This window comes from Streptomyces sp. NPDC001135, from assembly GCF_053598395.1.
Genome location: NZ_JBSFKD010000026.1, coordinates 1 through 110,242, shown reverse-complemented (window position 1 = coordinate 110,242; position 110,242 = coordinate 1). Strand labels below are relative to the sequence as shown.

Sequence of the window (110,242 nt, the reverse complement as noted above, 5' to 3'; positions counted from 1 at the left end):
CACCAAGGCGGAGGCGGTACAGGCCCCCAAGGGCGGGCTCAGCGACCAGAAGACCGCCCTGGCCGTACCCAGGCTCAACCAGGAGGCCGTCGCGGCGCAGAGCGCGGGGATCGACTCGGTGTCGGGGGCGACGTACACGAGCACGGGGTACAAGAAGTCGCTGCAGTCCGCGCTGGACAAGGTGAAGTCGGCGCCGGCGTCGCACGCCGGATCCCCGGGGGCCGCGCAGGCGCGCACCGTCACCGGGAAGGTCGCGCAGACCCAGTACGGTCCCGTCCAGGTGCGCGTCACCGTCGCCGGCGGCAAGGTCACCAAGGCGGAGGCGGTACAGGCCCCCAAGGGCGGGCTCAGCGACCAGAAGACCGCCCTGGCCGTACCCAGGCTCAACCAGGAGGCCGTCGCGGCCGGGAACGCGGACATCGACGCCGTCTCCGGCGCCACCTACACCAGCACCGGCTACAAGCAGTCGCTGCAGTCCGCGCTCGACCAGGCCGGTGGCTGAGACGGTGGCCGGGCCGGCCGAGGCTCCCGCCGCGGTGCGTCACGCGGAGGAGGTCATGGGGACCGTCTTCTCCTTCGACGTCCGCGGCGGGGATCCGCGTGCGGTACGCGAGGCGCTGGCCGCAGCGGTGGCCGGCCTGCACCGGGCGGACGCGGTCTTCAGCACCTACCGGGAGGACAGCGACATCTCGCGACTGGCCCGGGGCGAGCTGACCGTGGCGGAGTGCGCGCCGGAGGTGGCCGGGGTGCTGGACCTCGCCGCCGAGGCGGAACGCGTCAGCCAGGGGTGGTTCAGCCCCCGGTACCGGGGCGCGCCGGATCCCACCGGGATCGTCAAGGGCTGGGCGGCGGAGCGGGCCGCGCGGCTGCTGGCAGAGGTGGCCGGGGTGCGCGGGGTCAGCGTGAACGGGGGCGGGGACGTGCAGATGCTGGGCTCGCCGGAGCCGCACCGGCCCTGGCGTGTGGGCGTGGCGGACCCGTTGCGCCCGGGCGGGCTGGCGGCGGTGATCTCCACCGCGGGAGCGGACGAACTGTCGGTGGCGACGTCCGGCACGGCCGAACGGGGCGCGCACATCGTGGACCCGCGCACGGGTAGACCCGCGGTCACGGACCTGGTGTCGGTGACGGTGGTGGGGCCGCGGCTGACCTGGGTGGACTGCTGGGCGACGGCGGCGTTCGCGATGGGGGCACGGGCGGGTCTGGCATGGCTGGAGTCGCTGCCGGACGTGGAAGCGCTGCTCATCACGGCCGGGGACGAGGTGCGGTGCACCGGGGGGCTGGCCGCTCGAATGGGTTAAAAATGGAACTTTTTCTGAAAACAGCCATCCGATGTGCGCCCTGACACGTATCTCCTGTGCAGCAAGTTTCGGGAGGAACTATGGCTATCTTCAGCAGTCTCATGCCGGCCATGCGCCGGGACCACGGCGACGACTCGTCGGGGCACGGTCACGACCACGGTGACCATGGTGACCACGGTGACCACGGCCACGACCACGGCCACGGCCACGGCGACCACGGTCACGGCGACCACGGTGGCCACGGCGGCCACGGCGGCCACGGCGGCCACGGCGGCCACGGCGGCTACTGATCACCCACCAGGGCTGAGCGGACCGGGGACCGGAGGACCCGGTCCGCTTCGCCGGTCCCCGAGGAACTCGTCCCATGGCGCATCTGCTGCGGCGTCTGCTGGCGGTCGGCGAGGGCTCCGACGCCGTCGTCGCGGCCGCACCCACCGTCTCGCCGCGTGAGGTGTTCCGGCGGTTCTGGCCCTACACGCGCGGGCGCCGCCGATGGCTCGTGCCCCTGCTTCTGTTCAGCCTGTTCGGCCCGGCCGTCGACGCCGCGGAGATCTGGCTGTTCAAGTCCGTCGTGGACGGTGTGCTCGTCCCCCGCGACCTGCGGCCGCTGGAGTGGATCGCACCCGCCTATCTGGGCCTCATCCTCTGCTCCGGGGTGCTGGGGTTCGCCGACGACGTGACGTCCACCTGGGTCGGCGAGCACTTCCTGCTCTCGCTGCGCTCCGCCGTGTTCCGGCACGTCCAGGGCCTGTCACTCGGCTTCTTCGAGCGCCGGCGGCTCGGAGACCTGCTGTCCCGTATCACGGGGGACGTCGACGCGGTCGAGACGTTCCTGCTCTCCGGGGTGGCGGACGCCCTCTACTACGTCATCTGTCTGGGCGTCTATCTGGGCCTGCTGATGTACCTGGGGTGGGACCTGACCCTGCTCGCCCTCGCCGTCGTACCGCTGTTCTGGGCCGCCGCCCGGCACTTCTCACGGCTGGTCAAGACGGCGTCGCGGGAACGCAGGCGCCGCAGCGGCTCGCTCAGCGCGGTCGCCGAGGAGGCGCTCGGCAACGTCGCCCTGGTGCAGGCGTACAACCGGCAGGGCTGGGAGGCGCGCCGGTTCGAGCGGGAGGGCGTGGGCAGGCTCCGGGCGGCGATGGCCTCGGCACGGATCCGGGCCGTCTACGGACCCGTCGTCGAGATCATCGAGGTGACCGGCGGGCTGGCGGTGATGGGTCTCGGCACCTGGAAGCTGGCCCAGGGGCAGCTGACGCTGGGCGGACTGCTGGTCTTCCTGGCCCTGATCGGCAAGCTCTACGGCCCCGTCCACGGCCTGTCCCGGCTCGGCACCAGCTTCTACTCCGCCTCCGCCGCGGCCGAACGGATCATCGAGTTGCTGGACCAGCAGCCACAGGTGGCCGATCCGCCGGTCGCCCGGCGGATCGGCCGGGCACGGGGCGACGTGTGCTTCGACGGCGTCTGGTTCCGCTATCCCGGCACGTCCTCGTGGTCGCTGTCGGACGTCTCCTTCCAGGTGGCGCCCGGCGAGACCCTGGCCCTGGTCGGGGCGAGCGGGGCCGGCAAGTCCACGGTCGCCAAGCTCCAGTTGCGCTTCTACGACCCCGACCGGGGCGCGGTCCTCCTCGACGGAACCGACCTGCGGGAGCTGAGCCCGGCCGTCGTACGGGAGAACATCGCGGTGGTGCTCCAGGAGACCCTCGTCTTCCACGGCACCGTGCGGGAGAACATCGCCTACGGCCGGCCCGGCGCGAGCGAGGCGGACATCGTCGCGGCGGCGCGCGCCGCCGACGCCCACGAGTTCATCGAGCGGCTCCCGGAGGGCTACGACTCGCTGGTCGGCCAGCGCGGCCGGACACTGTCCGGCGGGCAGTGCCAGCGCCTCGCGATCGCCCGCGCGATGATCAGGGACGCGCCCGTGCTGCTGCTGGACGAGCCGACCACGGGGCTCGACGCCCGGTCCGGCCGGCGGATCATGGACCCCCTGCGCCGGCTCATGGCCGGGCGGACCACCGTCGTCATCTCCCACAACCTGCTGACCGTCCGTGACGCCACGCGGATCGTGGTGCTCGACCACGGCCGGGTCGTGGAGCACGGCGCCCACGCCGATCTGCTGCGCGTCGAGGGGACGTACGCCCGGCTGCACCGGCTCAGCGCGGGCACGGTGCCGTCATGAGCGGCCCCGGGCCCCTCGCACCGGGCACCAGGCCGGCGCCGGGGTACGAGATCCTGGCGCGGCTGGCGCGCACCGGCTGGCAGGACGTCTACGACGCCTGGAGCGCGGAACGGGCCTGCCGCTGTGTGCTCAAGGTCGTGCGGCCGGACCGGCGGGGCGAGCCGCAGCTCGGCGAACGGCTGCTGCGGGAGGGCAGATGGCTGCGGGAGTTCAGCCATCCGCATCTGGTCCGGGGCTACGACGTCTTCGCGTCGCCGGAGCCGCTCGTCGTCCTGGAGACACTGACCGGTGAGACGCTGTCCCACCTCGTGCACCGGTTGCGGCGCCGGCCGGACGCGGCGGACGTGGCGCTGCTCGGCGTGCAGTTGTGTTCCGCGATCCACTATCTGCACGGCCGGGGCCTGCTGCACCTGGACCTCAAGCCGGCCAACGTGGTGGTGGAGCGCGGTCATGCGAAGGTGCTGGACCTGAGCGTCGCACGGCCGCCCGGACCGGCGCCCGCCGGCCTGGGCACCCGCTGCTATCGGGCTCCGGAGCAGGCCCGCGGTGGTCCGCTCACGGCCGCGGCCGACGTGTGGGGCGTCGGCGTCACGCTGTTCGAGGCCGCGTGCGGTCAGGGGCCGTTCGACCACACCGGGACCGGGTCCGGGGGCAGGGGCGACAGGGACGGCGACGTCACCGGCGGCCCGGACGACCGGTATCCGCGGACGGAGGGGGCCGCCCCGCCGATCGCCTCCCGGCGGCGGCTGCCCCCCGCGCTCGCCGCCGCCGTCGACGCCTGCCTGCTGATCGACCCGGCGAGCCGGCCCACGGTCGCCGAACTCGCCGCCGCCCTGGCGGCGACGCTGCCCCCGGCGCACCGTCCGTGAGCCGGACGGGCGGTGTCTCAGGTGTTCTCCGGCTCGACCACCTGGCCCTTCTCCAGATGAGCCGTGGCAAGGACGGTGCCGTCCGGGGACGTCAGCCGGGCGCGGAGGACGGCCGACAGGTCGCCGGGGGCCCCCACGCCCCAGTCGCCGCGACCGCCGCGCACGGAGAAACTCCCGACGTGGACCATGCTGCCGTCCGCTCGCTCGAGAAGACAGGAGACCGTTCCGGTGTAGGAGCTGCGGCGCCCGGCGAGATCGACGGACATGAAAACCCAGGCGTGACTGCCGGGGTGGGCGTAGAACTCGCCGACCGACCGGCCACTGGCCGCGATCATGTCGCCCACCAGCATGGGCTCGGACGCGGTGGCGGGCGCGCTCACCGTGACCTCCTGGAGGGCGGTGCCGACCGCCCAGCCGGCGAACCCGACGGCGACGGCGAGCGTGGTGGCGACCGCCGCGAGCCGCAGCCTGGCCCGGCGGGCACGGCCACGGAAGCTCCGGGGCGCACGGCCGCCCGCGCGCGCGGGCCCGCCACCCTCCTGCGCCGTCGCCTGCTGGGCCAGACTGCGCGCCACCCGGGCCTCGAAACCGGGGGGCGGGTCCCTGTCCGGCAGCAGGCCGATCAGGCGGTCGCCGACCAGGGTCAGCTGCCGGACGTGCTCCCGGCAGTCCGCGCACCTGTCCAGATGGGCGACCGCCTCGGCCCGCTCGCTGCCGCACAGCACGCCGAGCGCGAGCTCGGCGCCGATCTCCCGCAGCTTCTCGCAGTTCGGGTCACTGGACATGGTCGCCTCGTCGCGGAGACGCGAGGGTGGTGCGCAGTTTCGCCATCGCGGCCCTGACCCGCGTCTTGGCGGTGCCCAGCGGGATCCCCTCACGCTCGGCGATCTGGTGGGCCGTCAGTCCGTAGATGCCCGCCATCACCAGGGCCCGGGCCTGTTCCCGTGGCAGCCGCGCCAGGGCGGCGCGCAGCTGGGAGGAGGCCTCGTCGGCCAGGGCCCACTGCTCGGGGGTCTCGGTGACGACGCCGAGGAGGGCGTCGAGGTCCTCGGACGCCACCGGCTCGGTCCGCCGTGCGCGGACGGCGTCGACGGCCAGGTTGTGCGCGATGGTCGTCAGCCAGGTGGCGACCGAGCCGCGGCGCGAGTCGTAGATCTGGGCATGCCGCCAGGCCCGCTCGAACGTCAACTGGGCGACGTCCTCGGCGATTTGCTGATCACGGGTGACCGCCATGGCGACTCCGAAGACCCGGTGCTGGAACCTCCGTACGAACGTGTCCGCGAGTTCCGGATCACCGGTGGCCAGCCCGGACAGCAGAGCCTCGTCCGGGAGGCGGCTCACGGGGAACCGGAATCCCGACACACCTCTGTATACGGTCGAGGGCCTCCACGGGATTGCACGCCCTGCTGCCCGCCCGCCGCGGAAGATCACATTCCCATTCTGCGCCGACCCGCGGGCCGCCGCATGCGGGGTCAGTGACCGTTCTGCGCCAACCGCAGCAGATGGTCCGCGAGGGCCTGCCCCCCGGTGGGTTCCCGGCTGATCAGCAGCAGCGTGTCGTCGCCGGCGATCGTGCCCAGGATGTCGTGCAGCTCCGCCTGGTCGATGGCCGAGGCCAGGAACTGGGCCGCACCCGGCGGGGTGCGCAGGACCACGAGGTTGGCGGAGGCCTCCGCGGAGATCAGCAGCTCCTGGGACAGGCGCCGCATCCGCTCCTCCTTCGCCGACTCCCCCAGCGGCGCGCGGGGAGTGCGGAAACCGCCCTCGCTCGGCACCGCGTAGATCAGCTCGCCGTCGGTGTTGCGGATCTTCACCGCGTTCAGCTCGTCGAGGTCGCGGGAGAGCGTCGCCTGGGTGACGCTCAGCCCGTCGTCGGCGAGCAGCTTCGCCAGCTGGCTCTGCGAACGCACCGGCTGCCGGTTGAGGATGTCCACGATCCGCCGGTGCCGCGCGGTACGCGTCTGCGGCACCGCGGGTCCGGCACCCGCCGCCTGCTCGTGGTCCTGCGCCTGGCTCATCGTCGTCTCATTCTCCGGATCGTCCGTCCCCGTCCACCGGGTCCGCTGCGTCGAGGATTCCGGGCAGCGCCTGGAGGAAGGCACCCACCTCGGCGTCGGAGATGTTCAGCGGCGGCATGAGCCGTACGACGTCGGGGGCGGGCGCGTTCACCAGGAACCCGGCCTCCTGGGCCGCCTGCTGCACCTGCTGCGCGCACGGCCCGGTGAGCACGATACCCAGGAGCAGGCCGGCACCCCGCACATAATCGATCAACGGGTGGCCCAGTCCCTCGATTCCCTCGCGCAGCTTCTCGCCCTGCCGCTTGACGTTCTCCAGCAGTCCTTCGTTCGCGATGGTGTCGAGGACGGCGAGTCCGGCGGCGCAGGCGACCGGGTTGCCGCCGAAGGTGGTGCCGTGGTGGCCGGGGTGGAGCAGTTCGGCGGCCCGGCCGAAGGCCACGGTGGCGCCGAGCGGAAGCCCGCCGCCGAGCTGCTTGGCGAGGGTGACGACATCGGGCAGCACACCCTCGTGGGCCTGGTACTCGAACCAGGTGCCGGTACGGCCGATGCCGGTCTGCACCTCGTCCAGGACCAGCAGGGCACCGGTGGCGGCGGTGATGGCACGGGCGGCCTTCAGATAACCGGCCGGCGGCACGACGACCCCGTTCTCGCCCTGGATCGGCTCGATGACCACCAGCGCCGTCTCCTCGGTGACCGCGGCGGCGAGGGCCTGGGCGTCGCCGTAGGGCACGTGGGTGACGTCGCCCGGCAGCGGCCGGAAGGGGTCCTGCTTGGCGGGCTGGCCGGTGAGCGCGAGGGCGCCCATCGTACGGCCGTGGAAGCCGCCGGTGGTGGCGACCATGCGGGTGCGCCCGGTGAGCCGGCCGATCTTTACGGCGGCCTCGTTCGCCTCGGCGCCGGAGTTGCAGAAGAAGACCCGGCCTTCCCGGCCGAAGAGCTGCAGCAGCCGTTCGGCGAGGGCGACGGTGGGCTCGGCCATGAAGAAGTTGGAGATGTGGCCGAGCTGCCCGATCTGCTTGCCGACGGCCTCGACGACCGCCGGGTGCGCGTGGCCGAGGGCGTTGGTGGCGATGCCCCCGACGAAGTCGTGGTACTCCCGGCCCTCGGCGTCCCACACCTTGACGCCCTCGCCGCGCACGAGGGGCAGGCGCGGGGTGCCGTAGTTGTTCATGAGCGCGCCCTGCCAGCGCTCGGTCAGCTCCTGGTTGCTCATGACGGTTCCCCCTCGGCCTCGTCCGGCACGACCATCGTGCCGATGCCTTCGTCGGTGAAGATCTCCAGCAGGATCGAGTGCTGGACCCGGCCGTCGATGACGCGGGCGGTGGTGACGCCGTTGCGCACGGCGTGCAGGCAGCCCTCCATCTTCGGCACCATGCCGGAGCTCAAATCCGGCAGGAGTTTCTCCAGTTGGGAAGCGGTGAGGCGGCTGATCACCTCGTCGGAGTCCGGCCAGTCCTCGTAGAGGCCCTCGACGTCGGTGAGGACCATGAGGGTTTCGGCGCCCAGTGCCGCAGCGAGTGCCGCAGCCGCCGTATCAGCATTGACGTTGTAGACATGGTGGTCGTCCTCGGACCGGGCGATCGACGACACGACCGGGATGCGGCCGTCGGCGAGCAGCGCCTCGATCGCGCCGGTGTCGATCGCGGTGATCTCGCCGACGCGGCCGATGTCGACCGGTTCGCCGTCGATCTCGGGCTGGTGCTTGGTGGCGGTGATGGTGTGCGCGTCCTCGCCGGTCAGGCCGACGGCGAGCGGCCCGTGCTGGTTGAGCAGACCGACCAGCTCCCGCTGCACCTGCCCGGCGAGCACCATCCGTACGACGTCCATGGCGTCCTCGGTGGTGACGCGCAGGCCCGCCTTGAACTCGCTGACGATGCCGTGCTTGTCGAGGGCGGCGCTGATCTGCGGGCCGCCGCCGTGCACGACGACCGGCTTGAGGCCGGCGTGCCGCAGGAAGACGACGTCCTGGGCGAAGGCGGCCTTCAGCTCCTCGTTCACCATGGCGTTGCCGCCGAACTTGATGACGACGATCTTGCCGTGGTGCCGGGTCAGCCAGGGCAGCGCCTCGATGAGGATCTGGGCCTTGGGCAGGGCGGTGTGTTTCCGCGTCGTGCTCATGAGGAGTAGGCGCTGTTCTCGTGGACGTAGTCGGCGGTGAGGTCGTTGGTCCAGATGGTCGCGGTCTCGGTGCCCGCGGCCAGGTCGGCGACGATGTGCACCTCGCGGTAGCGCATGTCGACCTTCTCGCGGTCCTCGCCGACGCTGCCGTTCTTGCACACCCACACGCCGTTGATGGCCACGTTGAGCCGGTCCGGGTCGAACGCGGCCTTCGTGGTGCCGATCGCGGAGAGCACCCGGCCCCAGTTGGGGTCCTCGCCGTGGATCGCGCACTTGAGGAGGTTGTTGCGGGCGATGGAGCGGCCCACCTCGACGGCGTCCTCCTCGCTGGCCGCGTTGACCACCTCGACCTTGATGTCCTTGCTGGCGCCCTCGGCGTCGCCGATGAGCTGCCGGCCGAGGTCGGCGCAGACCTGCCGTACGGCGTCGGCGAACTCCTCGTACCCGGGGGTGAGGCCGGAGGCGCCGGAGGCGAGCAGCAGCACGGTGTCGTTGGTGGACATGCAGCCGTCGGAGTCGACGCGGTCGAAGGTGACCTTGGTGGCGGCGCGCAGGGCCCGGTCCAGGGTCTCGCTGTCGAGGTCGGCGTCGGTGGTGAGGACGACGAGCATGGTGGCGAGGCCCGGGGCGAGCATGCCCGCACCCTTGGCCATGCCGCCGACCGTCCAGCCGTCCTTCGTCACCACGGAGGTCTTGTGGACGGTGTCGGTGGTCTTGATGGCGATGGCGGCCTTCTCGCCGCCGTGCTCGGACAGCTGGGCGGCGGCCGTCTCGACGCCGGGCAGGAGCTTGTCCATGGGCAGCAGGACGCCGATGAGCCCGGTGGAGCACACGGCGACCTCGACGGCGCCCCGGCCGAGCACCTCGGCCACCTTCTCGGCGGTGGCGTGGGTGTCCTGGAAGCCCTTGGGGCCCGTACAGGCGTTGGCGCCGCCCGAGTTGAGGACGACCGCGGAGACCTGGCCGCTCTTGAGGACCTGCTCGGACCACAGCACCGGCGCGGCCTTCACACGGTTGGAGGTGAAGACGCCCGCGGCGGCACGGCGGGGCCCGTCGTTGACCACGAGGGCCAGGTCGGGGTTGCCGTTCTCCTTGATCCCGGCGGCGATGCCCGCCGCCGTGAATCCCTTGGCTGCCGTGACGCTCACGGTGCGACTCCGATCGTGGAAAGCCCGGTCGTCTCGTCGAGACCCAGGGCGATGTTCATGCTCTGGACGGCACCGCCCGCGGTGCCCTTGGTCAGGTTGTCGATGGCGCTGATCGCGATGATGCGCCCCACGGACCCGTCGTACGCGACCTGCACCTGAACGGCGTTGGAACCGTGGACGGACGCCGTCGCCGGCCACTGGCCCTCGGGGAGAAGGTGGACGAAGGGCTCGTCGGCGTACGCCTTCTCGTACACGGCCCGGACGGAGTCCGCCGTCACGCCCGCGGCGGCGGACGCGCTGCACGTGGCGAGGATCCCGCGCGGCATCGGTGCCAGGGTCGGTGTGAAGGAGACCGCGACCCGCTCCCCCGCCACCCCGCTGAGGTTCTGGATCATCTCGGGGGTGTGCCGGTGGCCGCCGCCGACGCCGTACGGGGACATGGAGCCCATGACCTCGCTGCCCAGCAGATGCGGCTTGGGCGCCTTGCCCGCGCCGGAGGTGCCGGACGCGGCGACGATCACCGCCTCGGGTTCGGCGAGTCCGGCGGCGTAGGCCGGGAACAGGGCCAGGGAGACGGCGGTGGGGTAGCAACCGGGCACCGCGATGCGCTTGGACCCCTCCAGCGCGGCGCGGGCGCCCGGAAGTTCGGGGAGGCCGTACGGCCAGGTGCCGGCGTGCTCGGTGCCGTAGAAGGTCTCCCAGTCGGCCGGGTCCTCCAGCCGGAAGTCGGCGCCCATGTCGACCACGAGGACGTCCGGGCCGAGCTGCTCGGCGACGGCGGCGGACTGTCCGTGCGGCAGCGCGAGGAAGACCACGTCGTGCCCGGCGAGCGCCTCGGCCGTGGTCTCGGAGAGCACGCGGTCGGCCAGCGGCAGCAGATGCGGCTGGAGCGCACCGAGCCGCTGGCCGGCGTTGGAGTTCCCGGTCAGGGCACCGATCTCGACCTCGGGGTGCGCGAGGAGCAGGCGCAGGAGCTCTCCGCCCGCGTATCCGCTCGCCCCGGCCACCGCCGCACGTACCGCCATGTCCACCCTCCTCGTGATGGCATGACTATACGTAGGGCTGCAGCTTTATGCAATCAACGATCACGTACGCACCGGCCCGGGACTTCCGTTTCCCGGGAGCCGTTTCTCACCCTCCGGGAGCTTGCTCAGGCGAACCGGCCTTGCGGGCCGCGTAGGCGCGGGCGGCCCGGACCCGGTTGCCGCACTTGGTCGTGCACCAGCGGCGGGCGCCGTGGGAGCGCAGGAACCAGCGGGCGCAGCCCTGGGCCGCGCATTCGGTGAGCTGGCCGGCGTCCGTGCCGGTGAGCAGGTCGGCGGCGTCCTCGGCGAGCAGCGAGAGCGCGGCCGCGGCCGGGTTTCCGGTGTCGGGGAGGTCGGCGCGGCGGGGGCCGTCAGGGGTCCAGGCGAGCCGGGGGGTGGCGGGCGCGGCGGCGAGGGCGGCGTTGAGGGTGTCGAGGGCACCGGCCGGCGGATCGCCCGGGGCGCCGCGGGCCTCGAAGAGGGCGCGCAGTGCCTCGCGCAGCGCGCGCAGCCGCCCGGCCTGCCTGCCGTTCAGGTCCACCCGGTCGGGCAGCAGCTCGCGCCGGACCAGCCAGAGGTGCGCGGCCTCGGTGCCGTCGAGCAGGTCGACCTCGCCGTGGCTGACGGTGAAGCGTGTGTTCACCAGCGCGAGGGAGACATACCGGTCCTCGCCCGGAACCGGGAGCCGGTGCAGATGGACGGGGTCCTCTTGATCCACATCTCTCATGGTAACCCTTGCAGTTCTCCGTGAGAGGGGCTTAGCGTGCCTCACGGAGAATTCCTTTAGAAACCGTGAGACAGACCCTGAGAGGTGAGCCGTCGTGACCTTCGACGTGCACGCGCTGCGCAAGGACTTCCCGATCCTGGAGCGGACCCTGGACAGCGGCGCCCCGCTCGTCTACCTGGACTCCGGGGCCACCACCCAGAAACCGCTGGAGGTGCTCGACGCCGAGCGGGACTTCTACCTGAACCACAACGCGGCCGTGCACCGCGGCGCGCACCAGCTCGCGGGCGAGGCGACGGAGGCGTACGAGCAGGCCCGGCAGACGGTCGCCCGGTTCGTCGGCGCCGCCGCCGACGAGGTGGTGTTCACCCGGAACGCCACCGAGGGCATCAACCTCCTCGCCTACGCGCTCGGCAACGCGGGCCGGCTCGGCCCCGGCGACCGGATCGTGGTGACCGAGATGGAGCACCACGCGAACCTGGTCCCCTGGCAGCAGCTCGCCGAGCGGACCGGGGCGCGGCTCGACTGGTTCGGGCTCACCGACGACGGCCGGCTCGACCTGTCCCGGGCCGACGAGCTGCTGGACGAGCACACCAGGGTGCTCGCCCTCACCCACCAGTCCAACGTCCTCGGCACGCTCAACCCGGTCCGCGAACTCGCCGACCGTGCCCACGCGTTCGGGACCCTGGTGGTCGTGGACGGCGCCCAGTCGGTGCCGCACCGCCCGGTCGACGTGACGGACCTGGGCGCGGACTTCCTCGCCTTCTCCGGGCACAAGATGCTCGGCCCGAACGGCGTCGGTGTGCTGTGGGGACGCGCGGACCTGCTCGCCGGCCTGCCGCCGTTCCTCACCGGCGGCTCGGTGATCGAGCTCGTGGAGATGGACCGCGCCACCTTCCTGCCGCCGCCGCAGCGTTTCGAGGCGGGCGTACCGATGACCTCGCAGGCGGTCGGGCTCGCGGCGGCCGTGGAGTACCTGGAGCGGCTGGGCATGGCGGAGGTGGCGGCGTACGAGCACACCCTCACCGCCCGCGCCCTGGAGCTGCTCGGCGAGGTCCCCGGCGTGCGGATCGTCGGCCCGCGCGACCTCACCGACCGCGGCTCGGCGGTCTCCTTCACCGTCGACGGCATCCACCCGCACGACGTGGGTCAGGTGCTCGACGAGCGGGGCGTGGCCGTCCGCGTGGGCCACCACTGCGCCCGGCCGATCGTCAGGCGGTACGGCATCCCGGCGACCACCCGGGCGAGCTTCTACGTCTACAACACCCTGGACGAGGTGGACGCACTGGTGGAGGGGGTCCGGGCGGCCCAGAAGTACTTCGGTGGATGATCGACGAAGAGACTTGACCTGGAGCGCACTCCAGGTTCTACGGTTCTTGTCATGACCAGCGGACACCCCCTCCCGCAGGATGACGAGCCGTCGTTGACCATCGCCCAGGTGGCCGAACGCACGGGTCTGTCGCACGACACACTGCGCTACTACGAGAAGGCCGGCCTCATCGAGCGGGTCGGCCGGACCACCGGCAACCAGCGGCGGTACGACACGGCCGACCTGGCCTGGCTGGAGTTCCTGCTGCGGCTGCGCGAGACCGGTATGTCGATCGCCGACATGCAGCGCTTCGCACGGCTGCGGTCGGAGGGGGACGCGACGGTCACCGACCGGCTGGCGATGCTCCGAGAGCACCGCGCCGAACTGGCCGGCCGCATCCGGGCGCTCAGGCGCAACGCGGTCGCGCTGGACGACAAGATCGATCACTATGAACGGCTGCTGCACGCGTGGCAGACGGGGACGGACGAGCTGAGATGAGCGAGAGCATCACCCGTGACGAGCGTTTCGCCCGCGGCCTGGAGGTTCTGGAGAACGTCGACGGCGAGGCCGGGCAGCGGGTCGTGGACGCGCTCGCCGACATCAACCCCGAGCTGGGCCACCAGATCGTCGCCTGGGCCTTCGGGGAGATCTACGACCGGCCCGCACTGGCCCCGCGCGACCGCCAGCTGGTCACCCTGGGCATGCTCACCGCGCTCGGCGGCTGCGAGGCGCAGCTGGACGTGCACGTGAACGCGGCGCTGAACGTGGGGCTCGCGCCGGAGCAGATCACGGAGGCGCTGCTGCACTCCGCCGTGTACTGCGGCATACCGAAGGCGCTGAACGCCACCTTCGCCGCGAAGAAGGTCTTCGCCGAGCGCGGGCTGCTGCCGCTCGGACAGCAGCCCGCGGACGAGGCCCCGGCTACTTCTGCTTGATCCTCGGGAACGTGACGGAGTTCGCCGCAGCTGGATGACATCCCCGCCGTCCACGACCGGCCAGTAGTCCGTGCCTCGTGCTCCGTCGCACACGGTCACGCTCTAAGCTCGATCGCGCCCGAAGGGGCGGGGAGCGGAAAGGCACTGTGGTGAACGACGCGTTCTGGCCGGTGGCCGACGTACTGGCGCACCTCGCCGGCCGCTGGCGCGTCGAACGGGACGTGCGGGATCTGGCGAGCGGCGACCGGGGCCGCTTCGAAGGGGTCGTCCGCTTCACCCCGCTGGCCGGCGGGGGCCTGCTGCACGAGGAGACCGGCACCTTCACGTGGCAGGGCGTGGCGCGCCCGGCGAGCCGGACGCTGCGGTTCCTGCCGGGGCCCACGCCGGGCACGGCCGACGTGCGGTTCGCGGACGGGCGGCCCTTCCACCAGCTGGACCTGACCTCGGGGCGGTATGTCGCCGACCACCCGTGCGCGGCCGACTTCTACCGGGGGGAGTTCACCGTGCGGGACGCCGGCCACTGGCGCACGGTGTGGCGGGTCGGCGGTCCAGCGAAGGACCTGCTGCTGACCACGGACTATGTGCGCGAGGACTGAGCGCGGACACCGTCCAGGCGGAGGTTCCAGCGGCCCGCGCGGCCGGTGACCGTGGACGCGGACAGGGGGCGCACGTCGATGTTCCAGTAGGTCGCGGGGGGCGCCTTCAGGGCGTAGACCAGGGCCGCGCGGATCACGGCGGGCTCGGCCACGGCGACGATCCGGCCGGCGTCGTCCGCCGGCCGGGTGTCCAGCCAGCCGCCCACCCGGGAGATGAAGGCCAGCAGGGACTCGCCGCCGTGCGGGGTGGCGCGGGGATCGGCGAGCCAGCCGTCCACCGCCTCCGGCTCCCGGGCCATCGCCTCACCCAGGGTCATCCCACGCCAACGGCCCATGTCGCACTCCCGCAGGGCGAGTTGGACCAGCGGGGCATACCCGAGTGCGTCGCCGGTGGCCCGGCTGCGCGGGGTCGGCGAGCAGTAACGCAGCTCGGCCGCCGCCAGCGGCAGCAGGTCACCGGCGGCGCGCTGGACCTCGTCCCAGCCGGCCTGGTCCAGCGGCCGGTCGTCCTCGAAGCGCTCCGCGAGCAGCGGGGCGCTGCGCGCGGCGGCGACGAACGTCACCCTCAGTGGCATGCGGTGATGGTGTGCCGAGAGTGGGTGCAGGTCAAGGGCTGTCGCCCGGTGGTTACGGCGGGTGTGCGACCGCTCACCGCAGCGGGCCGCCCGCGCGACGGGTCACCGCGCGCGTACGCCACCTGCTCCCCCGAGGCCCGGTCGTACACCCCGAGGTTCAGCGAGGAGGCCATGGGCCCGCTCGTGCTTCTCGCGGGTCGCCTAGAGGACCTCGTCGCAGACCGTCCGCAGGCGCCGTACCCCATCGGTGATCTCCCCGGTCCCGGCGACGGCCGCGAAGCTCAGGCGGAGGTGGGCGGCGGGGGGTTCGGCGCTGAAGTAGGGGCGGCCGGGGGTGAGGGCGACGCCGGCGCGCAGGGCGGCCGCGGCGAAGGCCGATTCGTCGGTGCCGTCGGGGAGGCGGAGCCAGAGGTGGTAGCCGCCGGAGGGGATGTGCGGCAGGGCGAGTTCGGGCAGCTGCGCCGCGAGCGCGGCGGTCATGGTGTCGCGGCGGATCTTCAACTCGGCCGAGAGGTTCCGCAGATGCCGGGGCCACGCCGGGGAACCGACCAGTTCCAGGGCCGCCTCCTGCAGTGGCCGGGGGACGAAGAAGCTGTCCACGACCTGGATGGCGCGCAGCCGTTCCAGCACCGGGCCGCGCGCGGCCAGGGCGCACACCCGGAAGCTGGGCGAGGTCGCCTTGGTCAGCGAGCCGACGTGCACGACCACCCCGTCCGGGTCGTCGGCGGCCAGCGGGCGGGGCAGCGGCCCCGCGTCGGCGTGCACCAGACGCCGCACGAAGTCGTCCTCGACGACGAACGCGCCGGCCTCCCGGGCGATGCGCAGCACCTCGGTGCGCCGGCCGGGGGCCAGGACCGCACCGGTCGGGTTCTGGAACAGCGGCTGGCAGACGAACACCCTCGCGCCGCTGGCCCGGAAGGCGTCGGCGAGCAGGTCGGGGCGTACCCCGTCGGGGTCGACGGGTACCGGGACGGGGCGCAGTCCGGCGGCACGGGCGAGGGCCAGCATGCCGGGGTAGGTGGGCGACTCGACGAGGACCGGGGCGCCGGGCTGGGCGAGCGCGCGCAGGGCGGTGGCCAGGGCGGACTGGCCACCGGCCGCGATCAGTACCTCGGCGGCCGTGACGGCGCCGCCGATGCCGCGCGCGAACCACTCCCGCAGCTCCGGCAGTCCCTCCAGCGGCGGCCTCCCCCAGGCGCCCGGCCGTCTCCCGGCCCGGGCCAGGGCCGCCGCCATGGCCCGTTCGGGCTGCAGGGAGGGATGCGGATAGCCGCCGTTGAACTCCAGCACGCCGGGCGGCGGCGCGGCCAGTGACACGGTGACCCCGAAGGCGTCGACCGTGCGCGGGACGAGGTCGGTGGCGCCGTCGGCGCTCAGCGCGACCTCCTGCCAGGAGGTGTCCCCGGCGGGTGTCTGGGCCGCGCGTGGTCCGGCCCGGAACGCACCGGCTCCGGGCCGGGTGACGACCAGCCCCTCGGCGGCCAGCTGGGCGAGGGCGCGCGAGACGGTCACCGGACTCACCCGGAATCGCTCGACGAGCGCCCGGCTCGATGGGAGCTTTCCACCTGGTGAGTAGCGGTTGAGGTCGCGACGAAGCTCTTCTGCCAGTTCACTGACGCTGCTACGCTGGTTCATGAGAACACAGAGTAGCGCTACTGTTCCGAGCTCGATAGCAGTCACCGCGCCCCGCGAGCGGCACGGCCTCGGCACCGGGCTAGCCGCCCTCGGTGTCGCCTCCTTCTCCCTGACCTTCCCGGCCACCGCCTGGGGACTGGAGGGCTTCGGCCCCTGGTCGCTGGTGGCCGTGCGCAGTGTCCTCGCCGCACTCGTCGCGGGCGGCTGTCTCCTGGCCGTCAGGGTCCCGCTGCCCGAGCGCCGGCACCTGCCGGGTCTCGCCGTGGTCGGGGCCGGTGTGGTGCTCGGCTTCCCGATGCTGACCACGCTCGCCCTGCAGACCTCCACCACCGCGCACGCCGCCGTCGTGGTGGGGCTGCTGCCGCTGACCACCGCCGTGCTGTCGGCCCTGCGCACCGGCAGCCGGCCCTCGCGCCGGTTCTGGCTGGCCGCGCTGGCGGGGGCCGCGGCCGTCGTCGCCTTCACCGTCACGCAGAGCGGCGGTGCCCTCACCGTCGCCGACGGCTGTCTGTTCGCGGCCCTGCTGGTGTGCGCGGCCGGCTACACGGAGGGCGGCCGGCTGGCCCGGGTCATGCCGGGCTGGCAGGTCATCGGCTGGGCGCTGGTGCTGTGCCTGCCGCTGGGCGTGCCCGTCGCCGCGGTGGCCCTGTCGTACGAGCCCGTGCATCTGACCGCGCACGGCATCGCGGGTCTGCTGTGGGTGGCGCTGGGCTCGCAGTTCCTCGGTCTGGTCGTCTGGTACCGGGGCATGGCGGCCATCGGCATCCCGCGGGCCAGCCAGTTGCAGTTGGCTCAGCCCCTGCTCACACTGGTGTGGTCGGCGCTGCTGCTGGGCGAGCACTTCACGGCGGCCGCCCCGGTGACCGCCGTCGCCGTGCTCGTGTGCATCGCCGTCACACAGCGGTCGTGATCATGAGGAGGGCCTGCAGATGCGTGCATCCAAGGGCGACCGTCTTGTCCAGCACGGCAGGGTGGTCGGCCAACACGACCAGGTCTCTGAAGTAGTCGAAGTGCTCGGTTCCGAGGGCAATCCGCCGTACCGCGTCCGGTTCGAGGACGGGCACGAGGCGATCATGTCCCCGGGACCCGACTGCCAGGTCAAGCACCGGGACAAGCCGACGATGGATCAACGGGGCGGCATCGCCGATCGGCCGTAGTGGTCGGCGATCACGCGTGACATCGCCCCGATCGGGTCGGCCGCCACGTCCTTGGCGGCGAAGAACACATGCCCGCGCACCTGCGGGTGGCGAGCGGCGAGGGTGAGGTGCCGGGACAGCTCGACCGGGTCCTGCCAGGCCGAGGGCTGCCCGGCGGCCCCGGCCTTGTACAGGGCCTCGCCGAGGTACAGGTGTGTCCCGGTGCCCTGCGCGACCGACGCCCACCAGTCGACCAGCCGCGCGTAGTCGGCGGCGGCGAAGCCGATGTTCCAGTACAGCTGCGGGACGATGTAGTCGATCCACTGCTCGCGCACCCAGGTGCGGGTGTCCGCGTGCAGGTCGTCGTACGTCTGCACGCCCGCCCGGGTGTCCGAGCCGCGCGGGTCGGTGGAGGCGTTGCGCCAGACCCCGAAGGGGCTGATCCCGAACCGGGTGCCGGGCCGGACCCGCCGGATGCCGGCGGCCGTCTCCCGCACCAGCGTGTCGACGTTGTCCCGGCGCCAGGCGGCCCGGCTGGAGAAGTCGCCGCCGTACCGGTCGTAGGCGTCATCGTCGTCGAAGGTCTGCCCGGCGACCGGGTACGGGTAGAAGTAGTCGTCGAAGTGGACGGCGTCGACCGGGTACCTGGCGACGGCGTCGAGGATCGCCTGCTGGACGAAGGCGCGGATCTCCGGCAGGCCGGGGTTGTAGTACAGCTTCCCGCCGTACGGCACCACCCAGTCGGGGTGCTCGCGGGCCGGGTGCGAGGCGTCGAGCCGGCCGGGGTCGGCGTGGTTCGCGATCCGGTACGGATTGAACCAGGCGTGCAGCTCCAGCCCCCGGGCGTGCGCCTCCTGGACGGCGGTGCCGAGCGGGTCCCAGCCGGGGTCGCGGCCCTGGGTACCGGTGAGGTACTCGCACCAGGGCTCGTACGGTGACGGCCACAGGGCGTCGGCGGTGGGCCGTACCTGGAGGACGACCGTGTTGAGCCGGTCGCGGGCCGCCCTGTCGAGGTGGGCGACCAGTTCCCCGCGCTGCGCGGCCGCGGTGAGGCCGGGCCGGGACGGCCAGTCCCGATTGGACACCGTCGCGATCCACATGCCCCGCATCTCGGCGGTCGCGCGCGGCCGACGAGGCGGTGCCGCGACCGCGAACGGCGCCGTGACCAGCGGCGACAGCGCCGCCAGGGTGAAGGCCCGCCGTGCCGGCCGCCCCATCCGCACACCCCCGTACCCAACGGATCCGCTCCGTCACGGATCGTTCCGCGCCCCAGGATGCACCGACCCGGGCGATCGATCATCGATACTTGGCGGTAACGTGCACGATCGGAGCAGCCACCGAACCCGGAGGTCTGCCGAGAGCCGACAAAAGCAGCGAAGGGGACGATGTGACCGACATCGAGCGCGTCGGAGTCGTGGGCTGCGGCCAGATGGGCGCGGGCATCGCCGAGGTGTGCGCCCGCGCGGGACTGGACGTGAAGGTCGCCGAGACCACCGGCGAGGCCTTGGAGATCGGCCGTACCCGGCTGCTCAACTCCCTGGCCAAGGCCGCCGAGCGCGGCAAGATCACCGAGGAGGAGCGGGACGCCACCCAGGCGCGCCTCAGCTTCACCACGGACCTCGGCGAGTTCGCCGACCGCGACCTCGTGATCGAGGCCGTCGTGGAGAACGAGCAGGTGAAGACGGAGATCTTCCAGGTGCTCGACCAGGTGGTGACCCGCCCGGACGCGATCCTCGCCTCCAACACCTCCTCGATCCCGCTGGTGAAGCTGGCGGTCGCCACGTCCCGCCCCGACCACGTGGTCGGCATCCACTTCTTCAACCCGGCCCCGGTGCAGAAGCTCGTCGAGCTGATCCCGGCGCTCACCACCTCCGAGGGCACCCTCAGCCGCGCCCAGGTCTTCGCCGAGAAGGCGCTCGGCAAGCACGCCATCCGCGCCCAGGACCGCTCCGGCTTCGTGGTGAACGCGCTGCTCGTGCCGTACCTGCTCTCCGCGATCCGGATGTTCGAGTCGGGCATCGCCAGCCGTGAGGACATCGACAACGGCATGGAGATGGGCTGCGCCCACCCGATGGGCCCGCTGAAGCTGTCCGACCTGATCGGCCTGGACACCATCGTCTCCATCGCCAACTCGATGTACGCCGAGTACAAGGAGCCGCTGTACGCCGCTCCCCCGCTGCTCCAGCGCATGGTCGAGGCGGGCCGGCTCGGACGGAAGACCGGCTCGGGCTTCTACACCTACGGCTGATCACACAGAGCTACGCCTTACGGGCCCGGCACCGAACTCGGTGCCGGGCCCGTCCGTTTCACACACCGTGTGCGCGCCGGGCTCGCATATGCCCCTCGCACACGCTCCCCACGCACCCACCAGGCGAGTTGACTCTTCATGCCCATGCAACGGATGTGGAGGACCACATTCGGCCACAGAGAGGAACGAAGACGTGACCACAGATTCCGATCATTCCGTGGTCCAGGAGGAACTCGCAGAGTTACGTCGCCGCCTCGACGTCGCGTACGCCCGCGTCGAGGGAGGGCTGGCGCTGCTCAGTCACCGCACCAGGGAGACCGCGAAGGAAGTGGACGAGCTCAACTCCCGGATGGTCTCCCTGGAACACGCACGCTGGCCCTTGCCCTCGGTCGCCGCGCTCACGGCACTCGCAGCGGTGGTCGTGACGGTCTGGCAGGCGCTGGCCCGCTAGCCCTCGGCGAGCCTGAGGTGGTGCAGCAGGAGTAACGCGGCCGCCATGTTGGCGGCCGGGACCTCCCCACGGGCGACCAGGTCGGGGACGAGTTTGAGGGGAACCCACTCCCGGCGGTCCGACTCGAAGTCGTCCACGGGGTGCCCGAGGTACTCGCCCCGGTCGGACCAGTAGATGTGGTGCCGGGCGTCGGTGAGGCCGTTGGACGGCTCCACGCTCATGAGGTGGTGCAGGGGCCCCGGCCGCCAGCCGGTCTCCTCCTCCAGTTCTCTGGCAGCGGCGCTCGCGATGTCCTCGCCGTCCTCCACGACACCCGCGGCCAGTTCCCATCCCCAGCTGTCGGTGATGAACCGGTGCCGCCACAGCAGCAGGACCTCGTTGGCGTCGTTGACGACCGTGGCCACGGCCACGGGCCGCAGCCGGATCAGGAAGTGGTCGAGGTGCCGGCCGTCCGGCAGCTCGACATCCGCGAGATTGACGCTGAACCAGCGGTTCGCATACACAGTTTGTTCGTTCTGTTTCGTCCACTGCACGGTTCTGCCACCTTCCGCCGAGTAAGTGGCAATATCGCAGCAGGGACTGTGCACCTACAGGGGGCCTACAGCGGTACGCGCAGTGCCCCGTCGATGAGTTCGGCGGCCTCGGCGGTCCCGGCCGAGCCACAGCGCACCAGGTGTTCGCGTACCGCGCGGAGTCTGTCGCGCAGCCGCTGGGACTCCATCCCGCGGGCCTGCTCGGCCATCTGCACGGCGGTGGCCACCGCCTTGTCCGCGTTGCCCTGGCGCAGCTCGATGGTGCTGAGCATGGCCAGCCGGTGCACCCGCCCCCGGTCGTGGGCGGGGTTGTCGACCGCCGCCGCGGCGTGCTCCCGGGCGGCGGCCAGCTCGCCGAGGCTCAGCAGCGCCTCGGCCACCTGCACGTTGACCAGGCCCGGCTGGACATAGCCGGTCTCGTCGGGTTCGTAGCCGCGCCGGATCCGCTCGGCCGCCTGCTCCGCGCGCCGGATGCAGGACAGGGCGCTGCCGGAGTCGCCGAGGTGGGCGTAGGCCTTGGCCTGCATCGCGTACAGGTCCGAGCCGAGCGCCGGGGTGATGTGCCTGCCGGCGGCCCGCAGCGCGGCCTCGGCGAAGGCGACGGCCTGCCGGTACTCCCGCATGAACAGCGACTGGTTGACCAGCAGCGCTATGACGTAGGCGCCAAGTCCCCGGTCCCCGCTCGCCTTCGCGAGCCTGAGGGCCTGGTGGAAGTAGCGCTGCGCGAGACCGTGGGCGTCGGAGTCGTAGGCGCAGATGCCCGCGATGGCCACCAGTCCGCCCGTGGCCCGGTGCAGTTGGCGCCCGGTGGCGTCGGTGTAGCTGCCGCGCAGCAGCGGCGCCGCCTCCGCGTTCAGGAAGCCGACGATCCGCGTCCGGGTCGCGATGCCGCCGGCCTTGCGGTACATCTGCTCGTAGTGCGTCCGCGCGGACCGCAGCATGTCGATGTCGGCCGCGGTGACCCGGTGCCGGCCGCCGCGCGAGACGTCGACGTCCTCGGGCGGGTTCTCCCACTCCCACACCGGCATGACGGCCGGGGTGCCGGTGACGGCGGGAGCACCCAGCACATGCGGCCGCTGCTGTTCGTCGGAACGCCACAGGGCGGTGGCGCGTTCGACGAACCCGTTGAGCGAACCGGTGTGCGGGGTACTCGGCTCACCCGGCACTCCCAGGCCGATGTCGTCCAGGGTGACCGGCCGGTGCAGGCGCGCGGCCAGCACTTCGCAGATCAGGTCGGGCACCTGGCCGCGCGGCCGCTGCCCCTTCAACCAGCGTGCCACGGCGGTGTGTTCGTACCGGAGCACGAGGCCCCGTCTCCGGCCCGCCTGGTTGACGTGGGCGGCGAGGCCGGCGTGCGAGATCCCCGCCTCGTCCAGGATCGCGTCGAGCAGAGTGTTGGGCTGCATGGGATGCCCCCCGAGTGGCCTGGTGCGGTCAGCGTAGTGGCTCCGTCTTCACACGGGGTGTGAACGGAGTGCTCGCATCCGGGCTGTACACGCGGTGTCGCTCAGCGTGTTCCGCCGGTTGACTGGGGACCCGGCCAAGCCGCCGGCTCCCCCTCGAAAAAGCGGTGGCTTGGCCGGGCCGGGCGACTACGGGGTACGGCTAACGGTGGGTTGTCTGCGGGTTGTCCGTGGCCGGGCGCGCGGTTCCCCGCGCCCCTGGGCAGGACAGCTTGCCCCTCGTGCGGTCGTTCCGTAGCACCAGGAGAGCTATGTCGTCCGCCGGTTTGCCGCCCGAGTGGTGCAGGAGCGCCGTGAACAGAGTGCACAGGATCGTCTGGGGGGAGACGGGGGTGTCCCCTACGGCTTCACGCAGGGTCCTCGGCAGCGAGAAGAACCGGCCCCGGCTGTCCCGGGCGTCCTCCACCCCGTCCGTGTAGAGCACCAGGAAGTCCCCGGGAAGCAGTTGTCCGCAGAAACGGGCGTCCAGTGCCGTCGGCAGGGGGAACGGCCCGAGCGGCGGAAGCGGGTCGCCATGGGTCAGCGGCTCGACCCCGTCATCGCGGAGCAGGTACGGCCAGGGATGGCCGCAGTTGAGCGCCCGCAGCCCGCCCTCCCGGTCGATCTCCAGGAGCAGGAGGGTGACGAACTCCTCGGCGACCGGGTGGTCGGGGTCCGGACCGCCGTGCGCGGGGTGTTCGCAGCGGGCCCGTTCCCGCAGGTGCCGGGCGAGGGCGCGCTCCAGCCGACGCAGGACGCCGCCGAGTTCGGGCTCGTCGTGCGCGGCCTCGCGGAAGCTGCCGAGGACGGCGGCGACGGTGCCGAGGGCGGCCAGACCGTGCCCGCGTACGTCCCCCATCACCACCCGCACCCCGTGCTCGGTGGCGATCGCCTCGTACAGGTCGCCGCCGACGCACGCGCCGCGCTCCGCGGACAGCTGGGCGGCGGCGAGGACCAGCCCGTCGAGGCGGGGCGGCAGCGGACGCAGGACGACGCTCTGCGCGGCCCGGGCCACCCGGCGGGCCTGCCTCAGCTCACGCAGCAGCGCGCGGCGGACATGGACTATCAGCCCGGCGCCGACGGCGAAGAACACGGCGCTGGTGACGACGCGCGCGCCGAACCCGTCCTGCCGGGCGATGGGGCAGCCCCACTTGTAGCCGACCGCCACGGCGCCCCAGACCATGGTCAGTACGACTCCACGCGCGGTGGGCGCCCGTGCCTTGATGCGGTTCATGCCTCTGGTCCCCCAAGTGGGCCCTGACAGAGCAGACGGACCGACCCCGAAAGGCCGGTCCGATTCTGTCCACGGCAGGCCTCCGGGCGGACCGGATCACCTCCGATGACCACCCGAACGAGTGAGACCACCCCAGCCAACCTGCATTTATGCAGCTGGCGGTGGGGGCAGACGCCCCGCAGGGGGCGCGGGGAACTGCGCGAGAAGCCACGAACCACCCGAGGCCGCCGAACCGAGCAGTTCCCCGTCCCCTGGGCGAACTAGCCCCGCAGCACGGCCCCGGTCCGCTCGCCCGCAAGCGCGACCGCCGCGTCCCGAGCGGCGGACGCCTCGTCCACGGTCAGCGTCCGGTCACCCGCGCGGAAGCGCAAGGCATACGCCAGCGACTTCTTCCCGTCCCCCAACTGCTCGGCGTTCTCGTAGACGTCGAACAGCCGGATGGACTCCAGAAGCTCCCCCGCGCCTTCCCGCAGCGCCGCCTCGACCTCCGCGGCCGGGACGGGCAGGTCGACCACGAGGGCGACGTCCTGCGTGGCGACCGGGAACGTGGAGATGCTCGGCGCCTGCGGGGCACCGTTGCCCGCCGCCTCCAGGGCGTCCAGGTTCAGCTCCATCGCGCAGGTGCGCTCGGGCAGGCCCAGGGCCTTGAGGACCCGCGGGTGCAGTTCGCCCGCGTGGCCCACGACCTTCTCCGCGCCGTCGGCGACGGCCACCAGCTCGGCGCAGCGGCCGGGGTGCCACGGACCGTACTGGCCCTTGCGGACGATCAGCTCGGCACCGGCTTCCCGTGCGACGGCCCGTCCCGCCTCGACGGCGTCGGCCCAGCCCGACGGACGGCCCTTGCCCCACCAGCCGGCCTGCTCACGAGCGCCCGCGAGGACGACGGCCACGTGCCGCGGCTGCTCGGGCAGCGCGGCGTTCAGCGCGGCGATCTCGTCGTCGGTGGGACGCCGGTCGACCGGCAGATGCCCGGCGACACGCTGCTCCTGAACGGGGTGGAACACCAGCCCGGTCTCGAACAGGGCCAGGTCGTGCGAGCCCCGGCCGTCATTGCGCCGCAGGGCACCCAGCAGACCCGGCAGCAGCGTCGTGCGGAGCGCGGGCTCCTCGTCGCTGAGCGGGTTGACCAGCTTGACGACACGGCGTGCCGGATCGTCGGAGTCCAGGCCGAGCTGGTCGAAGACCTGCTCGCTGACGAAGGGGTAGTTCGGCGCCTCGACGTAGCCCGCTCCGGCCAGCGCGCGGCCGACCCGGCGGTGCAGCCGCTGGCGGTGGGTCAGACCGCGGCCCGAGGGAAGCTTGGGCAGCGTGGAGGGCAGGTTCTCGTAGCCCTCGAGGCGGATGACCTCTTCGGCCAGGTCGTTCGGGTCCACGAGGTCGGGCCGCCAGGACGGGACGGTGACGATCAGCTCGTCCTGCCCGTACACGTCGCAGCCGACCTCCTGCAGGCGGCGCACGACCGTCTCACGGCCGTAGACGACACCCGCCACCTTGTCCGGGTGGTCGGCCGGCACGGTGATGGTGTGCGGGGCCGAGGGCGCGATGACCTCGGTGACACCGGCCTCGGCCGTGCCGCCCGCGAGCAGCACCAGCAGGTCCACGGTGCGCTGCGCGGCGGCCGCGGCGGCCTGCGGGTCGACGCCGCGCTCGAAGCGGCGGGACGCCTCGGACAGCAGCTTGTGCCGGCGGGCCGTACGGGCGATCGAGACGGCGTCGAAGTGGGCCGCCTCGATCACCACGTCGGTCGTGCCGTTCGTCCCGTCCTCGGTGATCTCGTGGTCGGCGATCTCCGTGTTGGCGCCGCCCATGACACCGGCGAGACCGATGGGGCCGCGGTCGTCGGTGATGACCAGGTCCTCGGCGTGCAGCTTGCGCTCGACGCCGTCGAGGGTGACGAGCTTCTCGCCCTCCTGGGCCCGGCGCACACCGATGGTGCCCTGGACCAGCGTGCGGTCGTAGGCGTGCAGCGGCTGGCCCAGCTCCATCATCACGTAGTTGGTGACGTCGACGGCGAGCGAGATCGGGCGCATGCCGACCTTCTGCAGCCGGCGCTGCAGCCAGATCGGGGAGCGGGCCTCGGGGCGCAGACCGGTGACCGTGCGGGCGGTGAAGCGGTCGCAGCCGAACGGATCGGAGACCTGGACCGGGTAGCCGAAGGCGTTCGGGGCCGGCACGTCGATCAGGGCCGGGTCGCGCAGCGGCAGGCCGTAGGCGATGGCGGCCTCGCGGGCGACGCCGCGGATGGACAGGCAGTCGCCGCGGTTGGCGGTGACGGCGATGTCCAGGACCTCGTCGACGAGCTCCAGCAGCTCGATGGCGTCCTTGCCGACCTCGGTCTCCGGCGGCAGCACGATGATGCCGTGGTTGCCGTCGTCGCCCATGCCCAGCTCGTCGCTGGAGCAGATCATGCCGTGGGACGTCTTGCCGTAGGTCTTGCGGGCGGCGATGGAGAAGCCGCCGGGCAGCGTGGCGCCGGGAAGGACGACCACGACCTTGTCGCCGACCGCGAAGTTGCGGGCGCCGCAGACGATCTCCTGGGGCTCACCCGTGCCGTTGGCCTGGCCGACGTCGACGGTGCAGAAGCGGATCGGCTTCTTGAACTCCGTCAGTTCCTCGATCGTCAGGACCTGGCCGACGACCAGCGGGCCCTTGAGGTCGGCGCCGAGGTGTTCGACGGTCTCGACCTCCAGGCCGGCCGAGACGAGCTTCTCCTGGACGTCGCGGCCGGTTTCCGTCGCCGGCAGGTCGACGTACTCCCGCAGCCAAGAAAGCGGGACCCGCATCAGATCTCCATCCCGAACGGCCGGGTGAACCGGACGTCACCCTCGACCATGTCTCGCATGTCCTCGACGTTGTGGCGGAACATCAGCATCCGCTCGATGCCGAACCCGAAGGCGAAGCCGCTGTACTTCTCCGGGTCGACGCCGCAGGCGGTGAGCACCCGCGGGTTGACCATGCCGCAGCCGCCGAGCTCGATCCAGCCCTCGCTGGAGCAGGTGCGGCAGGGACGGTCGGGGTTGCCGACGGACTCGCCCTTGCAGACGTAGCAGAGCATGTCCATCTCGGCGCTCGGCTCGGTGAAGGGGAAGAAGTTCGGCCGCAGCCGGGTCTTCATGCCCTCGCCGAACAGGGACTGGACCATGTGGTCCAGGGTGCCCTTGAGGTCGGCCATGGTCAGGCCCTCGTCCACGGCGAGCAGCTCGACCTGGCGGAAGACCGGGGTGTGGGTGGCGTCCAGCTCGTCGGTGCGGTAGACGACGCCGGGGCAGATCACGTAGACCGGCAGCTCACGGTCGAGCAGCGAGCGGATCTGCACGGGCGAGGTGTGCGTGCGCAGCACGACGCCGGACTCGGTGCCACCGTCCGGGCCCTGCACGAAGAAGGTGTCGGCCTCGCCGCGGGCCGGGTGGTCCGGGCCGATGTTCAGGGCGTCGAAGTTGAACCACTCAGCCTCGACCTGCGGACCCTCGGCGACCTCGTAGCCCATGGCCACGAAGATGTCCTCGATGCGGTCCGACAGCGTGGTCAGCGGGTGGCGGGCGCCGGCCGGTACGCGGTCGTACGGCAGCGTGACGTCGACGTCCTCCTCGACGAGCACACGGGCGTCGCGCTCGGCCTCCAGCTCGGTCTGGCGGGCGGCGAGGCCCTTGTTCACGGCGCCGCGGGCCATGCCGACGCGCTTGCCGGCCTCCGCCTTGGCGTGCGGGGGCAGGGCGCCGATCTCGCGGTTGGCGAGGGCCAGCGGGGAGGCGGGGCCGGTGTGGGCGACCTTGGCCTCGTGGAGCGCGTCGAGGGAGTCCGCGGCGGCGAAGGCGGCGAGCGCCTCGTCCCGCATGCGCTCGATCTCTTCCGGTTTCAACGCCTCGACCTCGACTGGGTCGTACGACTTATTGGGTGCCGACATCTCTTCCCGTGCTTCCGATTGTCCCCAGCTGACGCTGGGAGGTGCCCCCTGGCGGATGGTCCCCGTCACCGACTCCGCGCTTGCTGAGGGCTTGCTGAGGGCCGTGTGAAGGACACAAAGGTGCCAAAGGCCGAGTCTAACGGGGTGGAGGCAGACGAATGCGCCCGCGGGCTGCTCAGGCGTTCTCAGGCGAGGTACGCCGGTGCGCTCACGGGCAGGGTAAATCGGAACTCGGCGCCGCCACGGACGGCGCGGCCGACCGTGATGGTGCCGCCGTGGGCCTCGACGATGCCCTTGACGATGTACAGCCCGAGGCCCGTGCCGCCGCGTTTGCTGCCCCGCCAGAAGCGGGTGAAGACGCGGTTCATGGACTCCTCCGGGATGCCGGGGCCCTCGTCGCTCACCGTGACCGACGTGCCGGTTTCCTCGCCCTCGCGCGGGGATGCGCAGGGCGTGACGTCAATGGTGACGGTTCCCTCGCCGTGCCGCACGGCATTTTCGATGAGGTTGCTGAGGACCTGGTCGATCTTGTCGGGGTCGGCCCACAGGGCGGGCAGCGGCTGTTCGATGCGCAGCAGGAAGCGGCCGGCGGGCTGGCCGGCGGCGACGTACGCCTGGATGTGCCGGGAGACGGCGGCCCCGATGTCGACGGGCTGCCGGCGTACCTCCAGGCGCCCGGAGTCGATCCGCGAGATGTCGAGCAGCTCGGCGATGAGCCGGGTCACGCGGTCGGCGTCGGCGTCGACGGTCTCCAGCATCAGCCGCTTCTGGTCGTCGGTGAAGCGTTCCCACTTGGCGAGGAGCGTCGCGGTGAAGCCCTTCACCGAGGTCAGGGGCGAGCGCAGCTCGTGGGCGACCGTCGCGATCAGCTCGGCGTGGCTGCGCTCGGTACGGCGGCGGGCCTCGGTGTCCCGCAGCGAGACGACGACGCGCTGTACGGGGCCGAGGGGCTCGGCGCGCACGTAGCGGGCGCAGACGAGCACTTCCCGCACGCCGGGCAGCAGCAGGTTGCGCTCCGGCTGCCGGGTACGGATCGCCAGCCCCCCGTAGGGATCGGTGAGCTGCCACCAGCGGCGCCCCTCCAGGTCCTCCAGGGGCAGCGCCTTCTCCAGGGGCTGCCCGAGGACGTCGGCGGCGGGTACGGCGGTGATGCGGGCGGCGGCGGCGTTGAAGCAGACCACGCGGCCGTGCTCGTCGGCGACGACGAGGCCGTCGGGCAGCTGGTCGGGGTCGAGGTCCGCGGAACCGCCCTGCCGGGGCACGGCTGTGCGCCGCGCATCCCGTCCCCCCGGCGCGGTGCTCGTGCCGGCCACACTCATCCGCGTACCCCACCTCTCAGACGGCGCAGGGCTCCGAGCTGGTCACCCTACTAGCTGTCGGTGACGGAGCGGCAGCCTCCGGAGGCGCGCTGTGCACGGGCCGACGCGTAGAGACATACGGCGGCGGCCGTGGCGAGGTTCAGGCTCTCGGCCTTTCCGTGGATGGGGACGCGGACGACGGCGTCGGCGAGGGCGCGGGTCTCCTCCGGGAGCCCCCAGGCCTCGTTGCCGAACACCCAGGCGGTGGGTCCGCCCATGCTGCCCTTGTCGAGTTCGGCGTCGAGATCGTCGGTTCCGGCGCCGTCGGCGGCCAGGATCCGCACACCGGCGCTCTTCAGCCCTGCCACGGCCCGCTCGACGGGGACGCCCACGGCGACGGGCAGATGGAAGTGGGATCCGACGGAGGCGCGCACGGCCTTGGGGTTGTACAGGTCGACGGAGGCGTCGGTGAGGATCACGGCCTCGGCTCCGGCGGCGTCGGCGCACCGCAGCACGGTCCCGGCGTTCCCGGGGTCGCGGACGTGCGCGAGGACGGCGACCAGCTTCGGCCGGGCGGCGAGGATCTCCTCGAACGGTGTGTCCAGGAAACGGCAGAGCCCGACCAGGCCCTGCGGGGTGACGGTGGTGGAGATGTCCGCGATGACGTCCTCGGAGGCGAGGTGCACCCGGGCGCCGGCGCTGCGCGCCTCCCCGATGATGTCGGCGTACCGCTCTGCGGCCTCGACGGTGGCGAACAGCTCGACGAGGGTGGGGGTGCCGTCCGCACCCCGGTGCCCGGCGGCCTCCCGCGCAGCCTGCGGCCCCTCCGCGAGAAACAGCCGGTCCTTGCCCCGGAAGTTCCGCTTCGCCAGCCGACGGGCGGCGGCGACACGGGAGGAGCGGGGGGAGATCAGCTCGGGGGTGGGCATCCTTGCTCTTCACTTTCAGGAGATCGCGGGCTGAGGCGGGGGTTGCGCAACTGCAACCCCCCAGGGGCGCGGGGACTGCGCGACAAGCCACGACGGACCCGCAGCCGAACGACCGCCACAGCCCACCTCAACAACAGGACCCGCAAGCCATAAAAGCCTGCGGGTCCTGCAGTGAACGTCGGCGGCTAGGGCCGGCGCAGCGTCACGCAGCCTTGGGCGCGTTGACGTCCGACGGCAGCGCCTTCTGCGCGACCTCGACGAGCGCGGCGAACGCGCCGGCGTCGTTGACGGCCAGCTCGGCCAGGATCTTGCGGTCGACCTCGATGTTCGCGGCCTTCAGACCCTGGATGAAGCGGTTGTAGGTGATGCCGTTGGCGCGGGCAGCGGCGTTGATGCGCTGGATCCACAGCTGACGGAAGTCGCCCTTGCGCTTCTTGCGGTCGTTGTAGTTGTAGACCAGCGAGTGGGTGACCTGCTCCTTGGCCTTGCGGTACAGGCGCGAACGCTGACCGCGGTAGCCGGAGGCCTGCTCGAGGATCGCCCGGCGCTTCTTGTGGGCGTTGACTGCCCGCTTGACGCGTGCCACTTGTTAACTCCTTGTAGCGGGGTCGTGGGGGTACTCACACGACCCGGAATCGATTCGGTCCCGGTCCAGACGCACGGCGCTCAGAGCGCCGCCGCGTCACTTGCCGAGAAGCTTCTTGATCTTCGCGGCGTCGCCCGGGGCCATCTCGGCGTTGCCGGTGAGGCGACGCGTGATGCGGGACGACTTCCTCTCGAGCAGGTGGCGCTTGCCGGCGCGCTCGCGGAGCACCTTGCCGGAGCCGGTGACCTTGAAGCGCTTGCTGGCACCGCTGTGCGACTTGTTCTTCGGCATAGCGCCGTTCTCTCCTCGTCGGTGGCGCTCCGGTGCCCGGTCGCGAAACCGGGCACGGTGGAGCGTCGTTCTTCTATCGGTTACATCCTCGGGGACGTGAGTCCCCCGGGATCACGCCTCGGCAGGCTCCTCGGACGGCGCCTCGGCCTCGGCAGGGTTCTGCGACCGGCCGGGGTTCGCCTTCGCTTCGGCCTTGCGGGCCTCCTGCGCCTGACGGGCCTCGGCCATCGCCTCGGTCTTCTTCTTGTGCGGACCGAGGACCATGATCATGTTCCGGCCGTCCTGCTTCGGGTTCGACTCCACGAAGCCGAGGTCCTGGACGTCCTCCGCGAGGCGCTGCAGCAGTCGGTAGCCCAGTTCGGGCCGGGACTGCTCGCGACCACGGAACATGATCGTGATCTTGACCTTGTCGCCCTGCTTGAGGAACCGGACGACGTGACCCTTCTTGGTGTCATAGTCGTGCGGGTCGATCTTCGGCCGGAGCTTCATCTCCTTGATGACCGTGTGCGCCTGGTTCTTGCGCGCCTCACGGGCCTTCATGGCCGACTCGTACTTGAACTTCCCGTAGTCCATGAGCTTGCACACGGGCGGACGGGCGTTCGCCGCGACCTCGACCAGGTCCAGGTCGTACTCCTGCGCAAGCTCCAGTGCCTTCGCGAGCGGGACGATGCCCACCTGCTCACCACTGGGACCGACAAGTCGCACCTCGGGAACGCGAATCCGGTCGTTGATGCGGGGCTCGGCGCTGATGGATCCTCCTCGGTAGCACCACGCGACGGTCTGGCGGACAGCCGCGTAACGTCTTTGTTCGTAAGACCTAACCGCGCCGACGCACAAAAAATGCCCCGGACGATCACAGGCGGGGCTCCAATGACAACCGGAGCACCGCCGCGGTGACCGCGGGGCGCAACTCGGGCGACTCCATCGTCCGTACGGAACGATGGTGGCCGCCTGACCGGGTGACCCGCCGTCCCGGAGGACGGTCAGGTGGGAGATCGGAGCCTCCACTTGTGGGCCGGACGCTCTGTTGTTCACAGGGCTGTCCAGCCGGTCGTTACACAAGGTTAGCAGGACCGCCGGGGAAGGGCTAATCGGAGACCTCGCCGGAGTACCGCCTATGGTGTGGGGCATGAGTGAGACCCCTCCTGAGAACCCCGACTTCGACGCGATGACCCGGGACATCGCCGAGGTCCCCGCCGTCGAGGTGATCGTGACGGTCGCCGTCAACCTGATGAGCGCCGCCGCCGTGAAGCTCGGGCTGAGCGAGGAGGGCGAGAAGTACAAGGACCTGGACGAGGCCCGCAAGCTGATCACCGCGCTCGCCGGCCTGCTGGACGCGAGCACGACCGAGATCAGCTCCTTCCACGCGGCCCCGCTGCGCGACGGCCTGAAGTCGCTGCAGCTGGCGTTCCGCGAGGCGTCGGTCGTCCCGGACGAGCCGGGCCAGGGGCCGGGCGAGAAGTACACCGGCCCCGTCTACGGCTGACCTACTCCTTCACGTACAGGGGCTCGCCCGGAGGCGTGGTCCCGGCCGGCAGCAGTGCCAGGTCGAGGCCGCGCACCAGGCGGGCCCTCAGTGTTTCGTCGGCGGCGAGGCGCTCGGCGACCGCACGGGCGGCCTCGGCGGGCGCCGCGGCCGGGTCGAGGACGAGGGCGAGGGTGCCGTCGGCCCGTCCGGGCCCCACATGCGCGCGCAGCACGGCGGGCTCCGCCGCCACCGCCGTACGGACGGCTTCGATCACGGCCGGGTCGGCGAGCGGGTCGGTGCTGGTACGGCCCTCGGCGAGGGCGAGCAGCACCGGGCCGGTCAGCTCGAACGGCACCGGTCCGGCGAGGTCCAGCACGACCGTGTCGGCCTTCTCGTGGGCGGCGGCCTGCAGCGCCTGGTGCAGGGGCACGGCGACCGGGCGGGCCTCGGGGTCCCAGCGGGCGAGGGAGTCGGTGCAGGTGAAGGCGGGCAGGGCGGTGCGGTGGCCGGCCTTCAGGGTGGGTACGGCCATGTCGCTGGTCTTCTCGCGGCGCAGCCCGTTCTCGTCCTCCTCGACCTCGCCGAGTACGGCGACGACGGGGACGAGCAGGCGGGCGCCCTTCAGCGCCTCGAGCACGGGCCCGACGGCGCTGCGGTCCTCGGCCCAGGCGGCGAGCGCGGCGCTCAGCCGGGGGTCGGCGGAGCCGTCGTCGTCGGAGAAGCCGGGGTCGGGAATGTTCTTGTTCGCCACGGTCACCGACCCTATAGGCACGTCACCGGCCCGCCGCACGGAAGCCTGCACCGGGATCTCAGCGTTCTTCGACCCCCCTGTCACATCCGTCCCACGCGGCGCACAGCCCGCCCCCGAGCATCGCGGCCATGGAGTCCCCCGGAGCCCGCCGTGGCCGTCGTGCGCGCACGGGCACGCCGGCCGTATCGTCGGCGGCGACCCCGGTCCCTCTCGGCCGGGGCGGGGAGGGAGGCATCCGTGACGGAGCCGGCGGTGGACCGGGACGCGCTGCTGGGCAGGGCGATGACGGGGGTGAGGGTGCCGGCGGGCGCGCGGGTGTCGGCGGCGGTGCTGGCGGTGGACTCCGGGGAGAGCGCCGCGTACGGGGACGGGGCCTTCGACACGGCGAGCATCGTCAAGGTCGACATCCTGGCCACGCTGCTGCTCCAGGCGCAGGACGCGGGCCGGCGGCTGACGGCGGCCGAGCAGGCGTACGCCACGAAGATGATCGAGAACAGCGACAACGCGTCCGCGACGGCGCTGTGGCACACGATCGGACGGGCGGACGGCCTGGACACGGCGAACAAGCGCTTCGGGCTGACCTCGACCTCCGGGGGCGAGGGCGGGCTGTGGGGGCTGACACAGACCACGGCCGCCGACCAACTCCGGCTGCTGCGGCAGGTGTTCGGCGAGGAATCCGAGCTGAGCGCGGCCTCGCGGACGTATGTGCAGGGGTTGATGAAGTCGGTCGAGGCGGACCAGCAGTGGGGCGTGTCGGCCGCCGCGGAGAACAGCTCCTGGGCGCTGAAGAACGGCTGGCTGGCGCGCGGCACGACGGGGCTGTGGGATGTGAACAGCATCGGGCGGGTGACGGTGGACGGCACCGACTACCTGGTGGCCGTGCTGTCGAAGGGCACGGCGAGCCGGCCGGAGGGCATCGCGCTGGTGGAGGCGGCGGCGCGGGCGGCGGTGTCGGCGTTCACCGGCAAGTGATCCGGGTTCCACGCCACTTGCCGGTACGGCACTTGCCGGTGCGGCACCTGGCGATGCGGCACGTGCCGACGAGGTACTCGCCGAGGCCGGACGGTCCGGGGTGTCAGGCCGTCCGCCTGCGGCCCCGCCACAGCACCGCGCCCGCCACCAGGAGGACCCCGCCGGCACCGCCGGCCAGCGGGCCCGCCCAGTCGGAGGCCGAGGAGGCGGCCTCGGCGGCGTCCGGGCCGGGGCCGAAGTACTTCTCGCCGTACGACGCCGCACGCAGGCTCCGCGGCTTCAGACGCCCGGCCGCCCGCAGCGCCGCCGCCGGGTCGATCATGCCGAAGCCGCGGGAGTCGTCCCGGCCGCCGACCGGCGCGTCCCGGGCGGTGTCCTCCAGGAGCGTCTTGATCTGGGCCGGGCTCAGGTCCGGGTGGGCGGCCTTGATCAGGGCCGCGGCGCCGGAGACGAACGCGGAGGCGGCCGAGGTGCCCCAGCCCTCGTAGTACTTGTGGTCGGGGTCGGCGATGACCACGTTGACACCGGGGGCGCTGACCGCCGCGTACCAGCGACGGGTCGAGAAGGAGGCGCGGGTGTCGAAGCGGTCGACGGCGGTGGCGGCGATGACACCGGGGTAGGCGGCCGGGTAGGAGACGTGGTCGCCCTTGTCGCCGCCGTTGCCCGCGGAGGCGACGACCACCACGCCCTTCTTCAGGGCGTACTGGACGGCCTCGTCCTCGCTCGGCTCGGGGTGCGCGGAGTTCGAGTCGTCACCGAGGGAGAGGTTGATGACGTCGGCGCCGTGGTCGGCGGCCCAGCGGATGCCGTCGGCGAGGGCGTTGCCGCGGTCGGTACGGGCCTTGGTCCGGGCGGGGTCGCCGTCCTCCAGGATCACGCGCACGGGCAGGATCTTCGCCTCGGGAGCGACGCCCATGACACCGGCGGTGCCGCCCGGGCCGTGTCCGTGCCCGGCGATGATGCCGGCCATGGCCGTGCCGTGCCGGGCCCACGCGCGGTCGCCCTGTCTGGCGCCGAAGCCGATCATGTCCTTGGCGGGCAGGACGTTGCCGGCGAGGTCGGGGTGGTCGGCCTCGACGCCGGTGTCCAGGACGGCGACGGTGACGCCGCTGCCCTTGGTGGTGCGCCAGGCCTCGTCCAGGTTCAGCGCCGACAGGGCCCACTGCTGGGCGCGGATGCCGTCGGCGTGGGCGGCGGTGGACGGCAGCAGGGCGAGGGCGCCGGCGAGCAGCAGGCTCACCGCCGCTCCGGTCGGGTCCACGCGGCGGCGGCCGCATATCGATCGCCTCATGAGGGTGTCTCCGTGGCCGTGCCGATGCTCTGGCGCAGGCGCCGCCCGACGCGGTCGGCCAGGCCCTGGGCCTCGTTGCCGAGACCGGCCTGGGCCGGTGCGGTGGTCGCACCGGCGCTCACGGCGTCGGCGGCGGGCTGGGGCGCGTCGACGCGGCGGCCGTCGGCCCAGCCGGAGACGGCGTAGGCGACGACGGGGGCGTCGGTGAGGACGGAGATGGTCCAGGAGGCGCGCTGCTTGTCGCCGAAGGCCGCCGCGGGGGTGCCCTTGGCCGGGTACGGGCGGGGCATCAGATCGGCGCGCCGGTCCAGGCGCTCGGTGTGGAAACGGTGGGCCAGGGCGGACATGGCGGCCGGGTCGGCCTTGGTGAACAGCAGGCCGACGGTGGTGACGTAGCTCTGGGTGGCGTCGGTGTAGGTGGCCCGCAGCAGCCGCTGGCAGCCGACGGGGGCGAGGACCTTCTGCAGCAGCGGGTCGAAGGCGTGGGCGCAGCCGCCGTCCGGGGCCACGGCGATCCTGGTCCAGGTGCGGTCGGCGCCGCCGGGTCCGGCGCCCGTGCCCTGGACGGTGAGCGGGAAGAGCTCGTCCACGGGCGCGTTGTGCCAGAGCGTCCCGGCGGTGGCGAAGTGGTCGCCGGAGGCGTTGTCCCCGTCGTCGCCGGTGAGCCAGCTCCCGGTCACGGCACCGCCGATGAGACCGAGGCCGAGCACGAGGCAGGCGGCAGCGGCGAGGGTGCGGGAGCCCACCCGGTGCCGGGCGGGCTCGCCGAAGCCCTCGGGCTCCGCGAACGACACGACCGGGCGCGCGGCCGCCGCGGCGCTCCAGGCCAGCGCCGGGTCGGGCCCGGCCGAGCCCGTGTGCGTCGGCGGTCCGACGGGGTGGGCGGGGGCCATGGGACTCCACGCGCCCGCCTGCGCGCGCCCGGCGGACGCCGCGGGGCCACGGGGGACGGATGCGGCGGCGGTACGGCGCTCACCGCCGTGCGCGGCGGGCGCGGGCGAGCCGCCGGAGCCCCGGGGCTGCGGCGCGGCGGGCGCGGAGGCGGCGCCGGTGCTGCGGGGCACCGGGGACTCGGTGACCGGCCGGAGCCGGGTCGTGGTCTCCGCGGCGGTGACCGGGCGGAGCCGGGCGGTCGTCTCCGAGGAGGTCTCCGCCGGCGCTCCCGGGCGCCGGGACGCCGGGCCGGGGACCGCACGCCCCGTGCGGGGCGGAGCGTCGGGGAACCGGGCCGAGGCGGGCGGCGGAGGCGGACTCGCGGTCTCGGCGACCTCGGGCACCACCGGATACCGGGTACGCGCGCCGGCCCCGCCCCCGGAGACCCCACCCGACAGCCGCCCCTCACGCACGGCCCGCCCGCCGGCCGGCCGGTCACCACGCCCGGAGTCACCGCCGGCCGGCCTGCCGTCGCGCACGGTACCGGCGGCGGAGGGCCGGTCGTCGACACCGCCGTCGGAGAGCGAGCCGTCGCCCCCCGACCGCCCCGCAGAAGCCGAACCACGACGCGCGAACCCCGCGGCGGACGCCCGGCCGTCACGCGTGGGGCCACCCCCTGTGAAGGACAGGCCCTCACGCACCAGGTCTTCACCGGAGGACGAGCTGTCGCCCCCCGACCGCCCGGCGAAAGCCGCGCCATCGCCCGCGGCGGGCGGGCGGGGAGCGCGAGGGGTGAAGACCGACGGCTCGTCGTCGGGGTCCCCGGGCGGGGCCGGGTCGGGCGTGCGGACGGGAGTCGCGTGGGCAGGAGCCGGGCCGGATGCCGGCGGGCGCCGGTGTGCGTCCTGTGCGAGCGGTTCGGCGCCGGTGTCCGCCGGGCGGCCGGGCGGAGTCGACGGGCGCGGCGGGGTGGAGGGGCGCGGGGGGATGGGTGCGCGGCGCGCTTCCGTGCTCATGCACCCCCCGTTTCCTCGTGCCCGGGCCGTCTCACGTACGCGGGCCGCTGCGCTGCTCGGCCGCACCCGGCGCAAGCTGCGTCCCGGGCACGCATACCCGTACGGCCGGATCGGCATCCCGGTTCAGGTGAAGCGGCCGGTCGCGTTCCGCCGTGCGTGCGCGTCACTCTACGGGTTGTCCGGGCCAGAATCAGAACCAGTCCGCGGCACCGGGGCATCTGCCCGGAACGTCCCCCTACCCTGCGGTAATCCCTTCTGGCAGGCTTCCGTCATGACTGCGCGCCCCGCCGACCGGGCCCGTTACGACCGGGCCACCGCCCATCTCCCCGCCCCTTGCGCCATCGTGGACCTGGACGCCTTCGACGCCAACGCGGCCGATCTCGTGCGCCGGGCCGCCGGCAAGCCGGTCCGGGTCGCCAGCAAGTCCGTGCGCTGCCGGGCCCTGCTGGAGCGAGTCCTGGCCAGGGACGGCTTCCAGGGCATCATGTCGTTCACGCTGGCCGAGTCGCTGTGGCTCGCCCGGTCCGGGTTCGACGACGTCCTGCTGGCCTATCCGTCCGCCGACCGGGCCGGCTTCGCGGAGCTGGCCGCCGATCCCAAGCTCGCCGGTGCGGTGACCGTGATGGTGGACGATCCCGCGCACCTCGACCTGATCGACGCCGCCCGGGACGGCGGACGTGAAGTGGTGCGTGTCTGCCTGGAGTTGGACACCTCGCTGAAGCTGCTGGGCGGTCGCATCCGGGTCGGGGCGCGGCGCTCTCCGCTGCACTCCCCCGCCCAACTCGCCGAGCTGGCCCACTCGGTGGCCCGGCGGCCGGGCTTCCGGCTGGTGGGGATCATGGCGTACGAGGGGCACGTCGCCGGTGTCGGGGACGCGGTGGCCGGGCGGCCGTTCAGGTCCCGGGCGATCCGGCTGATGCAGGCCGCCGCGCGCCGTGAGCTGGCCGAGCGGCGGGCGGCGGTCGTGCGCGCGGTACGGGCCGTCGTCCCCGGCCTGGAGTTCGTCAACGGCGGCGGCACGGGAAGTGTGCAGCACACCGCCGCCGAGGACGCCGTGACGGAGGTAGCGGCCGGTTCGGGGCTGTACGTGCCCCGGCTCTTCGACAACTACACGTCGTTCACCGGCCGTCCGGCGGCCCTGTTCGCCCAGCCCGTCGTACGGCGGCCGGGGGTCGGGGTCGTCACCGTGCTCGGCGGTGGCTATCCGGCCTCCGGCGCCGCCGGCCCCGACCGGCTTCCGGTGCCGTATCTGCCGGAGGGGCTGGCCTACGACCCGCAGGAAGGTCCCGGCGAGGTGCAGACCCCGCTGCTCGGCTCGCCCGCCGACGACCTCCTCATCGGCGACAAGGTGTGGTTCCGGCACGCCAAGGCGGGCGAGCTGTGCGAGCGGTTCGACGCCCTGCACCTGATCGAGGGGGACACGGTCACCGCGACCGTGCCCACCTACCGCGGTGAGGGGTACACCTTCCTCTGACGGGGCGCGTCCTACAGGGGCGTGACGTACGCGCCCGCGATCCCGCCGTCCACCAGGAAGTCGGTGGCGTTGACGAAGGAGGAGTCGTCGCTGGCCAGGAAGGCGACGGCGGCGGCGATCTCCTCGGCCTCGGCGAACCGGCCGACCGGGATGTGCACGAGGCGGCGGGCGGCCCGCTCGGGGTCCTTGGCGAACAGCTCCTGCAGGAGCGGGGTGTTGACCGGGCCCGGGCAGAGGGCGTTGACGCGGATGCCCTCCCGGGCGAACTGCACGCCCAGCTCGCGGGACATGGCCAGCACGCCGCCCTTGGAGGCCGTGTACGAGATCTGACTCGTCGCCGCGCCCATCCGCGCCACGAAGGACGCGGTGTTGATGATGGACCCCTTGCCCTGGCGGCGCATGTAGGGGATGGCGGCCTTGCAGCACAGGTAGACCGAGGTGAGGTTGACCTCCTGGACCCGCTTCCAGGCCTCCAGGCCGGTCTCCAGGATGGAGTCGTCGTCGGGCGGGGAGATCCCGGCGTTGTTGAAGGCGATGTCGACGCTGCCGTAGGTGTCGTACGCCGTCTTGAACAGCGCCTCCACCTGTTCGGGGTCGGTGACGTCGACCTTCACGAAGAGTCCGCCGGTCTCGTCGGCAGCGGCCTTGCCGCGGGCCTCGTCCACGTCCGCGCAGACGACGTGGGCGCCTTCGGAGGCGAGCCGGCGGGCGGTGGCGAGGCCGATGCCGCTGCCGGCTCCGGTCACGACGGCGGTACGGCCGGCCAGGCGGCGGCAAACACTGTTGTCGGTCACTGTGCGGAGCCCTCCGTGCTGGGGGAGACGTTGCTGATGAAGACGTTCTTGGTCTCGGTGAAGGCGGTCAGGGCGTCGGGGCCGAGTTCACGGCCGAGGCCGGACTGCTTGTAGCCGCCGAACGGGGTCCAGTAGCGGACGCTGGAGTGGGAGTTCACGGACAGGTTGCCCGCGCGGACGGCCTGGGAGACGCGCAGGGCGCGGCCGAGGTCCCGGGTCCACAGGGAGCCGGACAGGCCGTAGGGGGTGTCGTTGGCGAGGCGGATGGCGTCCTGTTCGTCGGTGAAGGGGAGGAGGACGGCGACGGGGCCGAAGATCTCCTCGCGGGCCGCCCGGCTGTCCGGCCGCTCCTCCGTCAGGACCGTCGGCGGGAACCAGAAGCCCGGGCCGTCGGGGGCGCTGCCGCGCAGGGCGGGGGCGTCCTCGGGGACGTACGACCGTACGCGCTCCAGCTGCTGACCGGAGATCAGCGGGCCCATCTGGGTCTTCTCGTCGGCCGGGTCGCCCACGACGACGGAGGCGAGGGCGTCGGCGAGGAACGCGCGGGCCTCCTCGAACACCGTCTCCTGGACGAGGACGCGGGTGCGGGCGCAGCAGTCCTGGCCGGAGTTGTCCAGGAAGGAGAAGGGGTCGAGGGCGGCCTTCAGGTCGGCGTCGGCGAAGACGACGTTGGGGCTCTTGCCGCCCAGTTCGAGGGTGACCGGCTTGACGAGCCTCGCGCAGCGCTCCATGACCTCGCGGCCGGTGCGGGTGGAGCCGGTGAACACGATCTTGGCGACGTCGGGGTGGTCGACCAGCGCGCGTCCGGCGGTGTGGCCGTGACCGGGCAGCACCTGGAGGACGTGCTCGGGCAGGCCCGCCTCAAGGGCGAGTTCGGCGAGGCGGAGCGCGGTGAGCGGGGTGGTCTCGGCGGGCTTGAGGACGACCGCGTTGCCGGCAGCCAGCGCCGGGAAGGAGCCCCAGGCGGCGATCGGCATGGGGAAGTTCCAGGGGGCGATCACACCCACCACCCCCAGGGGTTCCTGGAAGGTGACGTTCCAGCCGCCGGGCACCGGGATCTGCTTGCCGAGGAGGCGTTCGGCGCCGCCGGCCGCGTACAGCAGCAGGTCACGGGCGTTGCCGGCCTCCCAGCGGGCGTTGCCGACGGTGTGGCCGGCCTCGCGGACCTCCAGCTGGGCGAGTTCCTCGAGGTGGGCGTCGACCACGTCCGCGAAGCGGCGCAGCAGCCGGGCGCGGTCGGCGGGGGCGAGGGCGGCCCATCCGGTCTGGGCGCGCGTGGCCCGTACGACGGCGGCGGCCACGTCCTCCTCGGTCGCGGCGGGGACGGTGGCGACGACCTCTTCGGTGGCGGGGTTGAGGACGACGAGCTCGTGCGGGTCGGACACGTGGTGACCTTTCACAGGCGTTCGAAGGAGCGGCGCAGCTCCCAGTCGGTGACCGCGGCGTCGAAGGCGTCCAGTTCGACGCGCGCCATGTTGCGGTAGTGGGCCACGACCTCGTCGCCGAAGGCGGCCTTGGCCACGGCGCTGTTCTCCCAGAGTTCGGCGGCCTCCCGGAGGGTGGTCGGGACGTGCTCGAGACCGGCGGCGTAGGCGTTGCCCGCACAGGGTTCGGGGAGTTCGAGTTTGTGCTCGATGCCGTACAGGCCGGCCGCGACCAGCCCCGCGACGGCGAGGTAGGGGTTGACGTCGCCGCCGGGGAGGCGGTTCTCGAAGCGCAGGGAGCGGCCGTGGCCGACCACGCGCAGGGCGCAGGTGCGGTTGTCGTGGCCCCAGGCGACGGCGGTGGGGGCGAAGGAGCCCGGCTGGAACCGCTTGTAGGAGTTGATGTTCGGGGCGTAGAGGAGCGAGAAGTCGCGCAGGGCGGCGAGCTGTCCGGCGAGGAAGTGCCGCATGACCTCGGACATCCCGCCCTCGCCGTCCCCCGCCATGGCGTTGTTGCCGTCGGCGTCGGCGAGTGAGAGGTGGATGTGGCAGGAGTTGCCCTCGCGCTCGTTGTACTTGGCCATGAAGGTGATCGAGACGCCTTCCTGGGCGGCGATCTCCTTGGCGCCGGTCTTGTACAGCGCGTGCTGGTCGCAGGTGACGAGGGCCTCGTCGTAACGGAAGGTGATCTCGTGCTGGCCGGGGTTGCACTCGCCCTTGGCGGACTCGACGGTGAGGCCGGCGCCCGCCATGTCGTTGCGCAGGCGGCGCAGCAGGGGCTCGATGCGGCCGGTGCCGAGGATGGAGTAGTCGATGTTGTACTGGTTGGCGGGCGTGAGTCCCCGGTAGCCCGCGTCCCACGCCTCCTCGTAGCTGTCCTTGAAGACGATGAACTCCAGCTCGGTGCCGACCTGGGCGGTGTAGCCGAGTTCGGCGAGGCGGTCCAGCTGGCGGCGCAGGATCTGGCGCGGGGCGGCGACCACCGGGGAGCCGTCGGCCCAGGCGAGGTCCGCCGCGAGCAGGGCGGTGCCGGGGTGCCAGGGGATGCGGCGCAGGGTGGCGAGGTCCGGGCGCATGGCGAAGTCGCCGTAGCCGCGGTCCCAGGAGGACATCGCGTAGCCGTCGACGGTGTTCATCTCGGTGTCGACGGCGAGGAGGTAGTTGCAGCCCTCGGTGCCGTGGTGCAGGACCTCGTCGAGGAAGAAGCGGGCGGCGAACCGCTTGCCCTGGAGGCGCCCTTGCATATCGGGGAAGGCCAGGACGACAGTGTCGATCTCACCGCTCGCGACGAGGGCGTGCAGTTCCTCGACACTGAGCGGGGGTGTGCGGTCTGCCACGGGAGAGCCTCCTTCGGCGCCTTCGCGCTTTTTTCGGCCGGGCCGGGAGCCATAAGGTATTGCTCAGAACCATTGCTTGGGAAGGGGGTACGGCCGGATGTCCTGGGAGAGCGACACTCAGGGGGTGGGTGACCGGCTCGCTCCGGTGCTGCGGCCGGTGCGGGCGGGCAACGGCTTCGAGGAGGCGCTGGAGCAGATCCTCCAGGTGGTGCGGCTCGGCCTGGTGCCGGGCGGGGAGCGGCTGCCGGCCGAGCGGGAGCTGGCGGAGCGGCTCGGGATCAGCCGGGTGACACTGCGCGAGGTGCTGAAGGTCCTGCAGGACCAGGGACTGGTGGAGGCACGGCGCGGGCGCTACGGCGGAACGTTCGTGCTGCCGCGCACGGACGCCGGCGGCGAGGACGAGCTGCGGCGCCGGATCGCCGAGGTCGACGTCGAGGACGTCCTGCGGTTCCGCGAGGTCCTGGAGGTGGGGGCGGCCGGGCTGTGCGCGACGCACGGACTGACCGGGGAGCAGGCGGACCGGCTGCGCGAGGCACTGGACCGCACCCACGAGGCCCCGCTGGCGGACTACCGCCGGGCGGACACCCTGCTGCACCTGACCCTGGCCGAGCTGTGCGGCTCCCCCTCCCTGACCGCGCAGTACGCGGCGGTCCGGGCCACCGTCAACGACCTGCTCGACTGCATCCCGCTGCTGGTGCGCAACCTGGAGCACTCGCAGCGCCAGCACACCGCACTGGTGGAGGCGGTGCTGGACGGGGACGCGGACGGCGCGCGGGAGATGATGCGCGAGCACTGCGCGGGCACGGCGGCGCTGCTCCGGGGCTTCCTGACATGACCCCGCTCTGCAAAGGTATCCGTGGACACCTTTGGATGACTGGGAGGGCGGCGTGACCGGACAGCCGTTGATCGGCGTGAGCACGTATCTGGAGACCGGTGCCCGCTGGGGCGTGTGGGAACTGGAGGCGGCCCTGCTGCCCGCCGCCTACCCGCGGCTGGTGCAGCGGGCGGGCGGACTGGCCGCACTGCTGCCGCCGGACGCGCCCGAGCGGGCGGCGGCGGCGGTGGCCCGGCTCGACGGGCTGGTGATCGCGGGCGGCCCGGACGTGGACCCGTCGCGGTACGGTGCCGAGCGGGACCCCCGCACGGGCCCGCCCGCCCCGGCCCGCGACGCCTGGGAACTCGCCCTGATCGGGGCCGCCCTGGCCGCGGGGACGCCGCTGCTGGGCGTCTGCCGGGGCATGCAGCTGCTGAACGTGGCACTCGGCGGGACACTGGTGCAGCACCTGGCGGGACACGCGGACGTGGTCGGCGTGTTCGGCGGCCACCCGGTGAAGCCGGTGCCGGGCAGCCGGTACGCCGGGATCGTCCCGGAGGAGACGACCGTGCCCACCTACCACCACCAGGCCGTGGACCGGCTGGGCACGGGACTGGTGCCCTCCGCCTACGCGGCGGACGGCACGGTGGAGGCGGTCGAGCTGCCGGCCGACCGGGGCTGGGTGCTCGGCGTGCAGTGGCACCCCGAGATGGGCGAGGACCTGCGTGTGATGCGGGCGCTGGTCGCTGCCGCCGGCTGAGCGGAACAGCGCCGCGGGACACGCGGCGCACGGGTGCGCTGCCCTGCGGCCGGACCCCGGCCGCATGTCGACTGCGGCGCCGTCCCGGCTGGTCGCTTCCCCAGGTCCTCGGCTCCGCTCGACCCCGGGGGACCCCCGTCGCGGCGGTAGCCGCACATCACGCACGGCCCCGCGCACCTTCGGGGCGCTCCGCTTCACAGCCGCTTTCTGAGCCACCCCAGGGCGGCGTCGCCCTGGGCACGCTGGAAGGGGCGCAGGGTGGGCAGGCCCGGGGGCGGCGGATTCAGGGAGCTGCGCAGGAAGTACCCCGTGAGGGCGGCCAGCGCGGCGGTCACGGCGTCCGGGTCGGCGTCCCGGCCCAGCGGGTGCGCGGTGAAGACCTCCTCGGGATCGGGTCCGCCCTGCGCCCGCACGCACGGCAGCAGGACGAGCAGGTCGAACCAGGGGGCGGCGCGCAGGGCGTGCGGCCAGTCGACGAGGACGACGCCGCCCTCGTCCGTGAGCAGCACGTTGTCCGCGCGCAGGTCGCCATGGGTCAGGGTGTCCCCCGAGGCGCCCTCGGCCCAGCGGGCTTCCAGTGCGGCGAGGTCGGGCAGACGAGCGGCGGGCCAGGCACCGAGCCGGTCCCGCACGTCACCGGCCGCACCGTCCAGGAGCCTGCGCCAGCCGCTGAAGTCCTCGGCCAGGGCCTCGGCGACGGACGGGACGTCGAGGGGACACGGCGTGCCGGTGCGGGCGAGCACGGTCACGGCGTCGAGCACCCGGCGCAACTCCTCGGGCCGCCAGGGCACCTGCGGCTGACGCCCCGCCACCTCCTCGAAGACCAGAGCCACCCAGGTGCCGTCGTCGTACGTCCCGAGCAGCCGGGGCGCGGGTACGGCGGCCGGGAGCGCGGCGGCGTTGCGTGCCTCGCGGCGGTGCAGCCGGGGGCTGTGCGCATTGGCCTCGGCGCTCACCGCCTTGACGAAGCCGGTGCCGCCCGCGGCGGTACGCACCCGTGCGGCCACGCCGGGCGAGAAACCGCCACGCTGCGTCCGCGACCGTACGACCGGGGCGCCGAGTATCTCGCCCACGGCGTCGCGGACGGCGGCCGGCAGGTCTTCCCAGGGGGCGCGGACGCCTGCGGCGGGCGGGGCGGTGAGAGTCATGCCGGCCATGGTGCTGGGTCACCGCGCGGCCTGGCCACGGAATTTCGGTTCGGCGCCGCGGGGAGTGCGCCGTCGTCACCGGGTCCGGTACCCGGCGGCTGGTCGCGCGGTTCCCCGCGCTCCCTTACGGGGGCGTCGGGGCCGCGGCGGGAGCCGGCGGCGGCGCGGGGACGCCCACGGGGCCGCCCGGCGGCGGGCACGCAGCTACGGGCAGTCGCGCGCCGGCGGCGGCACGGGCAGGCGAGGCCTCCGCTAACCCCGCGTCAGCGACAGCAACTCCCGCGCGGGCCCCGTCGGCCGGTGCCCCGTCGGCCAGACCGCTCGCAACTCGCGGCGCAGGCAGACACCTTCCACCGGGATGCCGACCAGGCGCCGCATCGACAGCTCCTCCCCCACCGCCAGCTCGCTGAGGACCGAGGGGCCCGCACCGCTGACCGCCGACGCCTTGACCGCCGTGGTCGAGGACAGCTCGATCAGGGGGCGGGCGAGGCCGCCGAGCGCCGCGTCCAGGACCTGGCGGGTACCGGAGCCGCGCTCACGGAGGATCAGCGGGGTGGCCGCCAGCTCCTGCGCCGTCAGGGGACGCCGGCGGCGGGCCCACGGATGGCCGGGGGCGGTGACGACGATCAGCCGGTCGTGGGCGATGACCGCCGAGTCCAGGCCCGTCGGAACCGTCAGCCCCTCCACGAAGCCGAGGTCCGCCTCGCCGGACTCCAGCAGTTCCGCGACCTTCGCCGAATTGCCGGCGAGGAGGGACACCGCCGTGTCGGGCCGCTGGGCCTGCAGCGCGAGGAGCCAGCCGGGCAGCAGGTACTCGGCGATGGTCATGCTCGCCGCGACCCTCAGACGCGAGTCCCGCCGGTCGCGCAGCGCCCGCGCACCCGCGTCGAAGGCCGCCGCGGCCTCCACGACCCGGCGGGCCCAGTCCGTCACCAGCGCACCGGCGTCCGTGAGCCGGGAGCCGCGCGGCGAGCGGTCGACCAGGGCCACGCCCAGCTGCCGTTCCATGGAGCGGATCCGGCTGCTGGCGGCGGGCTGGGTGATGCCGACCTCGCGCGCCGCCGCCCCGAGGCTCCCCAGCCGCGCCACCGCCAGCAGCAGCTCCAGTGCGGCCAGGTCCGGCACCCGGTGGGCCAGTGACTGCGTGCGCTCTCGGGACCCCTGCTCCTCACTCATAAGACCAGCTTATGCCCCCATAGGCCGGAACCTCCTGGTCAGGGGCGGGCGGCAGGGCGACCGTGGAGGTGTGGTCACCGTAGCCCCGCACCTTTCCGTCACCCCCGCCCCCCGCGCCGCCCGGGTCCGCCGTCTCGGCCCCAACTGGTACGCCTGCGTCATGGGCACCGCCGTCCTCGGCTCGGCCGGCGTCGCGCTGCCCGCCCACGATGAAGGACTGCGCGATGTCCTCGAGGGCGCCTGGGCGCTGTCCCTGGTCATGCTCGTGGCCCTGCTGGCGGTCCGGGCCCTGCACTGGACCCACCACCGCGACCAGGCCCGCGCCGATCTCCTCGACCCGGCCATGGCTCCCTTCTACGGCTGTCTGTCCATGGCCCTGCTGTCGGTCGGCGGCGGCGCCCTGACGGCCGGGCGGGGCCTGCTCGGCACCGGCACGGCCGTCGCCCTGGACACCGTGCTGTTCACCACGGGTACGGCGGTCGGGCTCACGGCTGCCGTGGCCGTGCCGTACCTGATGGCCGTACGGCATCGTGTCCAGCCCGCACAGGCGACCCCGGTGTGGCTGTTGCCGCTGGTCGCGCCCATGGTGTCGGCCGCGCTCGGCCCGCTGCTGGTGCCGTACCTGCCACCGGGCCGGCCCCGCGAGACCCTGCTGCTGGCCTGCTTCGCGCTGTTCGGGCTGAGCCTGTTCGCGACGCTGCTGATGCTGCCGCTGGTCTTCGCCCGGCTGGTCACCTCCGGCCCGCTGCCGCTCGCGCTCACCCCGACCCTGTTCCTGGTCCTGGGCCCGCTCGGGCAGTCCACCACCGCGGTCGGCCGGATCGCGGACGCGGCTCCCGGGGTCGTACCGGCCCCGTACGACCGGGGCCTCGGCGTCTTCGCCGTGCTGTACGGGGTGCCGGTCATGGGGTTCGCGCTGCTGTGGCTGGCGTTGGCGACCGCGCACGTGGCGCGGGCCCGCCGGCACGGCATGGGGTTCGCGATGACCTGGTGGGCGTTCACCTTCCCGGTGGGCACGTGTGTCACCGGCGCCGCGGTCCTCGCCCGGCGCACCGGTCTCGCGGTCTACGACGGGCTGGCCGTCGGGCTGTACGCCGTCCTCACGGTCGCCTGGTCGGCGGCCGCCGCCGGCACCGTGCGCGGCCTGCTCAGCGGCGAGCTGCTCGCAGCGCCCCGGCCAGCACCCGCGGCGCCTCCGCCAGGGACGGGCCGTACCAGGTCAGGTGCCGCCCGCTGACCAGGGCGCAGGGCAGCCCGGGAAAGGCCTCCGGGCCGTCGTCGGCGGTGAAGCGGTAGGGCTCGTCGGGCAGGACCACCACGTCCGGGGCCGCCGCGCGCAGCTCCTCCAGCGGCACACGGGGGTAGCGCCCGGGGTGGCCGGCGTAGAGATGGTCGACGCCGAGCCGGGTCAGGACGTCACCGGCGAAGGTGTCCCGGCCGAGGACCATCCAGGGCCGTCGCCAGATCGGTACGACGGCGGTGGTACGGGCCGGGGGCCGGGGCAGGGAGGCCCAGGCCGCCTCGGACTCCGCCAGCCAGCGCGGACGGCCCGGCGCGCCGCACGCCGTGAGCACCCGTTCCAGTTCGGCGAACGCCTGCGACACGCTCCGTACCTCGGTGACCAGCACGTCACACCCGGCGGCGCGCAGGGCGTCCAGGTCGGGGGCGCGGTTCTCCTCCTCGTTGGCGATCACCAGGTCGGGGGCGAGGGCGAGGACGCGGTCGAGCTGCGGGTTCTTGGTCCCGCCGATCCGGGTCACGTCCAGGTCCCCCGGACGGGTGCACCAGTCGGTGGCGCCCACGAGGGCTCCGGGGAGCGTCAGTGCCACAGCCTCCGTCAGCGAGGGGACCAAGGACACGATCCGCTTCACCGAAGGGGCGCGGCGCTGTGTCCGCTGTGCGGCTGCCGCCGCGACGGGAGTCCCCCCGGGTTCGAGCGGAGCCGAGAACTCGGGCGAGCGACCAGCCACGACGACATCTCCGGACGACCGACGACCTAACGCGACCGATCCTGAACGGCCTCGATGTGTTCCGCCACCGCCACCACGATCACCCGCGTGTCCGGCACCGTCGCCCGCCAGCGATGCCGTACCCCACCGGTCAGGTACAACGTGTCGCCGCGGCCGAGGCGGTACGCGCGCCCCTCGGCCTCTATCTCCACCGCGCCGTCGGCGACGTACATCAGCTCGTCGTTGCGGTGCTGGAACTCGCGGCCGGCGTCGTGGTCGCCGGTGAACTCGGAGGCGTGCAGCTGATGGTGGCCGCGCACCAGGGAGCGGGTGCGGGGCTCGAAGTCGTCCGGGTCGGCCGGGTCGGCGCGGACGACGTCCACGCTGGCCGCGGGGTCGGCGGCGGCGAGGAGTTCCACGGCCGTGGTGCGCAGGGCGTCGGCCAGCTTCTCCAGTGAGGTGCGGCTGGGACGGGCCCGGTCGTTCTCGACCTGGCTGAGGAACGGCACCGACAGACCGGTGCGCTCGGCCACGACGGCGAGGGTCAGTTCCAGGGCCCGGCGGCGCCGCCGGACGGCCGCGCCCACCCGCACGGGCTGCTCTTTGTGGTCGCCCATCGCTCCGGCTCCCTCCCTCGCTCGTCGTGCCGCTGTCCGGGTGCCCGGGTCGGGGCGGACCCTCTCTGATGACTTCTCTGCACCCTACGCATGTTCGGCAAACCGTTTCACGCCCCTGTCACATCCCCGACATGCCGCGAAGCCCTCACCCTCACGGTTCGCGCCACGGTGACGGGGCCTCGGGATCCCTTGGTACTGAGTACCCAGAGGGGGTGAATATGCCGACCAGCTGGGCCGTGCGGTTTCGCACAGGCCAACGGTCATGACACACAGTGATTGGCCGGATTCTTGTCGTAGCCCACGGACACCGCGAGGGGCGGGCGCGCCGGACGCGCGGTGGCGTACGGCGGCGCCCGCCCCTCGCGGGCGGTCCGGGCCGGTCAGGTCACCCGGCCGCCCGACTGCGGGGGTCCTTCTTGGCGACCGGGGCCCACTTGTCGACCAGGCCGGGGTTCTCGCGGAGCCAGTCGCGGACGGCGTCCTGCTCCTTGCCCTTGCCTGCCTTCTGGATCTGCGACTCCAGGCCGGTGAGCTGCTTCTCGGTCATGGAGAAGTCCTTCAGCCAGCGGCCGACCCGCGGATTGGCGTCGGCGAAGCCCTTGCGGGCCAGGGTGTGCACGCCGTCGCCCTTGCCCCAGGCGCCCCGGGGGTCCTTGAGTTTCTTCAGGTCGTAGTCGCTGTAGGCCCAGTGCGGGGACCAGAGGGTGACGACGACCGGCTGCTTCCTGGCGGAGGCGCGCCTCAGCTCGGAGAGCATGGCCGACGTGGAGCCGTCGATCACGTCGTAGTCGCCCTCGAGGCCGTACTCCTTGAGGACCTTGGTCTTCAGCAGGCCCATCATGCCGGCGCTGGGCTCGATGCCGACGATCTTCCCGCCGAACTCGGAGGCGTGGTCCTTGAGGTCCGCCAGGGAGTTCACGTCCTTGACATAGGAGGGGACGGTCAGCTCCAGGGAGGTGGGGCCGTACCACTTGCCGAGGTCGTCGAGCCGCTTGCCGTACTTCTTCCAGTACTCGGCGTGGGTGGTGGGCAGCCAGGAGTCGGTCTGGAAGTCGAGCTGGCCGGTGGCGAGGCCGGTGTAGAGGGGGCCGGCCGTGTACTGGGTGGTGGTGACCTTGAAGCCGCGTTCCTCCAGGATCTCCTTCCACAGGAAGGTGGAGGCGATGCCCTCGTCCCAGGGGATGTAGCCGATCTTGATCTCCTTGCCCTTGCCGACGTCCGGTCCGGAGGCCTCGGAGGTTCCGGCGGAGGGGCCGAAGACGGTCATCCCGCCCGCGACCAGGGCGAGCACGACCACCCCGACGACCGCGACGGCCGGGCGCGGGCGGTACGACCACGGGCGCGGGCGGGCCTTGGCGGCGGCCCTGCGGCCCAGCGGGGAGAGCTGGGTGCCGAGCGCGCCGGTGATCCGGTCGAGGTAGATGGCGAGCACGACGATGCCGACGCCGGCCTCGAAGCCGTAGCCGATGTCGAGCTGGCCGATGGCCTCGTTGACGGCGCCGCCGAGGCCGCCGGTGCCGACCATGCCGGCGATGACGACCATGGACAGGCCCAGCATGATCACCTGGTTGACGCCGGCCATGATGGTCGGCAGGGCGAGCGGCAGCTGGACGCGCCAGAGGATGTTGCGCGGAGTGGTGCCGAACGCCTCGGCGGCCTCGACCAGTTCGGCGTCGACCTGGCGGATGCCCAGCTCGGTCATGCGGACGCCGGGGGCGAGCGCGAAGATCAGGGTGGCGACGACACCGGGGGCGGTGCCGAGGCCGAAGAACAGCATGGCCGGGATCAGCAGGACCATCGACGGCATGGTCTGCAGCAGGTCCAGGACGGGCCGTACGGTCGCGCTGACCGCCTTGGAGCGGGCCGCCCAGATGCCCAGCGGGACGGAGATCACCAGCGCGATGACGGTGGCCACGAGGACCAGGGAGAGCGTGGACATGGCCTCGTCCCACAGGGCGAGCGAGTCGACCAGCGCGAACCCGGCGAAGGCGAGGACGCCGGCGGTGAGGCCGCGCAGCCACCAGGCGAGGACGGCGAGGATGCCGGCCATCAGCAGCGGCTGGGGCGCGCCGAGCACGGCGTCGATGCCGTCGTACATGCTCTCCATGACCGCCTTGACGGCGTCGAAGAGCCAGGAGAAGTGGTCCAGCAGCCACTTGACGCCGGAGTCGACCCAGTCGCCGAGATGGATCCTAGGCACGGCTGGTCACCTTCCCGTCCGGGTTGTCACAGGGGGCGGGAGCAGCCGTCTCGTCGCCGAGGAAGCCGAGCAGCCGCTGCCTCGGCACGACACCGACGACCCGGTTGGCCCCGTCCACGACGCAGACGCGGTGGGACAGCCGGGCGCTGATCGCGCACAGCTGCGCGAACGGCGTCTCAGGGGTCGCGGTCTCGCAGCCGCACAGCGGGGCGTCACCGGTCACCGAGGTGTCCATGAGGGCGCCGGCCGTCAGCACGCGGGAGCGGTCGACGTCCTGGATGAAGGAGGCGACGTAGTCGTTCGCGGGGCGCAGCAGGATGTCCTCGGCGGTGCCGGTCTGCACGATGCGGCCGTCGCGCATGACGGCGATGCGGTCGCCCAGGCGCATGGCCTCGTTGAGGTCGTGGGTGATGAAGACGATGGTCTTCTTCAGGGTCTTCTGCAGTTCGAGCAGCTGGTCCTGCATGTCGCGGCGGATCAGCGGGTCCAGGGCGCTGAAGGACTCGTCCATGAGGAGCAGGTCGGCGTCGGTGGCGAGGGCGCGGGCGAGGCCGACGCGCTGCTGCATGCCGCCGGACAGCTCGTCGGGCCAGGACTTCTCCCAGCCGGCCAGGCCGCACAGGGCGAGCGCCTCGTCGGCGCGGCGTTCGCGCTCGGCGCGGGGCACGCCCTGCACTTCCAGGCCGTAGGCGGCGTTGTCGCGGACGCTGCGGTGCGGGAACAGCGCGAAGTGCTGGAAGACCATGCTGATCTTCTTCGAGCGCAGTTCGCGCAGGGCGCGGGCGGTGAGCGCGGTCAGGTCCTGGCCGTCGAAGCGGACGCTGCCCGCGGTCGGCTCCAGCAGGCCGTTGAGCATGCGCAGCAGGGTGGACTTGCCGGAGCCCGACAGGCCCATGACGACGAAGATCTCACCGGCCTCGACGCGGAACGAGGCGTCGATCACGGCGGCGGTGGTGCCGTCGGCGCGCAGCTCCTTCCGGTCGGCGCCCCGCCGCAGGCGCTCCACCCCGTCGTCCGGTCGTCTGCCGAACACCTTGAACAGGTGATCGGCCTCAAGCCTCGATTGCACGCGTACCTCACGTCTCTGCGGTCAGAACAGGGGCCGCGCCTCCCCAGGTCAAGCGGAGGTAAACCCACACGTGGCCGGACTCACGGCGATGCGCAGCACGCAACGCGTTCCGGCGGCGGGAAGTGGGTGTCAGTGCCGTACGGCATGATGCGAGCGTGACCGGACGACTCATGCTCCTCGACACCGCTTCGCTGTACTTCCGCGCCTACTTCGGCGTCCCGGACTCCGTGAAGGCCCCGGACGGCACGCCCGTGAACGCCGTGCGCGGCCTGCTGGACTTCATCGACCGGCTGGTCAGGGACCACCGGCCGGAGCACCTGGTGGCCTGCATGGACGCCGACTGGCGGCCGCAGTGGCGGGTGGACCTCATCCCCACCTACAAGGCGCACCGGGTCGCCGAGGAGCACGTGGGCGCACCGGACGAGGAGGAGGTGCCGGACACCCTCTCCCCGCAGGTGCCGGTCATCGAGGACGTGCTGGACGCGCTCGGCATCGCGCGGGTCGGCGTCGCGGGGTACGAGGCGGACGACGTGATCGGCACCTTCACGGCGCGCGCCGAGGGGCCGGTGGACATCGTCACCGGCGACCGCGATCTGTACCAGCTGGTGGACGACGCGCGCGGGATCCGGGTGCTGTACCCGCTGAAGGGCGTGGGCACGCTGCAGCTGACCGACGAGGCGGTGCTGCGCGAGAAGTATGGCGTCGACGGGCGCGGGTACGCGGACCTCGCGCTGCTGCGCGGCGACCCGAGCGACGGCCTGCCGGGCGTGGCCGGGATCGGCGAGAAGACGGCCGCCAAGCTGCTGGCCGAGTTCGGCGACCTGGCCGGGATCATGGCGGCGGTCGACGACCCGCGGGCGAAGCTCACGCCGTCGCAGCGCAAGCGGCTCACCGAGGCCCGGCCGTATGTGGCGGTCGCGCCGAAGGTGGTGCGGGTGGCCGACGACGTCCCGCTGCCGGACGTCGGCACGGCCCTGCCGCACGCCCCGCGCGATGCGGCGGCGTTGGAGCGACTGGCCGGGCGCTGGGGGCTCGGCGGTTCGCTGCAGCGGCTGCTGACCACGCTGGCCGAGTGATCCGGCGCGGAATATTCCGGCAAAGTGCCTCCATCCCGCGCTCATGGAAGAGGTGTTGGCCCCGAGGGAGATGCTAACTTAGGTAAACCTAACCAATTCGCAGGAGGTCGTGATGGCAGAGCGTCCGGGACGAAAGCCGCGTAAGGCCCGCATCGCCCATGTGATCCGCACCGAGCGACTGACCCCGCACATGCAGCGGGTGGTGCTCGGCGGCGAGGGCCTGGCCGACTTCACGGCGGACACCTGCACCGACCACTACGTCAAGCTGCTCTTCGGCCCCGACGGCGTGACCTACCCGGAACCCTTCGACCTGGAGCGGATCCGTGCCGAGTTCCCGCGGGAGCAGTGGCCGGTGACCCGGACCTACACCGTGCGCGCCTGGGATCCCGAACACCGGGAGCTGACCCTGGACTTCGTCGTCCACGGCGACGAGGGCCTGGCCGGCCCGTGGGCCACCCGGGTGCAGCCGGGTGAGACCGTGCGCTTCATGGGACCCGGCGGCGCCTACGCCCCCGACCCGGCCGCCGACTGGCATCTGCTCGCCGGCGACGAGAGCGCGCTGCCCGCGATCGCACGGTCCCTGGAGGCACTGCCCGCCGGTGCCCGCGCGCACGCCTTCGTGGAGGTGTCCGGCCCCGGCGAGGAGCAGAAGATCGACTCCGGGGTGGAGGTCGTCTGGCTGCACCGGGGGGACCGGCCGGTCGGCGAGGCGCTGGTCGAGGCCGTCCGTGCGCTGGAGTTCCCCGAGGGCCGGGTGCACGCGTTCGTGCACGGTGAGGCGGGCTTCGTGAAGGAGCTGCGCCGGCTGCTGCGGGTCGAGCGGGACATCCCGCGCGAGGACCTGTCGATCTCCGGCTACTGGCGCCTGGGACACAACGAGGACGGCTGGCAGGCCTCCAAGCGGGAGTGGAACGCCCGCGTCGAGGCCGAGCAGGAGAGCGGCGTGGCGGCGGCCTGACCACCGCTCAGGACGGCACCTCGTTGATCTTGCCGAACGGGATGTGCACGCTGGGCGTGGTCCGGGACGTGCTGCGCAGGTGCGTCACCTGGTCGTCGAAGAAGATGTGCGGGTCCAGCACCTTCATGACCGCGCCCTTGTCGATCCCGCCGAGGAAGAAGGCGTCGTTGACCCGCACGCCCCACTGCTTGAGGCTGTTGACGGCACGCTCGTGGGCGGGGGCGTTGCGCGCGGTCACGATGGAGACGTGGACCCGGACCGCGTAACCCGGGTCGCTCGTGCGCCGCTCCTCCTCCCGGCGCTGTATCCGGTTCACCCCGGCCAGGAAGTCCCGCAGCGGCCCGGGGTCGTGCGGGGTCGCCGCGTTACGGGCCTCGTGTGCGCGGAACTCCTCCAGTCCGTCGGCCTGGTACACCTGCTCGGCGGCGTCACTGGCGAGCACCCCGTCGAAGTCGAACGCGATCCGCAGCTCCCGGTCGGCGGGGTCGTCCGGGTAGGCCGCTCCGAGCACATGCCCCGCGGGCAGTCCGGCGGCGACGGCCTCCCGCACGTCGTCGCCGTTCGCCGACAGGAACAGGGACATGTTCAGCGCGGGCATGAACTTGTACGGGGACCGGCCCTGCATGAAGACGGCCCGGCTGATCGCCAGCCCGTGGGTCTGGATCGACCGCATGACCCGCAGACCGGTGTCCGGGTCGTTGCGGGACAGGATGATGACCTCGACCAGCGGATCTCCCGGCTCGCCCAGGTCGTTCAGCGACAGCAGCCGACGGATGAAGGCGAAGGCGACGCCCGGCCGGAGTGTGGTGTCGCGGTTCTCCTCCTGATACGCCCGGTAGGCCTCCTCACCCTGCTCGCGGAAGACCGCGTCCGACTCCCGCAGATCGAACAGGGCACTGGAGGCGACACCGACGACGAGCCGGTTCGCGAGATCATAGGCGGGCATGGACCACATCTTCACACCGACCGGCCACGGCCGGTGCTCAGTCGCCGCGCACGCGTGCGTGAAGGTGCATGTCGTGCCAGCCGTCCTGGTGGAGGAGGGCGCTGCGCTTGGTGCCCTCCAGGGCGAAGCCGGCCTTGCCGGCGACGCGGCAGGAGGCCTGGTTGGCGGTGGCGTGCAGGAGTTCCAGGCGGTGGAAGCCGATCTCGTCCAGGGCCCACCGGGACAGTGCGGTCGCCGCGCGGGCCGCCACACCCCGGCCGCGGGCCTGTGCCGTGGTCCAGTACGCGATCTCGGCACACCCGTCCTCGAGCACGATCTGACGAAGCGACATCCGTCCCACCAGCTCGTCCGTCGTCTCGTCGACGACGGCCCACGGGGCGTAGCCCTCCGCCTCCCAGGAGGTCCGCCACTGCTCGATCCAGCCGGCGACCTCCTCCACGGAGTCGGCGGCCCTGATGTGCCACTGCTGCATGACCGGGTCCTGCATGGCCGCGTACACGGCGGGCGCGTCCCCGGCCCGCCACGGGCGCAGGAGCAGGCCGTCACCGGTCGCCAGGGTGGGCTGCGGGATACGGGCGAGGCTTCCGGAGGTCAGCACCGGACTGGTGAGAAAGGGCATGATCCACATCCTGACGGCCGCGGAACCGTCGGCGCACCTGGTTTCCGCCTCGTACCCTTGACCCCGATGAGACGCCGTACCCCGCCCCCGCCCGCCCCGCTCCCCCAGATCGACGGTGTCGACCCGGTGCGGGTGCGGCTGCCGCACGACGGGACGTGGGCCACCGTGCGGGAGCATCTGGTGGCGCGGCTGACGGGGGCAGGGCCCGGGACGGTCGAGTCGCTGTTCGACGCGGGGCGGGTCGTGGGCGCCGACGGGCGGGCGGTGGCACCGGACGCGCCGTACCGGCCGGGGATGTTCGTGTGGTTCCACCGCGAGCTGCCCCCCGAGGTACCGGTGCCCTTCCCGGTGGAGGTGGTGTACCGGGACGACCACATCGTCGTGGCCGACAAGCCGCACTTTCTCGCGACGACCCCGCGCGGCACCCATGTGGCCGAGACCGCGCTGGCCCGGCTGCGCCGCCGGCTGGACATACCGGCGCTGACCGCCGCGCACCGGCTGGACCGGCTCACGGCCGGGCTGGTGCTGTTCACCGTGCGCCCCGAGGAGCGCGGCGCGTACCAGACGCTGTTCCGGGACCGGCGGGTGCACAAGGAGTACGAGGCGGTCGCCCCGTACGACCCCTCGCTGGTCCTGCCCCGGACCGTGCGCAGCCGGATCGTCAAGGAGCGCGGGGTGCTGGCGGCCCGGGAGGTCGAGGGCGAGCCGAACGCGGAGACACGTGTGGAGCTCGCCGGGCACCGGGGCGGGCTCGCCCGGTACCGGCTCGTCCCGGCGACCGGGCAGACCCATCAGCTGCGGGTGCATCTGAACGCGCTCGGCGTGCCCATCCTCGGCGATCCGCTGTACCCGGAGGTGACCGCCCCGGTGCCGGCCGGTGACTTCCGCCGCCCGCTGCAACTGCTCGCGCGGAGGCTGGAGTTCACCGACCCGGTCACCGGCAGGGAGCACGCGTTCGTCAGCGGGCGCGTGCTCCGGAGCTGGGAGTCGCACGACAGCTGGGCGGACCGGGGCTGAGCGCGCCCCGAGGGGCGCGGGGCCCTGTCGGTCTGCGGCTCCGCCGCGGACGGAGCCCCCGGGTTCCGGCGGGGTCGCGAACCTGGGGGAGCGACCAGCCACAACGCAGCCGCAGACGGCCGGCGGCACATCGCGGCACTCACCGCGGCCGGGTCACTCCCCGCGCCACCAGTTGAGCAACCGCCGCCAGACGCCCCGCGGGCGCGCCGCCGGTGCCGGTGCCGGACGGTAGGGCTCGGGCACCGCGGGGCTGGGGGCGGTGGTACGCGGCTCGAGTGGCGAAGGCTGCTGCGGCGGGATGGCCAGGGGCCGGGGCGGGCCGTCGACGTCCTGCTGCGGCTTCGGCTCGAAGCGCACGGGCAGGGACACCAGGTGCCGGGAGGCGATGGACGAACGCCAGCGCAACTCCTCCTCCGCGCAGTCGAGCTGGACGTCGGGCAGCCGCATCAGCAGCGCGTCGACGCCGACGTCGGCGATGGCACGGCCGATGTCCTGGCCGGGGCACTCGTGCGGGCCGCCGCCGAAGGCGAGGTGGGAACGGTTGCCCTGCATGCTCGCGGACAGGTCCGGGCGGATGCGCGGGTCGAGGTTGCCCGGCGCGGGCGCGAAGAGCAGGCCGTCGCCCTTGCGGATGCGCTGCCCGCCGAGCTCGGTGTCCTGCTTGGCGTAGTAGCCGAGGACGGTGCTGAACGGCGGCTCGTCCCACAGGGACTGCTCGATCGCCTCCGGCACGGTCATCTGGCCGCCGCTGAGCTGGGCACGGAAGCCGGGCTCGGTGAGGACCATGCGCAGCGCGTTGGCGAGGAGGTTCGCGGTGGCCTCGTAGGCCGCGAAGAGGACGAGCCGCAGGTGTTCGCGGACCTCGTCGTCGGTGAGTCCGGCCGGGTGGGTGACGAGGTGGCTGGTGAAGTCGTCCTCGGGCCGGGCGCGGCGCCGGGTGGTGAGCCGGCTGAGCGCGTCCATGACGTAGGCGTGGCTCTGGATGGCGGTCTCGGTGCCCTTCAGGGCGTCCCGGGCGGCCTGCACCATCCGGTCGTTGTACTCCTCCGGCATGCCGAGGATCTCGCACATGACGGCCATCGGCAGGTGCTCGGCGAACTGGGAGACCAGGTCGGCCCGGCCGCGCTCGCAGAAGCTGTTGACCAGGCCCTGGGTGTAGCGGCCGATGTGGCGGCGCATGCTCCGGTGGTCGATGGTGGCGATGGCGGCGGTGACCGCCGCGCGCAGCCGCTGGTGCTCGTCGCCCTCCGCGTGCGAGCAGATCGGCTGCCAGGCGATGTGCGGCATGAGCGGGTGGTCGGGCTTGACCATGCCGTCGGCCAGCGGGCTCCAGATCCGGCTGTCACGGGTGTACAGGGAGGGGCTGCGCACCATGTGCAGGTTCTCGGCGTGGCCGAGGACCACCCACATGGGCACGTCGTCGTGGAGCAGCACGGGCGCCACGGAGCCGTGCTGTTCGCGCAGCCGCTCGTAGAGGTCGCCCAGGTCCTGCGCGTCGGGGCCGTAGAGCCGGCGCAGCCCGCCGGGGCCGAGGCCGTGCGCGGGGCAGCCCGGCGGCGGGAAGGGGGTGGGGTCGGTGTTGGTCAGGGACGTGGGTTCAGACGTCACGGGGTCGCTCCGGAACGAAAACGGATGTGGGGGTGGACGGTCGGCTGCGGGTCAGGTGAGGGCGCCGGTCAGGGCGATCGAGTGCAGGAAGCGCGTCAGGGTCATCAGGACGTCCTTGCTGGAGGCCCGGCGGCGTACGTCGCACTCGATGATCGGGATCTCCGGGGTCAGGTCGAGCGCGGTGCGCAGTTCCTCGAGGGGGTAACGGGGAGCGTCGGGGAAGGAGTTGACGGCGACGACGAAGGGGACGCCGCGTTCCTCCAGCCGGCCCATGACGTCGAAGCTGACTTCCAGGCGCCGGGTGTCGACGAGGACGACGGCGCCGAGCGCGCCTTCGAACAGGCCGTTCCACAGGAACCAGAAGCGCTCCTGGCCGGGGGTGCCGAAGAGGTAGAGCACCAGCTTGTCGGTGATGCTGATGCGGCCGAAGTCCATGGCCACGGTGGTGGCGGTCTTGGATTCGGACCCGTAGTTGTCGTCCACGCCGATACCGGCCTGGGTCATGGTCTCCTCGGTGGTCAGCGGCCTGATGTCGCTGACGGAGCCGACCATGGTGGTCTTGCCGACACCGAAGCCGCCCACGATCACGATCTTCACCGCGGCCTGGGCCGTGTGCGGCAGATGATCCTCGGTGCGCGGGCCGGGGATGGTGTCAGAGCCTTTGAAGTCCATGCATCACCGCTTCGAGGAGTGAACGGTCGGGTACGACCTGACGGACGATCGGGGCGCGTACCTGTACCAGTTCGGCCGTGATCAGCTCGGTGATCAGGACGGTCATCGCGCTGAACGGCAGGTTCAGGTAGGCCGACAGCTCGGCCACGGACAGGGGGTTGGCGCACAGCCGCAGCACCGCGCCCTGCTCCGGTGAGGCGACCGGCTGGGGAGTGTCGCGCGCCACGATCAAGGTCACCAGGTCGAGTTCGGCGCGTGCGCCGTCCTCGGATCCGGCGACGGTGTACAGCCGTTCGGGGTTCTTGGGCTCGGCCTCCGCGTCGTCCGGTTTCGGCGCGGGGGGCGGCGGGGGCGGCGGAGGCTTCGGCTCGCGCCGTTTGCGTCGTGGAGGAGTCATACGGTCTGCCCGTTCCGCCGGGGCGGACTGGTGAGATGGGCGCCGATCCGTACGACGAGGTCGCGCATCATGCCGCTCATCCGGCCCGGCTCGCAGGTCACGTCGGCGAGCACGGCGAGATAGGCGTTGTCGCCGGCGTTCATGAGGTAGAAGTAGCCGCCGTCGATCTCGAAGACGACGACCTGCATGTCGCCGGCGCCGGGGAGTTCCTTGATGATGGCACCGGCCAGGCTCTGTACGCCCGCGCAGGCGGCGGCCACCCGGTCGGCGGCGTCGGGATCGCCGCCGTAACGGGCGATGCGCAGTCCGTCCGCGGAGAGGACCACGATCATCTCGATGCCCGGCACGCCGTCGTTGAGCTGCTTGAGCATCCAGTCGATGTTGCCTCGCTGCTGGATCACTTGAGGTCCCCCTCGTCGTCAGCCTCGGTGGTGCCCTCGACGGGCTCGTCCGCGTAGTCGTTGAGCAGGTGCACGTACTTTTCCGGGTGCCTTGTGAAGTCGGTCAGTTCGGGCCCGGTGGCGCCCTCGGGCATGCCCTTGCGCAGGCCGTTCCAGAAGTCCTCGATCCCCTGGCCGAGCGGCCGCTCCATGAGCTTCTTGCGCTGGGGGTCCATCTCGGGTTCGGGCTTCGGTTCGGGCCCGGGCTGCGACCAGACGGTGGGCCTGCCCTCGCGCTCGGCCCGCTCGACCTCCGCCTTCTCGGCGAAGCGCTGGCTCAGCGGGGTCTTCATCCGGCTGCGGCGCTGCGGCAGTCCGCCCGCCGTCCACTCCGTGACCTCGGGTACGTCGTCCTCCATGGTGATCCCGGCGGGGATCTTGGGGCTGGTGGGACGACGCCTCTTCGGCGGGCGCTTGGGGCCCTCGACGGCACCGAGCGCGGGCACCGGCGCGCCGGTGGCGCCGATGCCGTGGGCGGCACCGACTCCGGGCTCGGTGGTGGTCATCACGCGCGGCACGATGAGGATCGCGCGGACGCCGCCGTAGGCGGAGGCGCGCAGCGAGACCTCCATGTCGAAGAACTTGCACAGGCGGCCGACGACGGCGAGGCCGAGGCGCGGGTTCTCGCCGAGGTTGTGGGCGTCGTCGCCGTTCTTGGCGTCCTCGATCATCTGCTCGATGCGGGCCCGGGACTCCTCGCTGAGGCTGACCCCCGCGTCCTCGATCTCGATGGCGATGCCGGCCTGCACCTCGGTGGCGTTGACGTGCACCTTCGTCGAGGGCGGCGAGTAGCGGGTGGCGTTGTCGAGGAGTTCGGCGGCGGCATGGATGACCGGCTCGACGGCGGTGCCCTTGATGTTGATGTTGACGATGGAGTTCAGCTGGATGCGGCGGTACTCCAGGATGCGCGACATCGCGCCGCGCAGGGTGCTGTAGAGGGAGACCGGCAGGGGCCACTGGCGGCCGGGGCGGCCGCCGCCGAGCACGGCGATGGTGTCGGCGAGGCGGCCGATCAGCGAGGTGCCGTGGTCGATGCGCAGCAGGTCGTCGAAGACCTCGGGGTTGCGGCCGTGGTCCTCCTCCATCTCCCGCAGTTCGTTGGACTGCTGGTGGACGATGGCCTGGACGCGGCGGGCGATGCTCACGTAGGAGCGCTCGGTGGCGTCGCGCATCGAGATCTCGTGGTCGGCGCCGCGCAGCGCGACGCGGAACATCTCGCGGTACATCTCGGGCAGGCCGCGCAGTTCGGGGTCGGCGTCGTAGGCGTTGACCAGCACGTCCCGCAGCGGTTCTCCGGCGCGCAGCCGCTGCAGGCCGTAGGGGATGACGTCGCCGGCGAAGCGTGCGATCAGCTGGTCGTGGGCGGCGAGCCGGTGCTCCAGATACGCGGTGTGACGGGCGTACTCGGCCTGTTGCTCGCGGAGCCTGCGACCGCGGCGGGCGGCCTCCGCACCCGTGGCGAGGACCAGCAGCAGGGCCAGCGCCCCGAGCGCGCCGACGGCGATGCGGGCCGACGCCGGCGCCAGGGCGACGGCGGCTCCGGTCGCCGCGGCCATCACTATGGCGGGGGGCAACAGCACGCGAGCATAGGGACGTTCGCGGCCGCCGGGAGGCTTCTGAACACTCACCATGGATGCCTTCTGAGACGAATCGGCTGGGTGTCGGGAGAGCATTTGGGGGGAAGGTTCATGGAACTGTTGGGATCTGTCGCATGTTTGGGAACAAGCGCACGAATTGCCTCAACTCGGTGCGCCGCGGGCGAGCTTAGTCCGACCGGATCATCGCCGTGTCATATTCGGCAAGCACCTGAAATCACCCTGCCGACAGGAGTACGCTCGGCGTATTTACACTCTGGGCTACCGTTCGAACGCGTTCGGTAACGGCGAACGGGCCTGCGAAAGCAACCCCCCGTAATGAGTGAAGGGGCCGCAGAAGCAGCCCCTTCACAACACCCCGCACCCGCGAGGCGACCGGTCACCCCACCGACGAGTAGGCGACCACGCCCCGCAGCAACTGATCAACGGCCTTGCGCGCGGCCTTGGCCACGGTCGACCCCTCGGAGACGGCCGCCGCCGAAATCTGGCCCAGCACGTCGATCACCTGCTTGCACCAGCGCACGAAGTCCCCCGCAGGCATCTCCGCCTCGCGCAGCACCTCGTCGAGCCCCTTGCCCGAGGCCCACATGTACGCGGCCCAGGCGAAGCCGAGATCCGGCTCCCGCTGCCCGACGCCCTCGGCCTGGTTGATCCGGAACTCCTCCTCCAGGCCGTCCAGCCGGCCCCAGATCCGCACCATCTCGCCGAGCGCGGCCTTCGCCTTGCCCGAGGGCAGCTTGGGCGCCATCGCGTCGTCACCGACCCGCGCCTCGTACACCAACGCCGAGACACAGGCGGCCAGTTCCGCCGGGCTGAGCCCTTCCCAGACGCCCTCGCGCAGGCACTCACTGGCCAGCAGGTCGAGTTCGCCGTACAGCCGGGCGAGCCGCTTGCCGTGCTCGGTGACCTCGTCGCCGCGCAGATAGTCCAGCTCGGTCAGCAGGGCCACGATTCGGTCGAAGGTCCGCGCGATGGTGTTCGTACGGCCCTCGATCCGGCGCTCCAGCTGCGAGGTGTCGCGCAGCAGCCGGTGGTAGCGCTCGGCCCAGCGGGCGTGGTCCTCACGGTCGTTGCAGCCGTGGCACGGATGGGCGCGGATCGCGGTGCGCAGGCGGGCGATCTCACGGTCGTCGGCGGCCTGCGAGCGCTTCTTGCGGGCCCGCTCCGGGGGAATGTGCCCGGCCTTGCTGCGCAGCGCGGAGGCCAGGTCGCGGCGGGACTGCGGCGAGCGCGGGTTGAAGGACTTCGGGATCCGCATCCGGTCCAGCGGCTCGACCGGCACCGGGAAGTCCATCGAGGCCAGCCGCTTGACCTGCCGTTCGGCGGTCAGGACCAGCGGGCGCGGCCCGTCGTAATGATCGTAGCCGCGGTGGCCGTTGGAACGGCCGGCGGGCAGACCGGGGTCCAGCACCAGGGCCAGACCGGCGTACTTGCCCGTGGGTACGTGGATGACGTCGCCCGGCTTGAGCCGCTCCAGGGCGCCGGCGGCCTCGGCACGCCGCTGGTTGGCGCCCTGCCGGGCCAGCTCGGTCTCCCGGTCCTTCAGCTCGCGGCGCAGTCGCGCGTACTCCTCGAAGTCGCCGAGGTGGCAGGTCATGGAGGCCTTGTAGCCGGCCAGGCCCTCCTCGTTGCGCTGCACCTGGCGGGAGATCCCGACGACCGACTTGTCGGCCTGGAACTGGGCGAAGGAGGTCTCCAGCAGCTCGCGCGAGCGGTGCCGGCCGAACTGGTCGACCAGGTTGACCGCCATGTTGTACGACGGCCTGAAGCTGGAGCGCAGCGGGTAGGTACGGGTGCCCGCGAGACCGGCGAGGTGCTCGGGGCTCATACCGCGCTGCCACAGCACGACCGCGTGCCCCTCGACGTCGATGCCCCGGCGGCCCGCACGGCCCGTCAGCTGGGTGTACTCGCCCGGCGTGATGTCGGCGTGCTGCTCGCCGTTCCACTTGACGAGCTTCTCCAGCACCACCGAACGGGCGGGCATGTTGATGCCCAGGGCGAGGGTCTCGGTGGCGAACACCGCCTTGACCAGGCCGCGGACGAACAGCTCCTCGACGACCTCCTTGAAGGTCGGCAGCATGCCCGCGTGGTGGGCGGCGATGCCCCGCTCCAGGCCCTCCAGCCATTCGTAGTAGCCGAGGACGTGCAGGTCCTCCGGCGCGATGTGGGACGTGCGCTCCTCGACCAGGGCGCGGACCCGGTCCCGCGCCTCCTCGTCGTTGAGCCTCAGGCCCGCGTACAGACACTGCTGCACGGCGGCCTCGCAGGCGGCGCGGCTGAAGATGAAGGTGATGGCCGGAAGCAGACCCTCTGCGTCCAGCCGCTCGATGACCTCGGGGCGGCCCGGCGTCCACACCCGCGACCGCTGTCTGCGCTCCCGCTCCCGGTCGGCCTCGCGCATCGCACGGCCGCGCCGCCGGTCCTGGTACGACGGCCTCGTCGCCTCCATGCGGGCCAGGCGGACGAGGTCGGGGTTGACGGCCTTCTTGTGACCCTCGCCCTCCTCGAACAGGTCGTACATCCGCCGCCCGGCGAGCACGTGCTGGAACAGCGGCACGGGCCGGTGCTCGGAGACGATCACCTCGGTGTCACCGCGGACCGTGTCCAGCCAGTCACCGAACTCCTCGGCGTTGGAGACGGTCGCCGACAGCGACACCAGGGTCACCGACTCGGGAAGGTGGATGATCACCTCTTCCCAGACGGCACCGCGGAAGCGGTCGGAGAGGTAGTGCACCTCGTCCATGACCACGTAGCCGAGGCCGAGGAGGGTCTGGGAGCCGGCGTAGAGCATGTTCCGCAGGACCTCGGTGGTCATCACGACCACCGGGGCCTCGGAGTTCACGCTGTTGTCGCCGGTGAGCAGGCCGACCTTGTCCGTGCCGTAGCGACGGCACAGGTCGGCGTACTTCTGGTTCGACAGCGCCTTGATGGGCGTCGTGTAGAAACACTTCCTGCCCTGTTCGAGGGCGAGGTGGACGGCGAACTCGCCCACGATCGTCTTGCCCGAGCCGGTGGGGGCGGCCACCAGTACGCCCTTGCCCGCGTCGAGTGCCTGGCAGGCCTCGATCTGGAAGGGGTCGAGGCCGAAGTCGTACATCTCGCGGAAGGACGCGAGCGCGGTGGCCTGCTCGGCTGCCCGCCTGCGGGCTGCCGCGTACCGCTCGGCCGGTGAGAGGTCCTCTGTCATCGTGCTTTCGAGCGTACCGGGCGCCACTGACAACAGGACGATCATTATCCGGAAGTGGGCTCATCGACCAGGACGGACCGGCACACGGCGATGCCCCCGCCCTGCGGGGCGGGGGCATCGCGCGCGGCATCGGTGCGGCGCGGGCTCAGGTCACGTCGTCGTAGCCGTTGACCCGGTCCGGGCCCGGCAGCTCGGGAGCGGCGCTCGCGGTCACCGACTCCACCCCGCCGATCTCCTCGGGCGTGAGGTCCAGCTCGGACGCCTCGTCGTCCCCGGGGCCCTCGGCCTCGCGGCGGTCCCGGCGCCGGTCGTTGAGCAGCGCGATGGCCACGGCGATGAAGTAGAGCCCCCAGATCGGCGCCGCCAGCGCCAGCATCGTCATCGGGTCGGGGCTGGGCGTGGCCACGGCGGAGAAGGCGGTGATGCCGACGACCATGCCGCGCCACCAGCCCAGCATGCGCCGCCCGGACAGGACGCCGGTGAGGTTGAGCATGACCAGCAGCAGGGGCATCTCGAAGGCGAGGCCGAAGACGACGATCATGCGGGTGACCAGGTCCAGCAGATCGTCCAGCGGCAGCAGGTTCTCAGCACCGGAGGGCGTGAGGTCGATCATCACCCGCGCCGTGGTGGGCAGCACGTGGAACGCGAGGTAGCCGCCGCCCAGGAAGAGCGGGAAGCCGAAACCGACGAACGCGTACGCGTACTTCTTCTCGTGACGGTGCAGACCCGGCGCGACGAACGCCCACAGCTGGTAGAGCCAGACCGGCGACGCGAGCACGACACCGGCCATCAGGGCGACCTTCAGGGCCAGGGTGAACGGCGCCAGCAGGCCGCTGACGGTGATGTGCGCGCAGTGGACGTTCTTGGACTTGGCCAGCTCACCGAAGGACTGGTGGCAGCCGATCTCGTCGAGCACCGGCTGGGTGATGAAGTTGACGATGTCCCTGTAGAAGAACGCGGCCACGATCGTGACGACCAGGATCGCCAGGACACCCTTCGCGAGCCGGTTGCGCAGCTCACGCAAGTGATCCGCGAGCGGCATCCGCCCCTCGGGATCCCTCTCCTTCTTGCGGGCAGACTTGAGCAACCCACATCCTCATCTCGTGCAGCGGGCCGGATAGCCCCGGCCCTCGCGTCAGCGCTGGGTCGTGTCCGTCGGCTCGTTGACCGGCCGGGAGCTGGTCACGTCGCCGGGGGCGGCCTGGATCGTGCGCTGAGCCGGAGCGGGCTCCTCGGCGGACTGGGCGGTACCGGCGGGCTGCTTGCCGTCGTCCTTCATCGCCTTGGCCTCGCTCTTGAGGATGCGCGCGGACTTGCCGAGCGAACGCGCCATGTCCGGGAGCTTCTTGGAGCCGAACACGAGCAGGATCACCAGAACGAGGAGCAGCAGGTGCCACGGCTCAAGTCCGTTGCGGAACATAAATCTTCACCTTCTCACCGAGGCGGGGCGGCGGGGCTTGTCCGACAGGTCGGACAAGTGTCTGACCATCGTGCTGGCAGCGATCGTAACGCCCTGGGATGAACGGTGGACAATCCCCGTGCGTACTCCCGCTCCGCGGACCGCGCCTCGTTCTCCGGGCCGCGACCAGCAGCGTACCTGGCCGGACCGGCCAGGTGACAGGGCGAAGTGACCCAAAGCGCATGACGTAACGCAATCACAGCGTATCCACGGCACGGGCCGCGCTGACGGCCGCCCGCTCCAGGTCCTCCGCGGCCCTGTTGATACGGCTCGCGGAGTCCGCGACCTGCTGCCCGAGGCGCCGCGCCTCCAGGAAGACCCGGACGGCGAGCACCCCCAGCACAGCGAGACCCAGGAAACCCAGCGCTACCGCGAACATCGGCCAGAACATGACGTCGAGACTAGACGGTGGTGTGCAGCCGCAGCGTCCGGACCCCGCCGCCGGTGAGCAGCTCGACGATGCGTTCCCCGGCGGGCTTGCGGACGGCGGCACCGCACTCGGGGCAGGTGAAGGAGTAGAACGTCGTCCGGCTGGTGGCGCCGATGGCGAGGCGCAGCGCGCTCGCGGCGAGCTCGAAACGGCCCCGGCACTCCGGGCAGCCCGCCTTGAACACCACGGGGGCCACTCTCCTCATCCCGGCGAAAGCGGCCGCCACCGTCATCTCACCCACACCGGACACCGGAGACTCGCTCACAGCCCTCGCTCCTTCTTCTGGTCGCTCGCCGGCCGGCGACGCGCCGTTCCCGTCTGCTGGGCCGGCCGCTCCCAGCGCGGCGGAACCGCACCTCGGCACGGCCCCGCGCCCCGTCGGGCGCCTGCCTCACCGCGGCGCCGTGTCGTACGCCGCCAGTGCCTCCGCAGCCGCCCTCCGGGCGCTCTCGGCCAGCTCCGGCGGGGAGACGATCCGGCCGTCGCGGCCGAGCCGCAGCGCCAGCCGGCGCAGGGAGGCCGGATCGGGGGTCCGCAGAGTGATACGCAACCCGCCGTCGGGAAGCTCATCGGCGCTGTCGTGCGGGTAGTACTCGGCCACCCAGCGACCGCCCGGACCGACCTCGACGACGACCTCCGGGTCCTCGGCGGCCGGCTGCACCAGGGCCTCGGACAGGTCCCGCAGCTCGATCTCGGGCGGCGCGGACGGCTCGTCCAGGATCCTGATCTCCGCGACCCGGTCCAGCCGGAAGGTGCGCCGGGCCTCGGAGCGGCGGCACCACGCCTCCACATAGGTGTGGCCGACGCTGACCAGGCGGATGGGGTCGATCTCCCGCTCGGTGACCTCGTCACGGGCCGGGGAGTAGTAGCGGATCCACAGCCGGCGGCGCTCGGAGATCGCCCGGTCGACGTCGGCGAAGACCCCACCCTCGGACTCGAAGGTCACCGACAGCCGGGAACTCGCGCCGGCGACCTCACCGGCGGCGGCCTCCACCTTGGCGGTGGCCCGCAGCAGGGCCTGCCGGTCGCCCTCGCGCAGGCCCGGCAGGGTCGCCACCGCGCGGGCGGCCACCAGCAGGGCCGTGGCCTCGTCGGCGGCGAGCCGCAGCGGCTCGGCCGCCTCCTCGCCGAGCGCGGCCGGATTGTGCCACCAGATGCGCTCACCGTCGGTGTCGATGTCCAGCAGATCGCCGCCGCGGAAGCTGGTCCCGCACATGGGCAGCAGATCGAGATCGGCGACCAGCTCGTCCTCGGTGATGCCGAAGGCACGCGCGACGTCCGCGATCCGCGCACCGGGGCGCTCCCGCAGATACGTCACCAGGGAGAGCATCCGCCGGGTCTGGTCGATCGCGTTCACGGGCCTGACCGGTTTGCCTGCCACAGTCCTGCTCCCCCTCAGCCCTTCGCCACGGCACGCAGCCGGTCCACCACGTCCGCGCGCAGCTCGGCCGGCTCCAGGACGACCACGTCCGGCCCGAACTCCACCAGCCAGGCGTCCAGTCCGTGCCCGTACGGAATCTCCAACTCGTCCCAGCCGTCACCGAGTTCCCGGACCGCGGTGGCCTTCGCCCGCAGGGGGTAACCGGCGCCGGACCGCAGCCGGATCAGGGCCGTACCGTCGGCGATCTCACCCGCCCAGCTCGCGACGGTCTCCCGGACGGTGACGACGTCGGGCACCGGAGCGGTGAAACCCGTACCACGCGCACGCACCCGGCCGGTGATCCGGGAGAGCCTGAAGACGCGCTCGGCACCCCGGCCCCGGTCGAAACCGGCCAGGTACCAGTGCCCGCGCCAGCACTCCAGCGCCCATGGCTCCACATGCCGGGGCTCGGGACGGGCCGCGGAGGCCTTGCGGTAGTCGAAGACGACCGGACGGCGGTCCCGGCAGGCCAGCATCAGCGGCTCGAAGGCGGCCTCGTGCACCGGGATACGGGGCTCCAGCGCGCCGTGCGCCTCGTACGGGTCGACGTCCTCGGGGAGCCCTGCCGCGCGCAGCTTCTGCAGCGCACCGCTGGCGGCGCCGGCGAGACGGGCCTGCTGCCACACCTTCGCGGCCAGCCCGAGCGCCGCGGCCTCCTCGGCGTCCAGGGTGATCGGCGGCAGGCGGTTGCTGTCACGGCGGGCGAGATAGCCCACCTCGCCGTCCAGGTTCTCCACCGTCTCGATGACCAGGCCCAGCTCCCGCAGGTCGTCCTTGTCCCGCTCGAACATGCGGTTGAAGGAGTCGTCCGCCCCGGCCACACCTTTCTCCGGCCTGGCGGCCTCGACGTAGGCCTCGATCGAATCGCGCAGCTCGCGCTTGCTGAGCGGCCGACGGGTGCCGAGCAGACACAGCGCGAGGTTCATCAGCCGCTCGGCCTTGGCAATGGCCATCGACGCCCTTCGCCTTTCCTCTGGTGCTTCCGAGCGATGACCGTACCGCTCCGCAGTGCGGCGGCAAAGCCGAGGGCCCATGCCCGAGCAGGCATGGGCCCCAGGTGATCGGATCCGGTCGCACCCGGCCGGTCGACCGGGCGTGGACCGCGTGGACCAGACCGGCGTCAGACGCCGAGCAGGTCCACCACGAAGATCAGGGTCTCGCCCGGCTTGATCAGCGGGGTCGGGCTCTGGTCGCCGTAGGCGAGGTGGGCGGGGATGGTCAGCTGACGGCGACCGCCGACCTTCATGCCCTGCACACCCAGGTCCCAGCCCTTGATGACACGGCCCCCGCCGAGCGGGAAGCGGAACGGAGTGCCCCGGTTCCAGCTGGCGTCGAACTCCTCGCCCGTGCTGAAAGCGACACCCACATAGTGGACGGTGACGGTCTGACCCGCCTGCGCCACCGGCCCGTCGCCCTCCCAGATGTCCTTGATCTCAAGGTCCGCCGGGGGCTCGCCGCCCGGGAAGTCGATCTCGGGCTTCTCGATGCTCACGTCAAAAGCTCCTGCTTGTGTACGACACGAAACGTGGACAGTCTTTCATCTCCGCACCCCCGCCGCCCGCCGCCCGCCACGGCCGCCCCTGCTACACCGCCGCGAGGATGTCCACCGTGAACACCAGCGTCGACCCCTTCTTGACGACACCACCGCTCGGCGGAGTGTCGCCGTAACCCAGCTCCGGCGGCACCACGATCAGCACCCGGCTGCCCACCTTCTTGCCGGTCAGCCCCTGCGCCAGCCCCTTGACCGCCTGCTGCAGCTGCGCCAGCGCGAACTGGGCGAGCCGGCCCGAGCCGTACGTCCGCTGGAAGGTTTTGCCACTGTCCCAGACCAGCCCCTGGAACTGGCACAGCACCGCCTGGTCCGCCTTCAGCTCGGGACCGTCCCCCTCCAGGACGTACGTCGAGACCAGCTTCTTCGGCGGATCCGTCTTCGGCACGGTCACCTTGGGCGCATCGCCGTCCGTGTTGGTGCCCACCTTGGGCAGCGCCGTGTCCGTCTGCGCGACCGGCTTGCCCTTGGCCGAACTCTTCGAGTTGAAGGAATCGATCACATCGATGACGAACACCAGCGTGTCCGTCCCCTTGATGCCCGCCCGCGGCTCACCCGACTTGCCGTAACCCCAGGTGGGCGGCACCGCGATCTGGACACGGCTGCCGACCTTCTTGCCCGCCAGCGCATACCGCCAGCCGTCGATGACCTGGCCCTGGGCGAGCGGCAGCACCAGCGGCTGCTTCTTGTCGTAGGAGTTGTCGAAGACCTTGCCCGTGTCCCAGATCTGTCCCAGGTAGTTCGCCTGGATGAAGTCGTTCTCCGCGATCGCACCGCCACTGCCCGCGATCACCGTCTTCACCGCCAGGTCCTTCGACGGCTCACCCGACCCCTTGGCCACGGTCGGCTTCTCACCGAACTTCGTACCCGCCGTGATCGCCGGCAGGGGCCCCGCCACGATCTTCGGCGGAGGCGGCGCGGACACCGACGGCGAGGCACTCGCCTTGCCGGAATCGGACTTGCCGCCACCGCAACCGGCAACAGTGACCAGTCCTGCGGGTACGGCAGCGAGGAGGAGAGAGCGTCGGCGCACGGAAGAGCCTCGTAATCGGTCGGTCCTGTGATGGCGTGCGCGCAACTCTACGGCGAGAGAAGGGCGCCGTACGGGAAACGTACGACGCCCGTGTGGCGTTCCGGCATTGCACACCCGAAACGCACGACCCACCGCTTTCCCCTACATTCCGGCGATCAGCTTCTCCACCCGGTCGTCCACCGAACGGAACGGGTCCTTGCACAACACGGTGCGCTGCGCCTGGTCGTTGAGCTTCAGATGCACCCAGTCGACCGTGAAGTCCCTGCGCTGTTCCTGTGCCCGCCGGATGAAGTCACCGCGCAACCGCGCACGAGTCGTCTGCGGCGGAACCGACTTGCCCTCGAAGATCTTCAAGTCATTGCAGACCCGAGCCGCTTGCCCCTTCTTCTCCAGCAGGTAGTACAGGCCACGACGGCGATGGATGTCGTGGTAGGCGAGGTCTATCTGAGCGACCCGCGGATGCGACATCGTCATGTTGTGCTTGGCCCGGTACCGCTCGATGAGCTTGTACTTCATCACCCAGTCGATCTCGGTGGCGATCCGGTCGAGTTCCTCGCTCTCGATCGCCTCCAGCGTGCGACCCCACAGCTCCAGGACCTGCGCGACCGTCCCCGTGCGGATACCACGGCGGTCGCAGAAGTCCACGGCCTTGTCGAAGTACTCCCGCTGCACCTCCAGCGCCGAGGCCTCCCGGCCACTGGCCAGCCGCACCTTGCGCCGGCCGGTGATGTCATGACTGACCTCACGGATCGCCCGGATCGGGTTCTCCAGGGTCAGATCACGCATCACGGTGCCCGCCTCGATCATGCGCAGCACCAGGTCCGTGGCCCCGACCTTCAGCAGCATCGTCGTCTCGGACATGTTCGAGTCACCGACGATGACATGCAGCCGGCGGTACCGCTCGGCGTCCGCGTGCGGCTCGTCGCGGGTGTTGATGATGGGCCTCGAACGGGTCGTCGCCGAGGACACACCCTCCCAGATGTGCTCCGCGCGCTGGCTGACGCAGTACACCGCACCGCGCGGCGTCTGCAGCACCTTCCCCGCCCCGCACAGCAGCTGCCGCGTCACCAGGAACGGGATGAGGATGTCCGCGAGCCGCGAGAACTCCCCGTGCCGGGCCACCAGATAGTTCTCGTGACAGCCGTAGGAGTTGCCCGCCGAGTCCGTGTTGTTCTTGAACAGGTAGACGTCGCCCGCGATTCCCTCCTCGTGCAGGCGTCGCTCCGCGTCCACCAGGAGTCCCTCGAGAATGCGCTCGCCGGCCTTGTCGTGGGTGACCAGTTCGATCACGTTGTCACATTCGGGTGTCGCGTATTCCGGATGTGAGCCCACGTCGAGATAGAGCCGGGCGCCGTTTCGCAGAAAGACATTGCTGCTGCGGCCCCATGACACGACACGGCGGAAGAGGTACCGCGCCACCTCGTCAGGAGACAGGCGCCGCTGTCCCCTGAACGTGCACGTGACGCCGTACTCGTTCTCCAGCCCGAAAATGCGGCGGTCCATGACTGAACATTACGCCCGATCCCCTGAGCTGAAACGGGGTTCGACAGCACGATTTGGATCAGTTTCCGATGAAGACGCAACAACCCCACCCCGCGCGGGAGCTGCGAGGACCCGCCCCGTGGCGAGCAGCACCAGCAACGACACGGCCCCCGCCGCACCCGGAACCACGAAACCCCACACCGTGCCACCGGCCTGGACCACCGGCCCCGCCACCCCCGTCCCCACCGAAGCACCCACCGTGAACGTCGTCACAAGCCAGGAGAAAGCCTCGGTGACCGTCCCCGTCGGCGCATGCCGGTCCACGATGATGAACGCACAGGCGATGCACGGCGCCAGGAACACCCCCGACACCACCGCGAGCAGCACCATCGCCACCGCACCCGGCGTCAGCGTCAACGGCAGATAACACACCGCCAGAAGTGCCACCAGCACCCGCAGTCGCCGCTCCGGCACACCCGCCCACTGACGCGCCCCGTACACCGTGCCACCGGCCAGCGCCCCCAGACCCAGCCCCGCCATCATCCAGCCGTACACCGCGTCACCACCATGACCGTCCGCGTACGACACCGACGCCACCGTGATCGAACCCAGCGCCATACCGACGAACAGAAACGCACCGAGCAGCGCCAGCAGCCCCGGCGAGCGCAGCGCACCCAGCCAGTGCGCCTCACGCGGAGCCGACCGCCACGCGCGCGAAGGCGGCGAAACCACCACCGACAGCGCACCCAGCACCCCCAGAAGACTGAGCACCAGCAGAGCGGCACGCTCGTCCCACAGCGACACGCACAGCGTCACCAGCAGCGGCCCGACCGTGAACATGATCTCCTGCGCGATCGCGTCCATGGCGTACGCCGTGTGCACCTGCTCCTCCCCGCGCAGCACCGACGGCCACAGGGCCCGCAGCCCCCCTTCCAGCGGCGGCGTGAACAAACCGGCCGCCGCCACCGCCGCATACGCGAGCGGCAACGGATCGGTACCGCAGAACGCGAAGAACGTCATCGACAGCGCCGCCAGGACCGCCGCCGGCAACTGGACCCGCGGCTGGCCATGCAGGTCGACCAGCCGTCCCAGCACCGGCTGACCCACGGCGTTCGCCACGCCGTAGACCGCGGCGAGGGCGCCGGCGAGGCTGTAGGTGCCGCCCTCGGCCCGGACGAACAGCACCAGGGCGATCGCCGCGGTCGCGTTGGGGAGCCGGCCCACCAGCGTGCCGGTGAGCAGCCGCAGCGCGTGCCTCGCCCGGAGTATCTCCAGATATCCCGTGGCCATGTGCTGCCCTCCAGCGACTCGGCAGGGCACCGCGACGCCCCGGCGTTTTACGTATAACCCCTCCGTCCATACGTACCATGTGCGCTGTTCACACGTCCAGACGAAAGAGGCAGGCCCACGGTGGCACGCAGCAGCACGCGCCCGACCAGCCGGGACGTCGCCCAGGCGGCCGGAGTCTCCCAAGCCGCCGTCTCCCTCGTCCTCGGCGACAAATGGCGCGGCCGCGTCTCCGAAACCACCGCCGAACGCGTCCGCGAAGCCGCACGCGACCTCGGCTACCGCCCCAACCTCGCCGCCCGCAATCTCCGCCTCGGCCGCACCCGCACCGTCCTGCTCGTCGTCCCCGCACTCACGACCGAGTTCTTCGCCGGCGTCTACACCGGCGCCGCCAGAGTCGCCGCCGAAAACGGCTTCGGCGTCGTCCTCTACCCCTCCCCCGAAGGCATCGGCCCCGCCCGCGACCCCTTCGCCTCGGCCCAGGCCGCCCTGGACGGGGTCATCGCCTCCTCCATGGCCGCCGACGCCCTCACCGCCATCCACGGCGACCAACTCCCCCTCGTCATGCTCGACAGCGACCCCACGGGCAGCCTCGGCGCCGCCACCGTCAACCTCGACATCACCGACGGCATCCGCCAGATCACCGAACACCTCCTCGGCCTCGGCCACCGCCGCATCCTCCACCTCGCCGCCGACGTACCCTCCTGGACCTTCGAGGTACGCGCGCGTGAGCTGGCAGCACGCATGGCAGCCGTACCGGGCACCGACGTACGCACCGCCCGGGCCCCCATCTCCATCGAAGGAGCCCTGGCCGCCACCGAGACCGCACTCACCACACCCGGACCCCGGCCCACCGCCATCGTCTGCGACGACGACAAACTCGCCGCCGGCGCCTACAAAGCCCTCCGCCGCCTCGGCCTGCGCATCCCCGACGACATCTCCGTCACCGGCGTCGACGACCTCGGCCTCGCCACCGCCATCGACCCCGAACTCACGACCGTACGACTCGACGCCGAACTGTTCGGAGAACACGGCATGCGCGCCCTGCTGGCCGTACTCGACGGCCGGGAGCCCCAGAGCGGGGACATCCCCGTCCGGCTGGTCGTCCGGGGCTCCACGGCCCCGCCACGGGCGGCCTAGGGGGGTTCGTCCGGATCAGCCCGGCGGCCGGCACAAACGCCGTGTGCCCCGGCCAGAACAACGGCCGGGGCACACGACAAGAGGCGAGGCGACGATTCACTCCTCCTCGGAGCCGTCCTCCTCCTCGGAGCTCTCCGCCTCGGTCGCCGCACCGTCCGCCGCCAGCAGACGGGACAGCTGACGGCCCACGATCCGCTTGAACTTCCGCTTCTGCGGACGCGTACGGTCCAGCACCGCCACCTCCAGACGCTCCGCGGGAATCTCCCGCTCGCTGCCGTTGGTGTCCCGTGACAGAGCCTGCACGGCCAGCTTCAGCGCCTCGGCGAGACTCATCCCGTCACGGTGACGCTGATCCAGGAAACTGCTGATCTGCTCCGCGTTTCCGCCCACCGCGACCGAGCCGTGCTCGTCCACGATCGAACCGTCGTGCGGCAACCGGTAGATCTGGTCACCCCCGGGGGTCTCCCCCACCTCGGCGACGACCAGCTCCACCTCGTAGGGCTTCTCGGCCGCCGAGGAGAAGATCGTGCCGAGGGTCTGGGCGTAGACATTGGCGAGCCCACGGGCGGTCACGTCATCCCGGTCATAGGTGTAACCGCGCAGGTCGGCGTACCGCACACCACCGATCCGCAGGTTCTCGTACTCGTTGTACTTGCCGGCGGCAGCGAAACCGATCCGGTCATAGATCTCGCTGAACTTGTGCAGCGCCCGGGACGGGTTCTCACCGACGAACACGATGCCGTCGGCGTACTGCATGACCACCAGACTGCGGCCACGGGCGATGCCCTTCCGGGCGTACTCCGCCCGGTCGGCCATGGCCTGCTGAGGTGAGACATAGAACGGCGTCGACACCGGTTATCCGTCCCTTTCTGTCATGGTCACTGGATCACCTTGATAAGAACCGGGCCCGTGCTCAGAGCAGGGCGGCCTTGGGGCCGTCCGGCTCCTCCAGGCGCCGCTGGAGCACCGCGCGGGACAGCTCGGACGACTCGTCCTCGGTGAGCCGGCGGAAACCGTCCTCGGTGATCACGGTGATGATCGGGTAGATCCGGCGGGCGACATCGGGACCACCGGTCGCCGAGTCGTCGTCAGCCGCGTCATAGAGGGCCTGCACCACCAGCGTGGTCGCCTGCTCCTCGGTCAGGTCGTCACGGAACAGCTTCTTCATCGCACCCCGCGCGAAGATCGAGCCGGAGCCGGTCGCCGCGAAATTGTGCTCCTCGCTGCGGCCGCCCGTGACGTCGTAGGAGAAGATGCGACCCCGCTCCCGGTCCAGGTCATACCCCGCGAAGAGCGGAACCACAGCCAGACCTTGCATGGCCATGCCCAGATTCGAACGAATCATCGTCGACAGCCGGTTCGCCTTGCCCTCCAACGACAGCTGCGCACCCTCGACCTTCTCGAAGTGCTCCAGCTCCAGCTGGAAGAGCTTGACCATCTCCACGGCCAGGCCGGCGGTGCCGGCGATACCGACCGCCGAGTACTCGTCCGCCGGGAACACCTTCTCGATGTCCCGCTGGGCGATGACGTTGCCCATGGTGGCGCGGCGGTCACCGGCGAGCACGACCCCTCCGGGGAAAGTGGCGGCGACGATCGTCGTCCCGTGCGGGGCCTCGAGCACACCCTGCGTGGGCGGCAGCTGCCGCTTGCCGGGCAGCAGCTCCGGCTGGTGCTCGGAGAGGAAGTCCATGAAGGAGGAGGACCCTGGCGTCAGGAAGGCAGCTGGTAGACGCCCGGTGCTACGAGTGTTGGCTTCCACAAGTTTCCTTCCAGATAGGCGGCGGCTCGGCGTACGACTTCGGGGTCGTCCCTCAACAGGCCGAGGCCGGAATTGCAGTTGAAGCACAGTACGCCACGGACCCTACCCGCCTTGTGGCAGTGATCCACATGTACAGCGGGGGCAGCCAGGCAGATCGGGCAGAGGCCTCGCCGAGAAACGATCATCGCGTCGCGCTCGGCTTCAGTGAGGCCATACTTGCGGTTGAAGTAGCTGGCCCGATCCCGCTCGGCGCGGCGCGCCCGGCAGTAAGCCCAACCGTCGGACGAGGTCCTGTTCCGCTCCCACTCCGCGTGCGGCTTCACAACGCCGCACTGCGGACACCGCTTGTGACCCGGCGGTACGAAGACCTTCTCCCGCACCTTCTTACCCTTGGCCTCCTGGCGCTGCCGGTAGTACTCGGCGGAGCACTCCTTGCAGTAGGCCTGAAGGCCATCGGACATGGACCTGTTGCTGGCGAACGCTGCCCTCGGCAGGTGCTCCCTACACCGCGAGCAGCGTTTCACTCCAGACTCTTCGCTCACTCCACCGCTCCCCCTGAGCCTTCGATCCGAAGGCAAAAAGACCTACTGGCCTCCCTTTTGAACGAAGGACCTCACGAAATCCTCTGCGTTCTCCTCCAAGACATCGTCAATCTCGTCCAGCACGGAGTCCACGTCGTCGCTCAGCTTCTCGTGCCGCTCCTTGAGGTCCTCCGAGGCCTGCGCGTCCTGCGCCTGCTCCTCGACCTCTTCGGTGGACCGCGTCGCCTTCTGCTGGCCGCCGCCGGTGTCCTTGGTTGCCATAACCCTCACCCCGCTCAGTTCGCCTGCCGATCGGTGATGATCAGACCCTACAAGCCGGGTCCGACATCGGCCCCGCAGTTTCCACAACGTGCGGGGGCCACCTCGATGATTCCCGGGCGGGAGGATTTCCACCCTGCCCGCCCGGGGCGGTACGAGTACCCGCCGATCCCGCCGTTGATCGCGCTCAGCCGCCTGACAGGACCCTGACCAGGTCTTCCGCCGTGCGGCAGCGGTCCAACAGCTCCTTGACGTGATTTCGCGTTCCGCGTAGTGGTTCCAGGGTTGGGACGCGCTGGAGCGAGTCCCGGCCGGGGAGGTCGAAGATGACCGAGTCCCAGCTCGCCGCCGCCACGTCGTCGGCGTACTGCTCCAGGCAGCGGCCGCGGAAGTACGCGCGTGTGTCCTCAGGCGGCTTCGTACGGGCCCTGTCGACCTCGGACTCGTCCAGCAGGCGCTTGACGCGGCCGCGGGCCACGAGGCGGTTGTAGAGGCCCTTCTCGGCGCGTACGTCGGCGTACTGGAGGTCGACGAGGTGGAGGCGGGCGGCGTCCCAGTCGAGGCTGTCGCGGCGGCGGTAGCCCTCCATCAGTTCGCGTTTGGCGACCCAGTCCAGTTCGCCGGCGAGGCTCATCGGGTCGTTCTCGAGCCGTGTGAGGGTGTCCTCCCAGCGGGTGAGGACGTCCTTGGTCTGTTCGTCGGCGTCGGCGCCGTAGCGTTCCTCGACGTATTTGCGGGACAGCTCGTAGTACTCCATCTGGAGCTGGACCGCGGTCAGGGTCCTGCCGCTACGGAGCGTGATCAGGCGTTTCAGTGACGGGTCGTGGGAGACCTGGTGCAGGGTCCGCACGGGCTGGTCGACCGCCAGGTCCACCGCGATGAAGCCGTCCTCGATCATGGACAGCACCAGGGCGGTGGTGCCGAGCTTGAGGTACGTCGAGATCTCGGAGAGGTTCGCGTCTCCGATGATCACGTGGAGGCGGCGGTATTTCTCCGCGTCGGCGTGGGGTTCGTCCCGGGTGTTGATGATGGGGCGCTTGAGGGTCGTCTCCAGGCCGACCTCGACTTCGAAGTAGTCGGCGCGCTGGCTGATCTGGAAGCCGTGTTCGTGGCCGTCCTGGCCGATGCCGACGCGGCCGGCGCCGGTGACGACCTGGCGGGAGACGAAGAAGGGCGTGAGGTGGCGCACGATGTCCGAGAAGGGGGTTTCCCGCTTCATCAGGTAGTTCTCGTGTGTGCCGTAGCTGGCGCCCTTGTTGTCGGTGTTGTTCTTGTAGAGGTGGATGGGCTGGGCGCCGGGGAGCTGGGCCGCCCGCTCCGCCGCTTCGGCCATGATGCGTTCGCCGGCCTTGTCCCAGAGGACGGCGTCGCGGGGGTTGGTGACCTCCGGGGCGCTGTACTCCGGGTGGGCGTGGTCGACGTAGAGCCGTGCGCCGTTGGTGAGGATGACGTTGGCGAGGCCGATGTCCTCGTCGGTGAGCTGGCTGGCGTCGGCGGCCTCCCGCGCGAGGTCGAAGCCTCGCGCGTCTCGGAGCGGGTTTTCCTCCTCGAAGTCCCAGCGGGCCCGGCGGGCCCGGTGCATCGCCGCCGCGTAGGCGTTGACGATCTGGGATGAGGTGAGCATGGCATTGGCGTTGGGGTGGCCGGGGACGGAGATCCCGTACTCCGTCTCGATGCCCATTACTCGCCGTACGGTCATGCGGCCCTCCTTGCCCGGCGGCACCCTCGGTCGTGGGTGCCGCTCACGTACCGCTGGCGCTCCGGTGCGTGCGCGGTGCCCGTCCCCGCACTGCGCGACTCGGCGGTAGGAACGAGCCTAGAACGCCTTTGCGCTGGTGGGGAGATCATTTGCGTCATTGCATGCTCCGGTCGTGGCCTGAAAAACGCAACGGCTGCGGGTACCCGATGAGGGCACCCGCAGCCGCCCTGCTTTTACAGGTACTGACCGGTGTTCGCCACCGTGTCGATGGAGCGGCCGGTGTCCGCGCCCTGCTTTCCGGTGATGAGGGTGCGGATGTAGACGATCCGTTCGCCCTTCTTTCCGGAGATGCGGGCCCAGTCGTCGGGGTTGGTGGTGTTGGGGAGGTCTTCGTTCTCCTTGAACTCGTCCACGCAGGCCTGGAGGAGGTGGGAGACGCGGAGGCCCTTCTGGGTCTTTTCGAGGAAGTCCTTGATCGCCATCTTTTTTGCGCGTCCGACGATGTTCTCGATCATGGCGCCGGAGTTGAAGTCCTTGAAGTAGAGGACTTCCTTGTCGCCGTTGGCGTAGGTGACTTCCAGGAAGCGGTTTTCCTCGGATTCGGCGTACATCTGCTCGACCGCCGTCTGGATCATGCTCTGGACGGTGGTGGCCTTGTCGCCGCCGTGCTCGCTGAGGTCGTCGGCGTGCAGCGGGAGGCGTTCGGTGAGGTACTTGCCGAAGATGTCCTTGGCGGCTTCGGCGTCGGGGCGCTCGATCTTGATCTTCACGTCGAGGCGGCCGGGGCGCAGGATGGCGGGGTCGATCATGTCCTCGCGGTTGGAGGCACCGATGACGACCACGTTCTGCAGGCCTTCGACGCCGTCGATCTCGGCGAGGAGCTGGGGAACGATGGTGTTTTCCACGTCGGAGCTGACGCCGGAGCCGCGGGTGCGGAAGAGGGATTCCATCTCGTCGAAGAAGACGATGACGGGAGTGCCCTCGCTGGCCTTCTCGCGGGCTCGCTGGAAGACGAGGCGGATCTGCCGCTCGGTCTCGCCGACGTATTTGTTGAGGAGCTCGGGGCCCTTGATGTTGAGGAAGAAGCTCTTGCCGGCGGCCTGGCCGGTGACCTCGGCGACCTTTTTGGCCAGCGAGTTCGCGACGGCCTTGGCGATGAGTGTCTTTCCGCAGCCGGGGGGGCCGTAGAGCAGGACGCCCTTGGGCGGGCGCAGCTCGTGCTCCTTGAAGAGGTCGGGGTAGAGGTAGGGCAGCTCGACGGCGTCGCGGATGGCTTCGATCTGGTTGCCGAGGCCGCCGATCTGTTCGTAGCCGATGTCGGGGACTTCTTCGAGGACGAGTTCTTCGACCTCGCTCTTGGGGACGACCTCGTAGACGTAGCCGGAGCGGGGTTCGAGCAGGAGGGCGTCGCCGGGGCGGATGGTGACGTCCAGCAGCGGCTCGGCGAGCCGTACCACCCGCTCCTCGTCGGTGTGGCCCAGTACGAGGGCGCGTTCGCCGTCCTCGAGGATCTCCTTGAGGGTGACGATGTCGCCGACGCGCTCGTACTCCATGGCTTCGACCACGTTGAGCGCTTCGTTGAGCATGACTTCCTGGCCGCGCCTGAGGTCGTCGAGGTCGACGCTGGGGCTGACGTTCACGCGGAGCTTGCGGCCGCCGGTGAAGATGTCTGCGGTGCCGTCCTCGTTGGCCTGCAGGAAGACGCCGAAGCCGGCGGGCGGCTGGGCGAGCCGGTCGACCTCTTCCTTGAGGGCCACGATCTGGTCGCGGGCCTCGCGGAGGGTGTTGGCCAGCCGTTCGTTCTGGGCGGACACGCCGGCCAGGTTCGTCTGCAGCTCGACGATCCGCTCTTCGAGAATCCTCGTGTGTCGCGGAGAGTCGGCGAGCTTGCGTCGCAGGACGGCGATCTCCTGCTCAAGGTAGGCGATCTGCCCGGCCGGGTCGTCGGACCCTCGTCCCGGGCGGATGCCGCGGTTCATGTCGTCGTCGTGGGCTGCCACGGTCCTCACCTCCTCCAAGGGGAGCTGGACGCTTCCAGACCCTACCTGGGTGGGTGTCGATTGAAACCCCTAGATCACCAAGACTGTCAAGGTGTGTCGTCGGTCACCCGGTGCGCTCTCCCTCGCACGGAGGGGATACCCACTCAACGTGATGGGGAAGCAGCTTGTTCCGGGCATTGCGTGGTCAAAACCCTTCAGGACTGGCTGGAGTTGTCGGGCCGGGCTGGTGGGGCCTGTTCGCGGGCAGCACGGGGGGCGCTCGCACGATCGTTACGCAGAGCGACGGTTCGGTCGGTTGGTGTCACGGTCGGGGCGGCTGGAAGTGGTGGGTGTCGGGGCGGGGGCGGCGTTGTTCTGGTCGGGCGCTGCTACCCGAGGGGGAGGAGAGGGAAACCCGTGGCGGTGGAGCGTGGGTGGATTGCGGGCGGGGGTAGGGTCGGGGGTGTTCAACAGCCGCTGGTGCGGACCCGGCTGGCCCGTGCGGTGCCGGTTCCGCCCGGCGATTCGACGGCAGGAGAGGTGACCGTGCAGCAGGAGGCCCCGGGCGGGGAGGCGCTGGAGGTCTGGATCGATCAGGATCTGTGTACCGGTGACGGGATCTGCGCCCAGTACGCCCCTGAGGTGTTCGAGCTGGACATCGACGGGCTGGCCTATGTGAAGGGCGCGGACGAGGAGCTGCTGCAGGTCGCGGGGGCGACGGTGCCGGTGCCGTTGCCGCTGCTGGCGGATGTGGTGGATTCGGCGAAGGAGTGCCCCGGCGAGTGCATTCATGTGCGCCGGGTCGCGGACAAGGTCGAGGTGTACGGGCCCGACGCGGAGTGAGTCCGGGTCGGGCCCGGCGTCAGACGCTGTCGGTGTCGGCGGGGGTGGAGCGGACGAACGCGCTGCCGTTCCAGTGCCATTTGACCGGGGTCCTCAGGTCGGGGCAGCAGTTGGGGACGGCGTCGGAGGAGTAACCGAGGAGGGTGGCGCCGACGGTCCGGGTGCGGAGGGAGAAGTCGGTGACGGTGACCCGGTCCTTGGGGTCGACGAGGGTGGCGACGATGCGTGGTGTGCCGCCGTCGGTGGAGCGGGTGAGGACGTAGACGCCGTCGGGTGGGGTGCCCATGGCGGAGTCGCAGTGCACGACGGCGACGGTTTCCGGTTTGCCGTCGCCGTCGAGGTCTCCGGTGGCCTTCTTGGCGACTATGGCTTTGACGGGTCCGCACTGGAGGGGGAAGTCCACGCCGGTGGTGGTGGGCGGTGTCACGGCGGCGGGCGCGGATCGGGTGTGTGTGCCGGTGGCGGACGGGGCGGCCGTGGCCGATCCGGGCTGTACGACGGAGGAGAGGGCCACGACGCCGGCGACGGCTGTGGCGGTGGCGACCCAGTGGATGGGCCGGGCGTGGGTGTGGGCGAGCTCCGGAACGGCGGATTGCTGCACTAGGAGTGTCTCCCGTGAGGGCTGTGCCGGTGGGGTGGCCAGCATGGTGCCACACCTCACAGTGCGAGGGAACGGCGGGGTCGGGGATGTGCGCAGGCGGGGGGGCTCGCGGGTGGGGCGGGTGTCGGGTGCCAAGGGGTGGGTGTGCTGGTGTGGTGTCAACGTGCGGGCGCCGTGCCCCAGTTCCCGTGTGTTGCGGGGAACTCGGGCACGGCGCCCTTGCGTTGTGCGGTGTGCGTGGTCCTTGGTGGGGGCGTCAGCGGCCGGCGCCGCCGTCGGCGTTGGGTCCGGCGTAGTCCTCGCCGTAGGCGCCCTTGGCGGGGCGTCGGCGGCGCATGGGGGGCTCGACTCCGTCGGCGAGGCGGCGGGCGGTGAGCAGGAAGCCGGTGTGGCCGATCATGCGGTGGTCGGGTCGGACGGCCAGGCCCTCGATGTGCCAGTTGCGGATCATGGTCTCCCAGGCGGTCGGCTCGTTGAAGCAGCCGATCTCACGGATGGATTCCACGGTCCGGGCGAGCTGGGTGGTGGTGGCCACGTAGCAGCACAGGATGCCGCCGGGGACGAGCGCCTTGGAGACGGCCTCCAGGCATTCCCAGGGGGCGAGCATGTCGAGGATGACACGGTCGACGTCGGTGTCGGACAGGTTGTCCTGGAGGTCGCCGACGGTGAGCTGCCAGGCGGGGTGGGGGCCGCCGAAGTAGCGCTCGACGTTCTGCCGGGCGATGTCGGCGAAGTCCTCGCGGCGCTCGTAGGAGTGCAGCATGCCCTGGTCGCCGATGGCGCGCAGCAGGAAGCTGCTGAGCGAGCCGGAGCCGACGCCGGCTTCGACGACGCGTGCGCCGGGGAAGATGTCGGCGAAGGCGAGGATCTGCCCCGCGTCCTTCGGGTAGACGACGGCTGCCCCGCGGGGCATGGACAGGACGTAGTCGGGGAGCAGGGGGCGCAGCGCGAGGTAGGCGACGTTGCCGGTGGTGCGGACAACGCTGCCCTCGGGAGCGCCGATCAGTTCGTCGTGCGGGAAGGAGCCCTTGTGGGTGTGGAAGTTCTTCCCGGCTTCGAGCGTGAACGTGTAGTGGCGGCCCTTGGGGTCGGTCAGCTGTACCTGGTCCCCGACCTTGAAGGGCCCGCGCCTGCGGGCGGCACCGGTCGGTTCGGACATGTGACCAGACTACCGGCAGCGGCGGGGGCCGCCGACCACTAGGCGGGCGGGCGGGCCATGGCCTTCACGAAGGCGCGTTCGACGTCCGCTGCCGAGAGCACCCCGAAGATCTCGCCGGTTTCCTCGATCACGAGGTACTCGGTGGCCGGGGTGGCGCGCAGCACGTCGAGGAGTTCTTCTCCGGCGAGCTCGGCGGACACGCGCATGCCGTCGGTGAGGTCCTGGGCGAGGCCGCTGACGGGGACCCAGGGGCGGCGGTGTTCGGGTACGCCGACGATGGCGGACTCGCGGACCAGGGAGAGGGGGTTGCCGTGGGCGTCGACGACGACCAGGGCGCGGGCCCCGGCGGCGTTGGCGCGGCGCAGGGCTTCGGAGAGCGGGGTGTCGGTCTGGACGGGTACGGCGCGCCGGGTGAGGGTGCGGGCGCGCAGTTCGGGGAGGTGTTCGCGCAGGCGGGCCATGCGCAGGCTGTTGCCGGCGCCGGTCCAGATGATCGCGGCGAGGATGGCGGCGAGCAGGGCGTCGGTGACGGTGTCCATGCCGCCGGTGTCGGTGCTGTCGCCGCCGAGGGCGCCGGACTGGTTGAGCAGGGGCAGGCCGATCAGGACGGTAACGGCGAGGGCGCGGCCGACCCAGGCGGCGGCGATGGTGCCGCTCATGGGTTTGCCGGTGATTTTCCAGACGACGGCGCGGAGCATGCGGCCGCCGTCGAGGGGAAGGCCGGGGAGGAGGTTGAAGATCGCCACGATGAGGTTGGAGATCATCAGGCCGGCGAGCAGGACGCCGGGGACGGTGCCGGGCTCGACGGGTTTCATGGCGAGGTAGAACAGCCCGGCGAGGACGAGGGAGAGCAGCGGCCCGACGAAGGCGAGGACGAATTCCCGGCCTGGGGTCTCGGCCTCCTTCTCGATTTCGGAGACGCCGCCGAAGAACTGCAGCTGGATGCGGCGGACGGGGAGATCGAAGCGGATCGCGGCGACCGTGTGGGCCAGTTCGTGGACCAGGACGGAGGCGTAGAAGGCGACGGCGAAGAACAGGGAGACCAGGTAGCGGGCGGCGCCCAGCTCGGGCAGCACGCGGTCGAGCTGGCCGCCGAAGACCCAGGTGATCAGGGCGGCGACGAGGAACCAGCTCGGCGCGACGTACACCGGGACGCCGAACGGCCGGCCCATGAGGATGCCTCCGCCGGGTTCCTTGGGCCGCGGCTGCGGCGGCTCGCCCTTGGCGATGCCGGAGTGGGCGAGGGACCTGTGCTCGTGGTGCGGGTCGCGCGGGGTGCCGGCGCCGGGGGCTGGGGCGTCCTCGGGGCGGGTGCTGTCCGTGCCGCTGGTGTGGCCGGTCGTGGTGCCGGGCGCGGTACCGCCGCTGGTGCCGGTGGCCTCCGGGGCGTCGGCAGGCCTGTGGGCGTCCGCGTCGGCGTCGGTGCCGGGGGTGTCCCCGGTGGTGTGGGCGGGGTCCGGGAGCGCCGGTCGGTCGGCCGCGTCGCGGGTGGTCTCGGGGTCGGGGGCGGCGGCTCGGGGTGCCGGGGGTTGTTGGGGCTCCGGGCCGGCGGGGTGGGCGGGGCCGGTCGTCGGGGCCGTTGGACCCGCGGGGTGCTCGGCCGGCTCGTCGTTGCCGGACCGCGGCTGCCCGCTCCCGCCGCTCACGTCCACGGTGTCCCCTCGTTCGAAGCGTCTTCCGCACCTGCCGGACGGAAGGGTCTGTGGTCGATGGTATGCGGCCGTGGCGGCGCGTTTCGCCCCGGCACCCCTTGTGTTTGCCCCGCGGTCGCGCGGCGGGGGCGGGCCGCGGCTGGGTGACTGTCAGTGGTGGGCCGTAAGGTCTGTGGGCATGGACAGCAGCATCGAGGACGAGGGAGCCCGGTCGGGCCGCGCCGAGCAGACGGATCCGGGCGAGGTGCCGCGACCGACACCCATGACGGCTCCGCCGGCGCCGATCCCCTCGACGGCTGTGCAGCCGACCGACGCCTCCCCCGCTCCCGAGGCGCCCCCCTCTGCCGGTGCGGCACTCGAGCCGGAGGCAGCTGGGGCAACCGCTCCCGAGGCAGCCGGCCTTGCCGAGGCTCCGGCTCCCGAGGCACACCCCGCTTCCGGCGCGGCACTCGAGCCGGAGGCAGCCGGGGCGGCCGTACGGGAAGCCGCTCCCCAGGCAGCCCCCGCTCTCCAGGCAGCCGCCCTCCCCGAAGCGCCCGTCGGCCCCGGGGCGCCCCCTGCCGCCGGTGCCGTGCTCGCGCCGGAGGCAGCCGGGGCGGACGCGCCCGCAGAGGCTTCCGGTGCGGCCGGCTCGCCAGGTGTGTCCGGGCTTCGCGAGGTCGTCGCTGTCGAGGCTCCCGTTTCCGGGGGGCCGGCCGAGCCGGGTGCGGTCGTGGCCATCGGGCCGGGAGCCGGTGTTGAGCGTGTCGCGGTTGCTCCGACGTCGCTGTCGCCTTCCCGGGCCGGCGATTTCATGCAGTGTCCGCTGTTGTACCGGTTCCGGGTGATCGACCGGCTGCCGGAGAAGCCGAGTGCGGCGGCGACACGGGGCACGCTGGTGCACGCGGTGCTGGAGCGGCTGTTCGACGCGCCGGCGGCGGAGCGGACCGCGCCGCGGGCCAAGGCGCTGATCCCGGGTCAGTGGGACCGGCTGCGGGAGAGCAGGCCGGAGGTCATGGAGCTGTTCGCCGACGACCCGGAGGGTGAGCGGCTGGCGGGGTGGCTGGCGGAGGCCGAGCGGCTGGTCGAGCGCTGGTTCACGCTGGAGGATCCGACACGGCTGGAGCCCGCCGAGCGGGAGCTGTTCGTGGAGGCCGAGCTGGAGTCGGGGCTGCGGCTGCGCGGGATCATCGACCGGGTGGATGTGGCACCGACCGGTGAGGTGCGGATCGTCGACTACAAGACGGGGAAGGCGCCGAGGCCGGAGTACTCGGAGGGGGCGTTGTTCCAGATGAAGTTCTACGCCCTGGTGGTGTGGCGGTTGAAGCGGGTCGTGCCGCGCCGGCTCCAGCTGGTCTATCTCGGGAGCGGGGACGTGCTGACGTACGACCCGGTCCTCGCCGATCTGGAACGGGTCGAGCGCAAGCTGCACGCGCTGTGGGAGGCCATCAGGCAGGCCACGGAGACCGGGGAGTGGCGGCCGCGGCCGACCAAGTTGTGCGGCTGGTGCGACCATCAGGCGCACTGCCCGGAGTTCGGCGGCACTCCCCCGCCGTATCCGCTGCCGGTGCGGGCGGCCGAGTCCGGGACGGTGTGAGGCGGCGAAGTCGGGCAGGGCAGAATGGGCCGGGACTAGCGAAGGAGTGTCACGTGGCCATCCGTGTCCTACTGGTCGACGACCAGCCCCTGCTGCGTACGGGTTTCCGGATGATCCTGGAGGCCGAGCAGGACATCGCGGTCGTGGGCGAGGCCGGTGACGGCTTGCAGGCCCTCGATCAGGTACGGGCCCTGCAGCCGGACGTCGTGCTGATGGACATCCGTATGCCGCGGATGGACGGGGTGGAGGCGACCCGGCAGATCACCGGGCCGGACCGGTCCGGTCCGGCGAAGGTGCTGGTGCTGACCACGTTCGATCTGGACGAGTACGTGGTGGAGGCGCTGCGGGCCGGGGCCAGCGGCTTCCTGCTGAAGGACGCGCCCGCCAACGAACTGGTGCAGGCGATCCGTGTGGTGGCGGCCGGTGAGGCGATGCTGGCGCCGAGCATCACGCGCCGGCTGCTGGACAAGTACGCCACGCATCTGCCCTCCGGTGAGGAGCCGGTGCCGGACACGCTGAACACCCTCACCGACCGTGAGGTGGAGGTGCTGAAGCTGGTGGCGCGGGGCCTGTCGAACGCGGAGATCGCCGCCGACCTGTTCGTCAGCGAGACCACCGTGAAGACGCACGTGGGGCATGTGCTGACGAAGCTGGGCCTGAGGGACCGGGTGCAGGCGGCGGTGTACGCGTACGAGAGCGGCCTGGTGCGTCCCGGCGCGCAGTAGGCGGGCGGTCCGCTACGACGCCGAAGGGCGCCCTTCCCGCGTGGGGAAGGGCGCCCTCTGCGTCCGCGGCCTTTGGTCCACGGCGGCGTCAGCAGGTGTCAGCTCTTGCTGAGTTCCCAGAACCGGAACACGGTGGAGGCGTCGAGGCAGTACTCCAGGCCGTAGACGCCGTCGCGGACGACCGCGTACTGCTTGGCCTGCCACACGGGCAGGACGGGCAGTTCGGCGGCGACGATGTTCTGCAGCCGCCCGAAGTCCTTGTCGGTGGCGGCCCGGTCGCTCTGCGCGGCGGTGTCGGGGATGAGGGTGCCGGAGATGGTGCGGTTGGTGTAGTTGTTGTCCAGCACGTTGCCCTTGCCGAAGAACGGCGCCGTGAAGTTGTCGGCGTCCGGGTAGTCGGGCACCCAGCCCTTGACGTAGACGCCGTACTTGCCGGCGGCGATGTCCTTCTCGTACTGGTCGAAGGCGACGGACTTGACGTCGGCGTCGAACAGGCCGCTGGCGTTGAGCTGTCCGGCGATGGCCTTCAGTTCCTCGTCGGTGGCGGGGCCGTAGCGCGACGGCGTGGACCACAGGGTGAGCTTGACCTTGCCGGTGATGCCGTCGGCGCGCAGTGCGGCGGCGGCCTTGGTCCGGGAGGGGCGGGCGCCGTAGGTGTCGAAGAAGGCGGTGTTGTGGCCGACGATGCCCGCCGGGATGATCGAGTACAGCGGGGTGGCGGTGCCCTGGTAGACGTTCTTGATGAGGGCGTCGCGGTCGATGAGGTAGGCCATGGCCTTGCGGACGCCGAGCTTTCCGGCGACCGGGTCGTGCATGTTGAAGACCAGGTGCTGGACTTCGGCGCTGCTGCCCTCGATGACGTCGACGCCCTTGCTGTCGTCCTGCTGGTCGAGGCCGGCGACGTCGGAGGCGGACAGGCCTCGGTAGGCGAGGTCGATGTCGCCGTCGGTCAGGGCCTTCTTCAGGGCGGTGCGGTCACCGTGGAAGAACTTCAGGGTGACGCCGGAGTTCTTGACCTTGGCGGTGCCCTTGTAGTTGCCGTTGACGGAGAAGACCGCCTGGTCCTTGTCGAGGGAGTCCAGCTTGTAGGGGCCCGAGCCGACGGCCTGGTGGTCGGTGCGCAGGCCGTGCGCGTCGTACTGGCGGTGGTCCACGATGGAGCCGGCGCCGGAGGCGAGCTTGCTGGGGAAGGTGGCGTCGGAGGACTTCAGGTGGAAGACGACCGTCTTCGCGTCCGGGGTGTCGATGCCGCCGAGCATCGGGAACATGATCGCGGGCCCCGCGGAGTCGTTGATCTTCAGCATGCGGTCGAAGGAGAACTTCACGTCCTTCGAGGTGAGGGCGTCACCGTTGCTGAATTTCAGGCCGTCCTTGAGTTCGCACCGGTACTCCGTGGCGCGTGAGTCGGTGAAGGAGCACTCCTTCGCCAGTTCCGGCTGGGGTTGGGTCGCGCCCTTGGGGAAGCTGAGCAGCGACTGGAAGACGTTGTCGAACAACAGCCAGGAGCCGGGGTCGTAGCCGGACGCCGGGTCCGTGGCGAGGACGTCGTCGGACATCCCCATCACCACGGAGGAGCCGGTACCCCCGGAATCACCGGTCTCCGAGCCGCAGCCGGTCAACAGGCCGGAGGCCAGCCCCGCCACGATGGGCAGGACTGGCCACTGGGTGCGCATGTTCACTTGAAATGTGCCTTGTCGTCGGTTCGTCATCCCGGGGCCGCCGTCCTGGTCCCGGGTTGTCCGGGGCAGCCGTCCCTGGCCCCCGGATGAGAGAGCCGTCAGCCGCTCACACCGCGGCCGAGCTCCCACAGCTGGAGTGTCGAGGAGGAGTTCAGGGCGTAGGCGACACCGGTGATGTCGTCCCGCGCGGCGACGTACTGCTTGCCCTGCCACAGCGGCAGGACGGGGACGTCGTCGGCGACGATGTCCTGGATCTGCGTCAGGCTCTTGGCCGCGTTGAGCCGGTTGGCGTCGCGGCGGGCCTGGGGGATCAGAGTGTGCTGGATGGTGCCGTTGGAGTACGGCGAGCCGAGGAAGTTGTCCTTGTCGAGGAAGGGCGCGAGGAAGTTGTCGGCGTCGGGGAAGTCGGGGAACCAGCCCATGCCGTAGACGTCGTACTGGTCCTTGCGCTCCGCCGGGCGGAAGGTGTCCCAGGCGTGGCCCTGGATGGAGGCGTCGAACAGGCCGCTGTTGTTGAGCTGCTGCTGCAGGACCTCGAACTCCTTCTTCGTGGCGGAGCCGTAGTGGTCGGTGGTGTAGTGCAGGGTCAGCTTCACCGGGGTGGTGATGCCGGCCCTGGTCAGCAGGTCCTTGGCCTTGGCGACGCTGGGGTTGCCGTACTTGTTGAAGAACGAGTTGGAGTGGCCGGTGACGGTGGCCGGGACCAGCGAGTACAGCGGCTCGGCCTGGGTGCCGTAGACCTTGGACACGAGGGCCGCCCGGTCGATGAGCTGGGCCATGGCCTGGCGTACGGCCTTGGACTTCACCGTCGGCGCGTTGGTGTTGAAGGCCAGGTAGCGGATCTCCAGGCCGGGCATGTCGACCAGGTCGGCCTTGTCGTCGTTGCCGGCGTCCAGTTTCTGGATCTGGTCGGGCGACATGGTGCGGGTCATGACGTCGATGTCACCCTTGTCGATGGCGGCGCTCATGGCGTCGGCGTCGCTGAAGGAACGCAGTTCGACCTTGTCGTTGTTCACCGTCACCGCACCCTTGTAGGTGGGGTTCTTGGTGAAGGTGGCGGTGGTCATCGCGTTGCCGCTGACGTCGGCCTGGAAGCTGTAGGGGCCCGAGCCGTCGACCTCGAAGCCGGCGCGCAGCTTGTCCTTCTGGTAGTCCTTCGGGTTGATGATGCCCGCGACCGGGGTGGACAGCTTGTACGGGAACGTGGCGTCGGCCGTCTTGAGGTGGAAGATGACCTCGCGGTCGCCCTGGGTCTCGATGGTGTCGATGGTGTTCAGCAGGGCGGACACGCCGCTGTCGGCCTTGATGCGCAGGGCGCGCTCGATGGAGAACTTGACGTCCTGGGCGGTCACCGGGTCGCCGCTCGCGAACTTCAGGCCGTCGCGGAGCTTGCACGCGTAGCGTTCGCTGCCGCTGTCGGTGAAGGAGCAGCTCTCGGCGGCGTCCGGGATGGGGTCGCCCTCGCCCTTGGGCTGCGCCATCAGCGTCTGCACGGTCTGGCGCAGGATGTTCCAGGTGCCGACGTCGTAGGCGTAGGCGGGGTCGAGGGGCGCCGGGGCGTCGCTGGTGGCGGTGAACCGGTCCGTGGTGCCGACGACGATGGCGTCGCCGCTCTTGCTCCCGCTGTCGGATCCGCCGCACGCGGCGAGAACCGGGGTGAGCAGGCCGGCCACCGCCGGCAGCACCAAAGTCTTGCGGTTCATCGGGGGGTTTCTCCAGAGCTGTTCGAGTCCGTGTATCCGGCATGCATGGGTGGTGCGGCGGATCACGGGGGGTTGCGGCGATGTTCTCGCGACGAGATTAGTCCGCGCCCGTAGGAGGGTTCACAGCCGCGTGAGTTGACCTGCCATCACGCAGTGAAACCGGTTGCGGACACACTGAAAACCCGACAGCGGCAGGATTAGTGCAGCTTCCCCCCAATCGGGACACAAGGACCCGGTGGTCCAGCCCGGACAGGGGCGATCAGCACACTTGGTCCGAGTTGTCGAGGCCCTTGGGGGTGGGGAACGTCACACTTCCAACTGTGCGGTGAGTCAGCAGAATTCGGCCGTACGGCCGGCCCGGAATTCCACTTGGGTGTACTTCCCTGGAAATTTGTCCAGGCGGGCCAATGGACATGACACCCCGGAACTCTTCGAGCCCGGGGGTACCCCCAGTGAACGGCTAGCGCATTTCCGTCATCAGGTCGCGCAGAAATGCCAGGTCGACCTCTTCCAGGGAGGTCACGACGGTGCGTCCCTCGGCGGGGGTGATGGGGGCGACGGAGGGCACGGCGACCACGCGGCAGCCCGCGGCCTCGGCGGCGGCGACACCGGTCGCGGTGTCCTCGACCACCGCGCATCTGTCCGGCTCCGCGCCGAGCCCGGCGGCGGCGAGCAGGTAGGGGTCGGGGAAGGGCTTGGTCCGCGAGACCTCGTCGCCGGCGATGGACAGGGCGAAGTGGTGCGGGCCGAGCACGCCCAGCACGCGGTCGATGATGCGCCGGTGGGAGGCCGAGACCAGGGCCGTGGGGATGGCGTGCTCGTGGAGTTCGGCCAGCAGGCGGGCGGCGCCCGGCATCAGCGGCAGGCCACGGTCGATGCGGTCCTCGAAGCCCTCGTTGAGCAGCACGGTGAGCTCGGCGAGGGTGATGTCGGCACCGGTGGCCTCGAGGAGGAAGCCCGCGCTGCGGGTCATGGGCCCGCCGACGACGACGTGCCGCCAGGAGTCGTCCAGGGGGTGGCCGAGGCCGGCGAAGATCTCGGCCTCGACGTCCCACCAGAAGCCCTCGGTGTCCACCAGGGTGCCGTCCATGTCGAGGAGCACGGCCTGCAGGGTTGAGCCTTCCGCCGTACGGGTTCCGAGCGCGGGGACCGTGCTGGTCATCCGGGCGCACCTCCTTGAGGGACGAGCAGGCCGGTTCCCGGACAGGGAACCGGCCTGTAGTGGGCCGACAAGTGTACGCCGCCGACACCGGAAACGCCTCGTTTATCACTCACGACATGGGGTATCCCCTTGAACACCTCCGGCACAGGCCAGAGGGCCTTCGGCGTGCCCGCTGTGCGGGGGCCGGACGTGAGGACGGCGGGTGGGCCGCACGGCCCGACCGGAACGGCGGGCGGGCGCCGGCCGCCCCCGGAGGGCTCACCGGGCGTTGAAGTACTTCGCCTCCGGGTGGTGGATCACGATCGCGTCCGTGGACTGCTCGGGGTGCAACTGGAACTCCTCGGACAGGTGGACGCCGATCCGCTCGGGCCGGAGCAGGTCAGCGATCTTGGCGCGGTCCTCCAGGTCGGGGCAGGCGCCGTAGCCCAGGGAGAAGCGGGCACCCCGGTACTTCAGGGCGAACATGTCCTCGATGTCGGCCGGGTCCTCACCGGCGAAGCCGAGTTCGGAGCGGACCCGGGCGTGCCAGTACTCGGCGAGGGCCTCGGCCAACTGGACGGACAGGCCGTGCAGTTCCAGGTAGTCGCGGTAGGAGTTGGCCTCGAAGAGCTTCGCGGTCTCCTCGCCGATGCGCGAGCCGACGGTGACGACCTGGAGGCCGACGACGTCGGTCTCCCCCGACTCCTGCGGGCGGAAGAAGTCGGCCAGGCACAGCCGGCGGCCGCGGCGCTGGCGCGGGAAGGTGAACCGGGTGCGTTCGTTGCCGTGCTCGTCCAGGATGATCAGGTCGTCGTCCTTGGAGACGCAGGGGAAGTAGCCGTAGACGACGGCCGCTTCGAGCAGGTTCTCCGTCTGCAGCCGGTCCAGGAGGCCGCGCAGCCGGGGCCGGCCCTCGGTCTCCACCAGTTCCTCGTACGACGGTCCCTCGCCGGTACGGGCCTGCTTCAGCCCCCACTGGCCCTTGAACAGCGCGCCCTCGTCCAGCCAGCTCGCGTACTCCTTGAGCTGGATGCCCTTGACGATCCGGGTGTCCCAGAACGGCGGGGTCGGCACCGGGTTGTCGGTGGCGACGTCGGATCGGACGTGCCCCTCCTCCGGGCGCTCCTCGACCACGGCGGCAGCCGAAGCACGGACCCGGCGCTGCCTGAGTTCGGGCAGCTTGGCGCCGGGCAGGCCGCGCTTGACGCCGATGAGGGCGTCCATCAGACGCAGGCCCTCGAAGGCGTCGCGGGCGTAGCGGACTTCGCCCCCGTAGATCTCGTGCAGGTCCTGTTCGACATAGGCACGGGTCAGGGCGGCGCCGCCGAGGATGACCGGGAAGCGGGCGGCCAGGCCGCGCTGGTTCAGCTCCTCCAGGTTCTCCTTCATGATCACGGTGGACTTCACCAGCAGACCGGACATGCCGATGACGTCGGCCCGGTGCTCCTCGGCGGCTTCCAGGATCGCGGAGACGGGCTGCTTGATGCCGAGGTTGACGACGTTGTAGCCGTTGTTGGACAGGATGATGTCGACGAGGTTCTTGCCGATGTCGTGCACGTCGCCGCGCACGGTCGCGAGGACGATGGTGCCCTTGCCCTCGGCGTCCGACTTCTCCATGTGCGGTTCGAGGTGGGCGACGGCCGCCTTCATGACCTCGGCGGACTGCAGGACGAACGGCAGCTGCATCTGGCCGGAGCCGAACAGGTCGCCGACGACCTTCATGCCGTCCAGGAGGGTTTCGTTGACGATGTCCAGGGCGGGCCGGTCCTGGAGGGCCTCGTCCAGGTCGGCTTCCAGGCCGTTGCGTTCGCCGTCGATGATGCGGCGCTTGAGGCGCTCCTCCAGCGGCAGCGCGGCCAGCTCCTCGGCCTTGCCGGCCTTGAGGGACTTCGCCGTGGCGCCCTCGAAGAGCTGCATGAGCTTCTGGAGGGGGTCGTAGCCCTCGCTGCGGCGGTCGTGGATCAGGTCGAGGGCCGTCTGCACCTCTTCCTCGGTGAACCGGGCGATCGGCAGGATCTTGGAGGCGTGGACGATCGCCGAGTCCAGGCCCGCCTTCACGCACTCGTCGAGGAAGACGGAGTTGAGCAGGATGCGGGCGGCCGGGTTGAGGCCGAAGGAGATGTTGGACAGGCCGAGGGTGGTCTGCACGGCGGGGTGGCGCCGCTTCAGCTCGCGGATGGCCTCGATGGTGGCGATGCCGTCCTTGCGGGACTCCTCCTGACCGGTGCAGATGGTGAAGGTCAGGGTGTCGATGAGGATGTCCTCCTCACGGATGCCCCAGTTCCCGGTCAGGTCGGCGATCAGCCGTTCGGCGATCTCGACCTTCTTCTCGGGGGTGCGGGCCTGGCCCTCCTCGTCGATGGTCAGCGCGATCAGGGCGGCGCCGTGCTCCTGGGCCAGCTGGGTGACCTTGGCGAAGCGGGAGTCGGGGCCGGCGCCGTCCTCGTAGTTCACGGAGTTGATCACCGCGCGGCCGCCGAGCTTCTCCAGGCCGGCCTGGAGGACGTCGACCTCGGTGGAGTCCAGCACGATCGGCAGGGTGGAGGCGGTGGCGAAGCGGCCGGCGAGTTCCTCCATGTCGGCGACACCGTCGCGGCCGACGTAGTCGACGCACAGGTCGAGCATGTGCGCGCCCTCGCGGATCTGCTCCCGTGCCATCTCCACGCAGTCGTCCCAGCGGCCCTGCAGCATGGCCTCGCGGAACTTCTTGGAGCCGTTGGCGTTGGTGCGCTCGCCGATGGCCAGGTAGGAGGTGTCCTGGCGGAACGGCACCGACTGGTAGAGCGACGCGGCCCCCGGCTCGGGGCGCGGGTCGCGGGCGGGCGGGGTGAGGTCCCGCACGCGCTCGACGACCTGGCGCAGGTGCTCGGGGGTGGTGCCGCAGCAGCCGCCGACGAGCGAGAGGCCGTACTCGCGGACGAAGGTCTCCTGGGCGTCGGCCAGCTCGGGCGCGGTCAGCGGGTAGTGGGCACCGTCCTTGCCGAGGACGGGCAGGCCCGCGTTGGGCATGCAGGACAGCGGGATGCGGGCGTTGCGGGCGAGGTAGCGCAGATGCTCGCTCATCTCGGCCGGGCCGGTGGCGCAGTTCAGGCCGATCATGTCGATGCCGAGCGGCTCCAGCGCGGTGAGCGCGGCGCCGATCTCGGAGCCGAGCAGCATGGTGCCGGTGGTCTCGACGGTCACGGAGACGATCACCGGCAGGTCGAGGCCGAGGGCCTCGAGGCCGCGGCGGGCGCCGAGGACGGCGGCCTTGGTCTGCAGCAGGTCCTGGGTGGTCTCCACGAGCAGCGCGTCGGCGCCGCCGGTGACCAGGCCCTCGGCGTTGCGCTGGTAGGCGTCGCGCAGGGTGGTGTACGGGGCGTGGCCGAGGGTCGGCAGCTTGGTGCCGGGGCCGATGGAGCCGAGGACCCAGCGGGGGCGGCCGTCCTTGGCGGTGAACTCGTCGGCGGCCTCGCGGGCGACCCGGGCGCCGGCCTCGGACAGCTCGTACACGCGGTCGGAGATGTCGTACTCGCCGAGGGCGGAGTGGTTGGCCCCGAAGGTGTTGGTCTCGACGCAGTCGACGCCCACGGCGAAGTACGCCTCGTGGACGGAGCGGACGATGTCGGGGCGGGTGAGGTTGAGGATCTCGTTGCAGCCCTCGAGCTGCTGGAAGTCCTCGAGGGTGGGTTCCTGGGCCTGGAGCATGGTGCCCATGGCTCCGTCGGCGACCACCACACGGGTGGCGAGCGCCTGGCGGAGCGCGGACGCACGGGTCCGGCTGTCGGCGGAAGGGGACGGTGGCAACGAGGCCATGAAGGGGCTCCCTAGATGCGACGGCTGTCGGCTATGCGGCTACCCCGGGGGGCGGGGATGCCGCACGGCGCCAGAGTAACCGGGAGTGGGCTTGGATGGGCAGCGGCGTCCACGGGCCGGACGCGGTGGCCCGTGTGCCACGGCCAGGTCACGTGTGATGTAACAGGTGCTGTCCGACCATTAGCGGGAGGTCGGCATGGACCGGTAGTGTTCGACATTGCCGAACGGCGGGTAACGGAACGTACGTCGGTGGACGACAGGCGTCGACACGGCGGACGGTATGACGGCGTTCGGCGGCAGTCGAAGGGGACGGAGGCAGGACGGCGATGGCACGGAACATCCAGTCGCTCGAACGGGCGGCCGCGATGCTGCGGCTGCTCGGCGGCGGCGAGCGACGGCTCGGCCTGTCGGACATCGCCTCGTCACTGGGTCTCGCCAAGGGCACCGCCCACGGCATTCTGCGCACCCTCCAGCAGGAGGGGTTCGTGGAGCAGGACGACGCCTCCGGGCGCTACCAGCTGGGCGCGGAACTGCTGCGCCTGGGCACCACCTATCTGGACGTGCACGAGCTGCGGGCGCGGGCCCTGGTGTGGACCGACGACCTGGCCCGGTCCAGCGGGGAGAGCGTCTACCTGGGGGTGCTGCACCAGCAGGGCGTACTGATCGTGCACCACGTCTTCCGGCCGGACGACAGCCGGCAGGTGCTGGAGATCGGTGCGATGCAGCCGTTGCACTCCACCGCGCTCGGCAAGGTGCTCTCGGCCTACGACCCGGTCGCGCACAGCGAGGCGCTGGAGGCCGACCGCAAGCCCTTCACCGACCGCACGGTGTGCGACATGGACGACTTCGAGCGCCTTCTCGACCTCATTCGCGCGCGGGGCTACGCCGCCGACGTGGAGGAGACCTGGGAGGGCGTGGCGTCCGTCGCCGCGCCCGTCCACGACCGGCGCCGCATGCCCGTGGGAGCGGTCGGCATCACCGGCGCCGTGGAACGGCTGTGCCGGGACGGCGGGCTGCGTCCCGAGCTGATCGCCGCGGTGCGCGACTGCGCCCGCGCGGTGTCCAGGGATCTGGGCGCGGGACGGTTCTGAGCGGCTGAGTACTCCCCTCGGGGCAACCGGGACGCCGGGCGGCGTTCCGGTTGTCGCCATACCCTGAAACGGGCATATAGGGGTAAACCCGTACGTCAGCGTGCGAAGAGTGATAACCGGCAGCGATCAATAACGATCCTGTTTTCGATAACAGAACCCTTGACGCATGCGTAACGCCGAAGCAAGACTCCCGTCCATCGGTCGGCATTGTCGAACACCTACCGGCAATACGCGCTAGAGTGTGACAACGCCAAGGGCCGGCATCGCTCTCACCCCCGAGGGCGCCAGAACCCCCGGCGGGACCCGGGGTTCGGTTACCCCTGGACGAAGGACAAAGGAGTCGCGGGTGTCCAGCTCCGACATCTTCATCGGCGAGACCATCGGTACCGCCATACTCATCCTGCTCGGCGGCGGCGTTTGCGCGGCCGTCACACTGAAGGCCTCCAAGGCCCGTAACGCCGGTTGGCTCGCCATCACCTTCGGGTGGGGCTTCGCCGTCCTGACGGCTGTGTACATCTCCGGACCGCTCTCCGGTGCGCACCTCAACCCGGCCGTCACCGTCGCCCTTGCCATCAAGAACAGCGACTGGACCAACGTTCCGACCTACCTCGCCGGGCAGCTGCTCGGCGCGATGATCGGCGCGACCCTGGTGTGGATCGCCTACTACGGACAGTTCCACGCCCACCTGACCGACAAGGAGATCGTCGGCGGTCCCGGCGCGCAGGCCACCGCGGCCAAGGCGGTCGAGGCCCAGGAGCAGGGCGCCGGTCCGGTCCTCGGCGTCTTCTCCACCGGTCCGGAGATCCGGAACGTGGCGCAGAACCTCGCCACGGAGATCATCGGCACCGTCGTGCTGATCCTGGCGGTCCTCACGCAGGGCCTGAACGACAAGGGCAACGGCCTCGGCACCCTCGGCGGTCTGATCACCGCGTTCGTGGTGGTGTCGATCGGTCTGTCCCTCGGCGGCCCGACGGGCTACGCGATCAACCCCGCCCGTGACCTGGGCCCCCGCATCGTGCACACCCTGCTGCCGCTGCCCAACAAGGGCGGTTCGGACTGGGCTTACGCCTGGATCCCGGTGGTCGGTCCGCTGATCGGCGGCGCGATCGCCGCAGGCATATACAACGTCGCCTTCGCTTAAGAACCACCTCGAAGCACGCGCCGTACGTACAGCCCCCTCACCACGGATCTTTCAGGAGCACACAGTGACCGACGCCCACACCGCAGGCCCGTTCATCGCGGCGATCGACCAGGGCACGACCTCCTCGCGCTGCATCGTCTTCGACCGGGACGGCCGCATCGTCTCCGTCGACCAGAAGGAGCACGAGCAGATCTTCCCGAAGCCGGGCTGGGTCGAGCACAACGCCAATGAGATCTGGACCAACGTCCAGGAAGTCGTCGCCGGCGCCGTCCAGAAGGCCGGCATCACCCGTGACGACATCAAGGCCATCGGCATCACCAACCAGCGCGAGACCACCGTGCTGTGGGACAAGAACACCGGTGAGCCCGTTTACAACGCCCTCGTCTGGCAGGACACCCGCACCGACGCCCTGTGCCGGGAGCTCGGGCGCAACGTCGGCCAGGACCGCTTCCGCCGCGAGACCGGCCTGCCGCTGGCCTCGTACTTCTCCGGCCCCAAGGCCCGCTGGCTGCTCGACAACGTCGAGGGCCTGCGCGAGCGCGCCGAGGCGGGCGACATCCTCTTCGGCACCATGGACACCTGGGTCATCTGGAACCTGACCGGTGGTGTCAACGGCGGCAAGCACGTCACCGACGTGACCAACGCCTCCCGCACCCTCCTCATGAACCTGCACACCATGCAGTGGGACGAGAAGATCGCCGAGTCCATCGGCGTGCCGCTGCAGATCCTGCCCGAGATCCGCTCCTCCGCCGAGGTCTACGGCGAGGTCACCGGCGGCACGCTGGGCGACCTGCTCGGCGGCATCCCGGTCGCCTCCGCGCTCGGCGACCAGCAGGCGGCCCTGTTCGGCCAGACCTGTTTCTCCGAGGGCGAGACCAAGTCCACCTACGGCACCGGCACCTTCATGGTGATGAACACCGGTGACAAGATCATCAACTCCTACGCCGGTCTGCTGACCACGGTCGGTTACAAGATCGGCGACCAGCCGACGGTCTACGCCCTCGAGGGCTCGATCGCCGTCACGGGCTCCCTGGTGCAGTGGATGCGCGACCAGATGGGCCTGATCTCCACCGCCGCCGAGATCGAGACGCTCGCGCTCTCGGTCGAGGACAACGGCGGCGCCTACTTCGTACCGGCCTTCTCCGGTCTGTTCGCCCCGCACTGGCGCTCCGACGCCCGCGGTGTGATCGCCGGTCTGACCCGGTACGTCACCAAGGCACACCTCGCGCGCGCCGTCCTTGAGGCCACCGCCTGGCAGACGCGGGAGATCGCCGACGCCATGGTCAAGGACTCCGGTGACGAGCTGGTGACCCTCAAGGTCGACGGCGGCATGACCGCCAACAACCTGCTGATGCAGACCCTCTCGGACGTCCTGGACGCACCCGTGGTGCGCCCGATGGTCGCCGAGACCACCTGCCTCGGCGCCGCCTACGCCGCCGGCCTCGCCGTCGGCTTCTGGTCCAGCACCGACGAACTGCGCGCCAACTGGCGCCGGGCCGCCGAATGGACCCCCCGCATGGACGCGGACACCCGCGACCGTGAGTACAAGAACTGGCTCAAGGCCGTCGACCGGACCATGGGCTGGATCGAGGACGAGAGCTGAGCGGCTCCCCCAGCTCAGCCATCTCTGACGAGGAGTAAGTACCCGACATGACCAGTCAGTCCACCCTGCAGACCGTGCCTGCCCTGGGGACGCACCCGGCCTCCGGCTCCAACCCGAGCCGCGCCGAGACCAGGGAGCAGCTCTCCAAGGCGTCGTACGACCTTCTGGTGATCGGCGGCGGCATCCTGGGCATCTCCACCGCCTGGCACGCCGCGCAGTCCGGCCTGAGGGTGGCTCTGGTCGACGCCGGTGACTTCGCCGGCGCCACCTCCTCCGCCTCCTCCAAGCTGCTCCACGGCGGTCTGCGCTACCTGCAGACCGGCGCGGTGAAGCTGGTGGCGGAGAACCACTTCGAGCGCCGTGCGGTCTCCCGCCAGGTGGCCCCCCACCTGGCGAACCCGCTCACCTTCTACCTCCCCGTGTACAAGGGCGGGCCGCACGGCGCGGCGAAGCTCGGCGCGGGCGTCTTCGCCTACTCCGCGCTCTCCGCGTTCGGTGACGGCGTCGGCCACCTGCTCTCGCCCGCCAAGGCGGCGCAGGACGTGCCCGAGCTGCGCACCGAGAACCTCAAGGCCGTCGCCGTGTACGGCGACGACCAGATGAACGACGCCCGCATGGCGCTGATGACGGTCCGCGCGGCCGTCGAGGCGGGCGCGGTCGTCCTCAACCACGCCGAGGTCACCGGCCTGCGCTTCACCAACGGCCGGGTCACCGGCGCCGACCTCAAGGACCGCACGTCCGGTGACGAGTTCGGGGTCAACGCCCGTCTGGTGCTGAACGCGACCGGCCCCTGGGTCGACCACCTGCGCAAGATGGAGGACCCGAACGCTGCGCCGTCCATCCGCCTGTCCAAGGGTGCGCACCTGGTCCTGAAGCGGACGTCCCCGTGGAAGGCCGCGCTGGCGACCCCCATCGACAAGTACCGCATCACCTTCGCCCTCCCCTGGGAGGACATGCTGCTGCTCGGCACCACCGACGAGGAGTTCGAGGGCGACCCGGCGGACGTGTCCGTCACCGAGAAGGACATAGCCCAGATCCTGGACGAGGCCGCGTTCTCCGTCCGGGACCAGCAGCTCAAGCGCGACCTGATCACCTACGCCTTCGCCGGTCTGCGGGTGCTGCCGGGCGGCCCCGGCGACACCGCCAAGGCCAAGCGGGAGACCGTGGTGACCGAGGGCAAGGGCGGCATGCTGTCCGTCGCGGGCGGCAAGTGGACGACGTTCCGCCACATCGGCCGTACGGTCATGCAGAAGCTGGAGGCGCTGCCGGGCCACCCGCTCGGCGACGACTTCGAGCCGATCTCCTCGCTGCCGAAGAAGCTGCCGCTGCCCGGCGTCGCCAACCCGCGCGCGGTCGCGCACCGCCTGCTGGTGGACGGCCCGGCCCCCGGCCCGCGCATGGCCGCGGACACCGCCAAGCACCTGGCCACCCACTACGGCTCCCTGGCCTTCGACATCGCCCGCCTGGCCAACGACAACCCGGAGCTGGCCGAGCGTGTCCACCCCGACGCCCCGGAGATCTGGGCGCAGGTCGTGTGGGCCCGCGACCACGAGTGGGCCGAGACGCCGGACGACGTGCTGCGCCGCCGGACCACGCTGACCATCCGCGGCCTGGCCACGGACGAGGTCCGCGCGAAGGTCCAGGACCTGCTCGACAAGAAGTAGACCTCGGTGGCGGCCGGCCCACTTCCCTGACCAGGACCGGCCGCCACCGCAGCGCCGGACCGCCGCACCGGGTCCGGACGACCGGGAGGGGCGTCCCCGCGCCGACGGGGGCGCCCCTCCCGCCTGCCCGGAGAGCCGGGCCGCCCAGCCCGCATAATGAGGCAGAGACATCCGATGTCTGAGGCGTGGGGCGGGCGACAGGAGGCCGGGCATGGCAGTCACCGACGAGGCGATCGAGAAGATCAAGGGCATGATCGTCTCCGGTGCGCTGCGCCCCGGCGACCGGCTCCCCAAGGAGAGCGAGCTGGCCGCCGAGCTGGGCTTGTCCCGCAACTCGCTGCGGGAGGCCGTGCGGGCCCTGTCGCTGATCCGGATCCTGGACGTGCGCCAGGGCGACGGCACGTACGTCACCAGCCTCGACCCGCAACTGCTGCTGGAGGCGATGAGTTTCGTCGTGGACTTCCACCGCGACGACACCGTGCTGGAGTTCCTGGCGGTGCGCCGGATCCTGGAACCGGCCGCGACGGCGATGGCGGCCCTCTGGATCAGTGACCGGCAACTGGACGCACTGTCCGCCCAGTTGGACGCGCTGGGCGAGGATCCCTCGGTGGAGGAACTGGTCGCGGCCGACCTGGAGTTCCATCGCGGCATCGTGCGCGGCGCCGGCAACTCGGTGCTGTGCTCGCTGCTGGACGGCCTGTCGGGGCCGACCACCCGGGCCCGGATCTGGCGGGGCCTCACCCAGGAGGACGCCGTCGGCCGCACCCTGCGCGAGCACCGGGCGATCCTCGCCGCGCTGCGCGACCGGGACGCGGAGGCCGCCCGCTCCTGGGCGACCGTGCACATCGCGAGCGTGGAGCAGTGGTTGCGCAGCACCCTGTGAAACGCCGTGCGCGGCCGTCCCGGCTCCCTGTTGACGGGGGGTGTTCCACGGTGGCGAACGGGGCAGTGATCCGTTCACTCCCCCACGCAAGGGGGCTGCGGGCGCCCCCGCCGGACGCCGTAAGGTTGGTGAGTCAAGCGAGGGCACGTCGGAAGGAGGCACTGGGTGATCGAGCTGGAGGGGGTTCCCGAGCTGATCGACCCAGTCATGGTGGCCGCGTTCGAGGGCTGGAACGATGCCGGCGACGCCGCCTCCACGGCGGTCGCGCATCTGGAACGCGAGTGGAAGGGCGAGGTGTTCGCGGCGCTGGACGCCGAGGACTACTACGACTTCCAGGTGAACCGGCCCACGGTGTTCATGGACGGCGGAGTGCGAAAGATCACTTGGCCGACGACCCGGCTGTCGGTGGTCCGCGTCGGCGGCGAGAAGCCGCGCGACCTGGTGCTGGTCCGCGGCATCGAACCGTCCATGCGGTGGCGCTCGTTCTGCAACGAACTGCTCGGCTTCGCGCACGAGCTGGGCGTGGAACTGGTGGTCATCCTGGGCGCCCTGCTCGGTGACACCCCCCACACGCGTCCGGTGCCGGTCAGCGGGGTGACGTCGGACCCGGACCTGGCGCAGCGCATGGACCTGGAGGAGACCAAGTACGAGGGTCCGACGGGCATCGTCGGCGTCCTGCAGGAGGCGTGCACGCACGCCGGCGTCCCGGCGGTGTCGCTGTGGGCGGCCGTACCGCACTACGTCTCCCAGCCGCCCAACCCGAAGGCCACGCTGGCGCTCCTCAACCGACTCGAGGACCTGCTCGACCTGCGGATCCCGCAGGGCGAGCTGCCCGAGGACGCGCGGGCCTGGCAGGTGGGCGTGGACCAGCTGGCCGCCGAGGACAGCGAGGTCGCCGAGTACGTCCAGACGCTGGAGGAGGCCCGGGACACCGCGGAGCTGCCGGAGGCGTCCGGGGAGGCGATCGCCCGCGAGTTCGAGCGGTATCTACGGCGCCGGGACGTGGGCCCTCCGGGCGGTAAGCAGAGGCCTCCGGCCGGGGGCGGCGGCTCCAAAGAGGGTGACGACGAGGACAGCCCGGAAGGCTGAGGTACGGAGAAGGGGGCGCCCCCGCTGGAGGCGCCCCCTTCTCCGTGTTGCCCATGCGCTACGGGGTGCCACGACATGCCGTCGCGCGTGTGACGGCCCGTCGTGGCTTCTCGCGCAGTTCCCCGCGCCCCTTTCGGGGCGCCTCCCTTCCGGGCGTTTAGAGGGCCACCCCGAGCAGCGCGTCCACCGCCCGTGTGACCAGGCCCGGGGCGCCGCTGTCGGTCCCGCCCTCCTGCTCCTGCCGGGCCGCCCAGCGGTCCACGGCCGCGAGTGCGGCGGGGGCGTCCAGGTCGTTGGAGAGGGCCTCGCGGATCTCCTCGACCAGGGCGTCGGCGGAGGGGCCGTCGGGGCGGGAGACGGCCGCGCGCCAGCGGCCGAGGCGGCTGACGGCGTCCTTGAGGACCTGGTCGGTCCACTCCCAGTCGGCGCGGTAGTGGTGGGCCAGCAGGGCGAGCCGGATGGCGGCGGGGTCGACGCCGTCGCGGCGCAGCGCCGAGACGAAGACGAGGTTGCCCTTGGACTTGGACATCTTCTCGCCGTGCAGGGCGACCATGCCGGCGTGGACGTAGGCCTTGGCCATGGGGAACTCGCCGGTGAGGACCTGGGCGTGCGAGGCGCCCATCTCGTGGTGCGGGAAGGCGAGGTCGGAGCCGCCGCCCTGGACGTCGAAGCCCATGCCGAAGTGGTCCAGTGCGATGGCCACGCACTCGATGTGCCAGCCGGGGCGGCCGGGGCCGAGGGAGGCGCCGTCCCAGCTGGGCTCGCCCTCACGGGCCGCCATCCACAGCATCGGGTCCAGCGGGTTCTTCTTGCCCGGGCGGTCCGGGTCGCCGCCGCGCTCGGCGGACAGCAGCCGCATGGCGGCCGCGTCCAGGTTCGAGACCTCGCCGAAGTGCGGGTCGGACTCGACGGAGAAGTAGATGTCGCCCTCCAGCTCGTAGGCCGCGCCGAGGTCGCGCAGCCGCTCCACGAGCGGGACGATGCCGGGTATCGCCTCGACGGCGCCTATGTAGTGCTGGGGCGGGAGCAGCCTGAGCGCGGTCATGTCCTCGCGGAAGAGGGCCGTCTGCTGCTCGGCGAGGGCGACCCAGTCGACGCCGTCCCGCTCCGCGCGCTCCAGCAGCGGATCGTCGACGTCGGTGACGTTCTGGACGTAGTGGACCTGCCGCTTGGTGTCGAGCCACACGCGCTGAACGAGGTCGAACGCGTTGTAGGTCGCCGCGTGACCCAGGTGGGTCGCGTCGTACGGGGTGATGCCGCAGACGTAGATACGGGCGACGGGACCGGGGTCGAGGGTGACGAGGCCGCCGGTCGCGGTGTCGTGGATCCTCAGGTCGCGGCCCTGACCAGGCAGGGCGGGGACCTCGGAAGCGGGCCAGGCATGCATGTACATGAGCCTAACCGGCCACGAGCCGCGCATACGAATGGGATCTCGCTGGATGGCCGGTTCTGCGGTCTTGTACATGCGCGGCAGGTGTGCTCACACGGGCGGCCAGGGGATGGCCGGCCACTCCCCGCCCGGTTCCGGGTGCACGCCCGTGGTGAGCAGCGTGTCGACACGCGCGCGCGTGGCGTCGATCTCAGCCGGGGTGATCAGCCCGGTCAGCCGCTCCCCCAGCGGCCCGACGAGGGTGTGCCGCAGCCCCTCGAGGACGTCGACGGCGTCGGCGGTCAGTGGCTCCCCGGCCCAGCCCCACAGCAGGGTGCGCAGCTTGTTCTCGCTGTTGAAGGTGACGCCGTGGTCGATGCCGTAGAGCCGGCCGTCGGGGGTGGGCAGCAGATGGCCGCCCTTGCGGTCGGCGTTGTTGATCACCGCGTCGAGGACGGCGAGCCGGCGCAGCCGCTCGTCGTCGGCGTGCACCAGGAGCGCGGTGCGGCCCTCGCCGACCTCGGCGAGACCGATCGCCTTCCAGCCGGGCTCCGGCTCCTCGGCGTCGACGAGGGCGAGCAGCTCCGTGTCGGCCTGGACGTCGATCCACAGCTGGCACATGCCCTCGCCGTACGGCCCGTCGCGCAGCACGGTCGGCGGGACGAGCCCCCAGCCGGTGGCCTCGGAGACCTCGTAGGCGGCCACCTCGCGGCCGGCCAGGGTGCCGTCGGGGAAGTCCCACAGCGGGCGCTCCCCGGCCACCGGCTTGTAGATGCAGGAGGCTTCCCGGCCGTCGAGGGCGACGGTGCAGAACAGGGCGGCGTTGGACGCCTCGCGGATCCGGCCGCGCACGGTCAGCTCGCCCCCGGCGAGCAGCTCGGCGGCGACGGCGTCGGCCTCCGCGTCGGCAGCCGTCACGCTCCGCGGCGGTATCCGTTCTGGCGCGGACATACGTGTCCTTCCGGATCGAGCGGGAGGCTGCACAGCGGGCACGGCGGCCGCCCGGCGTTGACGACGTCGAGGGCGCGTTTGGCGAAGGCCCGGGCCTGCGCGCCGGTCAGCCGGACCCGCAGCATCGGGGGCCCGTTCTCCTCGTCCTGGAGCAACCGCTCCTCGGCCTCGGCGAGGTCTTCCTCGGTGTCGGCGTCCAGCTCCACGAGAGCCTGCGCCTCGACGATCATGCGCTGTTCCTCGCCGTCCCAGGCCAGTGCCATGGTGCCGACGCGGAACTCCTCCTCGATGGGGGTCTCCAGCGGGGCGGTGTCGGCGATCTCGGTGGGCGCCACGGCGGGGACGGCGGCGCTGCCGCCACTACGGCGTACGACCTCGTCGAGCAGTTCGTCCATACGCTCGGCGAGCGCGGCCACCTGGGTCTTCTCCAGAGCCACGCTGGTCACCCGGGAGCCTGCGGTGGCCTGGAGGAAGAACGTACGGCGTCCGGGCAGCCCGACCGTGCCGGCCACGAAGCGGTCCGGCGGGTCGTAGAGGAACACCTGACGGGACACGTCCTGTCTCCATTGAGAGTGAGTGCGGTGAGAGTGGGTGCGGAAAGTGCGTTCGAGGGCGACTGTGTGGATCGCTTCACCCTACTGCGGCCGACGATCACGGTGCGCCCGCACCACCCCCGACCGGTGCGTCGCCCTCACCAGGGTCCTCGCGCGGGGCGAGCGAAGCGAAATCCCCGGTGTCGCCGAGGCGAACGAGGAACGGCCTCAGGCGGGTGTAGCGGATCGCGGTGACGGAACACGGTTCCACGGAGATCCGCTGGAAGAGGTCGAGATGGAGTCCGAGGGCATCGGCGACCAGGGACTTGATGATGTCACCGTGGGAGCACATGAGGTAGACGGCGTCGGCGCCGTGGTCGCGCTCCACGCGCGCGTTCCACTCGCGTACGGCCTCGGCCGCGCGGGTCTGCATGGCCCGCATGGACTCCCCGCCGGGGAAGGCCGCGGCCGACGGGTGGGCCTGGACGACCTCCATCAGCGGCTCGTCCTTCAGCTCGGCGAGCTTGCGGCCGGACCAGTCTCCGTAGTGGCACTCCCCGATCCGCTCGTCGGTGTGGGCGCGCAGGCCCGGGCGGGCCTCCAGCAGCGGCCGTACGGTCTCCTGGCAGCGCTGGAGGGGGCTGGTGACGACCTCGGAGAGCGGCAGGGCGGCGAGCCTGGCGGGCAGGGCGGCGGCCTGGGCGGCGCCGCGCTCGTCCAGGGTGACGCCTGGCGTCCATCCGGCGAGCACCCCGGAAGTGTTGGCGGTGGAACGTCCGTGCCTGACGAGGATCAGCGTGGGCATGCGGCCCAGGGTAGGCGTATGAGCACCTGCACCGGCGACCGGGCGAAGGGAGAATGCGCTCCGTGATCGTGGACTGCGCCATCTACCGGCACGGGCTCCGTACCGAGGGCCCGGAGGACCTGTCCGACGCGCTCGCCGAGGCGCGGGCGGCGGGCGGGTTCGTATGGATCGGCCTGTACGAGCCGTCCGAGCGGGAGTTCGACCTGGTCACCCGGGAGTTCGGGCTGCATCCGCTGGCGGTCGAGGACGCGCTCAAGGCGCATCAGCGGCCCAAGCTGGAGGTGTACGACGACTCGCTGTTCATGGTCCTGAAACCGGTCGTGTACGAGGCCGAGAGCGACACGGTCTCGGCCGGCGAGGTCATGCTCTTCGTCGGTGACTGCTTCGTGGTCACGGTCCGGCACGGCGAGGGCTCGCCGCTGGCCGCCGTACGGCGCCGGCTGGAGGAGGAGCCGGAGATGCTCGACAAGGGCCCGACCGCCGTGCTGTACGCGGTCTCCGACGCCGTCGTCGACCACTATCTGGAGGTGGCGACGGAGCTGGGGAACGACCTGGAGGAGCTGGAGGCGGAGGTGTTCCGGCCGGAGGGCGGCGGCTCACGCGACATCGCGTCGCGGATCTACGGCTTCAAACGGCAGGTGCTGGAGTTCCGCCGGGCCACCGGCCCGCTGACGCTGCCGCTGACCCGGCTGGCGGGCACGGGACAGTTCGGCGGCGGGGTGCCCTTCGTGCAGGACAAGGCCCGCCCGTTCTTCCGGGACGTGGGCGACCACCTGACGCGGGTGAACGAGTCCGTGGAGGCACTGGACCGGTTGGTGTCGGACGTCCTGTCGGCGCATCTGGCGCAGATGAGCGTGCGGCAGAACGACGACATGCGGAAGATCTCCGCGTGGGCGGCGATGGCCGCGGTCCCGACGATGATCGCGGGGATCTACGGCATGAACTTCGACCACATGCCGGAACTGCACTGGTTGTGGTCGTATCCGGCGGTGATCCTGGTGATGGCCGCCCTGGAGGTGCTGCTGTACCGGCTGTTCAAGCGGCGCGGCTGGCTGTGAGGCCCTCGGTTCCGCGGCTCGGGCGGACTCGTGGGCGGGCGCTGCGGGGCCGCCGAGTCGCTGACGAGACCGATGCCGTGCCGCTCCAGGAGCAGGGTGCAGTCGGTCTCCGGCGGTACGGCGACGGGGGTGAGCCCGTCCGTGCTTGCCCTCGTCGGCGCCGTGGCGGGCGGTCTTCGGGGCCGGCGCGCGTTCGCCGTCGCCGCCGCCGGGGAGTCCCAGACGGCCGGAAGAAGGAACACGAGCGTCGTAACCGCGTGGCGGCCGGCGCGTTGTTCCCGGTGACGGCCGTGGCGGGGAAGACCCCCGAGCCCCCACCACGGCCGCTGAACCCTCCTAGGCCAGACCGGCGCGCTCCAGGGCCTCACTGCCGGCCCGCAGGGAGGCGATCCGTTCCTCCAGGGTGAAGCCGGCCGGGGACAGGCTGAGCGTGGTGACACCGGCGGCGGCGTAGGCCTTCATCCGGTCGGCGATGCGGTCCACGGAGCCCAGCAGTGTCGTCTTGTCGATGAGGTCCTGCGGGACCGCGGCCGCGGCGCCCTGCTTGTCGCCGGACAGGTACTTCTGCTGGATCTCGGCGGCTTCCTTCGCGTACCCCATGCGCTGGGCGAGCTGGTTGTAGAAGTTCTGCTTGGCGCTGCCCATGCCGCCGACGTACAGCGCGGTGTAGGGCCGGAAGGTGTCGGCGAGCCGGGCCACGTCCTTGTCGTCGCCGACGGCGATCGGCAGGGTCGGGCACACGTCGAACCCGTCGAGGGTCTTGCCGGCCTTCTCCCGCCCCGCGCGCAGGTACGTCAGGGTGGTGTCCTCGAGGTGTTCGGCGGCGGGGAAGATCAGCAGGGCGCCGTCGGCGATCTCGCCGGTCTGCTCCAGGTTCTTCGGGCCGATCGCGGCGATGTACAGCGGGATGTGCTCGCGCTGCGGGTGCACGGTCAGCTTGATCGGCTTGCCCGGGCCGCCCGGCAGCGGCAGCGTCCAGTGCTCGCCCTCGTACGTCAGCCGCTCCCGCGTCATGGCCCTCCGTACGATCTCCACGTACTCACGGGTGCGGGCCAGCGGCTTGTCGAACTTGACGCCGTACCAGCCCTCGGAGACCTGGGGCCCGGACACCCCGAGCCCGAGCCGGAACCGCCCGCCGGACAGCGAGTCGAGCGTCGCGGCCGTCATCGCGGTCATCGCGGGCTGGCGGGCCGGGATCTGGAAGATGGCCGAGCCGACGTCGATGCGCTCGGTCTGCGCGGCGACCCAGGACAGCACCGTCGCCGCGTCGGAGCCGTACGCCTCGGCGGCCCAGCACACGGAGAAGCCCAGCCGGTCGGCCTCCTGGGCCACGGCCAGATTGTCCCCGTCCATTCCGGCACCCCAGTAGCCGAGGTTGATCCCGAGCTCCATGGCCGATTCCCCTTACCCGTGAGTAACGTCGTTGTCGGGGGTGACCCTAGCGCGGATACCCGGCCACGGCACCGGGTGCCCGGCGTCCGACCCGGTTGTCCACAGGCAACCCACCGCTCCTGTTCTGGCCAGTAATCTCGCCCGCATGGAGCAGAGGCATCTCGGCCGTACCGGCCTGCGCGTGTCCCGCATCGGACTCGGCACCCTCACCTGGGGACGGGACACCGACGAGCACGACGCCGCGGACATGCTGAAGGCGTTCTGGGAAGCCGGCGGAACCCTCGTCGACACCGCCGACGTGTACGGCGACGGAGAGGCGGAGTATCTGCTCGGGCAGCTGATGGACGGCCTGGTGCCACGCCGGGACCTGGTGATCTCCACCAAGGCGGGCAGCGTCCCCGACCCCGACCGCCGCTTCGACGGCTCCCGCGGCCATCTGCTCGCCGCACTCGACGCGTCCCTGGCCCGCCTCGGCACGGACTACGTCGACCTGTGGCACGTCCACGCCTACGACCCCGACACCCCGCTGGAGGAGACGCTCCAGGCCCTGGACATAGCGGTGGGCAGCGGCCGCGCCCGCTACGCCGGTGTCTCCAACTTCTGCGGCTGGCAGCTGGCGAAGGCGGCCACCTGGCAGCTCGCGGCGCCCGGCACGAGAACCCGGCTGGCCAGCACACAGATGGAGTACTCGCTGCTGCAGCGGGGCGTGGAGCGCGAGGTGCTGCCCGCCGCGCTGGACCTCGGCGTGGGGCTGCTGCCCTCCTCCCCGCTCGGCCGGGGCGTCCTCACCGGCAAGTACCGGCACACCACTCCCGCGGACTCACGCGGCGCCTCCGAGCACCTGGCCCCGTTCGTGGAGCCGTATCTGGACGACACGGCGACCCGCATCGTGGACGCGGTGACGACCGCCGCCGACGGGCTCGCCGTCACCCCGCTCCAGGTGGCCCTCGCCTGGGTCCGGGACCGGCCCGGCGTGGCCGCGCCGATCGTCGGCGCGCGCACCGCGCTGCAGCTCACGGCGGCATTGTCAGTGGAGGCCCTTAGTCTTCCTGACGAGATCTGCAGGGCGCTGGACGATGTGTCGGCGCCCGTGCACCGCTATCCCGATCACGACTGGAGCACGCTGTGAGCACGGAGCCGGAGACCACGGAGGAAGCCGGGCCGGGGACGCCGGACACACCCGGGACCCCGGGCCGGGACACCGCGCCCGAGGAAGGCCGTGCGGACGGCGACGGTGGCGCCGCGGGCGGCGAGGTCACCGACGAGAGCTCCGAAGGCCCGCACGGCGACGGCGGTGCCGACGGCGACGCGGACGGCGAGGGCGACGCGGACGGTGCGGACGCGTCCCAGTTGTCCGAGGCGGAGGCCGAGTTGGCCGCGCAGCGGATCGAGCGGGAGCGGATCGAGCGGCGCAAGGCCGAGAAGAAGAGCCCGATCCAGAGCGGCACGAAGCTCAGCGGCCAGGCCGCCGACCTGCTCGCGGCGGTGCGGGCCGTGGAGAGCGGCGAGAAGCCGGCGGCCACGGTGTTCCATGGCCTGGTCGGCCGTGAGGATCTTGTCGCGCTCGATGTCCTCGCGGATCTTCTCGATCGGCTGGCTGGAGTGCTTGGCCAGCATCTCCTC

The 110,242-nt window shown here is 71.5% G+C and carries 103 protein-coding genes and 3 pseudogenes; 35 read left to right on the top strand and 71 right to left on the bottom strand.

The genetic code is table 11. From position 1 onward, the window contains the following. From ACWC94_RS28325 to ACWC94_RS28305, 5 genes are all read left to right on the top strand, one after another. The coding region (locus ACWC94_RS28325) for an FMN-binding protein (RefSeq protein WP_450799952.1) at window positions 1-502 on the top strand (502 nt) is incomplete at its 5' end. Between the two features lie 4 nt (window positions 503-506). Beyond that, window positions 507-1,298, top strand: a complete 792-nt coding sequence (locus tag ACWC94_RS28320) for an FAD:protein FMN transferase (protein ID WP_450800005.1) — start codon at window positions 507-509, stop codon at window positions 1,296-1,298. Between the two features lie 80 nt (window positions 1,299-1,378). Beyond that, the gene (locus tag ACWC94_RS28315) at window positions 1,379-1,588 is read left to right on the top strand and encodes a hypothetical protein (RefSeq protein ID WP_450799951.1); all 210 of its coding nucleotides are present in this window, start codon (window positions 1,379-1,381) and stop codon (window positions 1,586-1,588) included. Between the two features lie 74 nt (window positions 1,589-1,662). After that, window positions 1,663-3,477, top strand: a complete 1,815-nt coding sequence (locus ACWC94_RS28310; RefSeq protein WP_450799950.1) for an ABC transporter ATP-binding protein — start codon at window positions 1,663-1,665, stop codon at window positions 3,475-3,477. Next, window positions 3,474-4,346: a serine/threonine-protein kinase gene (locus ACWC94_RS28305; RefSeq protein ID WP_450799949.1), complete on the top strand. Its 873-nt coding sequence runs from the start codon at window positions 3,474-3,476 to the stop codon at window positions 4,344-4,346. The genes ACWC94_RS28310 and ACWC94_RS28305 overlap by 4 nt, the downstream gene beginning before the upstream one ends. 17 nt (window positions 4,347-4,363) lie before the next feature. Here the strand turns inward: ACWC94_RS28305 and ACWC94_RS28300 are convergent, their stop codons facing one another. The 8 genes from ACWC94_RS28300 to ACWC94_RS28265 form a co-directional block, all read right to left on the bottom strand. Then, on the bottom strand, window positions 4,364-5,131 hold the full coding sequence (locus tag ACWC94_RS28300; protein WP_450799947.1) for a hypothetical protein: 768 nt from the start codon (window positions 5,129-5,131) through the stop codon (window positions 4,364-4,366). Next, on the bottom strand, window positions 5,121-5,708 hold the full coding sequence (locus tag ACWC94_RS28295) for an RNA polymerase sigma factor (RefSeq protein ID WP_450799946.1): 588 nt from the start codon (window positions 5,706-5,708) through the stop codon (window positions 5,121-5,123). The genes ACWC94_RS28300 and ACWC94_RS28295 overlap by 11 nt, the downstream gene beginning before the upstream one ends. A gap of 110 nt (window positions 5,709-5,818) precedes the next feature. Next, on the bottom strand, window positions 5,819-6,364 hold the full coding sequence (locus tag ACWC94_RS28290; protein ID WP_360098010.1) for an arginine repressor: 546 nt from the start codon (window positions 6,362-6,364) through the stop codon (window positions 5,819-5,821). Between the two features lie 7 nt (window positions 6,365-6,371). Continuing rightward, window positions 6,372-7,577, bottom strand: coding sequence for an acetylornithine transaminase (locus ACWC94_RS28285; RefSeq protein WP_450799944.1), 1,206 nt, complete (start codon window positions 7,575-7,577; stop codon window positions 6,372-6,374). Continuing rightward, window positions 7,574-8,482, bottom strand: coding sequence for an acetylglutamate kinase (gene argB / locus ACWC94_RS28280; protein WP_450799942.1), 909 nt, complete (start codon window positions 8,480-8,482; stop codon window positions 7,574-7,576). Before argB ends, ACWC94_RS28285 begins: the two co-directional genes overlap by 4 nt. Beyond that, window positions 8,479-9,630, bottom strand: coding sequence for a bifunctional glutamate N-acetyltransferase/amino-acid acetyltransferase ArgJ (gene argJ, locus ACWC94_RS28275; RefSeq protein WP_450799940.1), 1,152 nt, complete (start codon window positions 9,628-9,630; stop codon window positions 8,479-8,481). The genes argB and argJ overlap by 4 nt, the downstream gene beginning before the upstream one ends. After that, window positions 9,627-10,655: an N-acetyl-gamma-glutamyl-phosphate reductase gene (argC, locus tag ACWC94_RS28270; protein ID WP_450799939.1), complete on the bottom strand. Its 1,029-nt coding sequence runs from the start codon at window positions 10,653-10,655 to the stop codon at window positions 9,627-9,629. Before argC ends, argJ begins: the two co-directional genes overlap by 4 nt. 106 nt (window positions 10,656-10,761) lie before the next feature. After that, a complete protein-coding gene (locus ACWC94_RS28265; RefSeq protein WP_450799937.1) occupies window positions 10,762-11,382 on the bottom strand; it encodes an ABATE domain-containing protein in 621 nt (206 codons plus the stop codon). Between the two features lie 94 nt (window positions 11,383-11,476). Here ACWC94_RS28265 and ACWC94_RS28260 point away from each other — a divergent pair, with 94 nt between their 5' ends. The 4 genes from ACWC94_RS28260 to ACWC94_RS28245 all read left to right on the top strand — a co-directional run bounded on the left by ACWC94_RS28260 (window position 11,477) and on the right by ACWC94_RS28245 (window position 14,219). Beyond that, window positions 11,477-12,709 (top strand): cysteine desulfurase, encoded by a 1,233-nt coding sequence (locus ACWC94_RS28260; protein ID WP_450799935.1) that lies wholly within the window; start codon window positions 11,477-11,479, stop codon window positions 12,707-12,709. 51 nt (window positions 12,710-12,760) lie between these two features. Beyond that, the gene (locus ACWC94_RS28255) at window positions 12,761-13,186 is read left to right on the top strand and encodes a MerR family transcriptional regulator (protein ID WP_450799934.1); all 426 of its coding nucleotides are present in this window, start codon (window positions 12,761-12,763) and stop codon (window positions 13,184-13,186) included. Next, a complete protein-coding gene (locus tag ACWC94_RS28250; RefSeq protein WP_450799933.1) occupies window positions 13,183-13,623 on the top strand; it encodes a carboxymuconolactone decarboxylase family protein in 441 nt (146 codons plus the stop codon). The genes ACWC94_RS28255 and ACWC94_RS28250 overlap by 4 nt, the downstream gene beginning before the upstream one ends. 149 nt (window positions 13,624-13,772) lie before the next feature. After that, window positions 13,773-14,219 (top strand): DUF6314 family protein, encoded by a 447-nt coding sequence (locus tag ACWC94_RS28245; protein ID WP_450799931.1) that lies wholly within the window; start codon window positions 13,773-13,775, stop codon window positions 14,217-14,219. Here ACWC94_RS28245 and ACWC94_RS28240 read toward each other — a convergent pair. After that, a complete protein-coding gene (locus ACWC94_RS28240; RefSeq protein ID WP_450799929.1) occupies window positions 14,201-14,794 on the bottom strand; it encodes a histidine phosphatase family protein in 594 nt (197 codons plus the stop codon). The genes ACWC94_RS28245 and ACWC94_RS28240 overlap by 19 nt on opposite strands. Before the next feature lie 201 nt (window positions 14,795-14,995). Further along, on the bottom strand, window positions 14,996-16,429 hold the full coding sequence (locus tag ACWC94_RS28235) for an aminotransferase-like domain-containing protein (protein ID WP_450799928.1): 1,434 nt from the start codon (window positions 16,427-16,429) through the stop codon (window positions 14,996-14,998). Between ACWC94_RS28235 and ACWC94_RS28230 the strand changes: the two genes are divergently transcribed. Next, window positions 16,428-17,339 (top strand): DMT family transporter, encoded by a 912-nt coding sequence (locus ACWC94_RS28230; RefSeq protein WP_450799926.1) that lies wholly within the window; start codon window positions 16,428-16,430, stop codon window positions 17,337-17,339. The two genes, ACWC94_RS28235 and ACWC94_RS28230, sit on opposite strands and share 2 nt — an antisense overlap. Window positions 17,340-17,358: 19 nt before the next feature. After that, a complete protein-coding gene (locus ACWC94_RS28225; protein ID WP_450799924.1) occupies window positions 17,359-17,586 on the top strand; it encodes a DUF1918 domain-containing protein in 228 nt (75 codons plus the stop codon). Here ACWC94_RS28225 and ACWC94_RS28220 read toward each other — a convergent pair. Then, window positions 17,556-18,782: a glycoside hydrolase family 10 protein gene (locus ACWC94_RS28220; protein ID WP_450799923.1), complete on the bottom strand. Its 1,227-nt coding sequence runs from the start codon at window positions 18,780-18,782 to the stop codon at window positions 17,556-17,558. The two genes, ACWC94_RS28225 and ACWC94_RS28220, sit on opposite strands and share 31 nt — an antisense overlap. Window positions 18,783-18,952: 170 nt before the next feature. Here ACWC94_RS28220 and ACWC94_RS28215 point away from each other — a divergent pair, with 170 nt between their 5' ends. Then, a complete protein-coding gene (locus ACWC94_RS28215; RefSeq protein WP_450799921.1) occupies window positions 18,953-19,813 on the top strand; it encodes a 3-hydroxybutyryl-CoA dehydrogenase in 861 nt (286 codons plus the stop codon). 193 nt (window positions 19,814-20,006) lie between these two features. Beyond that, window positions 20,007-20,264, top strand: coding sequence for a hypothetical protein (locus tag ACWC94_RS28210; RefSeq protein ID WP_450799919.1), 258 nt, complete (start codon window positions 20,007-20,009; stop codon window positions 20,262-20,264). On the opposite strand, the gene ACWC94_RS28205 is transcribed toward ACWC94_RS28210, so the two are convergent. The 10 genes from ACWC94_RS28205 to infC all read right to left on the bottom strand — a co-directional run bounded on the left by ACWC94_RS28205 (window position 20,261) and on the right by infC (window position 31,231). Beyond that, a complete protein-coding gene (locus tag ACWC94_RS28205; RefSeq protein WP_450799917.1) occupies window positions 20,261-20,797 on the bottom strand; it encodes an NUDIX hydrolase in 537 nt (178 codons plus the stop codon). The genes ACWC94_RS28210 and ACWC94_RS28205 overlap by 4 nt on opposite strands. 65 nt (window positions 20,798-20,862) lie before the next feature. Beyond that, window positions 20,863-22,203 carry a transcriptional regulator gene (locus tag ACWC94_RS28200; RefSeq protein WP_450799916.1) on the bottom strand — a complete coding sequence of 447 codons (1,341 nt, stop codon included), beginning with the start codon at window positions 22,201-22,203 and terminating at the stop codon, window positions 20,863-20,865. Window positions 22,204-22,402: 199 nt separating this feature from the next. Continuing rightward, window positions 22,403-23,473, bottom strand: coding sequence for a PP2C family protein-serine/threonine phosphatase (locus tag ACWC94_RS28195; RefSeq protein WP_450799914.1), 1,071 nt, complete (start codon window positions 23,471-23,473; stop codon window positions 22,403-22,405). A gap of 260 nt (window positions 23,474-23,733) precedes the next feature. Then, window positions 23,734-26,256 (bottom strand): phenylalanine--tRNA ligase subunit beta, encoded by a 2,523-nt coding sequence (gene pheT, locus ACWC94_RS28190; protein ID WP_450799912.1) that lies wholly within the window; start codon window positions 26,254-26,256, stop codon window positions 23,734-23,736. Further along, window positions 26,256-27,377, bottom strand: a complete 1,122-nt coding sequence (gene pheS, locus ACWC94_RS28185) for a phenylalanine--tRNA ligase subunit alpha (RefSeq protein ID WP_450799911.1) — start codon at window positions 27,375-27,377, stop codon at window positions 26,256-26,258. Before pheS ends, pheT begins: the two co-directional genes overlap by 1 nt. A gap of 185 nt (window positions 27,378-27,562) precedes the next feature. Further along, a complete protein-coding gene (locus ACWC94_RS28180) occupies window positions 27,563-28,696 on the bottom strand; it encodes an ATP-binding protein (protein ID WP_450799909.1) in 1,134 nt (377 codons plus the stop codon). 50 nt (window positions 28,697-28,746) lie between these two features. Next, window positions 28,747-29,604: a TrmH family RNA methyltransferase gene (locus ACWC94_RS28175; RefSeq protein ID WP_450799908.1), complete on the bottom strand. Its 858-nt coding sequence runs from the start codon at window positions 29,602-29,604 to the stop codon at window positions 28,747-28,749. 202 nt (window positions 29,605-29,806) lie between these two features. Next, window positions 29,807-30,190 (bottom strand): 50S ribosomal protein L20, encoded by a 384-nt coding sequence (gene rplT, locus ACWC94_RS28170; protein WP_019325184.1) that lies wholly within the window; start codon window positions 30,188-30,190, stop codon window positions 29,807-29,809. Between the two features lie 96 nt (window positions 30,191-30,286). Then, on the bottom strand, window positions 30,287-30,481 hold the full coding sequence (rpmI, locus tag ACWC94_RS28165) for a 50S ribosomal protein L35 (protein ID WP_360097938.1): 195 nt from the start codon (window positions 30,479-30,481) through the stop codon (window positions 30,287-30,289). 111 nt (window positions 30,482-30,592) lie between these two features. Next, window positions 30,593-31,231 carry a translation initiation factor IF-3 gene (gene infC, locus ACWC94_RS28160; protein ID WP_450800003.1) on the bottom strand — a complete coding sequence of 213 codons (639 nt, stop codon included), beginning with the start codon at window positions 31,229-31,231 and terminating at the stop codon, window positions 30,593-30,595. Window positions 31,232-31,610: 379 nt separating this feature from the next. Between infC and ACWC94_RS28155 the strand changes: the two genes are divergently transcribed. Further along, window positions 31,611-31,967 carry a DUF1844 domain-containing protein gene (locus ACWC94_RS28155; protein ID WP_450799907.1) on the top strand — a complete coding sequence of 119 codons (357 nt, stop codon included), beginning with the start codon at window positions 31,611-31,613 and terminating at the stop codon, window positions 31,965-31,967. Window position 31,968: 1 nt separating this feature from the next. On the opposite strand, the gene ACWC94_RS28150 is transcribed toward ACWC94_RS28155, so the two are convergent. Beyond that, on the bottom strand, window positions 31,969-32,700 hold the full coding sequence (locus tag ACWC94_RS28150; RefSeq protein ID WP_450799906.1) for an SseB family protein: 732 nt from the start codon (window positions 32,698-32,700) through the stop codon (window positions 31,969-31,971). 237 nt (window positions 32,701-32,937) lie between these two features. On the opposite strand from ACWC94_RS28150, the gene ACWC94_RS28145 reads away from it, so the two are divergent. Beyond that, window positions 32,938-33,672 (top strand): serine hydrolase, encoded by a 735-nt coding sequence (locus tag ACWC94_RS28145; RefSeq protein WP_450799905.1) that lies wholly within the window; start codon window positions 32,938-32,940, stop codon window positions 33,670-33,672. A 103-nt stretch (window positions 33,673-33,775) separates the two neighbouring features. Here the strand turns inward: ACWC94_RS28145 and mycP are convergent, their stop codons facing one another. Together mycP and ACWC94_RS28135 are read right to left on the bottom strand one after the other, a co-directional pair. Then, window positions 33,776-34,963 carry a type VII secretion-associated serine protease mycosin gene (mycP, locus tag ACWC94_RS28140; protein WP_450799904.1) on the bottom strand — a complete coding sequence of 396 codons (1,188 nt, stop codon included), beginning with the start codon at window positions 34,961-34,963 and terminating at the stop codon, window positions 33,776-33,778. Further along, window positions 34,960-36,852 (bottom strand): hypothetical protein, encoded by a 1,893-nt coding sequence (locus ACWC94_RS28135; RefSeq protein ID WP_450799903.1) that lies wholly within the window; start codon window positions 36,850-36,852, stop codon window positions 34,960-34,962. The genes mycP and ACWC94_RS28135 overlap by 4 nt, the downstream gene beginning before the upstream one ends. Before the next feature lie 271 nt (window positions 36,853-37,123). On the opposite strand from ACWC94_RS28135, the gene ACWC94_RS28130 reads away from it, so the two are divergent. Further along, complete coding sequence (locus ACWC94_RS28130) at window positions 37,124-38,326, top strand: amino acid deaminase/aldolase (RefSeq protein WP_450799902.1); 1,203 nt, start codon at window positions 37,124-37,126, stop codon at window positions 38,324-38,326. 11 nt (window positions 38,327-38,337) lie between these two features. Here the strand turns inward: ACWC94_RS28130 and ACWC94_RS28125 are convergent, their stop codons facing one another. From ACWC94_RS28125 to ACWC94_RS28115, 3 genes are read right to left on the bottom strand one after another with little or no spacing between them, the layout of a single operon-like run. Next, window positions 38,338-39,120, bottom strand: a complete 783-nt coding sequence (locus ACWC94_RS28125; RefSeq protein ID WP_450799901.1) for a 3-oxoacyl-ACP reductase — start codon at window positions 39,118-39,120, stop codon at window positions 38,338-38,340. Continuing rightward, entirely contained in the window at window positions 39,117-40,505 is a 1,389-nt protein-coding gene (locus tag ACWC94_RS28120; RefSeq protein ID WP_450799900.1) for an aldehyde dehydrogenase family protein, read from the bottom strand. Before ACWC94_RS28120 ends, ACWC94_RS28125 begins: the two co-directional genes overlap by 4 nt. Before the next feature lie 11 nt (window positions 40,506-40,516). Beyond that, window positions 40,517-41,881, bottom strand: coding sequence for a glutamine synthetase family protein (locus ACWC94_RS28115; RefSeq protein ID WP_450799899.1), 1,365 nt, complete (start codon window positions 41,879-41,881; stop codon window positions 40,517-40,519). A 97-nt stretch (window positions 41,882-41,978) separates the two neighbouring features. Here ACWC94_RS28115 and ACWC94_RS28110 point away from each other — a divergent pair, with 97 nt between their 5' ends. Both ACWC94_RS28110 and ACWC94_RS28105 read left to right on the top strand, forming a co-directional pair. Next, window positions 41,979-42,716, top strand: coding sequence for a FadR/GntR family transcriptional regulator (locus tag ACWC94_RS28110; protein WP_450799898.1), 738 nt, complete (start codon window positions 41,979-41,981; stop codon window positions 42,714-42,716). A gap of 52 nt (window positions 42,717-42,768) precedes the next feature. Beyond that, a complete protein-coding gene (locus tag ACWC94_RS28105; protein WP_450799897.1) occupies window positions 42,769-43,455 on the top strand; it encodes a gamma-glutamyl-gamma-aminobutyrate hydrolase family protein in 687 nt (228 codons plus the stop codon). 194 nt (window positions 43,456-43,649) lie between these two features. Here the strand turns inward: ACWC94_RS28105 and ACWC94_RS28100 are convergent, their stop codons facing one another. Both ACWC94_RS28100 and ACWC94_RS28095 read right to left on the bottom strand, forming a co-directional pair. Continuing rightward, the gene (locus tag ACWC94_RS28100; RefSeq protein ID WP_450799896.1) at window positions 43,650-44,603 is read right to left on the bottom strand and encodes a phosphotransferase; all 954 of its coding nucleotides are present in this window, start codon (window positions 44,601-44,603) and stop codon (window positions 43,650-43,652) included. 252 nt (window positions 44,604-44,855) lie between these two features. After that, on the bottom strand, window positions 44,856-45,779 hold the full coding sequence (locus tag ACWC94_RS28095; protein ID WP_450799894.1) for a LysR family transcriptional regulator: 924 nt from the start codon (window positions 45,777-45,779) through the stop codon (window positions 44,856-44,858). Window positions 45,780-45,849: 70 nt separating this feature from the next. Here ACWC94_RS28095 and ACWC94_RS28090 point away from each other — a divergent pair, with 70 nt between their 5' ends. Beyond that, window positions 45,850-47,016 (top strand): TDT family transporter, encoded by a 1,167-nt coding sequence (locus ACWC94_RS28090; RefSeq protein ID WP_450799893.1) that lies wholly within the window; start codon window positions 45,850-45,852, stop codon window positions 47,014-47,016. Here ACWC94_RS28090 and ACWC94_RS28085 read toward each other — a convergent pair. The 4 genes from ACWC94_RS28085 to ACWC94_RS28070 all read right to left on the bottom strand — a co-directional run bounded on the left by ACWC94_RS28085 (window position 46,928) and on the right by ACWC94_RS28070 (window position 51,614). After that, on the bottom strand, window positions 46,928-47,650 hold the full coding sequence (locus ACWC94_RS28085; protein ID WP_450800002.1) for a helical backbone metal receptor: 723 nt from the start codon (window positions 47,648-47,650) through the stop codon (window positions 46,928-46,930). The two genes, ACWC94_RS28090 and ACWC94_RS28085, sit on opposite strands and share 89 nt — an antisense overlap. Window positions 47,651-47,775: 125 nt before the next feature. Next, on the bottom strand, window positions 47,776-48,345 hold the full coding sequence (locus ACWC94_RS28080; protein ID WP_450799892.1) for a helix-turn-helix domain-containing protein: 570 nt from the start codon (window positions 48,343-48,345) through the stop codon (window positions 47,776-47,778). A gap of 385 nt (window positions 48,346-48,730) precedes the next feature. Further along, window positions 48,731-50,545, bottom strand: coding sequence for an ABC transporter permease/substrate binding protein (locus ACWC94_RS28075; RefSeq protein ID WP_450799891.1), 1,815 nt, complete (start codon window positions 50,543-50,545; stop codon window positions 48,731-48,733). Next, complete coding sequence (locus ACWC94_RS28070) at window positions 50,538-51,614, bottom strand: quaternary amine ABC transporter ATP-binding protein (RefSeq protein ID WP_450799890.1); 1,077 nt, start codon at window positions 51,612-51,614, stop codon at window positions 50,538-50,540. The genes ACWC94_RS28075 and ACWC94_RS28070 overlap by 8 nt, the downstream gene beginning before the upstream one ends. A gap of 155 nt (window positions 51,615-51,769) precedes the next feature. Here ACWC94_RS28070 and ACWC94_RS28065 point away from each other — a divergent pair, with 155 nt between their 5' ends. Both ACWC94_RS28065 and ACWC94_RS28060 read left to right on the top strand, forming a co-directional pair. Then, a complete protein-coding gene (locus ACWC94_RS28065) occupies window positions 51,770-52,690 on the top strand; it encodes a 5'-3' exonuclease (RefSeq protein WP_450799889.1) in 921 nt (306 codons plus the stop codon). Window positions 52,691-52,802: 112 nt separating this feature from the next. Continuing rightward, window positions 52,803-53,648: a siderophore-interacting protein gene (locus ACWC94_RS28060; protein WP_450799887.1), complete on the top strand. Its 846-nt coding sequence runs from the start codon at window positions 52,803-52,805 to the stop codon at window positions 53,646-53,648. Between the two features lie 7 nt (window positions 53,649-53,655). Here the strand turns inward: ACWC94_RS28060 and ACWC94_RS28055 are convergent, their stop codons facing one another. Together ACWC94_RS28055 and ACWC94_RS28050 are read right to left on the bottom strand one after the other, a co-directional pair. Next, entirely contained in the window at window positions 53,656-54,594 is a 939-nt protein-coding gene (locus ACWC94_RS28055) for a 5'-nucleotidase (RefSeq protein ID WP_450799885.1), read from the bottom strand. 37 nt (window positions 54,595-54,631) lie between these two features. Continuing rightward, window positions 54,632-55,213, bottom strand: coding sequence for a GNAT family N-acetyltransferase (locus tag ACWC94_RS28050; protein WP_450799883.1), 582 nt, complete (start codon window positions 55,211-55,213; stop codon window positions 54,632-54,634). Window positions 55,214-55,279: 66 nt separating this feature from the next. Between ACWC94_RS28050 and ACWC94_RS28045 the strand changes: the two genes are divergently transcribed. Beyond that, entirely contained in the window at window positions 55,280-56,230 is a 951-nt protein-coding gene (locus tag ACWC94_RS28045) for an RluA family pseudouridine synthase (RefSeq protein WP_450799881.1), read from the top strand. Between the two features lie 153 nt (window positions 56,231-56,383). On the opposite strand, the gene ACWC94_RS28040 is transcribed toward ACWC94_RS28045, so the two are convergent. The 16 genes from ACWC94_RS28040 to ACWC94_RS27965 form a co-directional block, all read right to left on the bottom strand. Then, complete coding sequence (locus tag ACWC94_RS28040; RefSeq protein WP_450799880.1) at window positions 56,384-57,838, bottom strand: cytochrome P450; 1,455 nt, start codon at window positions 57,836-57,838, stop codon at window positions 56,384-56,386. Window positions 57,839-57,889: 51 nt separating this feature from the next. Continuing rightward, window positions 57,890-58,510: a GTP-binding protein gene (locus ACWC94_RS28035; RefSeq protein ID WP_450799879.1), complete on the bottom strand. Its 621-nt coding sequence runs from the start codon at window positions 58,508-58,510 to the stop codon at window positions 57,890-57,892. Next, a complete protein-coding gene (locus ACWC94_RS28030) occupies window positions 58,491-58,907 on the bottom strand; it encodes a DUF742 domain-containing protein (RefSeq protein ID WP_450799878.1) in 417 nt (138 codons plus the stop codon). The genes ACWC94_RS28035 and ACWC94_RS28030 overlap by 20 nt, the downstream gene beginning before the upstream one ends. Next, entirely contained in the window at window positions 58,904-59,308 is a 405-nt protein-coding gene (locus tag ACWC94_RS28025; RefSeq protein WP_351242683.1) for a roadblock/LC7 domain-containing protein, read from the bottom strand. The genes ACWC94_RS28030 and ACWC94_RS28025 overlap by 4 nt, the downstream gene beginning before the upstream one ends. Next, a complete protein-coding gene (locus ACWC94_RS28020; protein WP_450799877.1) occupies window positions 59,305-60,978 on the bottom strand; it encodes a sensor histidine kinase in 1,674 nt (557 codons plus the stop codon). The genes ACWC94_RS28025 and ACWC94_RS28020 overlap by 4 nt, the downstream gene beginning before the upstream one ends. Window positions 60,979-61,321: 343 nt before the next feature. Then, complete coding sequence (locus ACWC94_RS28015; protein WP_450799876.1) at window positions 61,322-64,174, bottom strand: DEAD/DEAH box helicase; 2,853 nt, start codon at window positions 64,172-64,174, stop codon at window positions 61,322-61,324. Window positions 64,175-64,274: 100 nt separating this feature from the next. Further along, window positions 64,275-65,216 (bottom strand): twin-arginine translocase subunit TatC, encoded by a 942-nt coding sequence (gene tatC, locus ACWC94_RS28010; protein WP_450799875.1) that lies wholly within the window; start codon window positions 65,214-65,216, stop codon window positions 64,275-64,277. A gap of 48 nt (window positions 65,217-65,264) precedes the next feature. Further along, window positions 65,265-65,549: a Sec-independent protein translocase subunit TatA gene (gene tatA, locus ACWC94_RS28005; protein ID WP_450799874.1), complete on the bottom strand. Its 285-nt coding sequence runs from the start codon at window positions 65,547-65,549 to the stop codon at window positions 65,265-65,267. Between the two features lie 235 nt (window positions 65,550-65,784). Beyond that, on the bottom strand, window positions 65,785-65,979 hold the full coding sequence (locus ACWC94_RS28000; protein WP_450799873.1) for a hypothetical protein: 195 nt from the start codon (window positions 65,977-65,979) through the stop codon (window positions 65,785-65,787). A 10-nt stretch (window positions 65,980-65,989) separates the two neighbouring features. Then, window positions 65,990-66,250 carry a hypothetical protein gene (locus ACWC94_RS27995; protein ID WP_450800000.1) on the bottom strand — a complete coding sequence of 87 codons (261 nt, stop codon included), beginning with the start codon at window positions 66,248-66,250 and terminating at the stop codon, window positions 65,990-65,992. Window positions 66,251-66,409: 159 nt separating this feature from the next. Next, window positions 66,410-67,399, bottom strand: a complete 990-nt coding sequence (locus ACWC94_RS27990; protein ID WP_450799872.1) for a helix-turn-helix transcriptional regulator — start codon at window positions 67,397-67,399, stop codon at window positions 66,410-66,412. Between the two features lie 14 nt (window positions 67,400-67,413). After that, window positions 67,414-68,391, bottom strand: a complete 978-nt coding sequence (locus tag ACWC94_RS27985) for a helix-turn-helix transcriptional regulator (protein ID WP_450799871.1) — start codon at window positions 68,389-68,391, stop codon at window positions 67,414-67,416. 167 nt (window positions 68,392-68,558) lie between these two features. Next, window positions 68,559-68,930, bottom strand: coding sequence for an FKBP-type peptidyl-prolyl cis-trans isomerase (locus ACWC94_RS27980; protein WP_450799870.1), 372 nt, complete (start codon window positions 68,928-68,930; stop codon window positions 68,559-68,561). 91 nt (window positions 68,931-69,021) lie between these two features. After that, entirely contained in the window at window positions 69,022-70,020 is a 999-nt protein-coding gene (locus tag ACWC94_RS27975; protein WP_450799869.1) for an FKBP-type peptidyl-prolyl cis-trans isomerase, read from the bottom strand. Between the two features lie 141 nt (window positions 70,021-70,161). Beyond that, window positions 70,162-71,523 carry a Pup--protein ligase gene (gene pafA, locus ACWC94_RS27970; protein ID WP_450799868.1) on the bottom strand — a complete coding sequence of 454 codons (1,362 nt, stop codon included), beginning with the start codon at window positions 71,521-71,523 and terminating at the stop codon, window positions 70,162-70,164. 9 nt (window positions 71,524-71,532) lie between these two features. Then, window positions 71,533-72,792 carry an MFS transporter gene (locus ACWC94_RS27965; RefSeq protein WP_450799867.1) on the bottom strand — a complete coding sequence of 420 codons (1,260 nt, stop codon included), beginning with the start codon at window positions 72,790-72,792 and terminating at the stop codon, window positions 71,533-71,535. 120 nt (window positions 72,793-72,912) lie between these two features. Here ACWC94_RS27965 and ACWC94_RS27960 point away from each other — a divergent pair, with 120 nt between their 5' ends. Next, window positions 72,913-73,929: a LacI family DNA-binding transcriptional regulator gene (locus ACWC94_RS27960; protein WP_450799866.1), complete on the top strand. Its 1,017-nt coding sequence runs from the start codon at window positions 72,913-72,915 to the stop codon at window positions 73,927-73,929. A gap of 96 nt (window positions 73,930-74,025) precedes the next feature. On the opposite strand, the gene prcA is transcribed toward ACWC94_RS27960, so the two are convergent. The 6 genes from prcA to arc form a co-directional block, all read right to left on the bottom strand. After that, window positions 74,026-74,781, bottom strand: coding sequence for a proteasome subunit alpha (prcA, locus tag ACWC94_RS27955; RefSeq protein ID WP_450799865.1), 756 nt, complete (start codon window positions 74,779-74,781; stop codon window positions 74,026-74,028). A 61-nt stretch (window positions 74,782-74,842) separates the two neighbouring features. Beyond that, window positions 74,843-75,688, bottom strand: coding sequence for a proteasome subunit beta (gene prcB / locus ACWC94_RS27950; protein ID WP_450799864.1), 846 nt, complete (start codon window positions 75,686-75,688; stop codon window positions 74,843-74,845). Beyond that, window positions 75,640-76,230: an endonuclease VII domain-containing protein gene (locus tag ACWC94_RS27945; RefSeq protein WP_450799863.1), complete on the bottom strand. Its 591-nt coding sequence runs from the start codon at window positions 76,228-76,230 to the stop codon at window positions 75,640-75,642. Before ACWC94_RS27945 ends, prcB begins: the two co-directional genes overlap by 49 nt. 42 nt (window positions 76,231-76,272) lie before the next feature. Further along, window positions 76,273-76,491, bottom strand: a complete 219-nt coding sequence (locus tag ACWC94_RS27940; protein ID WP_030608326.1) for a ubiquitin-like protein Pup — start codon at window positions 76,489-76,491, stop codon at window positions 76,273-76,275. Between the two features lie 184 nt (window positions 76,492-76,675). Beyond that, window positions 76,676-78,187 (bottom strand): depupylase/deamidase Dop, encoded by a 1,512-nt coding sequence (gene dop / locus ACWC94_RS27935; RefSeq protein ID WP_450799862.1) that lies wholly within the window; start codon window positions 78,185-78,187, stop codon window positions 76,676-76,678. A gap of 233 nt (window positions 78,188-78,420) precedes the next feature. Continuing rightward, window positions 78,421-80,187, bottom strand: coding sequence for a proteasome ATPase (arc, locus tag ACWC94_RS27930; RefSeq protein WP_450799861.1), 1,767 nt, complete (start codon window positions 80,185-80,187; stop codon window positions 78,421-78,423). Between the two features lie 519 nt (window positions 80,188-80,706). Here arc and ACWC94_RS27925 point away from each other — a divergent pair. Further along, entirely contained in the window at window positions 80,707-81,009 is a 303-nt protein-coding gene (locus ACWC94_RS27925; RefSeq protein WP_450799860.1) for a ferredoxin, read from the top strand. A gap of 19 nt (window positions 81,010-81,028) precedes the next feature. Here the strand turns inward: ACWC94_RS27925 and ACWC94_RS27920 are convergent, their stop codons facing one another. The 3 genes from ACWC94_RS27920 to ACWC94_RS27910 all read right to left on the bottom strand — a co-directional run bounded on the left by ACWC94_RS27920 (window position 81,029) and on the right by ACWC94_RS27910 (window position 84,421). After that, window positions 81,029-81,610 (bottom strand): hypothetical protein, encoded by a 582-nt coding sequence (locus tag ACWC94_RS27920; protein WP_450799998.1) that lies wholly within the window; start codon window positions 81,608-81,610, stop codon window positions 81,029-81,031. Between the two features lie 256 nt (window positions 81,611-81,866). Beyond that, on the bottom strand, window positions 81,867-82,769 hold the full coding sequence (locus ACWC94_RS27915) for a tRNA (adenine-N1)-methyltransferase (RefSeq protein ID WP_014671696.1): 903 nt from the start codon (window positions 82,767-82,769) through the stop codon (window positions 81,867-81,869). A gap of 38 nt (window positions 82,770-82,807) precedes the next feature. Continuing rightward, window positions 82,808-84,421: a site-2 protease family protein gene (locus tag ACWC94_RS27910; protein ID WP_450799859.1), complete on the bottom strand. Its 1,614-nt coding sequence runs from the start codon at window positions 84,419-84,421 to the stop codon at window positions 82,808-82,810. Between the two features lie 640 nt (window positions 84,422-85,061). Between ACWC94_RS27910 and ACWC94_RS27905 the strand changes: the two genes are divergently transcribed. Both ACWC94_RS27905 and ACWC94_RS27900 read left to right on the top strand, forming a co-directional pair. Continuing rightward, complete coding sequence (locus ACWC94_RS27905) at window positions 85,062-85,997, top strand: RecB family exonuclease (protein WP_450799997.1); 936 nt, start codon at window positions 85,062-85,064, stop codon at window positions 85,995-85,997. A 53-nt stretch (window positions 85,998-86,050) separates the two neighbouring features. Then, window positions 86,051-86,722: a response regulator gene (locus tag ACWC94_RS27900; RefSeq protein WP_228618649.1), complete on the top strand. Its 672-nt coding sequence runs from the start codon at window positions 86,051-86,053 to the stop codon at window positions 86,720-86,722. Between the two features lie 98 nt (window positions 86,723-86,820). Here ACWC94_RS27900 and ACWC94_RS27895 read toward each other — a convergent pair whose 3' ends face one another. The 4 genes from ACWC94_RS27895 to metH form a co-directional block, all read right to left on the bottom strand. Next, window positions 86,821-88,401, bottom strand: a complete 1,581-nt coding sequence (locus tag ACWC94_RS27895; RefSeq protein ID WP_450799858.1) for an ABC transporter substrate-binding protein — start codon at window positions 88,399-88,401, stop codon at window positions 86,821-86,823. Window positions 88,402-88,499: 98 nt separating this feature from the next. Continuing rightward, window positions 88,500-90,104, bottom strand: coding sequence for an ABC transporter substrate-binding protein (locus tag ACWC94_RS27890; RefSeq protein ID WP_450799856.1), 1,605 nt, complete (start codon window positions 90,102-90,104; stop codon window positions 88,500-88,502). Window positions 90,105-90,564: 460 nt separating this feature from the next. Continuing rightward, a complete protein-coding gene (locus ACWC94_RS27885) occupies window positions 90,565-91,266 on the bottom strand; it encodes an HAD family hydrolase (RefSeq protein WP_450799855.1) in 702 nt (233 codons plus the stop codon). 258 nt (window positions 91,267-91,524) lie between these two features. Then, window positions 91,525-95,040: a methionine synthase gene (gene metH, locus ACWC94_RS27880; RefSeq protein WP_450799854.1), complete on the bottom strand. Its 3,516-nt coding sequence runs from the start codon at window positions 95,038-95,040 to the stop codon at window positions 91,525-91,527. Between the two features lie 326 nt (window positions 95,041-95,366). Between metH and ACWC94_RS27875 the strand changes: the two genes are divergently transcribed. From ACWC94_RS27875 to ACWC94_RS27850, 6 genes are all read left to right on the top strand, one after another. After that, entirely contained in the window at window positions 95,367-96,131 is a 765-nt protein-coding gene (locus ACWC94_RS27875; RefSeq protein ID WP_450799853.1) for an IclR family transcriptional regulator, read from the top strand. A gap of 346 nt (window positions 96,132-96,477) precedes the next feature. After that, entirely contained in the window at window positions 96,478-97,272 is a 795-nt protein-coding gene (locus ACWC94_RS27870) for an MIP/aquaporin family protein (RefSeq protein WP_450799852.1), read from the top strand. A gap of 64 nt (window positions 97,273-97,336) precedes the next feature. After that, window positions 97,337-98,875 carry a glycerol kinase GlpK gene (glpK, locus tag ACWC94_RS27865; RefSeq protein ID WP_450799851.1) on the top strand — a complete coding sequence of 513 codons (1,539 nt, stop codon included), beginning with the start codon at window positions 97,337-97,339 and terminating at the stop codon, window positions 98,873-98,875. A gap of 47 nt (window positions 98,876-98,922) precedes the next feature. Then, window positions 98,923-100,539, top strand: coding sequence for an FAD-dependent oxidoreductase (locus ACWC94_RS27860; protein WP_450799850.1), 1,617 nt, complete (start codon window positions 98,923-98,925; stop codon window positions 100,537-100,539). A gap of 211 nt (window positions 100,540-100,750) precedes the next feature. Next, entirely contained in the window at window positions 100,751-101,422 is a 672-nt protein-coding gene (locus ACWC94_RS27855) for a FadR/GntR family transcriptional regulator (RefSeq protein WP_450799849.1), read from the top strand. A gap of 165 nt (window positions 101,423-101,587) precedes the next feature. Continuing rightward, on the top strand, window positions 101,588-102,511 hold the full coding sequence (locus ACWC94_RS27850) for a PAC2 family protein (protein WP_450799848.1): 924 nt from the start codon (window positions 101,588-101,590) through the stop codon (window positions 102,509-102,511). Between the two features lie 157 nt (window positions 102,512-102,668). Here ACWC94_RS27850 and mshC read toward each other — a convergent pair whose 3' ends face one another. The 4 genes from mshC to ACWC94_RS27830 form a co-directional block, all read right to left on the bottom strand. Further along, window positions 102,669-103,898 carry a cysteine--1-D-myo-inosityl 2-amino-2-deoxy-alpha-D-glucopyranoside ligase gene (mshC, locus tag ACWC94_RS27845; RefSeq protein ID WP_450799847.1) on the bottom strand — a complete coding sequence of 410 codons (1,230 nt, stop codon included), beginning with the start codon at window positions 103,896-103,898 and terminating at the stop codon, window positions 102,669-102,671. A 93-nt stretch (window positions 103,899-103,991) separates the two neighbouring features. Further along, window positions 103,992-104,831: an SCO1664 family protein gene (locus tag ACWC94_RS27840; protein WP_450799846.1), complete on the bottom strand. Its 840-nt coding sequence runs from the start codon at window positions 104,829-104,831 to the stop codon at window positions 103,992-103,994. After that, window positions 104,795-105,385 (bottom strand): DUF3090 domain-containing protein, encoded by a 591-nt coding sequence (locus tag ACWC94_RS27835; RefSeq protein WP_351242613.1) that lies wholly within the window; start codon window positions 105,383-105,385, stop codon window positions 104,795-104,797. The genes ACWC94_RS27840 and ACWC94_RS27835 overlap by 37 nt, the downstream gene beginning before the upstream one ends. A 97-nt stretch (window positions 105,386-105,482) precedes the next feature. Further along, on the bottom strand, window positions 105,483-106,169 hold the full coding sequence (locus ACWC94_RS27830) for a histidine phosphatase family protein (RefSeq protein WP_450799845.1): 687 nt from the start codon (window positions 106,167-106,169) through the stop codon (window positions 105,483-105,485). 62 nt (window positions 106,170-106,231) lie between these two features. Between ACWC94_RS27830 and corA the strand changes: the two genes are divergently transcribed. Beyond that, entirely contained in the window at window positions 106,232-107,227 is a 996-nt protein-coding gene (corA, locus tag ACWC94_RS27825) for a magnesium/cobalt transporter CorA (protein WP_450799844.1), read from the top strand. Between the two features lie 29 nt (window positions 107,228-107,256). Here corA and ACWC94_RS27820 read toward each other — a convergent pair. Together ACWC94_RS27820 and ACWC94_RS27815 are read right to left on the bottom strand one after the other, a co-directional pair. Next, a pseudogene (locus ACWC94_RS27820) lies at window positions 107,257-107,428 on the bottom strand (ferritin-like domain-containing protein); the annotation flags it as partial. Window positions 107,429-107,563: 135 nt separating this feature from the next. After that, window positions 107,564-108,619, bottom strand: coding sequence for an LLM class F420-dependent oxidoreductase (locus ACWC94_RS27815; protein ID WP_450799843.1), 1,056 nt, complete (start codon window positions 108,617-108,619; stop codon window positions 107,564-107,566). Window positions 108,620-108,764: 145 nt separating this feature from the next. On the opposite strand from ACWC94_RS27815, the gene ACWC94_RS27810 reads away from it, so the two are divergent. Beyond that, window positions 108,765-109,748: an aldo/keto reductase gene (locus ACWC94_RS27810; protein WP_450799842.1), complete on the top strand. Its 984-nt coding sequence runs from the start codon at window positions 108,765-108,767 to the stop codon at window positions 109,746-109,748. After that, a pseudogene (locus ACWC94_RS27805) lies at window positions 109,745-110,149 on the top strand (DNA helicase RecD); the annotation flags it as partial. The gene ACWC94_RS27810 and the pseudogene ACWC94_RS27805, both read left to right, overlap by 4 nt. Here the strand turns inward: ACWC94_RS27805 and ACWC94_RS27800 are convergent. Next, window positions 110,144-110,242 (bottom strand): annotated as a pseudogene (locus tag ACWC94_RS27800) (ATP-dependent Clp protease proteolytic subunit); the annotation flags it as partial. The pseudogenes ACWC94_RS27805 and ACWC94_RS27800 overlap by 6 nt on opposite strands.

Excerpts from the sequence above, each read along its gene's own strand:
- ACWC94_RS28020 (WP_450799877.1), bottom strand. The coding sequence starts at position 60,978 with ATGGTGAGTGTTCAGAAGCCTCCCGGCGGCCGCGAACGTCCCTATGCT.
- pheS (WP_450799911.1), bottom strand. The coding sequence starts at position 27,377 with ATGTCGGCACCCAATAAGTCGTACGACCCAGTCGAGGTCGAGGCGTTG.
- ACWC94_RS28000 (WP_450799873.1), bottom strand. The coding sequence starts at position 65,979 with ATGTTCTGGCCGATGTTCGCGGTAGCGCTGGGTTTCCTGGGTCTCGCT.
- ACWC94_RS28220 (WP_450799923.1), bottom strand. The coding sequence starts at position 18,782 with ATGGGGCGGCCGGCACGGCGGGCCTTCACCCTGGCGGCGCTGTCGCCG.
- ACWC94_RS28230 (WP_450799926.1), top strand. The coding sequence starts at position 16,428 with ATGAGAACACAGAGTAGCGCTACTGTTCCGAGCTCGATAGCAGTCACC.
- ACWC94_RS27915 (WP_014671696.1), bottom strand. The coding sequence starts at position 82,769 with ATGTCCGAACCGACCGGTGCCGCCCGCAGGCGCGGGCCCTTCAAGGTC.
- ACWC94_RS28045 (WP_450799881.1), top strand. The coding sequence starts at position 55,280 with ATGAGACGCCGTACCCCGCCCCCGCCCGCCCCGCTCCCCCAGATCGAC.
- ACWC94_RS27940 (WP_030608326.1), bottom strand. The coding sequence starts at position 76,491 with ATGGCAACCAAGGACACCGGCGGCGGCCAGCAGAAGGCGACGCGGTCC.
- ACWC94_RS28315 (WP_450799951.1), top strand. The coding sequence starts at position 1,379 with ATGGCTATCTTCAGCAGTCTCATGCCGGCCATGCGCCGGGACCACGGC.
- ACWC94_RS28030 (WP_450799878.1), bottom strand. The coding sequence starts at position 58,907 with ATGACTCCTCCACGACGCAAACGGCGCGAGCCGAAGCCTCCGCCGCCC.
- ACWC94_RS28175 (WP_450799908.1), bottom strand. The coding sequence starts at position 29,604 with ATGCCCACCCCCGAGCTGATCTCCCCCCGCTCCTCCCGTGTCGCCGCC.
- ACWC94_RS28035 (WP_450799879.1), bottom strand. The coding sequence starts at position 58,510 with ATGGACTTCAAAGGCTCTGACACCATCCCCGGCCCGCGCACCGAGGAT.
- dop (WP_450799862.1), bottom strand. The coding sequence starts at position 78,187 with ATGACCGTACGGCGAGTAATGGGCATCGAGACGGAGTACGGGATCTCC.
- ACWC94_RS28305 (WP_450799949.1), top strand. The coding sequence starts at position 3,474 with ATGAGCGGCCCCGGGCCCCTCGCACCGGGCACCAGGCCGGCGCCGGGG.
- ACWC94_RS28155 (WP_450799907.1), top strand. The coding sequence starts at position 31,611 with ATGAGTGAGACCCCTCCTGAGAACCCCGACTTCGACGCGATGACCCGG.
- ACWC94_RS28130 (WP_450799902.1), top strand. The coding sequence starts at position 37,124 with ATGACTGCGCGCCCCGCCGACCGGGCCCGTTACGACCGGGCCACCGCC.
- metH (WP_450799854.1), bottom strand. The coding sequence starts at position 95,040 with ATGGCCTCGTTGCCACCGTCCCCTTCCGCCGACAGCCGGACCCGTGCG.
- ACWC94_RS27830 (WP_450799845.1), bottom strand. The coding sequence starts at position 106,169 with ATGCCCACGCTGATCCTCGTCAGGCACGGACGTTCCACCGCCAACACT.
- pheT (WP_450799912.1), bottom strand. The coding sequence starts at position 26,256 with ATGCGGGTCCCGCTTTCTTGGCTGCGGGAGTACGTCGACCTGCCGGCG.
- ACWC94_RS28095 (WP_450799894.1), bottom strand. The coding sequence starts at position 45,779 with ATGAGTGAGGAGCAGGGGTCCCGAGAGCGCACGCAGTCACTGGCCCAC.
- ACWC94_RS27855 (WP_450799849.1), top strand. The coding sequence starts at position 100,751 with ATGGCAGTCACCGACGAGGCGATCGAGAAGATCAAGGGCATGATCGTC.
- ACWC94_RS27890 (WP_450799856.1), bottom strand. The coding sequence starts at position 90,104 with ATGAACCGCAAGACTTTGGTGCTGCCGGCGGTGGCCGGCCTGCTCACC.
- ACWC94_RS28100 (WP_450799896.1), bottom strand. The coding sequence starts at position 44,603 with ATGACTCTCACCGCCCCGCCCGCCGCAGGCGTCCGCGCCCCCTGGGAA.
- ACWC94_RS28060 (WP_450799887.1), top strand. The coding sequence starts at position 52,803 with ATGGCAGAGCGTCCGGGACGAAAGCCGCGTAAGGCCCGCATCGCCCAT.
- ACWC94_RS28255 (WP_450799934.1), top strand. The coding sequence starts at position 12,761 with ATGACCAGCGGACACCCCCTCCCGCAGGATGACGAGCCGTCGTTGACC.
- ACWC94_RS28285 (WP_450799944.1), bottom strand. The coding sequence starts at position 7,577 with ATGAGCAACCAGGAGCTGACCGAGCGCTGGCAGGGCGCGCTCATGAAC.
- ACWC94_RS28195 (WP_450799914.1), bottom strand. The coding sequence starts at position 23,473 with ATGAACCGCATCAAGGCACGGGCGCCCACCGCGCGTGGAGTCGTACTG.
- ACWC94_RS28135 (WP_450799903.1), bottom strand. The coding sequence starts at position 36,852 with ATGAGCACGGAAGCGCGCCGCGCACCCATCCCCCCGCGCCCCTCCACC.
- ACWC94_RS28310 (WP_450799950.1), top strand. The coding sequence starts at position 1,663 with ATGGCGCATCTGCTGCGGCGTCTGCTGGCGGTCGGCGAGGGCTCCGAC.
- tatA (WP_450799874.1), bottom strand. The coding sequence starts at position 65,549 with ATGTTCCGCAACGGACTTGAGCCGTGGCACCTGCTGCTCCTCGTTCTG.
- mycP (WP_450799904.1), bottom strand. The coding sequence starts at position 34,963 with ATGAGGCGATCGATATGCGGCCGCCGCCGCGTGGACCCGACCGGAGCG.
- ACWC94_RS28055 (WP_450799885.1), bottom strand. The coding sequence starts at position 54,594 with ATGCCCGCCTATGATCTCGCGAACCGGCTCGTCGTCGGTGTCGCCTCC.
- ACWC94_RS27860 (WP_450799850.1), top strand. The coding sequence starts at position 98,923 with ATGACCAGTCAGTCCACCCTGCAGACCGTGCCTGCCCTGGGGACGCAC.
- ACWC94_RS28250 (WP_450799933.1), top strand. The coding sequence starts at position 13,183 with ATGAGCGAGAGCATCACCCGTGACGAGCGTTTCGCCCGCGGCCTGGAG.
- ACWC94_RS28240 (WP_450799929.1), bottom strand. The coding sequence starts at position 14,794 with ATGCCACTGAGGGTGACGTTCGTCGCCGCCGCGCGCAGCGCCCCGCTG.
- ACWC94_RS28225 (WP_450799924.1), top strand. The coding sequence starts at position 17,359 with ATGCGTGCATCCAAGGGCGACCGTCTTGTCCAGCACGGCAGGGTGGTC.
- ACWC94_RS28180 (WP_450799909.1), bottom strand. The coding sequence starts at position 28,696 with ATGAGTGTGGCCGGCACGAGCACCGCGCCGGGGGGACGGGATGCGCGG.
- ACWC94_RS27810 (WP_450799842.1), top strand. The coding sequence starts at position 108,765 with ATGGAGCAGAGGCATCTCGGCCGTACCGGCCTGCGCGTGTCCCGCATC.
- ACWC94_RS27815 (WP_450799843.1), bottom strand. The coding sequence starts at position 108,619 with ATGGAGCTCGGGATCAACCTCGGCTACTGGGGTGCCGGAATGGACGGG.
- mshC (WP_450799847.1), bottom strand. The coding sequence starts at position 103,898 with ATGCATGCCTGGCCCGCTTCCGAGGTCCCCGCCCTGCCTGGTCAGGGC.
- ACWC94_RS27995 (WP_450800000.1), bottom strand. The coding sequence starts at position 66,250 with ATGACGGTGGCGGCCGCTTTCGCCGGGATGAGGAGAGTGGCCCCCGTG.
- ACWC94_RS28080 (WP_450799892.1), bottom strand. The coding sequence starts at position 48,345 with ATGGGCGACCACAAAGAGCAGCCCGTGCGGGTGGGCGCGGCCGTCCGG.
- ACWC94_RS28110 (WP_450799898.1), top strand. The coding sequence starts at position 41,979 with ATGTCCTGGGAGAGCGACACTCAGGGGGTGGGTGACCGGCTCGCTCCG.
- ACWC94_RS27885 (WP_450799855.1), bottom strand. The coding sequence starts at position 91,266 with ATGACCAGCACGGTCCCCGCGCTCGGAACCCGTACGGCGGAAGGCTCA.
- ACWC94_RS28015 (WP_450799876.1), bottom strand. The coding sequence starts at position 64,174 with ATGATCGTCCTGTTGTCAGTGGCGCCCGGTACGCTCGAAAGCACGATG.
- ACWC94_RS28200 (WP_450799916.1), bottom strand. The coding sequence starts at position 22,203 with ATGCAGCCCAACACTCTGCTCGACGCGATCCTGGACGAGGCGGGGATC.
- argB (WP_450799942.1), bottom strand. The coding sequence starts at position 8,482 with ATGAGCACGACGCGGAAACACACCGCCCTGCCCAAGGCCCAGATCCTC.
- ACWC94_RS28290 (WP_360098010.1), bottom strand. The coding sequence starts at position 6,364 with ATGAGCCAGGCGCAGGACCACGAGCAGGCGGCGGGTGCCGGACCCGCG.
- ACWC94_RS27875 (WP_450799853.1), top strand. The coding sequence starts at position 95,367 with ATGGCACGGAACATCCAGTCGCTCGAACGGGCGGCCGCGATGCTGCGG.
- argC (WP_450799939.1), bottom strand. The coding sequence starts at position 10,655 with ATGGCGGTACGTGCGGCGGTGGCCGGGGCGAGCGGATACGCGGGCGGA.
- ACWC94_RS27985 (WP_450799871.1), bottom strand. The coding sequence starts at position 68,391 with ATGGCCATTGCCAAGGCCGAGCGGCTGATGAACCTCGCGCTGTGTCTG.
- rpmI (WP_360097938.1), bottom strand. The coding sequence starts at position 30,481 with ATGCCGAAGAACAAGTCGCACAGCGGTGCCAGCAAGCGCTTCAAGGTC.
- ACWC94_RS28235 (WP_450799928.1), bottom strand. The coding sequence starts at position 16,429 with ATGAACCAGCGTAGCAGCGTCAGTGAACTGGCAGAAGAGCTTCGTCGC.
- ACWC94_RS28300 (WP_450799947.1), bottom strand. The coding sequence starts at position 5,131 with ATGTCCAGTGACCCGAACTGCGAGAAGCTGCGGGAGATCGGCGCCGAG.
- pafA (WP_450799868.1), bottom strand. The coding sequence starts at position 71,523 with ATGGACCGCCGCATTTTCGGGCTGGAGAACGAGTACGGCGTCACGTGC.
- ACWC94_RS27965 (WP_450799867.1), bottom strand. The coding sequence starts at position 72,792 with ATGGCCACGGGATATCTGGAGATACTCCGGGCGAGGCACGCGCTGCGG.
- ACWC94_RS27840 (WP_450799846.1), bottom strand. The coding sequence starts at position 104,831 with ATGTCCGCGCCAGAACGGATACCGCCGCGGAGCGTGACGGCTGCCGAC.
- ACWC94_RS28050 (WP_450799883.1), bottom strand. The coding sequence starts at position 55,213 with ATGCCCTTTCTCACCAGTCCGGTGCTGACCTCCGGAAGCCTCGCCCGT.
- ACWC94_RS28265 (WP_450799937.1), bottom strand. The coding sequence starts at position 11,382 with ATGAGAGATGTGGATCAAGAGGACCCCGTCCATCTGCACCGGCTCCCG.